This is a genomic window from Pararobbsia alpina, from assembly GCF_902859895.1.
Taxonomy (GTDB): Bacteria; Pseudomonadota; Gammaproteobacteria; order Burkholderiales; family Burkholderiaceae; genus Pararobbsia; species Pararobbsia alpina.
On record NZ_CADIKM010000002.1, the window covers coordinates 288,358 to 403,700 of the forward strand.

Annotated in this window: 101 protein-coding genes, 2 tRNA genes, 3 pseudogenes and 1 riboswitch (2 of these 107 only partly in view); of the genes and pseudogenes, 51 read left to right on the top strand and 55 right to left on the bottom strand. The window is 63.4% G+C overall.

Annotation, left to right across the window (positions count from 1 at the left end):
• The 4 genes and pseudogenes from yjfF to HV670_RS03405 form a co-directional block, all read right to left on the bottom strand.
• Positions 1 to 540: pseudogene (gene yjfF, locus HV670_RS30830) on the bottom strand (galactofuranose ABC transporter, permease protein YjfF); its annotated part reaches 468 nt to the left of the window's first position; the annotation flags it as partial.
• A complete protein-coding gene (locus tag HV670_RS03395; RefSeq protein WP_175103222.1) occupies positions 537 to 1,589 on the bottom strand; it encodes an ABC transporter permease in 1,053 nt (350 codons plus the stop codon). The gene HV670_RS03395 and the pseudogene yjfF, both read right to left, overlap by 4 nt.
• Complete coding sequence (locus HV670_RS03400) at positions 1,586 to 3,145, bottom strand: sugar ABC transporter ATP-binding protein (protein ID WP_175103223.1); 1,560 nt, start codon at positions 3,143 to 3,145, stop codon at positions 1,586 to 1,588. The genes HV670_RS03395 and HV670_RS03400 overlap by 4 nt, the downstream gene beginning before the upstream one ends.
• 237 nt (positions 3,146 to 3,382) lie before the next feature.
• On the bottom strand, positions 3,383 to 4,351 hold the full coding sequence (locus HV670_RS03405) for an ABC transporter substrate-binding protein (RefSeq protein WP_175103224.1): 969 nt from the start codon (positions 4,349 to 4,351) through the stop codon (positions 3,383 to 3,385).
• A gap of 383 nt (positions 4,352 to 4,734) precedes the next feature.
• On the opposite strand from HV670_RS03405, the gene HV670_RS03410 reads away from it, so the two are divergent.
• Positions 4,735 to 5,262 carry a GNAT family N-acetyltransferase gene (locus tag HV670_RS03410; RefSeq protein ID WP_175103225.1) on the top strand — a complete coding sequence of 176 codons (528 nt, stop codon included), beginning with the start codon at positions 4,735 to 4,737 and terminating at the stop codon, positions 5,260 to 5,262.
• Between the two features lie 139 nt (positions 5,263 to 5,401).
• Entirely contained in the window at positions 5,402 to 5,860 is a 459-nt protein-coding gene (locus HV670_RS03415) for an Lrp/AsnC family transcriptional regulator (RefSeq protein ID WP_175103226.1), read from the top strand.
• A 610-nt stretch (positions 5,861 to 6,470) separates the two neighbouring features.
• Here HV670_RS03415 and HV670_RS03420 read toward each other — a convergent pair.
• Positions 6,471 to 6,773: an H-NS histone family protein gene (locus HV670_RS03420; protein WP_175103227.1), complete on the bottom strand. Its 303-nt coding sequence runs from the start codon at positions 6,771 to 6,773 to the stop codon at positions 6,471 to 6,473.
• A 446-nt stretch (positions 6,774 to 7,219) separates the two neighbouring features.
• Positions 7,220 to 7,933, bottom strand: a complete 714-nt coding sequence (locus HV670_RS03425) for a HugZ family pyridoxamine 5'-phosphate oxidase (protein WP_175103228.1) — start codon at positions 7,931 to 7,933, stop codon at positions 7,220 to 7,222.
• Positions 7,934 to 8,098: 165 nt separating this feature from the next.
• Between HV670_RS03425 and HV670_RS03430 the strand changes: the two genes are divergently transcribed.
• Complete coding sequence (locus tag HV670_RS03430; RefSeq protein WP_246256949.1) at positions 8,099 to 9,307, top strand: MFS transporter; 1,209 nt, start codon at positions 8,099 to 8,101, stop codon at positions 9,305 to 9,307.
• 102 nt (positions 9,308 to 9,409) lie between these two features.
• Here HV670_RS03430 and HV670_RS03435 read toward each other — a convergent pair whose 3' ends face one another.
• The 3 genes from HV670_RS03435 to HV670_RS03445 form a co-directional block, all read right to left on the bottom strand.
• Positions 9,410 to 11,197, bottom strand: a complete 1,788-nt coding sequence (locus tag HV670_RS03435) for a putative bifunctional diguanylate cyclase/phosphodiesterase (protein WP_175103229.1) — start codon at positions 11,195 to 11,197, stop codon at positions 9,410 to 9,412.
• Between the two features lie 264 nt (positions 11,198 to 11,461).
• On the bottom strand, positions 11,462 to 12,607 hold the full coding sequence (locus tag HV670_RS03440; RefSeq protein WP_175103230.1) for a branched-chain amino acid ABC transporter substrate-binding protein: 1,146 nt from the start codon (positions 12,605 to 12,607) through the stop codon (positions 11,462 to 11,464).
• Positions 12,608 to 12,975: 368 nt separating this feature from the next.
• Positions 12,976 to 13,959 (bottom strand): AAA family ATPase, encoded by a 984-nt coding sequence (locus HV670_RS03445; RefSeq protein WP_175103231.1) that lies wholly within the window; start codon positions 13,957 to 13,959, stop codon positions 12,976 to 12,978.
• Positions 13,960 to 14,257: 298 nt separating this feature from the next.
• On the opposite strand from HV670_RS03445, the gene HV670_RS03450 reads away from it, so the two are divergent.
• The 3 genes from HV670_RS03450 to HV670_RS03460 all read left to right on the top strand — a co-directional run bounded on the left by HV670_RS03450 (position 14,258) and on the right by HV670_RS03460 (position 18,027).
• Positions 14,258 to 16,351, top strand: coding sequence for a putative bifunctional diguanylate cyclase/phosphodiesterase (locus tag HV670_RS03450; RefSeq protein WP_175103232.1), 2,094 nt, complete (start codon positions 14,258 to 14,260; stop codon positions 16,349 to 16,351).
• A gap of 125 nt (positions 16,352 to 16,476) precedes the next feature.
• Entirely contained in the window at positions 16,477 to 17,211 is a 735-nt protein-coding gene (locus HV670_RS03455) for a hypothetical protein (protein ID WP_175103233.1), read from the top strand.
• Positions 17,212 to 17,235: 24 nt separating this feature from the next.
• Positions 17,236 to 18,027 (top strand): endonuclease/exonuclease/phosphatase family protein, encoded by a 792-nt coding sequence (locus tag HV670_RS03460; RefSeq protein ID WP_175103234.1) that lies wholly within the window; start codon positions 17,236 to 17,238, stop codon positions 18,025 to 18,027.
• A 47-nt stretch (positions 18,028 to 18,074) separates the two neighbouring features.
• On the opposite strand, the gene HV670_RS03465 is transcribed toward HV670_RS03460, so the two are convergent.
• From HV670_RS03465 to HV670_RS03490, 7 genes and pseudogenes are all read right to left on the bottom strand, one after another.
• Entirely contained in the window at positions 18,075 to 20,030 is a 1,956-nt protein-coding gene (locus HV670_RS03465; protein WP_175103235.1) for an ATP-binding response regulator, read from the bottom strand.
• Positions 20,027 to 20,470, bottom strand: a complete 444-nt coding sequence (locus HV670_RS32185; protein WP_425511379.1) for a response regulator — start codon at positions 20,468 to 20,470, stop codon at positions 20,027 to 20,029. Before HV670_RS32185 ends, HV670_RS03465 begins: the two co-directional genes overlap by 4 nt.
• A gap of 84 nt (positions 20,471 to 20,554) precedes the next feature.
• Positions 20,555 to 21,919, bottom strand: a pseudogene (locus HV670_RS03470) (ATP-binding protein); the annotation flags it as partial.
• Positions 21,882 to 22,997, bottom strand: coding sequence for an ATP-binding SpoIIE family protein phosphatase (locus tag HV670_RS03475; RefSeq protein WP_175103237.1), 1,116 nt, complete (start codon positions 22,995 to 22,997; stop codon positions 21,882 to 21,884). The pseudogene HV670_RS03470 and the gene HV670_RS03475, both read right to left, overlap by 38 nt.
• Positions 22,982 to 23,434: an anti-sigma regulatory factor gene (locus HV670_RS03480; protein ID WP_175103363.1), complete on the bottom strand. Its 453-nt coding sequence runs from the start codon at positions 23,432 to 23,434 to the stop codon at positions 22,982 to 22,984. The genes HV670_RS03475 and HV670_RS03480 overlap by 16 nt, the downstream gene beginning before the upstream one ends.
• A 36-nt stretch (positions 23,435 to 23,470) precedes the next feature.
• Positions 23,471 to 23,824 carry an STAS domain-containing protein gene (locus HV670_RS03485; RefSeq protein ID WP_175103238.1) on the bottom strand — a complete coding sequence of 118 codons (354 nt, stop codon included), beginning with the start codon at positions 23,822 to 23,824 and terminating at the stop codon, positions 23,471 to 23,473.
• 9 nt (positions 23,825 to 23,833) lie between these two features.
• Entirely contained in the window at positions 23,834 to 24,733 is a 900-nt protein-coding gene (locus HV670_RS03490; protein WP_175103239.1) for an STAS domain-containing protein, read from the bottom strand.
• 613 nt (positions 24,734 to 25,346) lie between these two features.
• On the opposite strand from HV670_RS03490, the gene HV670_RS03495 reads away from it, so the two are divergent.
• The 8 genes from HV670_RS03495 to pxpA all read left to right on the top strand — a co-directional run bounded on the left by HV670_RS03495 (position 25,347) and on the right by pxpA (position 33,349).
• Entirely contained in the window at positions 25,347 to 26,342 is a 996-nt protein-coding gene (locus HV670_RS03495; protein ID WP_175103240.1) for an ABC transporter substrate-binding protein, read from the top strand.
• 214 nt (positions 26,343 to 26,556) lie between these two features.
• Positions 26,557 to 28,101: a sugar ABC transporter ATP-binding protein gene (locus tag HV670_RS03500; RefSeq protein ID WP_175103364.1), complete on the top strand. Its 1,545-nt coding sequence runs from the start codon at positions 26,557 to 26,559 to the stop codon at positions 28,099 to 28,101.
• Positions 28,098 to 29,144: an ABC transporter permease gene (locus HV670_RS03505; protein WP_175103241.1), complete on the top strand. Its 1,047-nt coding sequence runs from the start codon at positions 28,098 to 28,100 to the stop codon at positions 29,142 to 29,144. Before HV670_RS03500 ends, HV670_RS03505 begins: the two co-directional genes overlap by 4 nt.
• Positions 29,145 to 29,166: 22 nt before the next feature.
• A complete protein-coding gene (locus tag HV670_RS03510; protein ID WP_175103242.1) occupies positions 29,167 to 30,147 on the top strand; it encodes an ABC transporter permease in 981 nt (326 codons plus the stop codon).
• A 93-nt stretch (positions 30,148 to 30,240) separates the two neighbouring features.
• Positions 30,241 to 30,792 carry a hypothetical protein gene (locus HV670_RS03515; protein WP_175103243.1) on the top strand — a complete coding sequence of 184 codons (552 nt, stop codon included), beginning with the start codon at positions 30,241 to 30,243 and terminating at the stop codon, positions 30,790 to 30,792.
• A gap of 96 nt (positions 30,793 to 30,888) precedes the next feature.
• The gene (gene pxpB / locus HV670_RS03520) at positions 30,889 to 31,548 is read left to right on the top strand and encodes a 5-oxoprolinase subunit PxpB (RefSeq protein WP_175103244.1); all 660 of its coding nucleotides are present in this window, start codon (positions 30,889 to 30,891) and stop codon (positions 31,546 to 31,548) included.
• 8 nt (positions 31,549 to 31,556) lie between these two features.
• Positions 31,557 to 32,591 (top strand): 5-oxoprolinase subunit C family protein, encoded by a 1,035-nt coding sequence (locus HV670_RS03525; RefSeq protein WP_175103365.1) that lies wholly within the window; start codon positions 31,557 to 31,559, stop codon positions 32,589 to 32,591.
• Complete coding sequence (pxpA, locus tag HV670_RS03530) at positions 32,588 to 33,349, top strand: 5-oxoprolinase subunit PxpA (protein ID WP_175103245.1); 762 nt, start codon at positions 32,588 to 32,590, stop codon at positions 33,347 to 33,349. The genes HV670_RS03525 and pxpA overlap by 4 nt, the downstream gene beginning before the upstream one ends.
• 16 nt (positions 33,350 to 33,365) lie before the next feature.
• On the opposite strand, the gene HV670_RS03535 is transcribed toward pxpA, so the two are convergent.
• From HV670_RS03535 to ahcY, 9 genes are all read right to left on the bottom strand, one after another.
• Complete coding sequence (locus HV670_RS03535) at positions 33,366 to 34,478, bottom strand: TraB/GumN family protein (RefSeq protein WP_175103246.1); 1,113 nt, start codon at positions 34,476 to 34,478, stop codon at positions 33,366 to 33,368.
• 44 nt (positions 34,479 to 34,522) lie between these two features.
• The gene (locus HV670_RS03540) at positions 34,523 to 35,587 is read right to left on the bottom strand and encodes a dipeptide ABC transporter ATP-binding protein (RefSeq protein ID WP_425511376.1); all 1,065 of its coding nucleotides are present in this window, start codon (positions 35,585 to 35,587) and stop codon (positions 34,523 to 34,525) included.
• Entirely contained in the window at positions 35,584 to 36,648 is a 1,065-nt protein-coding gene (locus HV670_RS03545; RefSeq protein WP_175103247.1) for an ABC transporter ATP-binding protein, read from the bottom strand. Before HV670_RS03545 ends, HV670_RS03540 begins: the two co-directional genes overlap by 4 nt.
• On the bottom strand, positions 36,649 to 37,566 hold the full coding sequence (locus HV670_RS03550; protein ID WP_175103248.1) for an ABC transporter permease subunit: 918 nt from the start codon (positions 37,564 to 37,566) through the stop codon (positions 36,649 to 36,651).
• A 5-nt stretch (positions 37,567 to 37,571) separates the two neighbouring features.
• Positions 37,572 to 38,582 (bottom strand): ABC transporter permease subunit, encoded by a 1,011-nt coding sequence (locus HV670_RS03555; RefSeq protein ID WP_175103249.1) that lies wholly within the window; start codon positions 38,580 to 38,582, stop codon positions 37,572 to 37,574.
• Entirely contained in the window at positions 38,579 to 38,719 is a 141-nt protein-coding gene (locus HV670_RS03560; protein WP_175103250.1) for a hypothetical protein, read from the bottom strand. Before HV670_RS03560 ends, HV670_RS03555 begins: the two co-directional genes overlap by 4 nt.
• Before the next feature lie 14 nt (positions 38,720 to 38,733).
• Positions 38,734 to 39,564: a methylenetetrahydrofolate reductase [NAD(P)H] gene (gene metF / locus HV670_RS03565; RefSeq protein ID WP_175103251.1), complete on the bottom strand. Its 831-nt coding sequence runs from the start codon at positions 39,562 to 39,564 to the stop codon at positions 38,734 to 38,736.
• Between the two features lie 168 nt (positions 39,565 to 39,732).
• Positions 39,733 to 40,098, bottom strand: a complete 366-nt coding sequence (locus tag HV670_RS03570) for a phage holin family protein (RefSeq protein ID WP_175103252.1) — start codon at positions 40,096 to 40,098, stop codon at positions 39,733 to 39,735.
• 205 nt (positions 40,099 to 40,303) lie between these two features.
• Positions 40,304 to 41,722 carry an adenosylhomocysteinase gene (ahcY, locus tag HV670_RS03575; RefSeq protein WP_175103253.1) on the bottom strand — a complete coding sequence of 473 codons (1,419 nt, stop codon included), beginning with the start codon at positions 41,720 to 41,722 and terminating at the stop codon, positions 40,304 to 40,306.
• Positions 41,723 to 41,755: 33 nt separating this feature from the next.
• A riboswitch (S-adenosyl-L-homocysteine riboswitch) is annotated at positions 41,756 to 41,850 on the bottom strand.
• A gap of 160 nt (positions 41,851 to 42,010) precedes the next feature.
• On the opposite strand from ahcY, the gene HV670_RS03580 reads away from it, so the two are divergent.
• Together HV670_RS03580 and HV670_RS03585 are read left to right on the top strand one after the other, a co-directional pair.
• Positions 42,011 to 42,973 carry a LysR family transcriptional regulator gene (locus HV670_RS03580; protein WP_175103254.1) on the top strand — a complete coding sequence of 321 codons (963 nt, stop codon included), beginning with the start codon at positions 42,011 to 42,013 and terminating at the stop codon, positions 42,971 to 42,973.
• 49 nt (positions 42,974 to 43,022) lie between these two features.
• Positions 43,023 to 44,750 carry an isovaleryl-CoA dehydrogenase gene (locus HV670_RS03585; protein WP_175103255.1) on the top strand — a complete coding sequence of 576 codons (1,728 nt, stop codon included), beginning with the start codon at positions 43,023 to 43,025 and terminating at the stop codon, positions 44,748 to 44,750.
• A gap of 201 nt (positions 44,751 to 44,951) precedes the next feature.
• On the opposite strand, the gene metK is transcribed toward HV670_RS03585, so the two are convergent.
• Entirely contained in the window at positions 44,952 to 46,139 is a 1,188-nt protein-coding gene (gene metK, locus HV670_RS03590) for a methionine adenosyltransferase (protein ID WP_175103256.1), read from the bottom strand.
• A gap of 294 nt (positions 46,140 to 46,433) precedes the next feature.
• On the opposite strand from metK, the gene HV670_RS03595 reads away from it, so the two are divergent.
• The 7 genes from HV670_RS03595 to dksA all read left to right on the top strand — a co-directional run bounded on the left by HV670_RS03595 (position 46,434) and on the right by dksA (position 53,152).
• Positions 46,434 to 47,318, top strand: a complete 885-nt coding sequence (locus HV670_RS03595; protein ID WP_175103257.1) for a lipid A biosynthesis lauroyl acyltransferase — start codon at positions 46,434 to 46,436, stop codon at positions 47,316 to 47,318.
• Positions 47,319 to 47,409: 91 nt separating this feature from the next.
• Positions 47,410 to 48,255: a diaminopimelate epimerase gene (dapF, locus tag HV670_RS03600; protein WP_175103258.1), complete on the top strand. Its 846-nt coding sequence runs from the start codon at positions 47,410 to 47,412 to the stop codon at positions 48,253 to 48,255.
• A 15-nt stretch (positions 48,256 to 48,270) separates the two neighbouring features.
• On the top strand, positions 48,271 to 49,098 hold the full coding sequence (locus tag HV670_RS03605) for a DUF484 family protein (protein WP_175103259.1): 828 nt from the start codon (positions 48,271 to 48,273) through the stop codon (positions 49,096 to 49,098).
• An 11-nt stretch (positions 49,099 to 49,109) separates the two neighbouring features.
• Positions 49,110 to 50,048 (top strand): tyrosine recombinase XerC, encoded by a 939-nt coding sequence (gene xerC, locus HV670_RS03610; protein ID WP_175103260.1) that lies wholly within the window; start codon positions 49,110 to 49,112, stop codon positions 50,046 to 50,048.
• Between the two features lie 22 nt (positions 50,049 to 50,070).
• The gene (locus HV670_RS03615) at positions 50,071 to 51,270 is read left to right on the top strand and encodes a class I SAM-dependent rRNA methyltransferase (protein ID WP_175103261.1); all 1,200 of its coding nucleotides are present in this window, start codon (positions 50,071 to 50,073) and stop codon (positions 51,268 to 51,270) included.
• A 187-nt stretch (positions 51,271 to 51,457) separates the two neighbouring features.
• The gene (locus HV670_RS03620) at positions 51,458 to 52,516 is read left to right on the top strand and encodes a CobW family GTP-binding protein (RefSeq protein ID WP_175103367.1); all 1,059 of its coding nucleotides are present in this window, start codon (positions 51,458 to 51,460) and stop codon (positions 52,514 to 52,516) included.
• A gap of 216 nt (positions 52,517 to 52,732) precedes the next feature.
• Positions 52,733 to 53,152: an RNA polymerase-binding protein DksA gene (dksA, locus tag HV670_RS03625; RefSeq protein ID WP_175103262.1), complete on the top strand. Its 420-nt coding sequence runs from the start codon at positions 52,733 to 52,735 to the stop codon at positions 53,150 to 53,152.
• A 154-nt stretch (positions 53,153 to 53,306) separates the two neighbouring features.
• Here dksA and HV670_RS03630 read toward each other — a convergent pair whose 3' ends face one another.
• Positions 53,307 to 54,461, bottom strand: a complete 1,155-nt coding sequence (locus HV670_RS03630; protein ID WP_175103263.1) for a porin — start codon at positions 54,459 to 54,461, stop codon at positions 53,307 to 53,309.
• Between the two features lie 526 nt (positions 54,462 to 54,987).
• Here HV670_RS03630 and hslV point away from each other — a divergent pair.
• On the top strand, positions 54,988 to 55,524 hold the full coding sequence (gene hslV, locus HV670_RS03635; protein ID WP_175103264.1) for an ATP-dependent protease subunit HslV: 537 nt from the start codon (positions 54,988 to 54,990) through the stop codon (positions 55,522 to 55,524).
• A 9-nt stretch (positions 55,525 to 55,533) separates the two neighbouring features.
• The gene (gene hslU / locus HV670_RS03640) at positions 55,534 to 56,871 is read left to right on the top strand and encodes an ATP-dependent protease ATPase subunit HslU (RefSeq protein ID WP_175103265.1); all 1,338 of its coding nucleotides are present in this window, start codon (positions 55,534 to 55,536) and stop codon (positions 56,869 to 56,871) included.
• A 112-nt stretch (positions 56,872 to 56,983) separates the two neighbouring features.
• Here hslU and HV670_RS03645 read toward each other — a convergent pair whose 3' ends face one another.
• The 4 genes from HV670_RS03645 to HV670_RS03660 all read right to left on the bottom strand — a co-directional run bounded on the left by HV670_RS03645 (position 56,984) and on the right by HV670_RS03660 (position 59,789).
• Complete coding sequence (locus HV670_RS03645; protein WP_175103368.1) at positions 56,984 to 57,526, bottom strand: response regulator transcription factor; 543 nt, start codon at positions 57,524 to 57,526, stop codon at positions 56,984 to 56,986.
• A gap of 47 nt (positions 57,527 to 57,573) precedes the next feature.
• Positions 57,574 to 58,842, bottom strand: coding sequence for an ATP-binding protein (locus HV670_RS03650; RefSeq protein ID WP_175103369.1), 1,269 nt, complete (start codon positions 58,840 to 58,842; stop codon positions 57,574 to 57,576).
• A gap of 159 nt (positions 58,843 to 59,001) precedes the next feature.
• Positions 59,002 to 59,190: a zf-HC2 domain-containing protein gene (locus HV670_RS03655; protein WP_175103266.1), complete on the bottom strand. Its 189-nt coding sequence runs from the start codon at positions 59,188 to 59,190 to the stop codon at positions 59,002 to 59,004.
• Positions 59,187 to 59,789: a sigma-70 family RNA polymerase sigma factor gene (locus HV670_RS03660; protein ID WP_246256952.1), complete on the bottom strand. Its 603-nt coding sequence runs from the start codon at positions 59,787 to 59,789 to the stop codon at positions 59,187 to 59,189. The genes HV670_RS03655 and HV670_RS03660 overlap by 4 nt, the downstream gene beginning before the upstream one ends.
• Positions 59,790 to 59,907: 118 nt before the next feature.
• Between HV670_RS03660 and argB the strand changes: the two genes are divergently transcribed.
• From argB to HV670_RS03700, 8 genes and pseudogenes are all read left to right on the top strand, one after another.
• Complete coding sequence (argB, locus tag HV670_RS03665; RefSeq protein WP_175103268.1) at positions 59,908 to 60,807, top strand: acetylglutamate kinase; 900 nt, start codon at positions 59,908 to 59,910, stop codon at positions 60,805 to 60,807.
• A pseudogene (locus HV670_RS03670) lies at positions 60,804 to 61,439 on the top strand (pyrimidine 5'-nucleotidase); the annotation flags it as partial. The gene argB and the pseudogene HV670_RS03670, both read left to right, overlap by 4 nt.
• Positions 61,440 to 61,798: 359 nt before the next feature.
• Entirely contained in the window at positions 61,799 to 62,479 is a 681-nt protein-coding gene (slmA, locus tag HV670_RS03675; protein ID WP_175103270.1) for a nucleoid occlusion factor SlmA, read from the top strand.
• A 3-nt stretch (positions 62,480 to 62,482) separates the two neighbouring features.
• Positions 62,483 to 62,707 (top strand): hypothetical protein, encoded by a 225-nt coding sequence (locus HV670_RS03680; protein WP_175103271.1) that lies wholly within the window; start codon positions 62,483 to 62,485, stop codon positions 62,705 to 62,707.
• Positions 62,708 to 62,725: 18 nt separating this feature from the next.
• A complete protein-coding gene (gene metX, locus HV670_RS03685) occupies positions 62,726 to 63,874 on the top strand; it encodes a homoserine O-succinyltransferase MetX (RefSeq protein ID WP_175103272.1) in 1,149 nt (382 codons plus the stop codon).
• Entirely contained in the window at positions 63,871 to 64,494 is a 624-nt protein-coding gene (gene metW / locus HV670_RS03690; RefSeq protein ID WP_175103273.1) for a methionine biosynthesis protein MetW, read from the top strand. The genes metX and metW overlap by 4 nt, the downstream gene beginning before the upstream one ends.
• A gap of 19 nt (positions 64,495 to 64,513) precedes the next feature.
• The gene (locus tag HV670_RS03695; RefSeq protein WP_175103274.1) at positions 64,514 to 65,827 is read left to right on the top strand and encodes an AmpG family muropeptide MFS transporter; all 1,314 of its coding nucleotides are present in this window, start codon (positions 64,514 to 64,516) and stop codon (positions 65,825 to 65,827) included.
• Positions 65,824 to 66,735, top strand: a complete 912-nt coding sequence (locus HV670_RS03700; protein ID WP_175103275.1) for a M48 family metallopeptidase — start codon at positions 65,824 to 65,826, stop codon at positions 66,733 to 66,735. Before HV670_RS03695 ends, HV670_RS03700 begins: the two co-directional genes overlap by 4 nt.
• Here HV670_RS03700 and HV670_RS03705 read toward each other — a convergent pair.
• From HV670_RS03705 to gatC, 6 genes are all read right to left on the bottom strand, one after another.
• The gene (locus tag HV670_RS03705; RefSeq protein WP_175103276.1) at positions 66,714 to 67,157 is read right to left on the bottom strand and encodes a PGDYG domain-containing protein; all 444 of its coding nucleotides are present in this window, start codon (positions 67,155 to 67,157) and stop codon (positions 66,714 to 66,716) included. The genes HV670_RS03700 and HV670_RS03705 overlap by 22 nt on opposite strands.
• 8 nt (positions 67,158 to 67,165) lie before the next feature.
• On the bottom strand, positions 67,166 to 67,942 hold the full coding sequence (locus HV670_RS03710) for an exodeoxyribonuclease III (protein ID WP_175103277.1): 777 nt from the start codon (positions 67,940 to 67,942) through the stop codon (positions 67,166 to 67,168).
• Positions 67,943 to 67,999: 57 nt separating this feature from the next.
• The gene (locus tag HV670_RS03715) at positions 68,000 to 68,851 is read right to left on the bottom strand and encodes a PPK2 family polyphosphate kinase (RefSeq protein ID WP_175103278.1); all 852 of its coding nucleotides are present in this window, start codon (positions 68,849 to 68,851) and stop codon (positions 68,000 to 68,002) included.
• A 49-nt stretch (positions 68,852 to 68,900) separates the two neighbouring features.
• Positions 68,901 to 70,379, bottom strand: a complete 1,479-nt coding sequence (gatB, locus tag HV670_RS03720) for an Asp-tRNA(Asn)/Glu-tRNA(Gln) amidotransferase subunit GatB (protein ID WP_175103279.1) — start codon at positions 70,377 to 70,379, stop codon at positions 68,901 to 68,903.
• The gene (gene gatA, locus HV670_RS03725) at positions 70,376 to 71,869 is read right to left on the bottom strand and encodes an Asp-tRNA(Asn)/Glu-tRNA(Gln) amidotransferase subunit GatA (RefSeq protein WP_175103370.1); all 1,494 of its coding nucleotides are present in this window, start codon (positions 71,867 to 71,869) and stop codon (positions 70,376 to 70,378) included. Before gatA ends, gatB begins: the two co-directional genes overlap by 4 nt.
• A gap of 73 nt (positions 71,870 to 71,942) precedes the next feature.
• Positions 71,943 to 72,242 carry an Asp-tRNA(Asn)/Glu-tRNA(Gln) amidotransferase subunit GatC gene (gene gatC / locus HV670_RS03730; protein WP_175103280.1) on the bottom strand — a complete coding sequence of 100 codons (300 nt, stop codon included), beginning with the start codon at positions 72,240 to 72,242 and terminating at the stop codon, positions 71,943 to 71,945.
• 464 nt (positions 72,243 to 72,706) lie between these two features.
• On the opposite strand from gatC, the gene HV670_RS03735 reads away from it, so the two are divergent.
• The 5 genes from HV670_RS03735 to rodA all read left to right on the top strand — a co-directional run bounded on the left by HV670_RS03735 (position 72,707) and on the right by rodA (position 79,333).
• The gene (locus HV670_RS03735) at positions 72,707 to 73,750 is read left to right on the top strand and encodes a rod shape-determining protein (protein WP_175103281.1); all 1,044 of its coding nucleotides are present in this window, start codon (positions 72,707 to 72,709) and stop codon (positions 73,748 to 73,750) included.
• Positions 73,751 to 73,919: 169 nt separating this feature from the next.
• Positions 73,920 to 75,188, top strand: a complete 1,269-nt coding sequence (gene mreC / locus HV670_RS03740) for a rod shape-determining protein MreC (RefSeq protein ID WP_175103282.1) — start codon at positions 73,920 to 73,922, stop codon at positions 75,186 to 75,188.
• On the top strand, positions 75,185 to 75,697 hold the full coding sequence (gene mreD / locus HV670_RS03745; RefSeq protein WP_175103283.1) for a rod shape-determining protein MreD: 513 nt from the start codon (positions 75,185 to 75,187) through the stop codon (positions 75,695 to 75,697). Before mreC ends, mreD begins: the two co-directional genes overlap by 4 nt.
• Positions 75,698 to 75,713: 16 nt before the next feature.
• Positions 75,714 to 78,173, top strand: a complete 2,460-nt coding sequence (gene mrdA / locus HV670_RS03750) for a penicillin-binding protein 2 (RefSeq protein WP_175103284.1) — start codon at positions 75,714 to 75,716, stop codon at positions 78,171 to 78,173.
• A gap of 11 nt (positions 78,174 to 78,184) precedes the next feature.
• The gene (gene rodA / locus HV670_RS03755) at positions 78,185 to 79,333 is read left to right on the top strand and encodes a rod shape-determining protein RodA (RefSeq protein ID WP_175103285.1); all 1,149 of its coding nucleotides are present in this window, start codon (positions 78,185 to 78,187) and stop codon (positions 79,331 to 79,333) included.
• Positions 79,334 to 79,451: 118 nt separating this feature from the next.
• Here rodA and HV670_RS03760 read toward each other — a convergent pair whose 3' ends face one another.
• The 6 genes from HV670_RS03760 to HV670_RS03785 form a co-directional block, all read right to left on the bottom strand.
• The gene (locus HV670_RS03760; protein WP_425511380.1) at positions 79,452 to 80,123 is read right to left on the bottom strand and encodes a tetratricopeptide repeat protein; all 672 of its coding nucleotides are present in this window, start codon (positions 80,121 to 80,123) and stop codon (positions 79,452 to 79,454) included.
• A 234-nt stretch (positions 80,124 to 80,357) separates the two neighbouring features.
• Entirely contained in the window at positions 80,358 to 80,804 is a 447-nt protein-coding gene (gene queD / locus HV670_RS03765) for a 6-carboxytetrahydropterin synthase QueD (protein ID WP_175103287.1), read from the bottom strand.
• Positions 80,805 to 80,813: 9 nt separating this feature from the next.
• On the bottom strand, positions 80,814 to 81,446 hold the full coding sequence (queE, locus tag HV670_RS03770; protein WP_175103288.1) for a 7-carboxy-7-deazaguanine synthase: 633 nt from the start codon (positions 81,444 to 81,446) through the stop codon (positions 80,814 to 80,816).
• 63 nt (positions 81,447 to 81,509) lie between these two features.
• Positions 81,510 to 82,256 carry a 7-cyano-7-deazaguanine synthase QueC gene (gene queC / locus HV670_RS03775; protein ID WP_175103289.1) on the bottom strand — a complete coding sequence of 249 codons (747 nt, stop codon included), beginning with the start codon at positions 82,254 to 82,256 and terminating at the stop codon, positions 81,510 to 81,512.
• 268 nt (positions 82,257 to 82,524) lie between these two features.
• Positions 82,525 to 83,043 (bottom strand): hypothetical protein, encoded by a 519-nt coding sequence (locus tag HV670_RS03780; protein ID WP_175103290.1) that lies wholly within the window; start codon positions 83,041 to 83,043, stop codon positions 82,525 to 82,527.
• Positions 83,044 to 83,107: 64 nt separating this feature from the next.
• On the bottom strand, positions 83,108 to 84,094 hold the full coding sequence (locus HV670_RS03785; RefSeq protein ID WP_175103291.1) for a patatin-like phospholipase family protein: 987 nt from the start codon (positions 84,092 to 84,094) through the stop codon (positions 83,108 to 83,110).
• 326 nt (positions 84,095 to 84,420) lie between these two features.
• Here HV670_RS03785 and HV670_RS03790 point away from each other — a divergent pair, with 326 nt between their 5' ends.
• A complete protein-coding gene (locus tag HV670_RS03790) occupies positions 84,421 to 84,861 on the top strand; it encodes a helix-turn-helix domain-containing protein (protein ID WP_343054315.1) in 441 nt (146 codons plus the stop codon).
• A 320-nt stretch (positions 84,862 to 85,181) separates the two neighbouring features.
• Positions 85,182 to 86,882 (top strand): MOSC and FAD-binding oxidoreductase domain-containing protein, encoded by a 1,701-nt coding sequence (locus HV670_RS03795; RefSeq protein ID WP_246256954.1) that lies wholly within the window; start codon positions 85,182 to 85,184, stop codon positions 86,880 to 86,882.
• 96 nt (positions 86,883 to 86,978) lie between these two features.
• Here HV670_RS03795 and HV670_RS03800 read toward each other — a convergent pair.
• From HV670_RS03800 to def, 9 genes are all read right to left on the bottom strand, one after another.
• Positions 86,979 to 87,054 (bottom strand) — tRNA-Phe (locus HV670_RS03800).
• A 100-nt stretch (positions 87,055 to 87,154) separates the two neighbouring features.
• Positions 87,155 to 87,823, bottom strand: coding sequence for a response regulator (locus HV670_RS03805; protein ID WP_175103293.1), 669 nt, complete (start codon positions 87,821 to 87,823; stop codon positions 87,155 to 87,157).
• Complete coding sequence (locus HV670_RS03810) at positions 87,824 to 90,262, bottom strand: sensor histidine kinase (protein WP_175103294.1); 2,439 nt, start codon at positions 90,260 to 90,262, stop codon at positions 87,824 to 87,826. It abuts the gene before it with no gap.
• Positions 90,249 to 90,836, bottom strand: a complete 588-nt coding sequence (locus tag HV670_RS03815) for a DUF4390 domain-containing protein (RefSeq protein WP_175103295.1) — start codon at positions 90,834 to 90,836, stop codon at positions 90,249 to 90,251. The genes HV670_RS03810 and HV670_RS03815 overlap by 14 nt, the downstream gene beginning before the upstream one ends.
• Positions 90,833 to 92,206, bottom strand: coding sequence for a 16S rRNA (cytosine(967)-C(5))-methyltransferase RsmB (rsmB, locus tag HV670_RS03820; protein ID WP_175103296.1), 1,374 nt, complete (start codon positions 92,204 to 92,206; stop codon positions 90,833 to 90,835). Before rsmB ends, HV670_RS03815 begins: the two co-directional genes overlap by 4 nt.
• A 203-nt stretch (positions 92,207 to 92,409) precedes the next feature.
• On the bottom strand, positions 92,410 to 93,270 hold the full coding sequence (gene htpX, locus HV670_RS03825; protein ID WP_175103297.1) for a zinc metalloprotease HtpX: 861 nt from the start codon (positions 93,268 to 93,270) through the stop codon (positions 92,410 to 92,412).
• A gap of 110 nt (positions 93,271 to 93,380) precedes the next feature.
• Complete coding sequence (locus tag HV670_RS03830; RefSeq protein ID WP_175103298.1) at positions 93,381 to 94,124, bottom strand: LysE family translocator; 744 nt, start codon at positions 94,122 to 94,124, stop codon at positions 93,381 to 93,383.
• A 35-nt stretch (positions 94,125 to 94,159) separates the two neighbouring features.
• Positions 94,160 to 95,188, bottom strand: coding sequence for a methionyl-tRNA formyltransferase (fmt, locus tag HV670_RS03835; protein WP_175103299.1), 1,029 nt, complete (start codon positions 95,186 to 95,188; stop codon positions 94,160 to 94,162).
• Entirely contained in the window at positions 95,188 to 95,688 is a 501-nt protein-coding gene (def, locus tag HV670_RS03840; RefSeq protein ID WP_175103300.1) for a peptide deformylase, read from the bottom strand. Before def ends, fmt begins: the two co-directional genes overlap by 1 nt.
• A 330-nt stretch (positions 95,689 to 96,018) precedes the next feature.
• On the opposite strand from def, the gene dprA reads away from it, so the two are divergent.
• The 5 genes from dprA (at position 96,019) to HV670_RS03865 (ending at position 102,442) form a co-directional block, all read left to right on the top strand.
• On the top strand, positions 96,019 to 97,380 hold the full coding sequence (dprA, locus tag HV670_RS03845) for a DNA-processing protein DprA (protein WP_175103301.1): 1,362 nt from the start codon (positions 96,019 to 96,021) through the stop codon (positions 97,378 to 97,380).
• Between the two features lie 174 nt (positions 97,381 to 97,554).
• On the top strand, positions 97,555 to 97,932 hold the full coding sequence (locus HV670_RS03850; protein WP_175103302.1) for a thioredoxin family protein: 378 nt from the start codon (positions 97,555 to 97,557) through the stop codon (positions 97,930 to 97,932).
• A gap of 405 nt (positions 97,933 to 98,337) precedes the next feature.
• Positions 98,338 to 101,064 (top strand): DNA topoisomerase III, encoded by a 2,727-nt coding sequence (locus HV670_RS03855; RefSeq protein WP_175103303.1) that lies wholly within the window; start codon positions 98,338 to 98,340, stop codon positions 101,062 to 101,064.
• Positions 101,065 to 101,263: 199 nt separating this feature from the next.
• Complete coding sequence (locus HV670_RS03860) at positions 101,264 to 102,283, top strand: D-2-hydroxyacid dehydrogenase family protein (protein ID WP_175103304.1); 1,020 nt, start codon at positions 101,264 to 101,266, stop codon at positions 102,281 to 102,283.
• A gap of 83 nt (positions 102,284 to 102,366) precedes the next feature.
• Positions 102,367 to 102,442, top strand: a tRNA-Lys gene (locus HV670_RS03865).
• Here HV670_RS03865 and HV670_RS03870 read toward each other — a convergent pair.
• Positions 102,426 to 102,572: a hypothetical protein gene (locus HV670_RS03870; protein WP_175103305.1), complete on the bottom strand. Its 147-nt coding sequence runs from the start codon at positions 102,570 to 102,572 to the stop codon at positions 102,426 to 102,428. The genes HV670_RS03865 and HV670_RS03870 overlap by 17 nt on opposite strands.
• A 67-nt stretch (positions 102,573 to 102,639) precedes the next feature.
• On the bottom strand, positions 102,640 to 103,620 hold the full coding sequence (locus HV670_RS03875; protein ID WP_175103306.1) for an alpha/beta hydrolase family protein: 981 nt from the start codon (positions 103,618 to 103,620) through the stop codon (positions 102,640 to 102,642).
• A 596-nt stretch (positions 103,621 to 104,216) separates the two neighbouring features.
• On the opposite strand from HV670_RS03875, the gene HV670_RS03880 reads away from it, so the two are divergent.
• The 4 genes from HV670_RS03880 to HV670_RS03895 all read left to right on the top strand — a co-directional run bounded on the left by HV670_RS03880 (position 104,217) and on the right by HV670_RS03895 (position 111,035).
• A complete protein-coding gene (locus HV670_RS03880) occupies positions 104,217 to 105,404 on the top strand; it encodes a porin (protein ID WP_175103307.1) in 1,188 nt (395 codons plus the stop codon).
• An 889-nt stretch (positions 105,405 to 106,293) separates the two neighbouring features.
• A complete protein-coding gene (locus HV670_RS03885; protein WP_175103308.1) occupies positions 106,294 to 108,642 on the top strand; it encodes an alkaline phosphatase family protein in 2,349 nt (782 codons plus the stop codon).
• A gap of 178 nt (positions 108,643 to 108,820) precedes the next feature.
• Positions 108,821 to 110,269: a cytochrome-c peroxidase gene (locus tag HV670_RS03890; RefSeq protein WP_175103309.1), complete on the top strand. Its 1,449-nt coding sequence runs from the start codon at positions 108,821 to 108,823 to the stop codon at positions 110,267 to 110,269.
• A gap of 94 nt (positions 110,270 to 110,363) precedes the next feature.
• Entirely contained in the window at positions 110,364 to 111,035 is a 672-nt protein-coding gene (locus HV670_RS03895) for a hypothetical protein (protein ID WP_175103310.1), read from the top strand.
• Between the two features lie 42 nt (positions 111,036 to 111,077).
• Here HV670_RS03895 and HV670_RS03900 read toward each other — a convergent pair whose 3' ends face one another.
• Positions 111,078 to 111,971: a 2OG-Fe(II) oxygenase gene (locus tag HV670_RS03900; protein WP_175103311.1), complete on the bottom strand. Its 894-nt coding sequence runs from the start codon at positions 111,969 to 111,971 to the stop codon at positions 111,078 to 111,080.
• A 751-nt stretch (positions 111,972 to 112,722) separates the two neighbouring features.
• Between HV670_RS03900 and HV670_RS03905 the strand changes: the two genes are divergently transcribed.
• Positions 112,723 to 113,877 (top strand): porin, encoded by a 1,155-nt coding sequence (locus tag HV670_RS03905; protein ID WP_175103312.1) that lies wholly within the window; start codon positions 112,723 to 112,725, stop codon positions 113,875 to 113,877.
• A gap of 400 nt (positions 113,878 to 114,277) precedes the next feature.
• Positions 114,278 to 115,343 carry the 5' portion of an ABC transporter ATP-binding protein gene (locus tag HV670_RS03910; RefSeq protein ID WP_175103313.1) on the top strand. The gene runs 53 nt beyond the window's last position, so only the first 1,066 of its 1,119 coding nucleotides appear in the window; it begins with the start codon at positions 114,278 to 114,280; its stop codon lies off the right edge, out of view.

Sequence of the window (115,343 nt, forward strand, 5' to 3'; positions counted from 1 at the left end):
GATCAGCACATTGGTGCTGACCGACGCGCCGCCGATGCCGACCGGCACGCGCAGGCCCGAGATGGCCTTGAAGGTGTCGTCCGTGATCGGAATCGAGTCGAGCGTGATCAGGAAGCACGCGCCGCGGGCCACGAACATGCCGGCGAGCGTGATCACGAAAGGCTGCAGCTTGAAGAAGTGGATCAGTGCGCCCTGCGCCGCGCCGAACGTCGTACCGATCAGCAGCACGAGAGGGACGATCACCCAGACGGGCCAGTGCCAGTGCTGTGCCATGACGGCCTCGGCAATCGTCGTGAAGGCGACGACCGAGCCGACCGAGAGGTCGATGCCGCCGAGCAGGATCACGAACGTGACGCCGATCGAGACGATCAGCAGAAAGGCGTTGTCGACGAGCAGATCGAGCAACACCTGCACTGAAAAAAAGCCGGTGTACATCACCGAGCCGAAGCCGAACAGCACAATGAACAGGACGATCGTGACGGTCAGCGGGAGGGTCCGCGGATCGATCAGCGGGGCCAGCATCGAACGGATCTTCATCATGCGATGCTCCGTTTGCCGAAGGCGCTCATCAGGTAGAAGCGCGCGATCGGCGACTGGATCACGCTGACCACGAGCACCACGGCGGCCTTGACGACCAGGTTCGCCTCGGGCGGCACGCCGATCGAATAGGTCGTGTAGGTCAGCGTCTGGATGATCAACGCGCCGAGCACGGTGCCCATCAGGCTGAAGCGCCCACCGAGCAGCGACGTGCCGCCGAGCGTGACCGCGAGGATCGCGTCGAGCTCGAGCAGCAGGCCCGCATTGTTGCCGTCCGCGCTGCGCACGTTCGAGCTGATCAGCACGCCGGCGAGCGAGGCGGTCAGCCCCGAGAACACATAGACGAGGAACACGATTGCCTTCATGCGCAGGCCGACGAAGCGGGTCGCCGTCGGGTTCACGCCGATCGCGCGAATGAACAGGCCGAGTGCGGTCCCTTCCATCAGCGCGAAGGTGCCGATCACGACGACCACCGCGACCCAGACCGAAAACGGTATCCCGAGCAGATAGCCGCCGCCGAGGAACAGATAGGCCGGCGTGCCGATCGGGATGATCTGGCCGGCGGTCAGCAATTGCGCGACGCCGCGGCCGGCCACCATGAGGATCAGGGTCGCGATGATCGGCTGCATGCCGACGAGCGAGACGAGCGTGCCGTTCCAGATGCCGCTGAGGAGGCCCACGCCGAGCGCGGCCAGCACCGCAACCGCGACGGGGTAGCCGTGCGAACTCGCGCTCGGAGCGAGCAGCGTGGCGGCCATCGCACCCGCGATCGCGACGACCGCGCCGACCGAGATGTCGATCCCGCGCGTGGCGATGACGAGCGTCATGCCGAGCGAGACGAGCGTGAGCGGCGCGGCGCGATTCAGGATGTCGATCGGCGCGCCGAACATATGGCCATTGAGCATGCGGATGCCGAGAAAACCCGGATGAAAGCCGAGGTTCAGCGCGATCAACAGCACGAGCGTCAGCGCGGGCCAGATCAGGGCGCTCTTGAAAATCTTGCGCAAGCTCGCGGCCGGATGAGCGGGAGAGGATGAATCGCCGGTCGTCATTCAGAGGCTCCCGAGATCAGTCGATAGATGTTCTCGTCGGTCGCCTCGCGGCCGCTGAGCTCGGCGATCTTGCTGCGATCGCGCAGCACCGCGACACGGTGGCTCACGCGTGTGACTTCGCTGACTTCCGACGAGATGAACAGGATGCCGAGACCTTTCGCGCAGAGCGCGAGCATCTGGTCCATGATTTCGAACTTGGCCGCGACGTCGATGCCGCGCGTCGGTTCGTCGAGGATCAGCAGTTGCGGCTCGGTCGCCAACCAGCGCGCGAGCAGCACCTTCTGCTGGTTGCCGCCCGAGAGCAGACCGATGGGCTGCTCGGCGTCGGAGGCCTTGATGCCGAGCCGCTTGATATAGTCGTCGGCGATCGCGCGCTGCTGCTTGCGGCGGATGAAACGGCGCCAGCCGAGCTTGGCCTGCAGCGCGAGCACGATGTTCTCGCGAATCGACAGTTCGGCGACGATACCCTCGCGCTTGCGGTCTTCGGGGCAATAGCCGATGCCCTGGCCGACCGCGTCGTGCGGAGAGCGCAGTTTGAAAGGGGCCCCATCGAAGGCGACATCGCCTGTATCGGAGCGGTCGACGCCGAACAGCAGGCGTGCCGTCTCCGTGCGGCCCGAGCCCAGCAGACCGGCAAGCCCGAGGATCTCGCCGCGGCGGATTTCGATATCGACCGGCTGCATCTGACCGCGCCGGCCGAGGCCGCGCATTTCGACGAAGGGCGGTAACGGCGTGCCGCTCGCTGCCTCCCTTCTGTCGAGTTGTTCCGCGAGCTGGGCCGCGGTCTCCTCGAGTCGCTTGCCGATGCCTTCATGGCCGACCATCTTGGCGACGAGCTGAGCGGGAGGCAGGTCGCGCGGCAGGTATTCGCCGACGCGTTCGCCGTTGCGCATGACCGTGATGCGATCGGAGATCGCATAGGTCTGCTCGAGAAAGTGCGTGACGAACAGGATCGCGATGCGGCTCCGCTTGAGCTGGCGCAGCACCGCGAACAGCCGCGCGACTTCGTCCTCGTCGAGGCTCGAGGTCGGTTCGTCGAGGATCAGCACGCGCGCGTCGACGCTGAGCGCGCGGGCGATTGCGACCATTTGCTGAATCGCGATCGGATAGTAGTCGAGCGCCTTGCTGACATCGAGCGCGATATTGAGCCGCGCGAGCGCGGCCTGTGCGCCTTCGCGCATCGCGGCCCAGTCGATCTTGCCTTGGCGCATCGGCTGGCGCCCCGCATAGATGTTCTCGGCGACCGAGAGATTCGTGCAGAGGTTGACTTCCTGATACAGCGTGCGAACGCCGTACGATTCGGCTTGCTTGGGCGAGGCGAAGCGCACCGGCTCGCCTTCAAGCAGGATCTCGCCGTTGTCGGGTGCAAACACGCCGGTCAGTACATTGATCAGGGTCGACTTGCCCGCGCCGTTCTGGCCCATCAGGGTGTGGACTTCACCGGGTAGTAGTCGGAAGTCGACCTGCTTGAGCGCATGGACGCCGGTAAAGCGCTTGTCGATCCCCGTCATCTGCAAGATCGGCGCGGCGTCGGAGTGCGTGTGGTCTGGGTTCATGGTCCGAACGGATAGGACACCGTGAGGCGCGACCCCCTTGGGTAAGTCACCCTGCACGATGCGTTTTGCGGGACCGCGGAGCGGACCGGCAAAACGCAGGGTGTGAAGCGTATGCGTGACACTGACAATTCAGTGCAGGGAGATGGGCGGGTGCCGCCGATATCAGCCGGCGCATCCGGCACCCCGCCAGCCGGCACGAATCGTCCGTGGTCACCCGTAGTCGCTGCTAGTCGTCGCTCAGTACTTGCGCGTCGGCATGATCTTCGCGGCGTCGGCCTGCAGGAACACCGTTTCGTCGGTCTTGATCCAGCGCGGCAGCGTCTTGCCGGCGGCGAGGTCCTTGGAGGCCTGCATCAACTGCGGTCCGAGCAGCGGGCTGCATTCGACGTCGACATTGATCTTGCCGTCGACCATCGCCTGGAAGCCACCCTTGGTCGCGTCGAACGAGACCACCTTGATGTCCTTGCCCGGATGCATGCCGGCTTCTTCCATGGCCTGGATCGCACCGAGCGCCATGTCGTCGTTATGCGCGTAGACCACATTGATCTTGTTGCCGTAGGTCTTCGCGAACGCTTCCATGACCTGCTTGCCGCCGGCGAGCGTGAAGTCGCCTGATTGCGAAGCGATGATCTTGAACTTCGGATCGTTCTTGATGACTTCGATGAGACCGGCATGGCGGTCATTGGCCGGCGCGGAACCGACGGTGCCCTGGAGTTCGACGATATTGATCGGGCCCTTGTCGTCCTTGTAGGTTTCCTCAAGCCACTTACCGCCGCGACGCCCTTCCTCGAGGAAATCCGAACCGATCATCGTCACGTAGAGCGAGGTGTCCTTGGTATCGATATTGCGGTCGGTCAGGATCACGGGGATCTTTGCGGCCTTGGCTTCCTGGAGAATCGGCTCCCAGCCGGACTCGACGACCGGCGAGAACGCAATGACATCGACCTTTTGCGCGATATACGAACGGATCGCCTTGATCTGGTTTTCCTGCTTTTGCTGCGCGTCGGCAAACTTGAGATTGACACCGGCCGCGGGCGCGGCGCTCTTGACCGATTCGGTGTTGGCGGTGCGCCATGCGCTTTCCGCGCCGACTTGCGAGAATCCGAGGGTGATCAGCTTGTCGGCGGCGTGCGCGCCGAAACTTGCCGAAACCATCAATGCAGCAGCTACGAGGGCTCGCAGGCCGCGCCCCTTGACATCAACCATGTCTGTCTCCTGAATGCGTTTTTTTCGTGATGGACCGGACACCGATGTATCCGACTCCCTTTTGAGCCTAGCAACCGCATCCGGCAAGCGTCCAATCTCATTTATCCGCATATCCATATCGAAAGCGATATGAGATGGGCGCAGAGGCGCGCCGCGGCGGGTGCTTCGCGCGTCGGCCGCGGCATGACACCCGGCCGTGCGTGCGGGAAGTCCCTGATGGCTGCGCAAGCGCCGTTAGCGTGCGCACGCGTACATACGTCGGATGCCGCCTTCCCTATGCTGCATCAATTAAGAACAACATCGCTGCCGGATATCTCCCAGGCAGCCAGCCGTGTGGTAGGGGCGTCGACCGATATGCAGGACGCCACGAGGGTAAGACCGCTATGAACTGGACGTGTAAGACATTCAATGAGTTGTCCTCGACCGAGCTCTATCAGATTCTGCGCGCACGGAGTGCGGTGTTCGTGGTCGAGCAATCGTGTGTACGACTCGACATCGATGGAAAGGACGAGCGCGCGGTGCATCTGTTCGCACACGAAGACGGCCCCATGCCGATTGCCGCGTATGCGCGGCTGAGCATCGGCGAAGACGACGAACCCGAGGTATGGGTCGACCGGCTCTTCACGAATGCGCAACGGCGCGGCGACGGTACCGCTGAAACGCTGCTCGAACACGTGCAGCACGAAGTCGCGAGGCGCTGGCCGGAGCATCGGGTCAGGCTCAGCGCACCGACATTTCTCAAAGCATTTTACGAACAGTTCCGTTTCAAAAAAATCGACGGCCCCTATCTCGATCACGGTATCCCGCATATCGGCATGAGCTGGCGTGCGCCGGTCAACGTCGAAGTGGCGGTGCCCACGCGCGCCGGCCGCGTATTGCGGCGTGCGCCGAGCAGCATGGGGATGTTGTAAGCTTTCTGTCGGCCGGAGAGGGGCAGGCAGACCAAGCACGTGAAGGTTTGAAATAGGTGTCCTCACTCAAGCCTTACGCGTTGCTTTCTATTTGGTGCCGACCTAGTATTTTGAGAAAAACCACCTACTTGGAGGCATCTTGGCACTCGACGCGTTTTCGCAGAGAATCCTGCGCCTCTTGCAGCTCGACGCCCGCCGTTCCGTGCAGGAAATTTCGGATCAGGTCGGCCTGTCGAGCACGCCGTGCTGGCGTCGTATCAAAGACATGGAGCAGTCGGGGGTCATACAGCGCTATACCGCGCTGCTCGATCGGGAAAAGCTCGGCCTGCATATCTGCGCGCTCGCGCATATCCATTTGATCCGCCATACCGAGGGCGGCACCGAGGCGTTCGAGCGCGAGATCGCGGCTTATCCGGAAGTGACCGAGTGCTATAGCACGACTGGCGAAGCCGACTATATCCTCAAGATTGTCGCAACCGATATCAAGGCTTACGACACGTTTCTGCACGAACGCATTTTCAAGATTCCGGCAGTCGCCCAGGTCAGAACGAGCGTCGTACTTCGTGAGATCAAGTTCGATACGCAACTGCCGCTCTGATCGGGCGGTAGGGCGAAATCTGAACGAGCATTGCGAAGCCCAGGCATCCGAGATCGGGGCTGGCGAATGCGCATTCGCATCTTCCCTATGCGAACCACCCATACTGGCCGATATTTTGGATCGCGGTTGCTCGACCCCGCAGCGCGACGTCTATTGCGCCTTTACCGGTGCGTGCAATCGCTCACGATTCTGAATTCGCGAGAGGTGTTGCGCGCGGGCTTGAAGATCGTCCGGCATTTTGTCTAACCCCCATCATGGATTCGAGCGCGAGTGAATCGTGCACATTACTTTCGCGTGCAATAATCTGTAAGACAACTTCGGGAGCGCGAGGCTCGGGACTGAAGTTGATAGTCAATTATTCCGATAATTCCGCAGGCTTAATCTGACGCCAAGTAGGATTTGACCGGCTGTTCATGCCGGAAGGCCCGTCGGTCTTGTTTACGAAAAAAACGCCGCCCTGATCGCGTTTAGCGACGAGGTTGGCGTTTCATGCAAGACGTTCCGGGCGCGAGCGCTTGCAGCCGGAGGCTTGCAAATCGCTACATCAGACCGATCAATTGAAGCTGAGCGATCGGACTAAAGCACGCGCCTGACTCTTCTGAATCGACGCTTACTTTTGTATCAGGAACTGGTCACGGTTCTGACCGGCGATCCACTTCGGCGGCTTGCCGCGACCCGACCACGTGCTGCCGCTGTTCGGGTCCCGGTATTTAGGGGCAACACCCGCGCGGGCGCGTACCTTGCCGAGCTTGCCGCGACCTGATGCAATGCCAAGGTCGGCGAGCGTGACACCGTAATCGGCCATTTTCTGCTTGATGTCATCCACCACGGCCGTGAACTCGCGTTCCTTGGCTTCTTCGATCTGCTTTTCCAGCTTCTCGCGTTGCGCGAGCAGTTCCTTGTATGAAGACATTGCGATTTCCTTTTTGTGTTTGGGTCCAACCAAGCCGCGGTGAATGGCCGCTCGCAGTCACCAGTGATAATTTTGGCTAGTTCGGATAATACATGAGCATTTCTGGGAATGGAAAGGAATCCGTTGCATTCACCCCTTAACGATTATTAAGCTTTTTGCTCAATCATCGGAAGAATTTACGATGACCGGCATGATCGACGCTGCTGGGAACGTGCCTGACTGATTCGCTCATACGTATGCAACAGCCGCAGAATGGCACGGCGAGTCTACGGCCTGCCTAGTCAAGCAGCTGATTGAGCGCATGCGCGGGTGAATCCAAATCGCCGAATGGCTATCGTATGAAGATTGGTCGTGAAGCTTTCAATTTCACTAACAAAAACTGAAATAATTGTCTCGATTATTGTATGAGCGATTGATGCAAATGCGACGTTCTGTCGCACCCTCCGTCATCGCACTGCGGGCAATCCCCGAGCTATCGTCTCGATTGCCAGGTCAACTGCTGTGTCGAATGGGATATCGCTTGCGGCGGTATTTGTACCGGATGCCACATTCGAGGCTGCATTGGCTATCAGAAAACGATGACGGACCCCGGCTATTTCGTAGTCGATGCCGCGCCGGTCGATGCCGAGTACCCGGACGGTATCCGGAAGCGCGCGACGCGCATTATCGAGGCGTGTCGTTTCCTCTGTCTCGTCGAGCGGTGCGCTCATATTGAGCTCCTGCGCATCGACCCAGCCCATCGCGCCGAAGCCGCCGATATGGCGAAGCCGCACCGGCACCAGGGTGAAGAACGAAAAGTCGCCGAGCGCCAGATATCGTTCCGCATCCGGGTGATAGCGCAGATAGCGCCGCGCGGGCGAACCCGGATCACCGCCTGCGTTTTCGCTCGGCACCACGCGCCCGGTCAGGGTCGTGCGGGGAGCGGACAACACGTCGGTCGACTGCGCGTCGAACAGCAGGAAGCCGGCATGAGCATCGGCCAGGAGGTTGCGCGTGTGTTCCGCGAGCCGGCTCACGAGGAACACGGGCCGGTGGTGCGCATCGGGTGCGAACGGCATCACAGTCGGATATGGGCAGCCGTCGTCGCGCGAGCGCGTCGCGAGCGTGCCGAAGCGCAGGGTATGAAGCAAATGGAGCGGTTCGTCGAGGGCAATATTCACGTCGGTTCCTGCCGTGGCATTTTGGGCATCCAGCGTAACAAAGCACGCCGCAGTGTGCCCCAACCGAATGGGCTCCGTTAGAATGGGCGCCCGAGCGCGGCCGTCGGAGTCTTCGCGGCGACCTGCCCTCCCGTGTTCAACACCGCTACCCGAGCCCACCTGCCCGTGTCCGAACGCCCTCGCCCCGACTCCGCTTCCCCCTCGTCCCCTTCCACTGCCGCCGCGGTCCGCGCGCGCATCGCGACCATGGGCCTGTTCTTTACCGCCGGCTGGGTGTTCGCATCGTGGGGCGTGCATGTGCCCACGATCAAGGAAAAATTCGGACTCAACGACGCGCAACTATCGATCGCGCTGTTCGCGGTCGCTGGCGGGTCGATTGCCTCGATGCCGGTCGTCGGCAAATGGGCCGCCCGCGTGGGTACCCGCACGGCCTGCACGATCGGCGGCATCGGCGCCTGCCTGATCACTTCGCTGATCCTGCTGATGCCCTGGTACTGGCCGGTGGTCGTCTTGCTCGCGCTGTACGGCGGCCTTGGTGCTGCGCTCGACGTCTCGATGAATACCGAAGCAGCCGATGTCGAAGCGGCGATCGGCCGGCCCATCGTGTCTTCACTGCACGGCATGTTCAGCGTCGGCGGGCTCGCGGGCGCCGCGGCCGGCGGGCTCGCCTTGTCAAGCGGGATGCGGCCGGACGTGCATTTCGCGCTCGCCAGTGCGATCGGCGCCTTGATCATCGTCGCCTCGCGTCCCTTTCTGCTTCCGCATACGCCGCCCGCACTGATCGACGCCGCAGGCCGTGCCCACCAGCAGCATTTGCGCCGTGGCCTGTTCGCCCTCGGCGTGCTGGCCCTCGTCGCGCTGATCGCCGAAGGCGCGATGTACGACTGGTCGACTGTCTATATGCGCGATGTGGTCCATGCGAGTACCGGGGCTGCGAGCGCCGCCTATGCGACGTTCTCGGGCGGCATGGCACTTGGGCGGTTCTCGGGCGACTTCGTGCGAGCGCATGTCGATGACGGGCGCCTCATGGTCGGCAGCGGGATCCTGGCGAGCGCCGGGATGCTGCTCGGGCTGCTCGTGCCCTCGCCGCTTGTTGCGCTGCTCGGTTTTGCACTGATGGGTCTCGGCCTGTCGAACATGATGCCGGTCATGTTTCTCGCGGCGGCACGCGTGCCGGGGCTGCATGCGGCCGAAGGCGTGGCGGGCGTGGCCGCAACGGCCTACGTCGGGCTGCTGATCGGCCCGGTGTTGATCGGCATGACCGCTCATGCGACCACTCTGCCGATTGGCATGTCGGTCGTGATCGCGTGCGCGCTGCTCGTGGCCGTCGCAAGTCCATGGGTCCTGCGGCCGGCACGGCTGGTCGTGACCTAGCGCGCCGCGACAAGCCACTGGCCGCGCCCGGTGCGCGCCTGCTGTTCAGCCGCCTACGCACCTTGCGGAGTACAGGCCGGCGTGCTTGCCTGAGCGCCCCGCCTACTCGCCCGACTCGATCGTGACCCTGCCGCCATTGGGCGTGGTGAGGCGCTCGCTGATCTGGCGGGCGTCGAGTGGCGAGGCGACCAGGAAACCCTGGATCGCATCGCAGTCGACCATCCGCAGGAAGTCGAACTGCTCGCGCGTCTCGACGCCTTCGGCGATGCAGCGCAAGCCGAGCGCGCTGCTCATGGCGACGATCGCCTCGGCGATCGACATTGCATCGGGGTCGTCGGGCACGCGACGGATGAACGACTGGTCGATCTTGAGCGTCGAAATTGGAAAACGAAGCAGATAGGAAAGCGACGCATAACCCGTCCCGAAATCATCGATGGCGAGTTCGATGCCCATGGCGCGCAGTCGCGCGATATTGCGCGCGAGCGTGGTCGAGTCCTGCAGCAGGAGGCTCTCGGTGAGTTCGAATTCCAGCCGGCGCGGCAATACCCCCGTTGCTTCAAGCGCGCGTTCGACGGTATTGGCGAGATCGGACCACAAAAGCTGGCGTGCCGACACGTTCAGCGCGACCCGCAGCGGCAGCCGCATCACGTCGCCCGGATGGAGCGCCGCTGATTGGGCGGCCTGGATCGCCTGCCATTCGGCGGCCTGGGCGAAGACCGCGCGCATCGCCCATTCGCCGATCGGCACGATCAGGCCCGAATCCTCCGCAAGCGGAATGAACTCGCTCGGCGCGATCTCGCCGAGTTCCGGTGAATGCCAGCGCAGCAGCGCCTCGACACCGGTCATCTCGAGTGAACGCAGGTCGATGACCGGCTGGTAGAGGAGGCTGAGCTCATTGCGGTCGAGCGCCTGGCGCAGGCACGCGTCGAGCCGTGCGCGTCGCTCGAGATGGGCGTTCATCGCAGGGTTGAAGACTTCCACCTGCCGCCTGCCGTGCTCCTTGGCGCGGTACATCGCCGTGTCGGCATGCCGCAGCAGGGTCGCGGTATCGGTGCCGTGCTCGGGGGCGAGCGCGATGCCGATCGACGCGCCGATGCTCAGGAGCAGCGAATCGATCTCGCAGGGCTCGCCGGCGGCTTCGATCAGGCGCTGGGCCAGCGCAAGCGCGGTGGCGGCGTCGTCGAGCAGCACGAGGAATTCGTCACCGCCCCAGCGCGCAAGCTGTCCGCTCGAGCCGACAATCTTCTCGAAGCGCCGCGCGAGATGCTGGAGCAGGCTGTCGCCAAGGGTGTGCCCTAGCGAGTCATTGATTGCCTTGAAGCGGTCGAGATCGATATAGAGCAGCGCAAACTGTCCGCCGCGGCGCGTCACGCGCAGCAGGGCCGTGTTCATCCTCTCTTCGAACGCGCCGCGATTGAGCAGCCCCGTCAGCGAATCGTGCGTGGCGAGGTAACGCACCCGGCGCCGGGCCTCGCGGACCTCGGTCACGTCCTCGAACGAGATCATCACGCTGTGCGGCGAGGCCGCGCCGTCCGCGCTGAGCGGCTGGCACGTCACGACGAGCCAGCGCACGCTGTGGTCGCGCGCGTTGACGAGCCCGAGGATCTGGTCGCGCACGCGCTCGCCCGTGCGCAGCGCGCGGTTGTCCGGCCAGTCGCGCCGGGGCATCCGGCGGCCCTGGTCGTTGAGGAGCGTCTTGATGATCGGCGGCAACGCCGCATCGAGCAGCGCGCCTCGCGTCGTGCCGAGAATGCGCGCGGCCGCCTCGTTCGCGTAGATGATCTTGCCGTTCGCAAGCCGCAGCAGAACGCCTTCGGCGAGCGCCTCCACCAACCCAAGCAAGGGAGTCACGTATTCGGCTTCGATCTGTCGCACATGCTGCGCTTGCATGGTGACTCCGGATGGCAATCGTTTTCGGGCGGCTGCGCGGCGTAGCCTGCGTTGCGGCGCCGACGTTCGCGGGCGGCTGCGGCTGGGTAATCGGCGCGCGACATGGACCCGCTCCCTCGATCTTGGAAGCCGTGCGGGGCGGTTGACTGTGCGCCGGAGCGCTTAGCGCCGACAAAAAAAAGCGCGCAAGGAGAGAACCTTGCGCGCTTTTCGCCGCGCCCGTCGGCCGGGATTCACCCGGAAGACGGACCTCGGTCGGTCTTCTTACATCTTGACGACGTCGAGCAGCATCTTCTTGCCGCCCTTGTAGTCATACAGCGAAATCACCGGCGCCTTCAGGTCGCCGTGTGAGTCGAACTGCGTCTGGCCGATCACGCCCTTGTAGTCGGTTGCCGGCATCGCGGCGAGGATCTTTGCCGGATCGGTCGAATTGGCACGCTTCATCGCGTCGACGATGATGTACACCGCGTCATACGTGAACGGGGCGTAGATCTGGATCGATTGATTGAAACGCTTTTGAAACTTGGCCCCGAATGCCGCGCCGCCGACCATCTTCTCGAGTGCCATGCCGGCCTGCGAGCAGATCACGTTGTCTGCCGCGTCGCCTGCGAGCTTCGCCAAGTCTTCGGTACATACGCCGTCGCCGGCCAGCACCTTCGCGTTGATCGCGAGCTGCTTGGCCTGCTTGGCGAACGGACCGCCGGTCGCATCCATGCCGCCGTACATGATTGCATCGGGTTTCTCGCCTTTGATCTTCGTCAAAATCGCGCGGAAGTCGACTGCCTTGTCGTTGGTCGCATCGTGCGACACCACGTTCAGGCCGAGCGCTTTCGCGGTCTTTTCGAATTCATTTGCGAGACCTTCGCCGTACGCGGTGGCATCGTCGACGATCGCGACGCTCTTGATCTTCATGGTCTTGGCTGCGTAGTTCGCGAGCGCCGGACCTTGCTGCGCATCGGTCGCGACGACGCGATACGTCGTCTTGAAGCCTTGTTGCGTGTACGTCGGGTTGGTAGCGGACGGTGAGATCTGGACGATGCCCGCATCGCTGTAGATCTTCGAAGCCGGGATCGACGTACCCGAGTTCAAGTGACCGACCACGCCGACCACCTTGTCGTCGACGAGACGCTGGGCCACCTGGGTTGCCTGGCGCGGGTCGGCCGCATCATCCTGCGCGTCAAGCTGCAGCGTGATCTTCTGACCATTGATCGTCAGGCCCTTGGCATTGATTTCCTCGATGGCGAGGCGTGCGCCGTTTTCATTGTCCTTGCCCAAGTGGGCGATACCGCCCGTCAGCGGAGCGACGTGACCGATCTTGACGACTTCATCGGCCGAGGCACTCGTTGCGAGCGTGGCATAGAGAACCGCCGCCGCGGCGATCGGCAACACTGTTTGCAGCTTGCGCTTCATATGAGTCTCCAGTTCAGGTCGAAAATCTGCCGCATCCGTCTGGTGTCATGCAAGAGCCTGACGTTCTCCCCCGCGACGGTGCGCAGCATGCATCGCAATGCATGGGTCAAGCCCCGCTTTCCCTTGGTGTATGGCGCCGGGGCCCTGCGGAACTTGCGCCTGAGTGTAGTGCCTTTCAAAAAGTTTTTGTGTTGGTTTTTCGAACAGTGTGTGACTTGACGGGCCCCCGCAACGCTATTAAGCGCGTTATCGAGCCCTCATTGGGGGAAGTACGGATTTTCCCTGCTATCTGAAGTCTGAATTTGTACAAAGCGTGCGGCGTCTCGCCTAAAGAATGTCGCGCGAGCGAATGCAAATACTGGCGTGCGTCAGAACCCGATCGCCCGGCGCTTCGCAAGCCGGTCGAGCGCGATATCTTCAACGCCGACGACGTCGCGTCCGGCAAGCCGCGCATTGCCGAACCCATGCAGCACGGCCCGGCGCATTTCACGAGGCTTCAGCGCGGCGAGGCGCTCGAGCGGCGAGGGGTCGAGCTGTTCGGGAAAACGCGCCCCCCATGCATGGGTGCCGCGGATCTCGGTATAGATCGTTTGTGCGATACGCAGCGCGCCCTCATGGTCTGGCGCCGGAATCTCATAGACATTCATCCGGTTCAGGATCGGCTCGGGAATCTCGCGCGCATCGTTGGCGGTCGCGATCCAGACCACGCTCGCGGCATCGATCGGCACCTCGGCGAACTCGTCGGTGAAACTGGACGCGGTCTCATGTTCGAGCAAGGCGTAGAGCGCGCCGAGTGGATCGTAGTTCGCGTCGCCGCTCGCCTTGTCGATCTCGTCGATGATGATCACGGGATTCGCATAGCTGCCGTGCACGAGCGCGTCGAAGACCTTGCCCGGCTTCGCGTTCTTCCATTGCGACGACGCCCCCGAGAGGATCCAGCCCGCCGTCAGCGAGCTCATCGCGACATAGTGGCTGGTCGTGCCGAGCAGCCGCGCGAGATGTTTGGCGAAGTGGGTCTTGCCGATGCCGGGTTCGCCGAGCAGCAGCATCGGCACGAGTTCGAGACGGTCATCCGTCTCGCTGCACAGGGCAATCTGGCGGCGAACGTCCTCGAGCGGTTCGCAGAAGTTCGGCAAGTCTTCGGTGATCCGGTCGAATGCCGGCATCCTGTTCGGCTTGACACAGAAGCGCAGTCCGCCGGTGCGCAGCATCTTCTCGTAGGTCGCGCGCAGCGCGTCGTTCGCGTTGTCGCCGAGTTCGCCGAGCGCCGCTTCGATGGCGCCGACATCGTAGACCTTTTTGAAGGCCGCGACCGCCAGTTCCTGCCTGACCACTGCTGTCGACGTTGTCATGACGATCTCCCCACGCGATTGACGCGCTTGTCCATTCAAGTGTATCGATGGACATGATTCGCGCAAGCTAGCAATGCCAGCCTCCTGCTGCTAATTCCGCTGCCGGTCCCCGCTTCCAGCACCGCTTCTAGTCCCGCCTCTAGTCTCGCTTCCAGTCCCTCAGCAAAACGCGCCCCTCGTCCGGCTCTCTTCCCAGCTCGCCGTCACGCGCGAGTCGGCCCGTCTAAAGTCTCCCCCCAGCCTGCCGTTAACGCGAGGATCTGGGACTGCGCGCGGTGCGTGTTCCGCCGAACTGCCTATGAACAGCACCTACAATCTTCCGCTGGTCCTGATGTCGCTGCTGGTCGCCGTGCTCGCCTCGTTCGCCACGCTCGAGCTGGCCGGGCGTCTCGCGAGCCCGGCACACGATGGGCGGCGCTCGCGCTGGCTGTTCGGGGGGGCCTTGTCGATGGGGGTGGGCATCTGGTCGATGCACTTCATCGGCATGCTCGCTTTCGAACTGCCGATCAAGGTGGGCTACAGCCTCAGGATCACGCTTGCGTCGCTGCTGGTTTCGATCGCCGTCTCCTATCTCGCACTGCGTATCGTGTCCGTCTCGCGGCTCTCGATCAGGCGCCTGATCCTCGGCGGCATTTTGATGGGTCTGGGCATTTCGGCGATGCACTACATCGGCATGGAGGCGATGCTGATGTCGCCGTCGATCGACTACGACGCCGCGCGAGTCGCGCTCTCCGTGCTCGTTGCGATCGGCGCCTCGCTGGCGGCGCTGACGATCGCACACCGCCTGCGCAGGCAGGACACGGCCCGGGTGCTCTACAAGCGCCTGGGTGCATCCGCGCTGATGGGCGCGGCAATCTGCGGGATGCACTACATCGGCATGTCGGCCGCCTTGTTTCCGGCCGACTCGGTCTGCGGCGCGCTCGACGATCTCAACGGCAACTGGCTGACCATCACCGTCGCGACCCTGACGATTGCCATGCTCTCGATCACGCTGATTCTTTGCGCGGCGGAACGGCACTTCCAGAGCAAGACGGAGCAGATGTCGACTTCGCTGACCCTGCTCAATCGCCAGTTGCTGCGCCTGGCCACGGTCGACACCCTGACCGAACTGCCGAATCGTGCGACGCTCGTGCAGCGCGTGGCGCGCGCGATCACGCGCTCGAAACGCACCGGCGTGCCGTTCGCGGTGCTGTTCATGGACCTCGATGGCTTCAAGACGATCAACGATTCGCTCGGCCATTCCGTCGGCGACGGCGTGCTCCAGGCCTTCGCCCAGCGGCTGCGGCAGGCCGTGCGCCGACACGGAACGATCGCACGGATCGGCGGCGACGAATTCGTGGTGGTGATCGAGAATCTCGACACGCCGCAGGATGCCTCCGTGATCGCCTCGCTGATCCTCAGCCACATGGAAGAGGATCTCGTCGTCGACGGCGTGCCGCTGCAGGTCACGCCGAGCATCGGCATCGCGATGTATCCACGTGACGGCATGACGGTCGACGAGCTGCTCAAGAACGCCGATGCCGCGATGTACGGGGCGAAGGAGAACGGGCGCAATACGTTTCGCATCTTCGAGCCGGAGATGACCCGCATTGCGATGCGCGCGCTCAGTATCCAGCGCGGCCTCCAGGAAGCGCTTGCGCAAGGCCATCTGTCGCTGAATTTCCAGCCCAAGTTCAAGGGGAGCATCGAGAAGCTCGTCGGCGCCGAGGCGCTGATCCGCTGGAACGATCCGAAGCTCGGTACGATCGCGCCGCTCGAGTTCATTCCCGTGGCGGAACGGTCGGGTCAGATTCTACAGATTGGCTATTGGGTGGTTTCCGAGACATGCCGCCAGCTCGTTGAATGGGAGAAGGACGGGCTGCCGCCGACCAAGGTGGCGATCAACCTGTCGCCGCACCAGTTGCGCCAGCGCGACCTGGTCGCACGTATGCGCGCGATCGTCGACGAAGCCGGCATTGCGCCGCAGCGGATCATGTTCGAGATCACCGAGTCCGTCGCGATGCAGGACGCTGAAAAGACCGTAGCGATGATCCGCGAATTTCATTCGCATGGTTTCGAGATCGCGATCGACGATTTCGGTACGGGCTACTCGAGCCTCGCCTATCTCCAGCAGTTCCGCGTCAAGCAGCTCAAGATCGACCGCTTCTTCACCGATGGTCTCGACAAGCACGGGGACGAGGCCTACGCGATCGTCTCGGCGATCATCGCGCTGGCCCACTCGCTGGACATGGACGTCGTCGCCGAAGGCGTCGAAACCCAGACCCAGCTGGAAAAGCTCAACAGCCTGCTGTGCGATCAGGTGCAGGGTTTCCTGCTCGCACGGCCGTTGACGTCGGAAGCTTTCGGCGCATTGCTGCGCGGCCGCCAGTCCGCAGTGGGTACGCCCGCTTGAGCGCTCCTGTCTGAGCGCGGCACGACCCACCGGCGACAGTTTCTGCAACGAATGGTTACCGGTCTTGAGCGTGGCCCCAGTCGATCGCGTTACTATGCAGCGTCATCCCCTGGCTGGAGGCTTCCATGAAGGTGCCGTTGCGTCGAGTGCCTGCGCTGCTCTTCGCACTATCATGCGTGATGGCCGGCCACGCGCATGCACAGGTCTCGACTCCCCTCGTCCATTGGCAGCTCGAAGTGATCCAGAACGGCGAAACGGTCGATACGTTCAAGGCCGATACCCCGCTCGAACAGACCCAGACCGAGACGCGTGAGCACGAGGCGACCCACGTGGTCGGCTGCGCTCAAATGCCGGCGGCACATATCGTGCTGACTCGCAGCATTGCCGTGACGCCCTCGACGAGTGACGAACGCGGTGTGAGTTTCATGATCGATGCGACCGAGATGCTCGAGGACGCGGCCGCACAGCGCACGGGCGAAGGCTGCACGCTGCCGCCACAGCCGCGCGTCGTCCATGCGACTCATCCCGCATTGATGGTGAGTGCCTCGGGTTGGACCGACTGGCCGGTCGTCGCACATGATCCCGTGCTGACCTATCGCCTGCAGGCGACGGTCGACCCGTCCGCGACACCAAAATCCCAGGGGACGGTGCCGGCGAGCGGCCCCGCGGCTTCTGCCGGCAATGCAGCTGTCGCCGCGGGCACGATCTCCGGCGCCGCATCAGCGGCCCACCCGGCCGCCACGCCGACCATCACCCCGACCATCACCCCGGCCACCGCCCCGTCCGCCACGCCGGCCACCGACGCGCCGGGAGCGGGCGTGCCCGACGTGACGGTACCTGACGACAACACCTCTCACTAGCTGGAGCGCCTGACTCGCCTGCGCATGAGAAATTCCGACGATCCGATGCTGTTCGGCCGCAACGAGTTCCTCGCGGTCAGCTGGAACCTGCACAAGGGGCGCACGCCGCTCGGCATGCAGGCCTTCAATGGGATGCGCGACTGGATTCGCTCCGTTGGCGCAGACGCCTATTTTCTCCAGGAGGCCATGGCGCGCCGCGTGCCGCTCGCGGCGAGCGCGATCCGCTTCGGCGAGGCGATGGACGCGCTGCCCGCCGACCTCTGGGATTGCCAGGCGACGGAAATCGCCAAGTCGCTGAAGCTCGAACTCGCACTCGGACAGAATGTGTTCCGGCCGTCATGGCGGCACGGCAACGCCATCCTGTCGCCGCACCCGCTCGATCTCGGGGGGCGCTGGGACATCTCGGCGCACCGCTTCGAGCGGCGCGGGCTGCTCGTTGCGCGGGTCAAGTTCCATGGCCTCGACGTGAACCTGCTCTGCGCGCACCTGGCGCTCACGCGCACGGCGCGTCTGCGCCAGATGACGTGGATCGCTCACTGGATCGAGCGTGATGCGCCGAGCGGTCCGCTCGTGCTCGCCGGAGATTTCAACGACTGGAAGAACGACTCGGTGCCGCTGTTCGGCGCGCTCGGCTTGACCGAGGTGGCCACTGCGCTCGGCAGGCCCGGCAAGACCTTTCCCGCGTTCTCGCCGACGCTCGCGCTCGACAAGATGTTCGTGCGGGGTTTCGCGCCGGTCGATCTGATCGAGCCCGACCGCCGCACGGCGTGGTTATCGGACCACCTGCCCTATGTCGCTCGTCTGAGGCCCGCCTGAATCGCGCGCGGCCGCCGCGTCACCGCGCGGGCCATCGCGCATACCGCTTACCCTGCGGTGCCGTTGTGGCCCTGCAGCGGGGCAAGATTGCGCGGCAGGCCGGGTGCACCGGATTTCGCGATCAGGCGTTCGATATCGTCGAACGACACGGGCTTCACGAAATGATGGTCAAAACCCGCCTCGTGCGAACGTTGCCGGTCGCTCGCCTGGCCATAGCCGGTCAGCGCGATCAACAGTGCGCCAACGGTGTCCGCGCGTTCACGCATCGTACGCGCGATCTGGAAACCGTCCATGCCGGGCAGGCCGATATCGAGGATCACGACTTCTGGTGCGAATACGCCGGCCGCCTCGAGGGCGGCGAAGCCGTTGTGTGCAACATGGACCTCATGCCCAAGCGTTTCGAGCAGCAGTGACATGGCCGAGGCCGCATCGACACTATCGTCGACCAGCAAGACCCGGCGCGTCTGGACTTCATCAGCCACGACAACTTCCTTTGTAAGGGGCGTACGGCTCGCAGGCGCGAGGCTCTGCGGCCATATCGCAATGAATTCGCTGCCCTGACCGATGCCCGCCGAATGGGCCTCGATCCGGCCGCCATGCAGTTCGACGAGGGCACGGGCGAGTGACAGCCCGATGCCGAGGCCGCCCTCCGCGCGCTCGAGCGAGTTCTCCGATTGCACGAACAGTTCGAAGATATGCGGGAGGATGTCGGCGTCGATGCCGATGCCGTTGTCGCGCACATGAATCGCGATTTCACCGGCGCCGAGTTCGGCCGACAACACGATCGTACCCCCGTCGGGGGTGTACTTCGATGCATTGGAGAGCAGGTTGCCGATCACCTGCGCGATACGCACCGAATCGCCGAGCAGCGTCGAAGGGGTGGAGGGCAATTCGACGCGCAGGGTGTGATGCTTCTTGTCGAGCGCCGGCCGCACCGTCTCGATCGCGGTCGAGATGGCGGTCGCGAGGTCCACGATCTCGTACTTGAGCGTGATTTTACCCTGCGTGATCCGCGAGACGTCGAGCAGGTCGTCGACTAGCCTGCTCAGATGGGTGACCTGGCGCGAGACGATCATGCGCGCGGCGTCGAGCATCGCGGCGGGCAGGGATTTGCGCGGGTCCATGATCTCGACCGCATGACGGATCGGCGCGAGGGGATTGCGCAGTTCGTGCGCGAGCATCGCGAGAAACTGGTCCTTGCGGCGATCGGCTTCGCGCAGCAAGAGCTCGCCGGTCTTGCGGCCGGTAATGTCGGTCGTGATGCCCGCGAGCCGGTAGGTGCGCCCCGTTGCATCCGGCACCGGGAACGCGCGTTCGCGGACCCAGCGGACCGTATCGTCGGGCCGCACGATCCGGTATTCCTCTTCATAGCGCCCTTCGCGCCGCAACACCTCGTAGGCACTTGCGATACGCGTACGGTCCTCGGGATGCACGCCTACCGTCCAATGATCCGCGCCGCGTTCGAACGGCGCCAGCTCACGCCCCCAGAGCGTCCGATATGCCGGGCTCACATAGAGCAGGACGTCGTTCGCGGGATCGAACATCCAGAACACATCGTCGATATTCTCGGCAAGCTCGCGGAAACGTTCCTCGCTCTCGCGCAGCGCGCTTTCGGCGCGGCGCAGGCGTAGCAGCGCACGCACGTTCGCGATCAGTTCGGCCGGTTCGATCGGCTCGGTCAGGTAGCTATCGGCACCGCCGTCGAGCGCGCGCACCTTGTCGATCGTGTGGACCGCCGCCGCCGAGGTCTGCAGGACGAGCGTGGCGGCCGTCAGCGGATCGAGCTTGATGCGCCGACAGACTTCGAGGCCGTTGATGTCGGGCAGCTTGACGTCGAGCAGCACGAGATCGGGGCTGTGTTCGCGGACTTTCTCGAGCGCGACGTTGCCGGTCGCGGCCTCGATCACATCGAAGCCCGCGCGCGCGAGCATGCGCGTCTTCGCATAGCGTGCGCCGTCGTTGTCGTCCACATTGAGGATCAGGGCATGCGTGGGCGTCGTCATGGGCCGGCCCCGCGCTGCGCGGGCAGCATGCCTTCGCCGTCCCCGGCGGCCCTGCTGCCCGCTTCGCTGCTTGTGTTGCGGTCGGTCTTCGCGGGCGGGATCGCGAGCCGGTTGAGCGCGGCGACCAGCACGTCGCGCGAGAGCGGCTTGATGAAATACGCGTCGGCCCCGAGCGCATGACCCTTGCGCGGGTCTTCGGCTTCGCTCGCGACAATGACCGGAATCGCATGGGTGCGCGACGCGGCCTTGGTTTGCGCGAGCCACAGCCAGCTGTCTTCTCCACCGAGCAGGATGTCGAGCACGACCGCGCCCGGCATGATCCTGTCGAGCACCGTCGCCGCATGGCGCAGGTTCCCGACCGATATCGGCTGGTAGCGCGTATTGCGCAGATAGCCTTCGTAGACGAGCCGCACCTGTGGCTCGTCCTCGATGACGAGCACGGGTATGCGGTCCGCGTCGAGACGATCGAGGTTCGCGAGATCGAATTCGCCCCCGTGCGCATCGGCATAGCGGCAGGGGATCGTCGCGGAAAACGTCGACCCCTTCCCGGGCAGGCTGGTCAGGCTTATTTGGCCACCCAGCAGGGTGCAGAGCTTGCTGCACAGCGGCAAGCCGAGACCCGTGCCCTTGACGCGCTGCTGCAGCGGATGCTCGATCTGGCCGAACTCCTCGAAGATCAACTGCTGGTCGTCCGGCGCGATGCCGATGCCGGTGTCCGACACCGAGAACTTCACGCTGCGGCCGTCCGCCGTGAGCCGCGCGCTGACGCGCACTTCGCCGCGCACGGTAAACTTCAGCGCGTTCGAAACGAAGTTGCGCACGATCTGCGCGATCTTTGCCTCGTCGGTGCAAAGCGTGGGCAGCGCGCCCGCATCGTCGAACACGAGGTCGACGGCATTGCCGACGAGCAGCGGGCGCAGCATGCCGCGCAAGGCCGAGAAGAGATTCGCGACCTCGAACGGCGCGGGACGGATCTCGATCTTGCCCGCCTCGATCTTCGCGAGATCGAGCAGGTCGTTGACGATTTCGGAGAGATCCTCGGCGGCCTTGCGAATAAACGTGACCTGACGCTCCTGCTCCGCACCGAGCTCACCGTCGACCCGGTCGAGCAGGAGGTTCGAGAGGGCGCGTATCGAACTGAGCGGCGTGCGGAACTCGTGGCTCATATTCGACAGGAAGCGCGACTTCATGTCATCGGCCCGCCGCAGATGGTCGGCCCACTCGTCGAGCTCCGCATACAGCGCGACGACGCCTCGATTGGTGTCCTCCAGTTCCTGGGTCAGATGGGTGAGTTCGAGTTGCCGATCGCGCAGGTCGGCGAGCGTTGCCATCAGTTCGCGGTTCTGCTGCTGGATCTCCTCGAACGAGCCGCCCGGGTGGCTCGCCGCGAGCATTTCGCCGAGCTCGCCTATGAGCTCGGGCGTCACGAGCGGCGCGGTGTCCGGCAGCAGCTTCTTGAGCGTGACGACCGTGCCGCGCTCGGTGGACTCGATCGTGCACTGGTCCATGAGCCGCTGGCTGCCGACGATGCCGATGCCCATGCCGGTCGTCGAACGGTAGTTGCCGCTCAGCAGCGTTTCGAGATCGGCGATGCCGGGGCCCTTGTCGGTGATCCGGACCAGCAGCAACTGCGGCTGCGAGGTGCCTTCGATCTCGAAGTCGACCCGACCGTCGCGCGCGTAGTCGAACGCATTGCGGGCGATCTCGGATACCGCCGTTGCGACGCGTGTCTGATCCAGTGTGGAACAACCGAGTTGCCGGGCGATGTCGCGCGAGCGCTGACGCGCGGCCACGACGCCCTGTTCGTTCTCGATCGTCATGCACAGGATCCGCAACCGCATCGCAAGGCCCTCAAACGTGATTGGCTTTGACGACGACGACGGTCGCATCGTCGTGTCGCCGTGAGAAGTCGCGGTACAGCACGGCGGCGATCAGGGCCGCCGGGCGGTGCGACAGGCCGGGATAGCGTGCGACGTCCCAGCGCGTGCCGATGCCATCGGAATGCATGACGAGCATGCAGCCGCGCGGCCAGGGCGCCGTGAACTCCTGGGTCTTGCGCATCGTATGGCCGACAATGCCGTTGTGCGAGACGAGCTGGCGTGAAGGCGAAGTGCCAGCGCCGCGCGTACGGCCGGCGGGGTCGAAGCCTGCATCGTGCTCGGCGATCACACAGCCGCTAATGTTGCCGATGCCGGCAAAGGTTACGGTTGCCGCGGCGAGATCGATGCGGGCGACCGCGCCGGCCGCGCCGCGCGTGGGACGCAAGGCATCGTGCATGCGCTCGAGCAGTTCGGCCGGCGGGCGTCCGGGGTTCAACTGAAGGATGCCGACCGCGCTCGCCGCCGCGCGGTGCGCGTCGACGCCGTGGCCCAGGCCATCGACGACGAGAAGGGTCAAGCCCTGCGTATCGGTGTTGATGGCCCACGCGTCGCCGCATACAGTTTCGCCGGGATAGCAGACGCCAATCATGCCGATGTCGAGGGTGCCCGAACGGGCTGGGTCCTGGCTGCCGGTCTGCACCAGCGCGCGAATCGCGGTGCCGATGCCCGCCTGGGAATAGACCGAGAGTTCGTCCGAGAGCCGCCGGATCGCGCCGAGCCCTGTACCGGGCGTACCAGTCGAAGAGTGGCCGTCCGCGAATGCCGCATTCAGGTCGCCGATGCCCGGGCCGTTGTCGAGTGCGAATACCTCGACGCCCGCGACGCCCGAGGCACCCGCATAGCTGCCGAAGGGATCAGGTTCGGCGGTGTGCAGCCCGCGGACGAGGATTTCGCCCTGACCCGCATGCTTGAGAATATTGGTCGCTGCTTCTGTGACGACGAGCGCCACGCGGCCTGCGTTCGTCTCGCTCAGCCCGACTTCGCGTGCGGCGTCGACCGCACCGCGGCGCGCGAACGCGACGCTACTGGCATCGGCGATCGCGAAAGCCCTATGAGCGAACGGTACATTGTTCAAAACAGCTTCCATTTGGTAATCGTGACGGTCGCGCCCTCGCCCGGCGCCGATTCGATCTGGAACTCGTCGCACAGGCGCTTGGCACCGCCCAGACCAAGTCCGAGCCCACCACCTGTCGTGAATCCGTCCCTCAAGGCGCTGTTCAGATCAGCAATCCCCGGGCCATGATCGACGAAGCTCAGTCGAAGGCCCTTGCGGGTGCCGTCCACGAGTGCCGTCAGGTGTGCATCGCCGCCGCCGCCATAACGCAGCGTGTTACGCGCCAGCTCGCTCGCGGCCGTCACGAATTTGGTCTGTTCGACGAGTGAAAAACCGTATGCGACAGCCTGTTCGCGCAGCGCCTGGCGCAAACGCACGATCTCCTCATCGGAACGCAGGCTGAAGGTCGCGAGCGGCCGGACTTCGACCCGGTCGCGGGCGAACGGGTCGCGCGGCGCCGAAAAATCCATCACGTGGCCCTCCCGGCGCGCATGGGCACGCGCATCTCAGCGCCCCCGCTGGAGCAGAGCCATGCCCTTCTCGACGTTCAACGCCGTGCGCACGCCCGACAGCGTGAGCCCGAGTTCGACGAGGGTGATCGCGACCGACGGCTGCATGCCGACCACGACGGTCTGCGCGTCGAGCACACTTGCCATCGCCGCCGTGTTGCCGATCATCCTGCCGATGAACGAGTCGACCATATCGAGCGAAGAGATGTCGATCAGCACGCCCTGCGCCCTGTCCTGCACGATGCGCGCAGTCAGGTCCTCTTGCAGGGTCATCGCGAGCCGGTCGTGCATGTCGACCTGGATCGTCACGATCAGGAACCGTCCCATCCGAAGAATCGGAATTCGCTCCATGGCATCGTCTTACCGGAAGTCTTGCGAAGGGACGGGGGCCACCGGGGCTGTGATCGAAGTGCTCGGCAACGGTCTGCCCGTGCGCTGGAGGGCGATGACGAACGCATCGGCGAGCGTCGACTTGGTGATCACGTTCGAGAGATTGACGCCGAGATGCACGATGGTCTGTGCGATCTGCGGGCGAATGCCGCTGATGATGCAGTCCGCACCCATGAGGCGCGCGGCCGCGACTGTCTTGAGCAGATGCTGGGCCACCAGGGTGTCGACGGTCGGCACGCCCGTGATGTCGATGATCGCGATGCCCGCACCCGTCTCGACGATCTTTTGCAGCAGGCTTTCCATCACGACCTGAGTGCGCGAGGAGTCGAGTGTGCCGATCAGGGGCAGGGCGAGAATGCCTTCCCAGAGCTGGACGACCGGGGTCGACAGTTCGAGCAGTTCCTGCTGCTGCCGTGCGATCACCTGTTCGCGGCTCTTCTGGTAAACCTCCATCGTATAGAGGCCGAACGAGTCGAGCAGCATATTGACCGACCAGCTCAGCGTGGCCAGCTTGGCCGGCTCGCTGGCCACTGCCGTGCGCAACTGCGTGAACAGGGGCTGCTTGAGCGAGAACACGAAGGTGGCGGTCTCGACGGGCGAGAAGCCCTGGCGCGCGCGCAGAGTGGCGATGTCGGCAAGCGAGGCGCGAAGCGCGTCCCAGTCGGAGCGGTCGGGGTCGAGCGATTCGGCGCGGTTGAGCGTGTCGATGAAGCTGTTCAGGAAAGCTCGAAACTGTTCGCGTATCTCCGCTTCGCTTGTCAGTCCGCGACGCGACGCGAGCGCGAGGTGCTGGCCTAGCCACGCACTGAGCACTTCGTCTTGATGCGTGGAGAGAATCTGGGCCAAGCGGGTTCCGTCCGGTGCATCCATGAGAGTGCTCCCTTTTTGCTGTATCGCGAACGTGAGTTACGCCAGCGACGTGAAAAATGGCGGAGTGCGGCCGGTGTGGCGCCGGTAACGGGCCCTTGTCCACTATGCAACGAGGGCTGGCGTCGCGCACTGTAGCATGGGGTTGAGGGGGGCAACAGCTTCCCATCCCGCTTTCTCGAAAAGTAGCCAATCCTTTATCTACGAGAGGTGAGCAGCGATTTTCGAAACTCGATTTTTTGCCGCTAGCCAGTCGGAGCGTGTAAGGAGTCCGGCACAATTTACCGCCGTTTCCGCTTGGCGAAAATACGATTGATGGTTTGCCGGATGGATGCCGAGTCCTACGGGTAAATCATGCCTTGGCGCGCGTGGGCGGCCACCAATATGCTGCGGGAGGACCCGAACCGCGAGGCGGAGCGCCGCTGCGCAAGTGCGTGGTCAAGCTCGACGGACCGCTCGACCGGAGCGCGGAAACAACACCCAAACCGTCTCCTCACTTCCCAACCCTGAAGGCCAAGGTTTCTCGGAGACACCGATAACAATAAAAACGTAGGAGTAGGGCCGTTGAATTGGAAACGCATCGCGTTTTTGACAAAAACATTCCTGGAGGAAAGACATGCCGAATCATTCACGCTGGTCCCGTCCCCTGCTTGTCTCGATGATCGCCGTGGTCTGCGCTGCCGCCGCGGGTGCCGCATCGGCCGACGATGCACCTCTGCCGAAAATTGCGCAGAAGAAACCCCTCAAGGTCGGCTTTGCCCAGACCGAGAGCAACAATCCGTGGCGTCTCGCCGAAACGAAGTCGTTCAAGGACATCGCGTCCAAGTGCGGCTGGCAGATGGTGATGACCGATGCGAACAGCTCCGCTGCGAAGCAGGTCTCCGACATCCGCAGCATGATCGCGCAGAAGGTCGACCTGCTGGTCTTCCCGCCGCGTGAAGAGAAGCCGCTTGCGCCCGTGATTCTCGAGGCGAAGAAAGCCAATATCCCCGTGATTCTCGTCGACCGCAACGTCGACCAGTCCCTCGCCGTTGCCGGCAAGGACTACATCACCTTCATCGGCTCCGACTTCATCGACCAGGGCAAGCGCTCGGCGGACTGGCTGATCAAGGCGACCAACGGCAAGGCGAACATCATCGAGCTCGAAGGCACGACGGGCGCGTCGGCGGCGAACGATCGCAAGAAAGGCTTCGACGACGCGATCGCTTCGCACCCCGACATGAAGATCATCGCTTCGCAGTCGGGCGACTTCGCGCGCGACACCGGTCGCAAGGTCATGGAAACGCTGCTGCAGGCGCATCCGGAGGTGACCGCCGTCTATGCGCACAACGACGAAATGGCGCTCGGCGCAATCGCCGCGATCAAGGCGGCCGGCAAGACCCCGGGCAAGGACATCGTGCTGGTGTCGATCGACGGCACGCGCGGCGCCCTGGAAGCGGTCAAGTCGGGCGAACTCGGCGCCGACGTCCAGTCCTCGCCGTTCTTCGGGCCGCTCGCCTGCGATGTCGCGCAGAAATATGCGAAGGGCGAGGCGATTCCGCCGTGGGTCAAGGTATCGGACAAGTTCTACGACAAGGCCAATGTCGAAGCGAACCTCAAGGATGGCTACTGAGCGGCTCGTCGTTCAGACCGCGGTGCTGGGTCCGGTTTCTCTCCGCGTGAGGCGTGACGCATATAGCGCAGATGACGCACAGGCTCCATGCGCGTGAGATGCGTGAAGTGCGTCACGGGCCTCGCCTCCGGCGAACTGGATCCAGCCCTCCCTTCGATGATGGCAAGGAGGATCGATCGTGTCGGAAAGCTTGTCCACGCCGTTGCTCCTGGAAATGCAGGACATCGACAAGAGCTTCGGCGGCGTCGCCGCCTTGCGCCGCGCGAGCCTGTCCGTCGCGGCGGGCGAAGTGCATGCGCTGATCGGCCAGAACGGCGCGGGGAAATCGACCCTCATCAAGATCCTGACCGGCGCTTATCGCCGCGACGCGGGCCTGGTTTACTTCGCCGGCCGCGAGGTCGACTTCACGTCGCCGCAAGCGGCGCGCAATGGTGGCATCAGCACCATCTACCAGGAGATCAACCTCGTGCCCATGCGCTCGATCGCCGAGAACATCTTTCTCGGGCGCGAGCCGCGGCGCTTCGGCCTGATCGACTGGCGCTCGATTCACCGGCAGGCCGACACCCTGCTCTCGTCGTTCGGCCTGTCGATCGATGTGCATCGGCCGGTCGCACAGTTCTCGACCGCGGTCCAGCAGATGGTCGCGCTCGCGCGTGCCGTTTCGGCCAATGCACGGATGGTCATCATAGATGAATCGACATCGTCGCTCGACGAGCGGGAGGTCGAATTGCTGTTTACCGTCGTGCGCCGCCTGCGCGACGACGGACGTGCGGTGATCTTCGTCTCGCACCGGCTCGATGAACTCTATGCGATCTGTGACCGCGTGACCGTGATGCGCGACGGCCAGACCGTTGCCGCCGCACCGATGGCCGAGATGGACAAGCTCCAGCTCGTGACGACCATGCTCGGCCGCAGCCTGGCCGCCGTGGTCCGGCATCCGGCCGCTGCCGAAGGGCGCGACCCTTCGGCGCGTGGCCCCGTGCAGCTCACCGCGACCCATCTGCGCGCTGCGCCGAAAGTACAGGACGTCTCACTCGCGGTCCATGCGGGCGAGGCGGTCGGCCTCGCCGGCCTGCTCGGCGCCGGCCGCACGGAAACCATGCGCCTGATGTTCGGCGCCGAAGCACCCGGCGGGGGCACCCTGTCGCTCGCCGGCGAGGCCGTCGCGCTGAAGTCGCCCCAGGATGCGATCCGGCGCGGCATGGGGCTGCTGACCGAAGACCGCAAGGCCGAAGGCATCGTGCCCGAGCTCTCCGTGCGCGACAACCTCACCCTCGTGTGCCTGCCGACACTCGTGCGGCGTGGCGTCGTCGACCGGCGCGTGCAGAAGGCCCTAGTCGAGCGCTTTATCGAATCGCTGGGCATCAAGCTGCGCGATGCCGACCAGCCGATCCGCGAACTTTCGGGCGGCAACCAGCAGAAAGTGCTGCTCGCGCGCTGGCTCGCATCGAATCCGAAACTGCTGCTGCTCGACGAACCGACGCGCGGCATCGATGTCGGCGCGAAGGCCGAGATCGCGAAGATCATCCGCGAACTCCGCAATACCGGTATGGCCGTGCTGCTCACCGCTTCCGAACTCGAGGAACTCATCGCCGTCGCCGACCGCGCGGTGGTGATGCGCGATGGCCGCAGCGTCGCCGAACTCGACGGCGCGGCACTCAGCGAAGCGTCGATCATGGATGCGATCGCCTTCGGAGCGGGTGCGCCAAGCGCGCTTGCCGAAGCCGCCCAGACCGTGACCCAACGGGAGCAGCCATGAAGCGCATCGGTCACCGCGCGCCGGTGAGCGCTGCCGACGCTCATGCGGCACCTGCCACTCCCGAGACTCCCGGCATTCCCGGCACCGTCGCGCCGCCGGCCCGGCCCGGCAACACGCGCAGGCTGCCGGTGACGAGAGAGATTGTCGTTCTGCTCTTGTTGCTCGCCTTCAACCTGCTGTTCACCCAGCACTTCTGGTCGCTGCAGACCTTCAATGTGAACCTCACCCAGGTCGTCACGATCGTGATCGTCGGGATCGGCATGACACTCGTGGTGGCGACCGGCGGAATCGATCTTTCGGTCGGCGCATCGATGGCGATTGCCGGAACCCTTGCACCCCTGATCTTCCTCAATGTCGACGGCCCCATGGGCATCGTGCTCGCGTTCCTGGGCTCGATCGCGGCCGCCACCCTGTTCGGCGTGTTCAACGGCCTGCTCGTGACCCGGCTGAAGGTGCAGCCGATCGTTGCCACGCTCGTGCTCTTCATCGCGGGGCGCGGCATCGCGCAGGTCATCGTCGACGGCAACCTCCAGGTGTTCAACAACGATGCGTTCCAGTGGATCGCACTCGGCAAGATCGCCGGTGTGCCCGTGCAAGTGTTCGTCATGCTCGTGCTGGTCGGCCTGTTCATCTGGATCGTGCGCAAGACCCTGTTCGGCCAGTACCTGCTCGTGACCGGGGGCAACGAGAGCGCGGCATTCCTGTGCGGGGTGCCGACGCGGCGCGTGAAGATGATCGCCTATTCCGTCTGCGGCGCGCTGGCCGGCCTTGCCGGGCTGATCTCGATCGGCATCAATTCATCGTCCGATCCGAACGTGACCGGCGTGGGCATCGAACTCGACGCGATCGCTGCGGTAGCCGTGGGCGGCAATGCGCTCACCGGCGGCAAGGCCTGGATCGGCGGCACCCTGCTCGGCGCGCTGATCATCCAGCTGGTGCGCTACACCCTGCTTGCGCACGGCGTGCCCGACGCGGCCGCGCTAGTCGTCAAGGCGGCGATCATCGTCGCCGCCGTCTACATCCAGCGCCGCAACCGCGCCTGATGGCACACGAGAAGGATTCCTCATGAAAAAGAACTACGTTATCCTGCTGGTGCTGATCGCACTCGTTGCCTTCGGTGCCGTGCGCTACGACAACTTCGTGTCGGCGTACAACATCAGCTCCTTCTGGCGCTATAACTCGATGTTCGCGCTGATCTCGATCGGCATGTGCTTCGTGATCGTCACCGGCGGCATCGACCTGTCCGTCGGCACCGTGGCGGCGATGAGCAGCGTCGTCGCCGCACTCATCAGCCCGCACGGCGCGACCTTCGCCGTGCTCGCCGGCGTTGGTTCCGGACTGCTCGCCGGCATCGTCAACGGTCTCATCATCACGAGACTGAAAATCCTGCCATTCATCACGACACTCGCCACGAGCCTCGCCGCCCACGGCCTCGCGCTGCTGCTCGGCCAAAACGATGCCGTCGCGATCTCCGCCGAATCGGGTTTCGCCGCCTTTGGCCAGGGAGACTGGCTCGGCGTGCCGATTCCGGCCTGGGCCGCCCTCATCGCTTTCGCGCTCGCGCTCGTCGCGCTCGGCTACAGCCGGTTCGGACGCCATGCACTCGCCGCCGGCGGCAGCGAGGAAGCCGCCCGCCTCATGGGGCTCAACATCGACCGCCTGCTGGTCACTGTCTACGCCGTGTCGGGCGGACTGGCGGGCCTCGCCGGCGTGATCCTCGCCTCGCAGTTCGGTGCTGGCCAGCCAAACGAAGGCGTCGGCTGGGAGCTGTTCGCGATCTCCGCCGTCGTGCTCGGCGGCACCTTGCTAAGCGGCGGCGAGGGCTCGATCGCCATGACCGTCGCCGGCGTCGCCCTGCTCGGCCTCGTGTTCAATATGCTGAACTTCGAGAACGGTATGGGCCTGATCAGCTTGTCCGCCTATTGGCAGTCCGTGATTCGCGGCGTGTTTCTGCTGATCGTCATCATTCTCCAGGCGCGTGCATTGAAGCGCAGTCGCATTCGCGTCGAAGAATCTCCCACCCGAGCGTTCGCAAGAAAGGGCTGAGCTGCCGTAGGAGTCGTGCGCGCGAGCGATAGATGACGCAACGCGTCAGATCCGCCCCCGGTCGAAACAAGTTTGACCGGGGGGCAGAAGCGCATGTTCGAAACGATTTCCGCCGCGCGCTGCCGACGTCGCGCGTTCTGGCGCATCGTGGTGGCGTCCATGATCGCACTCGTCGTGATGACCGTACCGCTGAACGCAAAGGCCTGCGCCGACCACGCAGGCGTGTCGCCCGAAACGCACCTCAATGTGCCGCCTGATCAGCCCTCATCCGGACTCCACGCCGAGACAAACACCTCACGTTACGACCCCGCATACCGCAACGTCTTCGATCCCCCCGAACTCGAGGACAGCAGACGGTCGCCGCCACCCGTTCGCGCTCGATCGATCGACGAGAACTCACCCAATCCCTTCGGCAAGCGATTCCCACCGCCCCGCGCCGCCGATCCTCGCGAGCAGCCCCTCCTCGACCATGCCAACCGGTCGATGTCGCGTTCGATTTTCGAGATGCCCGGCCAGATGAGCGATACACAGCGCGACGACCCACGGCGCACCGGCCGCCTGGAGTGGACATCGCCCTTGCCATTGGCTCCCGACCCACTCGGCAAGCGCCTGCGCGAACGTGATGGCGATCCCGATACGCATTGAACGCCCGCTGCGGCGGATTTGTTGGTAATGTGGAACGAATTGCCACCGGCTTCCCGGCCGCCGGACCGCATGCCGCCTTCCACCGACAAGCCAACGATGACCGCGTTTGAAATCTTCGAGCTCGGCGACCATGCGCTGGTCGCCACCGCAGTAGACGCCATCTCGTTCGAGATACAACGACGCATCTGGCAGATCGCCGCGTGCGCCCGTCAATGGCCCGACGTCGAGGAAGCGATCCCGGGCATGAACAATCTGACACTCCTGTTCGACCCCCTTGTGGCCGACCTGCCCCGCCTGCGCGCAGCACTCGATGCCGCATGCGCCGAGCCGGGCGGCCCCGTCGGCGACGACCCCTACGCGACCCATGAAGTATCCGTGCGCTATGGCGGCCGCGACGGTCCCGACCTCGAAACCGTCGCGCGGCTGGCCGACATTCCCGTCGACGAAGTGATCGAACGCCACTCCTGCGTCGAATACATCGTCTTCTTCATCGGCTTCCAGCCCGGCTTTGCCTACCTCGGGGGCCTCGATCCACGGCTTGCGACACCGCGCCACAAGGAACCCCGCCTCAAAGTACCCGCCGGCTCCGTGGGCATTGGTGGCAGCCAGACCGGCGTCTACCCGACCGAGTCGCCGGGCGGCTGGCAACTGATTGGTCGCACCGCCGAAGTCCTGTTCGATCCCGCGCGAGCCGTACCTGCCCGCCTGTCCCCTGGCGATCGCGTGCGCTTTGTGCCGACCGGACCCAACCGATGACCGGCGCACTGATCGACGTACTGAAGGCCGGCGCACTGACTTCCGTGCAGGACCTCGGCCGCCACGGCTATCGCCACCTCGGCGTCGCCCTGGCAGGCGCACTCGACCCCCTCTCATTCGAGATCGCGAACCGCCTCGTCGGTAACCCTCCCGACGCCGCCGGACTCGAGATCACCATGGGCCCCGTGAGCCTGCGCTTCAACCAGCCCAGCCGAATCGCCATCACCGGCACCGACTTCAACACCTCCCTGGACCAGAGGAGTGTCTCCTCGTGGTGGAGCCTGCCCGTGCAGGCCGGCCAGATATTGACCCTGCGCGGGGCACGACGGGGCATGCGCGCCTATCTCGCCGTCGCCGGCGGCATCGACGTGCCTTCCCTGGTGGGTTCTCGCAGCACCGACCTCAAAGCCTGCTTTGGCGGATTCGACGGCCGCGCCTTGCGCGACGGCGACCGCTTGCCCGTCGGTGCCGCCAAGTCCGCCGACCCCATGTTTGCCCCCGAAGCCTCCACCTTCGGCGTCAAGGCCCCCGCATGGAGCCGCTTCATCGAATTCGACTATCCCCGTCAGCCTCCCCAGTACGTCGGTACCCGCCCCGTCGGCCCGACGGTTGCCGTGCGCGTGCTGCGGGGCCGCGAATATCCCCAGTTCACCGATACATCCCAGGAATCCTTTTGGACCCATCACTGGAACATCACCCCCAACAGTAACCGCGTCGGTTACCGACTATCCGGCCCTCAGCTCGAACGCGAAGCCACCCACGACCTGCCTTCCCATGCCGTGCTGCCCGGTACTATCCAGGTCCCCCCGAGCGGCCAGCCCATCGTCCTGCTTGCCGATGCCCAGACCACCGGCGGATATCCTAAAATCGGCATGGTGATCACCGCCGACCTTTGGCGACTCGCCCAGGCCCGACTCGGCGGCGCGTTGCGTTTTGTCGAGTGCACCCAGGACGAGGCACGCGAGGCCCTGCGCGCAACCCAGCGCTACCTGACCCAGGTTGCCGCCGCACTCGAAATGAAACAACAGAGAGGAAAACAATGAACCTTCCCGGGCAGATCGACCTGAACGCCGACCTTGGCGAGGGCTGCGGCAGCGACGACGCCCTGCTCGACCTTGTGAGCTCCGCGAACATCGCGTGCGGCTGGCATGCCGGTGGCGCCGCCATCATGCGCACATGCGTGCGTGCCGCCGTTGAAAAAGGCGTGGCGATCGGTGCCCACCCGAGTTTTTACGACCCCGCGAACTTCGGACGCAAGGAGATGGACCTGCCGCCCGAAGAGATCTATGCCGGCGTCCTCTATCAGCTGGGTGCCCTGTCCGCGTTCGCCATCGCCGCGCGCGGGCGGGTTGCCCACCTGAAGCCCCACGGTGCCCTATACAACCAGGCCGCGCGCAGCGTACCGATGGCTGAAGCCATCGCTGCCGCCGTGCGCGATTTCGATCCATCGATTGCAGTCTTTGGCCTTGCCAATAGTCAGCTGATCGATGCGGCGAGGCGTGCGGGCCTGCTTGCGATCGAGGAAGCATTTGCTGATCGAGGTTATCGCAGCGATGGTTCCCTCGTGCCGCGTAGCGAGCCGGGTGCGCTGATCGATGATGAGGACGCTGTTCTCGAGCGGAGTCTTGCGATGGTGCGAGAGCAGCGCGTGCGTGCCGTCAGTGGGGAGTGGGTGCCGTTGAAGGCACAGACCCTTTGCCTGCATGGCGATGGGCCCCATGCCCTTGCCTTTGCGCGGCGCATTCGTGCGCGCTTCGATGCGGAGGGCATTGAGGTGACGGCAATGAGAGTAGCGGCATGAGTGCTTAGCGTAAAGCTCACCCCGGCTGCACCGTGAACCCGTTCTCCCGAAGCTTGGCCAGCACTCCGCGAGGCCCGCCGAGGTGCAGCACCCCCACCGCGACGAACAGAGGCCGATCAGGCAGACTGAGCTGTGCAATCCGGCGCGCGAAACGTCGGTTACGGCGGAACAGGATCTTCTCGTCGAGCGCATTCGAAAGCTCCGGTGACTGTGCAAGCCGCTGCGAGCGTGCCGTATTCCAGGCCGCCAGCCGGTCCGCGTCCCCGTCGCGCCAGAGCGCATGCAGCTGCCGCATATCCGCCACGTTTTGCTGAGGCGTCTGTGAAAGATCCTGCGCCAGCATCTCCCACTGCTCCGCGCTGTTGAGCCCAGTAAATGCCCGCATCTGATCCGACAACGTCTCCAGCCCGATGATCGGATCCTTCGTGTAGATGTTCTCCAGCTGCGCCTCCGTTCCGTATTCCGTCTGCAGTCCCGAGGCCAGCGAATCATACGTTTCGATCAGCAAGGCCGCGAGCCACGGCCGCATCTTCTGGATTTCCGTCAGCGCCTCCGGGTTGTCCCGCAAGCGCCATTGCAGACGCTTCCATAGTTCGTCCGGCAACTGCTTCGGAAGACAAGGCTTTGCGCAAACCCCATAGCGCGTGACATCGTTTTGCGAGACCACCAGATCATCAGGCGACAACTCGAAGGCCAGCACCGCCGAACGTTTGAGCGCATCCAGAATGACCGGCCGGAACGGCAGGTTCATCGGATAGTCCGCCGGCATCGCCGCATGAAGTGTCCCCAGCACATAGACCGTCCGGTTAGCCTTGCGCGCGATGTAAAACGGCAGATGAGGCGGAATCGACGCCGCCTGAGCCGGAGCCGTCGGGGCTGCCCGGGCCGCCGGGGCTGCCGGGACTGCCGGGACTGCCCGGGTCGCCGGAGCTGCCGGGGCCGCTGAAGCCGTCGGGGCCGTCGGCGCCGACTGGCCACCTGCGCCCGCCGGTGCACACCATGCGCGCGGCACCAGCAACAACATCGGCAAAACAACCAGTGCGCACCCCGCCCCACCCCAGAGGCGCCGTGCGAAACCCGTCAGTCGATCCATGCCGATAAGAAGCTCCAACACGATTGCCTGCACCATCGCGATCGCCGGGCGGTGAATGCATTCACCGCCGCACAATTGTTCTAACCTTCAGTCTCCTCTGCGCGATGACAGGCAACCTGCCGGCCATCCACCTCGCGCAACTCGGGAATGTCCCGCCGACACCGTTCGATCGCCATCGGGCAGCGGGGGTGGAAACAGCAGCCAGACGGCGGACTCAGCGGCGACGGCAATTCCCCCGATAGTCTAACTTGGAGCCGCCGGTCTGACGCACGTAAAGCAGGCGTTGCCGACAAGAGCGAACGCGTGTAGGGATGGCGCGGGCGACCCAGCACCCGTCCCTTGTCTCCAAGCTCCACCACCCCGCCGAAATACATCACCAGCACCTCATCAGCAATATGCTCGACCACCGACAGATTGTGCGAGATGAACACGAAGCTGACTCCGAAGCGCTGTTGGAGATCCATGAACAGATTGAGGATCTGCGCCTGAATCGAAACATCGAGCGCCGACACCGGCTCGTCCGCCACAACGATCCCCGGATCCACGATCATCGCGCGCGCGATCGCGACACGCTGGCGCTGGCCGCCCGAGAACATATGCGGATAGCGGCGCGCATGCTCAGGACGCAAGCCCACCACGGTCATCGCCTCCGCGACCTTCGCCGCGCGCTCGGCACGCCCCAGTGACGTATTGATCGCGAGGGGCTCGTCGAGCGTTTGGGCGATCGTCTTGCGCGGGTTCAGCGACGCGAACGGATTCTGGAAGACCATCTGCACACGCCGGCGCAGTTCCGGCGGTACATCCGCGCCAAAGCGCGTGACAGGCACACCATCGATCGTGAGCCGGCCCGCACTCGGTGTCTCGATCATCGTGAGCTGGCGCGCGAGCGTCGACTTGCCGCTGCCCGATTCGCCGACCACCGCCAGTGTCCTGCCCTGCGCGAGCGAGAACGACACACCGTTCAAGGCATTGACCTGCGCATGACCGAACAGCCCCCGGCGTATCGGGTAGTGCTTGCTCAAGCGCTCGGCGACAAGGACCGGCACGGTGTCACCGGCCTCGGCCTTGCCGAGCGCGTCATCGCTTCCGGGCAAACCGCCCGGTGCGGGCCCCCGCAGCATCCCGTCGTCGGTCGGCGTCGTCATGCGGGCGACCCCCCTGCCGTGTTGAGCGGCTTGATGCAACGCACGGTTCCGGGCGATGCATGCGGCATATGAGACACAGGTGACACAGGTGACACAGGTGACACAGGTGACACAGGTGACACAGGTGACACAGGTGACGCGGCCAGTTCGACCGGCAAGAGCGCCGGTCGTGCCACACGGCACGCGTCGACCGCATAGGCGCAGCGCGGCTCGAAGAGGCAGCCCGCCGGCCGGTCGTCGCGGCCCGGCACGACCCCCGGCAGCGCCGCAAGGCGCCGTGCGCCAAGATTGTTTTCGGGGATCGCCTTGAGCAACGCCTCCGTGTAGGGATGATGCGGCGTCTCGAAAAGCCCCGGTACCGCCCCCGTCTCGATGATCTCGCCCGCATACATCACCGCGACGCGCTGTGCGACCTCCGAGACCACCGCCAGATCATGCGAGATCAGGATGAGCGCCATGCCGCGCTCCTGCTGGAGCCGCAACAGCAGCCGCATGATCTGCGCCTGGATCGTCACGTCGAGGGCCGTGGTCGGTTCATCCGCGATCAAGAGCTTCGGATCGCAGGCGATCGCCATCGCGATCATCACACGCTGGTTCATGCCGCCCGACAATTGGTGCGGATAGGCATCGAGACGCGCCTTCGCCGCCGGTATCTCGACCTGTTCGAACAGCTCGACCACACGCGCACGCAAGGCCGCGCCACGCAGGCCCCGATGCTGCTTGAGCACTTCCGCCACCTGGAAGCCGACCGTATAACTCGGGTTCAGACTCGTGAGCGCATCCTGGAACACCATCGACATGTCCTTGCCGATGATGCGCCTGCGTTCACGTGCGCTCGCCGCCAGCAGGTCGATGCCGTCGAAACGGATCTCGTCCGCGCGGACCTTGCCCGGCGCATCGACCAGGCCCATCACCGCGAGCATCGTCACACTCTTGCCCGAGCCCGACTCGCCGACGATGCCCACCACCTCCCCGGGCGCGACCGACAGATCGATCCGGTCGACTGCCGGCAGGCCGTCGAAATCGACCGTGAGGTTGCGGATGCGGAGCAGGTCGGTCATCTAGCGGATCCGTTTGAGCTTCGGGTCGAGCGCATCACGCAGACCGTCGCCGAACACATTGATCGCGAGCACCGTCACGAGAATCGCCGCACCCGGCATCGTGACGATCCACCACGCGCTGTCGAGATAGTCGCGCGCCGAGGCCAGCATCGCACCCCATTCCGCATGCGGCGGCTGGACACCCAGGCCGAGGAAGCCGAGCGCCGCCGCATCGAGGATCGCTGACGAGAAGCCGAGCGTCGCCTGGACGATCAGCGGTGCCGTACAGTTCGGCAATACCTGCGAGACCATCAGGCGCAAGGTGCCCGCGCCTGCTACCCGCGAAGCGCTCACATAGTCCTTCTGCAGTTCCCCGAGGGCCGATGCGCGGCTCAGCCGCACATAACCGGGCAGCGCCGTGATCGCAATCGCGAACATGGTGTTCGTGAGCCCCGGCCCGAGTACCGCGACAATCGCGACGGCCAGCAATAGCGAAGGCAGCGCGAGCAGCACGTCCATCACGCGCATGATCGCCGTATCGACGAGACCCGGAAAGAACGAGGCCACCAGACCGAGCGCGATACCCGGGATCAAAGCGAGCAACACCGAAACCAGCCCGATCGAGAACGATACGCGCGCACCGTAGATCAGCCGCGAAAGAATGTCGCGGCCCGCCTCGTCGGTGCCGAGCACAAAGCGCCAGTGACCGCCGTCGAGCCATGCGGGCGGCGTCTTGATCGAATCGCGGAACTGCTCGATCGGACTGTGCGGCGCGAGCAGCGGCGCGCACAACGCGACCAGCACGAGCAGCAGGAACAGGCCGCCGGCCAGCACCGCGCCGCGATGCGCGGCGAACTGGCGCCAGAACTCGCGGCCCGCGAGCAGGCGGCTGTCGCCGGTCGGCGGCGGTTCGAATGCCTGGTTGGACAGATCGGCCATCGTCGCTACCTCGTATGCCGGATACGCGGGTTCAGCAGGCCATAGGCCAGATCCACGCAGAAGTTGACGGCGATCACGAGCAGCGCGATCAGCAGGATCGCACCCTGTACGACCGGATAGTCGCGCCGGCCGACCGCATCGATCAGCCACTTGCCGATGCCGGGCCACGAGAATGTTGTCTCGGTCAGCACGGCCCCTGCGAGCAGCAGGCTGACCTGCAGCCCGATCGCCGTGACGACGGGGATCAGCGCATTGCGCAGCGCATGCACGACCACCACGCGCAGCGGCGCGAGGCCCTTGGCGCGTGCGGTGCGGATATAGTCTTCTCGCAGCACCTCGAGCATCGACGAACGCGTCATCCGCGCGATCACCGCGAGCGGGATCGTGCCGAGCACGATCATCGGCAGCACGAGATGGCTGAGCGCCGAGCGAAACGCGCCAGGTTCGGTCGAGAGCAAGGAATCGACCAGCATGAAGCCCGTCACCGAGGGCACATCGTATTCGACGGCGATGCGGCCCGAGACCGGCGTCCACCCGAGCCCGACCGAAAAGAACATGATGAGAATCAGGCCCCACCAGAAGATCGGCATCGAATAACCGGCCAGCGCGGTGCCCATCACGCCGTGATCGAGCGCCGTACCCCGCCTCAGAGCCGCGACGACGCCGGCCGGTACCCCGATCACGAGCGCGAACAGCAGCGCGCAGACGGACAATTCGACCGTCGCCGGAAAGCGCGTAAGGAATTCCTGCATGACACTCGTGTTCGACACGAGCGAGACGCCGAGGTCGCCGCGTACCGCGTGCGACAGGTAGCGCCAGTACTGGAGCGGCAGGGGCTGATCGAGCCCGAGCCGGTGCAGCGCTTGCGCATGTTCGGCGGCGGACATGCCGCGCTCACCCATCATCACCTCGACCGGATCGCCAGGGATCAGGTGAACCAGAAGAAACACCAGCATCGTGATGCCGATGAAGGTCGGTACCACCGTGAGCAGCCGTGCGAGGATAAAACGGATCATCGCGGGTCGAGCCGGACAGCGTGTGCAGGCCACGCATCGGAGCCGACGGAGGATCCGGCATCGAATGAGCGCGCAGCCAGGTTCGCCTGGCGGATCGTCAGATGCACGACCATACGGTCACGCTCATCGAAGTACATCGCGTCCTCCCGGATCAGAGTGCCAGCCGTTCACAGATCGTGCGGCTCGCGCTCGCGGTATTCAGTGTATAGAAATGAAGGCCCGGTACACCACGTTCGAGCAGGCGCCGGCACAGATCGGTGACGACATCGGCGCCGAATGCCCGGATCGACTCGCGGTCGTCGCCGTAGCTTTCGAGGCGCTTCGCGATCCAGCGCGGTACTTCGGCACCGCACATGTCGGAGAAGCGCATGAGCTGCGAGAAGTTCGTGATCGGCATGATGCCCGGCGTGATCGGCACCTCGACACCGAGCTTGCGGACATCGTCGACAAAACGGAAGTACGCATCCGCATTGAAGAAATACTGCGTGATCGCCGAGTCTGCGCCGACCTTGACCTTATGCGCGAACGCTTCGAGATCGTGCCTCGGTGAACGCGCCTGTGGGTGGTATTCGGGATAGGCCGCGACTTCGATGTGGAACCAGTTGCCCGTCTCCGCGCGGATGAATTCGATCAAGTCCGAGGCGTGGCGAAACTCGCCCATCTCGCCCATGCCCGAGGGCATGTCGCCGCGCAGTGCGACGATGTGGCGGATCTGGTTCTCGCGGTAGTGCTCGAGGATCTGGCGGATGCTTTCGCGTGAGGCGCCGATGCACGACAGGTGCGGCGCGGCCTCGAGGCCGTCCCGCTTCATCTCGACGACGAGATCGAGCGTGCCCTGCTGGGTCGTGCCGCCCGCACCGAAGGTGACCGAAACGAACTTCGGCTTGAGCGTGGCGAGCTGTGCGCGCGTGGCGCGCAACTTGTCGAGACCATCGGCGGTCTTCGGCGGGAAAAATTCAAAAGAGAGTTCGGTTGCAGCCATGGGGTCTCGGTCGGGTCCCGGTTGGGGCCGCGTTTGTGTGGGCGTCGGCGCTTGCGTACGCATGAAGGTACGCGCTCGCGTTCGCGGCGGACCCTCGACGGGGTCCTCGATTGCGCTTCTTGCTTACGCTTTCCGGTTGCGACTTCTAAGTCGTGCTTCCGAGTCTTTTCAATACCAGCGGGTGACGCCCGTGCGATGTCCGAACACCAGTGCGGACAGTATCCACGAGATCACGCTGTAGAGAATCGAGCCGAACAAGGCCGCCCAGAAACCCGACACCTCGAAACCCTTGACGAACCATGCGGCGAGCTGGAACAGCAGCGCATTGATCACGAGCAGGAACAAGCCGAGCGTGAGGATCGTCACCGGCAGCGTGAGCAGCACGAGCACCGGGCGCAGCAGCGTGTTGATCAGGCCGAGCACGAGGGCGATCACCAGCGCGGTGCCGAAGCCCCGGATATGGATCGACGGAATGATGTAGGTCACCACCAGCAAGGCCAGTGCGTTCAACAGCCAGGTCACGATCACGTGCATCGCCTGCTCCTTCGGTCAGTCTATAAAGGAGCGCGTCGGGCCGTCAGACGGCACGACGCGCGAGAAAAACACCGCATGTTCGCGGGCGGCGGGCGATCGTCGCCCGCGATGCATTGAGGCTGCATCGGGGGGGCGCGTTCCGAAGGATGCCTTCCCCGGGATACGGCCCGCCGCGGCCCCACTCACCGCCCCACCCGCGCAGCGATCAGTAGCGGTAGTGCGAAGGCTTGAACGGTCCGTTCTTGTCGACGCTGATGTAGCTTGCCTGCTCGTCGCTGAGCACCGTGAGATCGGCACCGATGCGGCCCAGATGCAGGCGCGCGACCTTCTCGTCGAGGTGCTTCGGCAGCACGTAGACCTTCTTGCCGTACTGTTCACCCTTCGTGAACAGCTCGATCTGCGCAAGCGTCTGGTTCGTGAACGAGTTCGACATCACGAACGAGGGATGGCCTGTCGCGCAGCCGAGGTTCACGAGGCGGCCTTCGGCCAGCAGGATGATGCGCTTGCCGTCGGGGAACTCGATATGATCGACCTGCGGCTTGATGTTGTCCCACGTGTACTGGCGCAACGAGGCAACGTTGATTTCCGAGTCGAAGTGACCGATGTTGCACACGATGGCCTGATGGCGCATCGCCTTCATATGATGATGGTCGATCACGTGGAGGTTGCCGGTCGCCGTGACGAAGATGTCGGCTTTGTCGGCCGCATAGTCCATCGTGACGACGCGATAGCCTTCCATCGCGGCCTGCAGTGCGCAGATCGGATCGATTTCCGTGACCCAGACGGTCGCGCCGAGACCGCGCAGCGATTGCGCGCAACCCTTGCCCACGTCGCCATAACCCGCGACGACCGCGACCTTGCCCGCGATCATCACGTCGGTTGCGCGCTTGATGCCGTCGACGAGCGATTCGCGGCAGCCATACAGATTGTCGAACTTCGACTTCGTGACCGAGTCGTTGACGTTGAACGCCGGGAACGGCAGCTTGCCTTCCTTTTCCATCTGGTACAGGCGGTGCACGCCGGTCGTCGTTTCTTCCGTGACGCCGCGGATTTCCTTGAGACGCTTCGAATACCAGTGCGGGTCGGCATCGAGGTGGGCCGCGATCGACTTGAACAGCGCGGTTTCTTCCTCGTTCGTCGGCTTGGCGATCACCGAGGGATCGCTTTCCGCACGCGTGCCGATCACGAGCAGCAGCGTTGCGTCGCCGCCGTCATCGAGAATCATGTTCGCGTTCTGGCCATTCGGCCATTCGAAGATTCGATGAGAGAATTCCCAGTATTCGTCGAGGCTTTCGCCCTTGAAAGCAAATACAGGCGTACCGGCTTCGGCAATCGCGGCAGCCGCGTGGTCCTGCGTCGAGAAGATGTTGCACGAGGCCCAGCGAACTTCCGCGCCAAGCGCTTCGAGCGTCTGGATCAGCACGGCGGTCTGGATCGTCATGTGCAGGGAGCCGGCGATGCGTGCGCCCTTGAGCGGCTGGCTCGTCTTGTATTCGGCACGGGTTGCCATCAGGCCCGGCATTTCGGACTCGGCGATGACGATTTCCTTCTTGCCCCAGGCGGCCAGAGCCAGGTCGGCAACGACGAAATCACGGGATTGGGTATCGACTACAGCGGCGTTCATCACGCCTCCTTTCTAAAAAAAGACTAGAAATTAAGGACGTGAGCGCCGTTCAGGACGGGGCCGATCTGCGGGCCGCCGGGTGAAGTTCCGAGCCTGGCGGAAAATCCGTCGCAACGCTCCTCGGAAGGTGGCCAAGATTGTAGCAAAGAAGCGGGCAGGCTTGCCGAATCCCCACGTATCGCGAAAGGCGGGTGCGTGGCGATGACTTAAACTGATCCCGTCGTGGGCAATTGGCTGACAAGGGGCTCGCAAGGGGCCGTCCGGACATCGAACGCGGGGGGGCGAAGCATGGAGTTGCGGGCATTGCGCTATTTCGTCGAAGTCGTGCGGCAGCAGAGCTTTACGCTCGCGGCCGAGACGCTGTTCGTGACGCAGCCGACGATCAGCAAGATGGTCAAGGCGCTCGAAGAGGAAATCGGCACACCGCTGCTGCTGCGCGAAGGGCGCCAGTTCGTCCTGACCGAAGCGGGCCGCATCGTCGCGCAGCGCGGTCAGGACGTCCTGGCCGCTCATGCGCAATTGCGCGCGGAACTCGACGATCTCGAATCGCTCGGCCGCGGCGAGTTGAAGATCGGCATCCCGCCGATGGGCGGCACGCTGTTCACACCCGCGATCGCCGCCTTCAGGCAGCGTTATCCAAAGATCGAACTCAAGCTGTTCGAGCAGGGTTCGCGCGCGATCGAGGCCGCACTGCTCACGGGTGAGCTCGAACTCGGCGCGGTGCTGCTACCGGTCGACGAGACCGTGTTCGGGCTGCTGCCGGTCAGTCATCATCGACTCTGGCTTGTCGCGCCAGCCCCGTCGCGCTGGCACGGTGCCGCGAGCGTCGCGCTCGCCGAACTCGCGGGCGAGGGCTTCGTTTTCTATGGTGAAAGCCTCGCGCTCAACGACGTCGTGATGCGGGCTTGCCGCGAGGCGGGTTTCACGCCGTCGATCGTCGGGCGCAGCGGACACTGGGATTTCATTACCGCGCTGGTCGGCGCGGGTTTGGGGATTGCATTGTTGCCCGAGCCGTATTGCCGGCCGCTCGATTCCGAGCGCTACGCGTGCGTGCCGGTCGTCGAACCCGAAATTTCATGGGACATGGCGATTGCCTGGCGCAAGGACGGCTACCTGTCGAATGCCGCCCGCGCATGGCTCGACGTTGCCCGCGAAACCCTGCCAGGCGACGAGGCTGCCGGTAGTGCGGGCGGGGATCTCTGGCTCGGCGGCGCCCGCTCGCGGACACCGGGCGGGACTATGATGGAATGAGTGATGCAATGAGCCGCCGTAAGCACGACCGGAAGGAGAGCGCTCACGTATGGACTGGACTACCCACGAAGTCACCAACCAGGTTCCCTCGCTGGTTGACTACAACCTGTTCGACAGCGACGCGGTATTGACGTCCGCGCTCGGCCTGGAGGGCGCGGACTGGCATCGTGCCACGCTCCAGGCCGACGGCGAGCGCCTGGGCCGTGGCGATATCCAGGTGCTGGCGGAACTCGCCAACCGCCATGTGCCGGAACTGTTCACACATGATGCGCGCGGCGAGCGGCTCGACGCGGTCGAATTTCATCCGAGCTGGCACGCGCTGCTCGGCATGCTGAGGCGCGAGGGCTTGCATGCGCTGCCGTTCTCGGAGCCCGGCGAAGGTGCGATGGTGGCACGCGCAGCCGGGTACTTTCTGCATGCACAGGTCGAGTCGGGCACCTTGTGCCCAGCCACGATGACCTTCGCGAGCATTCCAGTGCTCAGCCGTGAGCCGTCCCTGTTCGCGACCATCCAGGACAAGCTGTTCTCGAGAGAGCATGATCCGCGCGACCTGCCGCTTAAGGAAAAGCGCTCGATGCTGGTCGGCATGGGCATGACGGAGAAGCAGGGCGGCTCGGACGTGCGCAGCAACCGCACGCGGGCGACGCCGACCGAAGCGGCGTGTACGGGGCGGGGCGCCGCTTACCAGCTGGTCGGTCACAAGTGGTTCTTTTCGGTGCCGCAGTCCGACGCGCATCTCGTGCTTGCAAGGACCGACGGCCAGGACGCGCTGTCGTGCTTCTACGTGCCGCGCTTCACGCCGGACGGCAAACGCAACGCGGTGCATATCCAGCGCCTGAAGGACAAGCTCGGCAACCGCTCGAATGCGAGCAGCGAAGTCGAGTTCCGCGGCGCATGGGGCGTGCTCGTCGGTGAAGAGGCGCGCGGCATCCCCACCATCATCGAAATGGCGAACTACACGCGGCTCGACTGCGTGATCGGCAGTGCCGCCCTGATGCGCGCAGCGCTGGTCCAGGCGATCCACCATGCGCGCCATCGCAGCGCATTCGGCCGCGCGCTGGCCCAACAGCCGCTCATGCAGAACGTGCTCGCCGACCTTGCCATTGAGAGCGAGGCTGCAACGATGCTGATGATGCGGCTAGCGCGTGCCTACGATGTCGGGGCCGAGGCTGGCGAGGCCCCGGCTCACCGGCCCGGTCCGACGCGCACCACACCGCTTGAACGCGGCTGGCAGCGCATCGTCACACCGGCCGCGAAGTTCTGGGTGTGCAAGCGTGCGCTCGAGTTCACAGGCGAGGCCATGGAGGTCTGGGGCGGCAACGGGTATGTCGAAGAAGCACCGATGGCGCGTTTCTATCGTGAGGCACCTGTCAATTCGATCTGGGAAGGGTCGGGCAATGTGATGTGCCTCGACGTGTTGCGTGCGGTCGAGCGCGAGCCCGATGCCGTCCACGCGCTGCTCGACGACTGGCGCGAGGCCGCGAAGGGCCAGCCCGTGTTGCGCGCCGCGCTCGACGATCTGCACACGATGCTCACGCAGCCGCAGGCCCAGCGCGAATCGCTCGCGCGCCGCATCGCGCAGCGCCTCGTATTGCTCGCGCAGGCTGTGCTGATGACACGCGGCGGCGATGCCGCGAATGCCGATGCGTTTATCGCGACGCGGCTGGGCGAGGGCGCGGGTCAGAACGGACGCGTCTATGGCACCTTGCCCGCGGGTGAAACTCCGTGGCACAGGACGGTGATCGAGCGCGCGTTTCCCGCGCATGCGCAACGCTGACGGTAGCGCAACGGGGAAACGTGTCGTGATGATCGCAACGATTGCGAGGCTCTGCGGTCCTCGATCGAACGCCTTCTCAGAGGCGGCCGTCAAGAAGAAGTCCGGCGAAAAAAAGCCCGGCGGACTTTCGTCTGCCGGGCCTTTCATCGCTGTGGCTTCAGGCGTTTCGTACCCCGAGGGGAACGCAAACGCCATTCACCTTCAAGCGCCGACCGTCAACGGCTCGATGTTCGCCGCTTCCGCGAGGGCTGCGGCCTTGTCCGTCGCTTCCCACGTGAACTCCGGCTCTTCGCGGCCGAAGTGACCATAGGCAGCCGTCTTTTCATAGATCGGACGCAACAGGTCGAGCATCTGCACGATGCCCTTCGGGCGCAGGTCGAAATGGCTCTGCACGAGCTCGGTGATCACCGCGTCGGGTACGCGGCCCGTGCCGAAGGTATTGACCATCACCGAGGTCGGGCGTGCGACGCCGATCGCGTACGACACCTGGATCAGCGCACGCGAGGCCAGGCCCGCGGCGACGATGTTCTTCGCGACGTAACGGCCCGCGTAGGCGGCCGAGCGGTCGACCTTCGACGGATCCTTGCCCGAGAAGGCACCGCCGCCGTGCGGTGCGGCACCGCCGTAGGTATCGACGATGATCTTGCGGCCCGTCAGGCCGCAATCGCCTTGCGGACCCCCGATCACGAAACGGCCGGTCGGGTTGACGAGGAACTTGATGTCACCCTTGATCAGCGTGGCCGGCAGCACCGGCTTGATCACTTCCTCGATCACCGCTTCGCGCAGTCGTGCGAGTTCGATGTCGGGTGCATGCTGCGTCGACAGCACGACGGTGTCGATGCTGTGCGCCTTGCCGTCGACGTAACGGATTGTGACCTGCGACTTGGCATCCGGACGCAGCCAGGGCAGGCGGCCGTCGCGGCGCAGATCGGCCTGACGCTCGACAAGGCGGTGCGACAGGTAGATCGGCAGCGGCATCAGTTCGGGCGTTTCATCGCAGGCATAGCCGAACATCAGGCCCTGGTCGCCGGCACCCTGGTCGAGGTTGTTGTCGTGCGCGCGGTCGACGCCCTGGGCGATGTCCGGCGACTGCTTGTCGTAGGCAACGAGCACCGCGCAGCCGCGATAGTCGATGCCGTAGTCGGTGTTGTCGTAGCCGATGCGCTTGATCGTATCGCGTGCGACCTGGATGTAGTCGACGTTGGCCGTCGTCGTGATTTCACCGGCCAGAACTACGAGACCGGTGTTGCACAGCGTTTCGGCCGCTACGCGGGAATATTTGTCCTGCGCGAGAATCGCGTCGAGGATGGCGTCGGAGATCTGGTCGGCCACCTTGTCGGGATGGCCTTCAGAGACGGATTCGGACGTGAACAGATAATCGTTCGCCACTTCGTGTGCTCCTATATAAAGACGGTACGTGACCCATTAAGCGGAAACCTGCGCTTTCACGTGGCCGACTTCGAGGACGAAGCGGCGACGCTTTAGCGGAATTTTTTCGCACGGTCAGAAACCGAGCGTCGCCCCGCAAGTTGTCCATTAACTCGGCGATGCCCGTATTATAACGGCTTCATTTTTTTTCGCTTGAGTGTGCCTCGTGCCACCCACAGATCCTTTGCTTTCATTCCCATCCTGTCGTTCGACCGCCTTGATTGAGGCCGTGATCGAGCATCTTGCGGAGGCCGCGTGCTAAGCCGCTTCCTCACCCCGCTCTCGATAGGGTTACTCAGGTTCATGGCCTTGCTGCCCTATGGCCTGGTCGCGCGTTTGGGCGATGCGCTCGGCTGGCTGCTCTACCAGGTGCCGAGTTCGCGCAAGCGCATCGTGCATATCAACCTGAAGCTCTGCTTCCCCGAATGGGACGAGGCACAGCGCGAGCGTGTCGCGGGCCAACACTTCCGTCATGCGATTCGCAGCTATGTCGAACGCAGCGTGCAGTGGTTCGGCTCGGCGCGCACGCTCGACAAGATCGTGATTGTCGATAGCGAGATCGACCTCGAGGATCCCGATCTCCCGCCGACGATCCTGCTCGGCTTTCACTTCGTCGCGATCGAGCTCGCTTCGATCTCGATCAATCGGGCGCTCAAACGCCGCTGCGGCTCGCTTTACCAGCCGCTGTCGAACAAGGCGCTTGACGAGGTCGCCGTCGAGGCACGCGCCCGTTTCGACGCTGAAATGGTCCCGAAGTCGTTTAGCGCGCGCGCGGTGATCCGGATGCTGCGCGACCGGCAACCCGTGATGCTTGGCGCCGACATGGACTATGGCCCGCGCAACTCCGCATTCGTGCCTTTCTTCGGCGTGCCGGCCTGCACACTGACGTCGACCGCGCGACTCGCGGCCACCGCGCCTGCCCAGGTGCTGCCTTTCATCGGTGAGGTCCTGCCGAACTACAAGGGCTATCGGCTCAAGGTGTTCGCGCCATGGAAAGACTATCCGACGGGCGACGACGTCGCCGACGCGCGCCGCATGAATGCGTTTCTCGAAGAGCAGGTCCGCACGATGCCCGAACAGTATTATTGGGTTCACAAGCGCTTCAAGACGCGCCCGCCTGGCGAGCAGGGGTTCTACTGAGCGTGCGCAGCATGGCCTTGCATCGAGGTTTCGATGCGTCAAAGCATCGGGCTCGCGCTGGCGCGAGCCCGGGAAGCCCTACAATAGCCCCATGAAGCTGAATTTCACAAAAATGCAGGGCGCAGGCAACGACTTCGTCGTGATCGACGGTATCGAACGACCCTTCACGCTCAATGCCGCACAAATCCGCCGGCTCGCCGACCGCCATTTCGGCGTGGGTGCCGACCAATTGCTCGTTGTCGAGAAGCCGACGATTGACGGCGTCGATTTTCGCTATCGGATCTTCAATGCCGACGGCGGTGAAGTCGAACATTGCGGCAACGGGGCACGCTGTTTCGTCAAGTTCGTGCGAGATCGCGGCCTGACCGACCAGTTCCGTGTGCGCGTTCAGGTCCAGCGGGGCGTGCTGACACTGACGATGCAGCCGGACGGCGAGGTCGAAGTCGAGATGGGCGTGCCCCGTTTCGCGCCCGCCGAGATCCCGTTCGATGCACAAGGCCTCGAGGCACGTCCCGAGGGACGCGACGCGCTATGGCCGCTCGAAGTCGGCGGCGCGACGACCTGGATCTCACTTGTGTCGATGGGCAATCCCCACGCCGTGCAGGTCGTCACGGATACCTCGAGCGCACCGGTCGGCCGCGACGGCCCGTTGATCGAAGCCCATCCCCGGTTCCCGCAACGGGTCAATGCGGGCTTCATGCAGGTGATCGGGCGGGGGGAAATCAATTTGCGCGTATTCGAACGGGGCGCCGGCGAGACGCTCGCATGTGGCACGGGCGCCTGCGCTGCGGTCGTCGCGGGGATTCGCCGCGGCCTGCTCGACTCGCCGGTGCGCGTGCACACGCACGGCGGCGATCTGACGATCAGCTGGGACGGTGCGCAGGTTACGTTGGCGGGTCCCGCCGCGACAGTTTTTGAAGGCTCCATCGAAGTCTGACTACGGATTGCACCCATGCCGCTCAATGAACGCGAAATCGCAGACTACCTGCTCGCGAATCCGCAATTTTTCGAACGTCACGCCGAACTGCTCGCGAGCGTGACCTTGCTTAGCCCGCACGGCAATCGTGCCGTGTCGCTGCAGGAACGTCAGATGGACATGCTGCGTGACAAGAACAAGCAGATCGAGCGCCGTCTCGCCGAATTGCTTCGGTACGGACATGAGAACGACGGCATCGCCGCGCGTTTCACGCGCTGGACCAGCCGCGTGCTCGCCGAACGCGATCCGCATGCGCTGCCGGCAACCGTCACGCGCGGACTGCTCGAGGTTTTCGATGTGCCGTTCGCGGCACTGCGCCTCTGGGATGTCGCCGAAACGTATTCGATGGCCGATTTCTCGCGCTACGTTGGCGAGGAAGTGCGGATTTTCGCGAACAGCCTGGCGACGCCTTACTGCGGCGCGAACACCGGCTTCGAGGCGGCGCAGTGGCTCACGCACGGGGCAGCCGGCATGGTCGAACCGCGCGGCGCGCTCGGGGCAGAGGCTGGCAATGGGGCAGGGGGTGCGGGGAGGGCAAGCCGTGCGGATGGGCTTGCGGACGCGCTGGAAGTATCGGGTGCGAATGGTGTCGGCGGCGTACACAGTGCAAGCAGCGAGGCGGCCGCCTCCATCGCACTAGTGGCATTGCGCCATCCGCAGCGCGAGGACGGCGCCAATGCATTCGGCTTGCTCGTGATGGGCTCTCCCGAAGCGCGCCGCTTCCATGAGGGCATGGGCACCGACTTTCTCTCGCAGATCGGCTCGCTGGCAAGTGCCGCGCTGAGCCGCTTGCTCGCCCATTGAGCGCAGACGCGATGACGGACGTCTGCGCCACGCTCGTCGCCGACTATCTGTCTTCGCTCGAGCACGAGCGCAAGCTCTCCGAACACACCTTGCGCGGCTATGCGCATGAACTCAGCGAATTGCGAACCGTCGCCGGCGAGCGGCCGCTGATTGCACTGAGTTCCGTCGACATCCGCGGCGCGGCCGCGCGGGCGCATGCGGCGGGGCTCGCGTCGCGCTCGATCGCGCATCGGCTGTCGGTCTGGCGCAGCTTCTATCGCTGGGTCGCGCTCCACCATGAGCTTGCCGCGAATCCGGTCTCGGCCGTGCGGGCACCCAAGCGGCCGCGCACGCTGCCCAAGGCCATCTCCGCCGACGACGCCGCGCGCCTGATGAACGCGCCCCCGCTGCATGCCGGCGATCCTGTCGAAAGCGCGCGTGACCACGCGATGCTCGAACTGTTCTATTCGTCGGGACTGAGGCTCGCCGAGCTGGTCGATCTCGATGTCCGCTATACCGATGCGGACGGCTACCGATCGCCCGGCTGGGTCGATTTTGAGTCCGGCGACGTCCATGTGACGGGCAAGGGCAAGCGCCAGCGCATCGTGCCCGTCGGCAGCAAGGCGCTCGCGGCGCTGCGCGCCTGGCTGGCCGTGCGAGACCAGTGGGTCAGGCTCGATCCCTTGCCGCTGTTCGTTTCGGTGCGCGGCCGCCGCATGGCGCCCGGTGTCGTGCGCGACCGTGTCAAGCGCCTCGCGCTCGCGGCGGGCGTACCCGCCAATGTCCATCCTCACGTGCTGCGCCATTCGTTCGCCACACACGTGCTCCAGTCGAGCGGAGACCTGCGCGCCGTCCAGGAAATGCTCGGTCACGCGAGCATTGCCGCGACCCAGGTCTACACCTCGCTCGACTTCCAGCATCTCGCAAAGGTTTATGATGCGGCGCACCCGAGAGCAAAAAAGCGCTCTTAGGGCGTGACGCTTTCGAGGAAGAATGATTACTTTGACGCTCAAGTCCGGCAAGGAGAAGTCTTTGCTTCGCCGGCATCCCTGGCTTTATCTGAATGCAATCGAGCGGGTCGACGGCAAGCCCGCGTCGGGCGCGACCGTGCTTGTGCGCGCCCATGACGGGCGGTTTCTCGCGCGGGCATCGTTCAGCCCCGTTTCGGCGATCCGCGCTCGTGTCTGGACGTTCGACGAGAACGAGCCGGTCGACCATGCGTTTTTCAAGCGGCGCGTTCAGCGCGCGCTCGCCCACCGCCACGCCATGGTGTCGGGAACCGGCGCGGTCCGCTTGATCTTCGGCGAGGCCGACGGCCTGCCGGGCCTGATCGTCGATCACTACCGCGCGGTCGACGGCGGCCCCGAACAGCTGGTCTGCCAGTTCATGGCAGCCGGCGTCGAAGCCTGGAAGCGGGCGATCGTCGATGCGCTCGTCGGCGCGACCGGTTGCCCGAACGTCTATGAACGCTCGGACGTGGCCATTCGCGAAAAGGAAGGGCTCGAACAGACCGTCGGCGTGCTCGCCGGCGAGGAGCCGCCCGACTGGCTGCTCGTCGAGGAGGGCGGGGTGCGTTACCAGGTCGATGTCCGAAGTGGTCACAAGACGGGCTTCTATATCGACCAGCGTGACAATCGCGCGCTGATTGCGCGGCATGCACAGGGGCGCGAGGTCCTGAACTGCTTCTGCTATACGGGGGGATTCTCGCTCGCGGCACTCAAGGGCGGCGCCACGCGGGTCGTCTCGATCGACTCGTCGGGTGAGGCCCTCGCGACCGCGCAGGCGAACGTACTCGCCAACGGATTTGATCCGGCTCGGGCACAATGGCTCGATGCCGACGCGTTCAAGGCCCTGCGAGCGCTCCATGAAGGGGGTGAACGCTTCGATCTCGTGGTGCTCGATCCGCCGAAGTTCGCTCCCTCGCAGCAGCATATCGACCGCGCCGCGCGTGCGTACAAGGACATCAACCTGTCCGGGTTCAAGCTGCTGCGCCCGGGCGGCCTGCTCGCGACGTATTCGTGTTCGGGCGCGATCGATGCGCTGTTGTTCCAGAAGATCGTGGCGGGCGCGGCCTCCGACGCCGGCGTGGATGTGCGAATTCTCGGGCGGCTCGGCGCTGGCGTCGACCACCCGATGCTCACGAGTTTTCCTGAAGGGGAGTACTTGAAAGGGCTCTGGTTGCAACGCATCTAGTGGGCACCGCGCTTGGGCATCGCCGTTGGGGTCAATTGCGGGGACCTTGACACGTGTGCTTCAATGGAATGTTCACGCTGGCCGCATCTGCGGTCCGGCACCCGATTCTTACGCCGGGCCCTTGCATGACGGGGCGCGCGGCGATTCTTCGAGACGAGTTCGCATTATGGCTAGCACAGCAAACAGCATGATTCCGGTCACGATCCTGACCGGCTTCCTCGGCAGCGGCAAGACCACGTTGCTCAAACGCATTCTCGGCGAGCAGCACGGCATGCGCATCGCAGTGATCGAAAATGAGTTCGGCGAAGAAAACATCGACAACGAAATTCTCGTGCAGGAGAGCACCGAGCAGATCGTGCAGATGAGCAATGGCTGCATCTGCTGCACGATTCGCGGCGACCTCGTGCAGGCGCTTGGCGATCTGGCCGCGCAACGCACCGCCGGAACGCTCAAGTTCGATCGCGTCGTGATCGAAACGACGGGCCTCGCCAATCCGGGCCCGGTCGCGCAGACCTTTTTCATCGACGACCAAATCGCCTCGGACTTCCTGCTCGACGCCGTGATCACGCTCGTCGATGCGAAGCATGCGAACCAGCAGCTCGACGAACATGAAGTCGTGCAGCGCCAGGTCGGCTTCGCGGACCGCCTGTTCGTGACCAAGTCGGACCTCGTCGACGAGAACACGCTGTCGGACCTGCGGCACCGCCTGCTGCACATGAACCCGCGCGCGCCGATCGCGACGGTCAATTTCGGCGAAGCCGATATCAAGCAGATTTTCGACCTCAAGGGCTTCAACCTCAATGCGAAGCTCGAGATCGATCCTGACTTCCTTGCCGAAGACGAGCATGACCACGCCGACTGCGACCACGACCATGGCGAGTGCACGCATGAAGGTCATGATCATGCGGGCCACGATCACGCGCATCATCATCACCATCATCGCCACGACGATCGCATCAAGTCCTTCGTGTTCCGCAGCAACCGCCCGTTCGACTCGAAGCGGCTCGAAGACTTTCTTGGCGGAGTGTTGCAGATTTACGGCGAACGCATGCTTCGCTACAAGGGCGTGCTATATATGAAGGGCGTCGACCGACGCGTCGTATTCCAGGGCGTGCACCAGATGATGGGCAGCGACCTTGCCTCACGCTGGTTGCCGGCCGACGAGAAAACCAACAAGATGGTTTTCATCGGCGTCGATTTGCCGCAGGACCTGATTGTCGACGGCCTGACCGCGTGTCTGGTCTGATCCTCCTACGGCACTGAAAGACGTTTCGATCGGGGTATCGGTTGGTTTTCGCATTTGCGATTCAGTTACAATACGTCCCCACTGGAGACTCCAGGGAGTTCGGCCCCGCGCCGGGCGCAGCGCGATTCAAGCCCTGAAGGCAGGGCGCAATCGGGCTGCCGCCCGTAGCGGACATTGCAAAGCGGGCTGATACCCGCACGGAAGATAGCCAGCAAGATGACGACGAAACGACTCTTGACCGAAGCCGAAATCCTGAAGATGAGCGAGAAGGATTACATGAATGAAGATCAGCTCGCGTTCTTCAAAAGTCGGCTCGAACAGCTTCAGGCGGAGATTCTTCGCAACGCAGGGCAGACGACCGAAAATCTTCGCGAGACCGTAATCGTGCCGGATCCGGCCGATCGCGCGACGATCGAGGAAGAGCATGCGCTCGAATTGCGCACGCGCGACCGCGAACGCAAGTTGCTGAAGAAGGTTCAGCAATCGCTTGCACGGATCGATTCCGGCGAGTACGGCTGGTGCGAAGAAACCGGCGAGCCGATCGGCGTACCCCGTCTGATCGCGCGCCCGACCGCGACGCTGTCGCTCGAGGCGCAGGAGCGCCGCGAACTGCGCCAGAAGCTGTTCGGCGACTAGGTAGCCGCCCCTGCGGCCCACGACCCGGCGCAGCGCGCTGGGAGCGTGCCCCGCCGTCTTTAAAAAAAGTCGACTGCCCGATGCAGGCGGCTTTTTTTTGGCCCAAAAAAAACCCGCCTGGGAAGGCGGGTTTCGCTAAGCCGGAGGCCGTTGCCTAGAAGCGCGAACGGATGCCGGTGATCACGACAACCTGGTTGGATGTCGACGACGTGCCGCCAGCGCTGCTGATATACGCATTGTTCCCCGCGCCGATCGCATGCTGGTAGAGGCCTTCCAGATAAATGTCGGTACGTTTGGACAGCGCATAGTCCGTTTGCAGGTTGACCTGGCTCCACTTCGGATCGTTCGTGGCGGTGCCCGAATTGGTCAACGAACCGTCGGTGTACGTATAGCTCGCAGCGAGGCTCAGGGCCGGCGTCAGGGTGTACTTGGCGTTCACTTCGTAGTTGTTGAATTTGTACGTGCTCGCGTTCGTGTTGATCGCGTCGTAGAACTGAGATTGCGTGTACACGATGCCGACCAGTGCCGGGCCGAACGCATAGCTCACGCCGCCGCCGAATACGCGCTGGGTGCTCGCGCCCAGTTGGAAGCCGCTCGGACCGAAGAGGGTCTTGTCCTGCCCGATCGCGCTCGATTCAGCCTGATCCAGCGTGCCCGCCGTCGCGTTGCTGGTGCCGCCTTGCGTGCCTTGCAATTGCATATAGGCACCGGCCGCCTTGAGCCCACCGAGGTTATAGGTTGCGCCGAAGCTGTAAGCCCGGTTCGTCGCGAAGTTCGTCGAATTCGAAAACGCATAGACCGCACCGGCCTGGAAGCCCGCGTACACCGGCGAGGTGTACTTGACCGAGTTATTCAGGCGGAACGAATTGTTCAGGTTGTCATTGTCGAACGGGTGGGCGAACCACGTGCCGCCCCACGATCCCGTTGCCGACAGCGGAGCGAGGAAGTCGACGACGGAGTCGTACTGACGGCCAAGGGTGACCGAGCCGAAGTCGTTGCTCGCGATACCGACGAAGGACTGGCGGCCGAACAGGCGGTTGTCTTGGGCGCTGCGCCCGTTCATGACGTTGAATCCGGCTTCGAGCACGAAAATCGCCTTCAGGCCGCCCCCGAGGTCTTCAGTGCCGCGCATGCCGAAACGGCTGCCGTTGATGGCGCCGCTGGCAGCCTGAAACAAATGGCCCGTACCGACATTGTTGTTGTAGGCGATTCCCGCATCGATGATGCCGTACAGCGTAACCGAGCTTTGGGCGTGCGCGACCGAAACCAGTGCGCCCGAAGCCGCGATAGCGAAAAGGGTCTTTTTCATTAGTACAACTCCAGAGGAGATCCGGGAATAGGAAAATGCCCGAGTTCGGAGCCGAGTGTAGAAACTAACCCTGAGCTCCCTGAGCCCATCCGATGCAACAGTCTTTTGCGTTTTTAGTAACAATAACGAATTATTTCTTGAGAGGCTTTTGTAATAAGGATCTGCGACTGGTGCCCCAATTACGGCCGATTCGCGCCTGTTGCATTACTGATACATGACAAAATGCCTTCACACATGAAAGCTAGTCGCATTTTCCCAATATTTCATCCCCAAATTTGTTTTACGAGAGCGAAGCGATCCGGTTCGATGCTTACCCCGTTCGCGGGTGACCGATACAGTTCCGGGCCAGTCAGCACCGGCCTGCTTCGATGGGTTCTTTGGCCACGCCACGCCAAGCTGGCGAGCGCTCTCCGGTCTGCCTCGCGCAGACCGCTGCGCGAACCCTTGATAAACGCGCGCACGCCCTAAACTACGCACGAATGCCGCCGAGAGTCGGCGCGTCTTCTGTCTTCTATCAAGGAACGCTATGGAGCAATATCACGGCACGACGATCGTCTCCGTCCGGCGCGGCAAGCAGGTTGCGCTAGGTGGGGATGGCCAGGTGACCCTGGGTAATGTCGTCATGAAGGGCAGCGCGCGTAAAGTGCGGCGTATCTATAACGGCAAGGTGCTGGTCGGATTCGCGGGTGCCACGGCCGATGCTTTTTCGCTGCTCGACCGCTTCGAAGCCAAGCTCGAAAAGCATCAGGGCAATCTCATGCGCTCCGCTGTCGAGCTCGCGAAGGACTGGCGTACCGACCGGATGCTGCGCCGGCTCGAGGCGATGATGATCGTCGCGGACGCGGAGGCCACGCTCGTACTGACCGGCAATGGCGACGTGCTCGACCCGGAAGGCGGCGTCTGCGCGATCGGCTCGGGTGGCAGCTATGCACAGTCCGCCGCGATCGCGCTCGTACAGAATACGGAACTGGGTGCGCGCGATATCGTGGAGAAGTCGCTGAACATCGCGGGCGATATCTGCATCTATACAAATCACAACCTCGTCATCGAAACGCTCGAGTAAGGAACCCGCATGAGCAATATGACGCCCGCCGAGATCGTCTCGGAGCTGGACAAGCACATCATCGGCCAGGGCAAGGCCAAACGCGCGGTCGCCGTCGCGCTGCGCAATCGTTGGCGGCGCCAGCAGGTCGCCGAACCGCTGCGCCAGGAAATCACCCCGAAGAACATCCTGATGATCGGACCGACCGGGGTCGGCAAGACGGAGATCGCGCGGCGCCTCGCCAAGCTGGCGGATGCGCCCTTCATCAAGATCGAGGCGACCAAGTTCACGGAGGTCGGCTATGTCGGGCGCGACGTCGACAGCATCGTGCGCGATCTCGCGGAAATCGCGATCAAGCAGACACGCGAAGTCGAGATGCGCAAGGTCCGCACGAAAGCGGAGGACCGCGCCGAGGATCGCGTGCTCGACATCCTGATTCCGCCTGTGCGTGCGCCTGGCGGTTTCGGTTCGATGCCGGCCGAGGAAGTCGACAGCACGACACGTCAGACTTTCCGCAAGCGTCTGCGCGAGGGCGCGCTCGACGACAAGGAGATCGAGTTTGATGTCGAATTGCCGACGCCCGGCATGGACATCATGGGCCCGCCGGGCATGGAAGAGATGACCGACCAGATTCGCGGCATGTTCGCGAACATCGGAGGCGGCAAGAAGCAGCGACGCAAGGTTCGCGTTCGCGACGCGATGAAGCTGCTGACCGACGAGGAAGCCGCGAAGATGCTCAATGACGAGGAAGTGAAGGCCAAGGCCGTTCAGAACGTCGAGCAGAACGGCATCGTGTTTCTCGATGAGATCGACAAGATCGCATCGCGTGCCGAAGTGGGCGGTGGCGAAGTGTCGCGCCAGGGTGTGCAGCGCGACCTGCTGCCGCTTGTCGAAGGCACGACGATCAACACGAAGTACGGGATGATCAAGACCGACCACATCCTGTTCATCGCAAGCGGTGCGTTTCATCTGGCCAAGCCGAGCGACCTGATTCCGGAACTCCAGGGTCGATTCCCGATCCGGGTCGAACTCGACTCGCTGTCGGTCGAGGACTTCGAATCGATTCTCGTGCAGACCGATGCGAGCCTGGTCAAGCAGTATCAGGCGCTGCTTGCAACGGACGAGGTGCAGCTCGAATTCGCACCCGACGGGATCCGGCGACTGGCCGAGGTCGCGTTCTCGGTCAACGAGAAGACTGAGAATATTGGTGCGCGGCGCCTATATACGGTGATCGAGAAGCTGCTCGAAGAAGTCTCGTTCAACGCGGGCAATCACTCGGGCCACACGGTGCATGTCGACGCGGCGTACGTGAACGACGCGCTCAACGATATCGCGCGGAACGAAGACCTGTCCCGTTACGTGCTGTGACGCGGGGCCAAGGGCTCGAGACTCGAGCCCTTGGCCTCTTCAAGCTTCAAGCCCGAGCCTCAAGCTTCAAGTCTCAGGCCTCAGTCGCGATGTCGGGACTGGCCGGGGCCGGTCATTGCCTGACCGGCCGTTTCGACAATTTGCGCTGCAAAGTGCGCCGATGCATGTTCAGCGCGCGCGCGGTAGCTGACACATTGCCGTCGTTGTCCGCGAGCACACGCTGGATATGTTCCCATTCGAGCCGGGCGACCGAAAGCGGCGTCGCGCGTTCGAGTTCTTCCTCCGCCTTCACGACGCTCGCGTTGCCCTGCAAGGCCTCGAGAATCATCTCCACGTTCGCGGGCTTCGCGAGGTAGTTGTCTGCGCCGTCCTTGACGGCCTGCACGGCGGTCGCAATGCTCGCAAAGCCCGTCAGCACCAGGATCCGCGCGCGCGGCTGCACGCTGCGCAGCGTGCCGATCAGCGCGAGGCCCGAGTCGGTGCCGAGGTTCAGATCGACCGTGATCTGCCCGAACGACATCGAGTTGACGAGGCGCAGGGCGGTTGCACCGTCATGTGCTTCATGGACCACATAGTCGCGCCGCGTCAGGCCGCGGGCCAGCACCCCGGCGAAGACCGTATCGTCATCGATGACGAGAAAGTTCGCATTGTTCATCTCACGCCATTTCCTCTTCATCATGCGCAATCGCCCATCCGCGATCGCTACTCAACCTGCGCCGTCTCATGCGCATGGATCGACAATGGCAACGTCAGCGTCGCACGCGTGCCGTGCGGCACGGCATCGTCGAGTTCTATTTCGCCGCCGAGCCGCGCAGCCGTCACGAAGGCGAGATAGAGGCCCACGCCATGACCGCCCTGCCTGCTCGCCACGGGCATCTTGCCGAGTTGTGCGCGCAACGTGGCGGGAATGCCCGGCCCGCGGTCCTCGACGCTCAGCGTCAGGCGGTCTTCGAGCCGGTCGACCGTCAGCGAGACCCAGGCACGGCTCACGTGTGCCGCATTGTCCAGCAGGATCGTCAGGGTCTGGCCCACGGCGACCGTATCCTCGATGCGGACATGATCGAACTCGACCCTGCAGCGCAGCCCGAATTGGACATGCGGATGACGCAGCCGCCATTGCTGCGCGAAACCGTGCAACCAGCGTCCCAGCCATTGCCGGTCGGGCAGCGCCGCGCGCGATTGCAATCGCGCGAGCGCCGAACGGCACAGGCTGATCTGCTGCTCGAGAATCCGCAGATCGTCGCGGTATCCCGCAAGTCCCCTGTCGTCACCGGCATTTGCCGCGATCCGGAGTTCCTCGGCGAGCAAGGAGATGGTCGACAGCGGCGTGCTCATCTCATGTGCGATGCTGGCGGCCTGCGCACCGAGCGCGACGACCCGCTCGTCGCGGAGCAGTTGCTGCTGCGCGCTCGCCAGCGCCGCATCACGTGCCCGCAACGTCCTCGACATGCGCGCGACGAACCAGGCAATCAGTCCGACACTGACGACGAAGTTGACCCACGCACCCGTGCGGTAATAGCCGAACAGATTGGCCGGCTCCCTGACATTCAGCGGGATGGATTCGAACTCCAGCAGTCCGTAACAACCCAGTGCGAACGCCGCAAGGATCAGTGCAAGCGTCCAGGGCAACACGGCCGCGGCGATCGCGAGCGCTGGCAGATAGAGCGAGACGAACGGGTTGGTCGAACCGCCTGAGAGGAACAGCAGCGCCGACAGGGTGCCGAGATCCACGAACAACTGGCCGAACAATTCGACATCGCTTTCGGTGCGGACCTGGTTCGCGCGCCAGAATGTCGATACGTTGAAGAGCGCTTCGAGCGCGACGACGAACAGCATCGCCGCGAGCGGCAAATGTACGCCCAGCAGGATCTGCACAGATGCGATCGTCAGCAGCTGGCCGGCGATCGCCAGGCACCGAAGCCAAAACAGCTGGCGCAAATTGACGCGCGGACTGTTATTGAAGCGGCTCATCTGTCCAGTGTAACGGTTCAAATCCCCAAACTCGCGCAGGGTCGACGAGTGCGGCAATTTGTCGCACACAAGCCGCCGGGGTCGACCCGCACGATAACGATCCGTGGTTGCGCCGGTGCCTGCCTGCCTGCATCACTTGCGTACACCCGCCACGCTCGTTCAATCGTCGCGCCCCCATTGCCGGATCGATCGGCGTAGCACGCCGATCTCCTGAACGAAGGACGAGCACATATCGCAGGCCATCAGATGCAAGCGCAGTTGCACGCGCTCGCGCCAGGACAGCGTCCGATCCATCGATTCGATGACGAGCCGGTGTGCGTGACGGCAATGCAGTTTGATCTTCATCATGTCGGCGCGGTGGAGGCGGGCGCGACGGGTTCGCCGAACCAGTTCAATTGCAGGCATTCGCGCAACCGCATCCTTGCGCGATATAGCATGACCCAAGCGTTGGTCGGCGTGATGCCGAGCTCCTTACAGATTTCTTCGGTGTCGAGCTCGAGCCACTCGCGCATCATGAAAATACGGGCAATCTTCGGCGGCAGCTTGTCGACACAGAGCTCGAGGATCTCGAAAAACTGTTTGCGCTGCAGTTGCGTGTCGGGCTCGTTCCAGTCGCGAGGCGCGTCGCGCCAGTGGCCCGTGTGGTCGAACAGGCTGTCGAAGCTGAGCAGATCTTCCTGTGCGCCGCCGTCACCGTCGTCGCCGTCAAACGCCGAGAGCGACACCTCGCGCCCGCCCGCACGGAGCGCATCGATGATCTTGTGCTTGAGAATGCCGATCGAATAGGTCTTCAGCGACGACCTGCCCGCGAAGCGCTCGGGCGCCTCGACCAGGGCGATGAGCGTCTCCTGGACGACATCGTCGGCCCAGGCGTCGTTGCGCAGCTGGATGCGCGCGAATTTGACGAGCTGGCCGCGCAGCGCTCGCAGTGTTTCAGCGTCGATCATGAGGCAGCTCCGGTTTGCAGTCACTCTAGCGGGGCGCCCCTTGCCGGGCAAGCATCCTTCTGTCATCACAGTCCTGTACAATTCGCGCATTTTGACCCCTGTCTTTTCGAGCGCCGCTATGTCCGCCCTGCCCGATCTTTCGCAAATTGCGCCCGTTCTGAAGGCCGAAATCCTCGCTGAGGCACTGCCTTACATTCGGCAGTACCACGGTAAGACCATCGTAATCAAGTACGGCGGCAACGCGATGACGGAGGAACGCCTCAAGCAGGGCTTCGCGCGCGACGTGATCCTGCTCAAGCTGGTCGGGATCAACCCGGTCATCGTGCACGGCGGCGGGCCGCAGATCGACCAGGCGCTCAAGAAGGTCGGCAAGGCGGGCGTATTCGTCCAGGGCATGCGCGTGACCGACGAAGAAACGATGGAAGTGGTCGAGTGGGTGCTCGGCGGCGAAGTCCAGCAGGACATCGTCATGCTGATCAATCACTACGGTGGCCAGGCCGTGGGCCTCACCGGCAAGGACGGCGGCCTGATCCATGCGCGCAAGCTCATGATGCCGGACCGTGACAGGCCCGGCGAGTTTCTCGACATCGGCCTGGTCGGCGAAGTCGAGGCGATCAATCCGGCGGTCGTCAAGGCGCTCCAGGACGATGCGTTCATCCCGGTGATCTCGCCGATCGGCTTCGACGGCGAAGGCCGGTCGTACAACATCAACGCCGACCTCGTGGCCGGCAAGCTCGCCGTCGTACTGAACGCCGAAAAGCTCTTGATGATGACCAATATTCCGGGCGTGATGGACAAGGCGGGCAATCTGCTGACCAATCTGTCGGCGCGCGAGATCGATGCGCTGTTTGCCGATGGCACGATCTCGGGCGGCATGCTGCCGAAGATCTCGTCGGCGCTCGATGCCGCCAAGAGCGGAGTGCGTTCGGTGCATATCGTCGATGGCCGGATCGAGCATTCGGTGCTGCTTGAGATCCTGACCGAGCAGCCGTTCGGGACCATGATCCGCTCGCATTGAGCACGGCGCCCGTGAAGATATCGAAACCCGGACGTGTGCGGCGTCAGCCCGGCCGTCCGGTCTGGTTGTTCGATCTAGACAACACGCTGCATCACGCGTCCTACGCGATCTTTCCCCGCATCAATATCGCGATGACGGACTTCATCATGCGGGAACTCGGGCTCGATCGCGCCGAAGCCGATGCGCTGCGCACGGACTACACGCGCCGCTATGGCACGGTGCTTGTCGGCCTGATGCGCCGCCACGGTATCGATGCCGCGGCGTTTCTCGACGAGGTCCATCACTTCGACTCGCTGTCCGGGTTGGTCCGTACCGAACGCGGCCTGGCGCGGACGCTGCGGCGCCTGCCCGGCCGCAAGGTCCTGTTCACCAATGCACCGCTGACCTATGCGACCGAGGTGCTCGGCCTGCTCGGCATTCGCAAGGTGTTCGAGCGCGTGATCGCGGTCGAGCAGATGCGCGACCGGCGCGGCTGGCAATCCAAGCCCGACCACGGCATGCTGCGGCGTACGCTGCGCGCGCTCCAGGCGCGCCATCGCGATGCCGTGCTGGTCGAGGATACGCGCTCGCATCTCAAGGCATACCGTCGCACGGGCCTCAAGACCGTGTGGATGGTTGGCCACCTGCACGGTGCGCGCCGCGTGGAAGAGCTTGCCAATGTGTTCGGTGCGCAGCGCGCCGAAAGGCTCGCGGGAGATGCCGACCCGAACGCCAACCCTGACGCAGACCTGGGACTCGCGGGAGAGCTCGCGCAACGTCAATTCGAAGCGCCCGGCGAGGGGTTCGCCGAAGGGGCTACCATGGGGCCCGATGTCAGGCATCCGTCAGCCGACGCCTCGGGCGGTCACGCCCAGCGCCGCGGCGAAAGCGGACGACCGCACTATATCGACCGACGTATTCGTTCGATAAAATCGCTCTGAACAACATGCTCGCCGCGCCGTCCAGGCACTCGGGCGGCGGCCACGCTCTGGCGAACAACGAGGCGACCACTATGCAGCACACAATCTCAGAAGACGCTGCCGCTAACGGGGAAGGCCGTCCCGACCCGGCGGACAGCGGCCAGCCGGCGCGGGCCGCCACGGGGCGTGCGCCGCGGCTCAAGCCCGGCGAGCGGCGCGTGCTGATCCTGCAGACGCTCGCCGCGATGCTCGAAGCCCCGAAAAGCGAAAAGATCACGACCGCGGCGCTCGCCGCGCGGCTGTCTGTCTCGGAGGCGGCGCTTTATCGCCACTTCGCGAGCAAGGCCCAGATGTTCGAGGGGCTCATCGAATTCATCGAACAGACGGTGTTCGGGCTGATCAACCAGATCACCGGCAAGGAAGACAACGGCATCCTCCAGGTCCGTGCAATCGTGACGATGCTGCTCGGCTTTGCCGAGAAGAATCCCGGCATGACGCGCGTGCTGACCGGTGAAGCACTGGTCGGCGAACACGAGCGGCTCAACGAGCGGATCAACCAGACCATCGACCGGATCGAAGCGTCGCTGCGCCAGTGCCTGAAAGTCGCGGTCAGTTCGAAGGACGTGCCTCTACCACCGGACTACGATCCCGCCCAGCGCGCGAATCTCGTGATCAGTTTCGTGCTCGGCCGCTGGCAGCGCTATGCGAAGACCGGCTTCACGAAGCTGCCGGGCGAGCAGGCCGACGCGATGATCCGGATCATGCTGAACTGATCGGTGGGCATCAAGCTGGCATCGAGCGGACAGCACCCTTTGTCACCGGCGGCCGAGCGCCGGGCCGCTGCCATCGGCTATACTGAGAACCTGAGTAAACGCGCCGATTTGATGACACGATTGCGGGCGCGTGAACTTCCGGGCGGTTTCGACCGCGTGGAGGTTCGGACAAATTCGGCTAAAGCGGTCGTCGGCGGTGGACACCGCCTGCAACAGCCGACGCTTTAGCCACCTTTGGGTGGGGTCATGGATTTATCAATCGGCATTGTTGTTCCTCGTCAAATGGAGTTCGCCGAGCCGCTGCATTTACAAAGCGGCAGCTCGATCTCCCACTACAGTCTGACGATCGAGACGTACGGCACACTCAACGCAGAGCGTTCGAATGCCGTACTGGTTTGTCATGCCCTGAACGCCTCGCACCACGTCGCGGGCCACTACGCGGACGATCCGCAAAACCTCGGCTGGTGGGACAATATGGTCGGTCCGGGCAAGCCGCTCGACACCAACCGCTTCTTCGTGATCGGGGTCAACAACCTCGGCTCGTGTTTCGGCTCGACCGGCCCGATGAGCCTCGACCCGTTGACCGGCAGGCCTTATGGTGCGCGTTTCCCGGTGGTCACCGTCGAGGATTGGGTCAATGCGCAGGCCCGCGTCGCCGATGCCTTCGGCATCGACCGGTTCGCCGCTGTCATGGGCGGCAGCCTGGGCGGCATGCAGGCGCTTGCCTGGAGCATCCTGTATCCGGAGCGCGTCGGCCACTGCATCATCGTCGCCTCGACTCCGAAGCTTTCAGCGCAGAACATTGCCTTCAACGAAGTCGCGCGTTCAGCGATCCTGTCCGATCCCGATTTTCACGGCGGCGACTACTACGCGCATAACATCAAGCCGCGCCGCGGCCTGCGCGTCGCGCGGATGATCGGCCATATCACTTATCTGTCCGACGACGACATGGCCTCGAAGTTCGGCCGCGCACTGCGGCGCGCCGAGGGGGCGCTCGATGCCTACAACTTCAATTTCGAGGTCGAGTTCGAAGTCGAGTCATATCTGCGCTACCAGGGCGACAAGTTTGCCGACTTCTTCGACGCGAACACCTATCTGCTGATCACGCGCGCGCTCGACTATTTCGATCCCGCCAAGGCTTACGACGGCAACCTGACCGCGGCGCTGGCCGGCACGAGCGCGCAATACCTCGTGATCTCGTTCGGCACTGACTGGCGTTTCGCCCCCGCGCGATCGCGCGAGATCGTCAAGGCGCTGCTCGACCACAAGCGCGCGGTCACCTATGGCGAGATCGACGCGCCGCACGGTCACGATGCCTTCCTGCTCGACGATCCGCGCTATCACAACCTGGTCCGCGCGTATTACGAGCGGATTGCCGAGGAGGTCGGCGCATGAACCGGGAAAGCTACCGAAAGGTCATCGACAACCTGACGCCCCGCGCGGACTTCCGTGTCATCGCACGCTGGGTCGAGCCCGGCTCGAACGTGCTTGACCTCGGCTGCGGCGACGGTTCGCTGCTCGCGCTGCTTGGCGAAGAGCTCGACGTGCACGGCTACGGCATCGAGATCAACGATGCGGGCGTGCTCGAGGCCGCGCGCAAGGGCGTGCACGTGATCCAGCAGAACCTCGAGGACGGCCTGCGCCTGTTCGAGGACCAGAGCTTCGATCTCGCCATTCTTTCGCAAACGTTGCAGACGATTCACCAGACCGCGGCAATCCTGCGCGAGACGGTCCGCGTCGCGAAGGAGGCGATCGTCTCGTTTCCGAATTTCGGGTACTGGCCGCACCGGATGTCGATCCTGGGCGGCCGCATGCCGGTCTCGAAGACCTTGCCCTATCAGTGGTACAACACACCGAACGTCCGGGTGCTGACGATCCGCGATTTCGAGGCGCTCGCGCCCGAAGCGGGCGTGCGGATTCTAGACCGCGCGGTGCTTCATAACGGCGTCACAATCAGCTGGGGCCACAACTGGCGTGGTAGCCTTGCGGTCTACCGGGTGACACGCGCACCTTGAACACCGCCATCCATACCGCATGACCTCTGCGCAAGAAGACACGCTGGCTACCGCATCGACGCCCGCGGCGAGCGTCGCCACGGGCGATGCCGACCCCGGCGGCTGGCGCGTCTATCTGAACCGGCGGATGCTGATCTGCATCTTTCTCGGCTTCACATCGGGCCTGCCGTTGTTTGTCCTGATCAATCTCGTTCAGGCATGGTTGCGCTCGTCGGGCGTCGATCTACAGGCGATTGGCCTTTTTGCGCTGATCCAGTTTCCCTATACCTGGAAATTCATCTGGGCGCCGCTGATGGACCGGTTCGTGCCCTCGCTGCGAATTTGGCGTCCAGGGCGGCGGCGTGGCTGGATGCTGATCACCCAGTTGCTGGTGACGGCGGCGATTGCCGCGATGGGTTTTCTCTCACCGCACGATGCGCTCTGGACGATCGCGGCGCTGGCCGCGCTGCTCGCTTTTTTCAGCGCAAGCCAGGACATCGTCCTCGACGCCTACCGGCGCGAGCTGCTGCCCGATCGCGAGCAGGGCCTCGGCACGGCGATTCACGTCAACGCCTATAAGGTGGCCGGACTCGTGCCCGGTTCGCTCTCGCTGATCCTAGCCGACCACTTGCCCTGGTCGACCGTCTTCCTCGTCACGGCAGCCTTCATGCTGCCCGGCATCGTCATGACCCTGGTGATCGATGAGCCCGAGGTTCGGGGCACACCGCCGAAAACGCTCGAACAGGCTGTCGTGCTGCCATTCCGTGAATTCCTCGCGCGCGACGGCTGGCGCGGGGCCGTGCTCGTGCTCGGCTTTATCTTCCTGTACAAGCTCGGCGACAGCATGTCGACCTCGCTTGCGACCTCGTTCTATCTCGATCTCGGCTTCACGAAGACCGAGATTGGCGTGATCGCCAAGACGGTGGGCTTCTGGGCGAGCCTGGCCGGCGGCCTGATCGGCGGAATCTGGCTGGTCCGGCTCGGGATCAACCGTGGGCTCTGGATCTTCGGTGTGCTTCAGATGGTGTCGTCGCTCGGATTCGCGTGGCTCGCACATCATGGCCCGACACCGACCGGGCTGGCGATCGTGATCGCGCTCGAAGCCGGTGCAGCAGGCCTCGGTACCGCCGCGTTCACGGCCTACATCGCCCGCGCGACCGATCCACGCTATACCGCGACACAGTTCGCCTTGTTCACGAGTCTTGCGTCGGTGCCGCGCACCTTTGCGAATGCAGGCGCAGGCTTCGCCGTCGCGCAGATCGGCTGGTTCGAGTTTTTCCTGGCCTGCGTTGCGCTCGGTGTGCCGGGCATGCTGCTGTTGCCCCGAGTCGCACCGTGGAGCGCGCGTCGATGAAGATCACTGGCCGACTGTTCGGCAGCCTGTTCACCGTGGCCGCCTGTGTTGCCGCATCGCTCGTGTCGGGCGCCGGTGCCGACGCGAGTGTCCTGGGCGCGGAGGAGATGCCGCATCTCGACAGCCGCGATCCGAATGGCGATCTGCGGGTCGGCAATCCGATGGCGATGCGCGGAGGCGCGGCCGATGCGATGCTCGAGCAGATCGCGGCGATCGAATACCGGCAACTGATCGCCGATGCGACCGTGCAGCGGCGCCTGCTGCCGCAAACCGACTCACGCGTGAGGCGTGTGCAGGCCGTAGTCGACAGCCTGATGCCTTACGCGCTCAAATGGAACGACCGCTCGCGCAACTGGAACTGGGAAGTCAACCTCGTGCGTGCGCCGCGGCTCGACGCGTATTGCATGCCGGGCGGCAAGGTCGTCGTCTTCACGGGGCTGCTGGAACGGCTGCGTCCGTCGGACGATGAGATCGCGATGCTCATCGGCCACGAGATCGCGCATGCACTGCGTCAGCATGCACGCGTGATGATCGACGATCGCATGCTGCGCCAATACCGTGGCACACCCAGCGCGCCGCAGTTGTTCGGCATCACGGACTTCGATTTCGATACGGGGGTCGGTTTCCCCGATGTGCGCTACAGCGCCGACGACGAGCGCGAAGCCGATGTGATCGGCACCGAGATCGCTGCGCGCGCGGGCTACGATCCACGCGCCGCGCTCGCATTCTGGCAGCGCGTCGCGGCACTCGACCGGCGCATGCCCGTCGAACTCGCGGCGGAGCATCCCGTGACGGCGGGCCGGCTCGACGACCTGCGCCGGCGTCAAGTCGACATGCTCGCACTCTACGCGAAGGCCGTGCACCTTTCGGTCAATGCCTTGCCTGCCTATGGCAAGCGGTCGAACTGAGCGCGATAGACCTGCTGAAACCGGGCGTTCTCGACCACCCCGTAATCGCCCGGTGCGTACTGCATTACCCAGTCGTGCGCGAGTCCCTTGAGCAGGTCGCCTCCCGCCTCGCGGGCGATCGTGAACGGTTCGGCCATCTGCCTGGCAAGGACCGGCAGCGGTTTGGCGCGGTGGGGGCCGTCGCCGCCCGGCAGGCCCGGCGCGACGGGTTCGTACTTGAGATCGAAGCGCTCGCGCGACACGCTCCAGCGATCGCCGGTCGAGCCGGTGATCAGCGCGTCCCCCGCACGATAGCGATTCGGCCCCTCGCGGCTGATCAACTCGCCGGCCGCGGGCGCGAAGACGACCGCGACGACTTCGACTTTCACATATTCGCGCGCCTGCGGATCGGAGCGCAGGTCGATATTCGCAAGTTCGAGCATGGTCGAGGCTATCCGAGGTTCCAGTCGTACTCGATGGTCAGCGGCGCGTGGTCGCTGAACTTGACGTCCTTGAAGACCGACACCGTTTTCGCCTGGGCGGCGACCGCCGGCGTCGCGATCTGGTAGTCGATGCGCCACCCGACGTTCTTCGCATAGGCCTGGCCGCGCTGGCTCCACCACGTGTACTGTTCGGCGCGCGGGTCGAGCGAGCGATGCACGTCGACATAGCCGACCTTGTCGAACAGTTCGGTCAGCCATGCCCGCTCCTCGGGGAGGAAGCCCGAGTTCTTCAGATTGCCTTTCCAGTTCTTGAGGTCGATTTCCTTGTGTGCGATGTTGATGTCGCCGCACAGGACGACCTCGCGCGTCTCCTTGAGCGCCATCAGATGTGGCATGAACGCGGCCATGAAGCGGAACTTTGCCTGCTGCCGTTCTTCCGAACTCGAGCCCGACGGCACGTAGACCGAGACGACGGAGAGCTTGCCGTAACGCACTTCGACATAGCGGCCCTCGGCATCGAATTCCTCACTGCCGAAGCCGATGATGAAATCATCGGGTTCGTGCCGCGCATAGAGACCCGCACCGCTATAGCCCTTCTTGACCGCGTGCTGGAAGTAGCCTCGATAGCCATGGGGTGCAAGGAACTCGGGGGTCATGTCGTCTTGCTGAGCCTTGAGCTCCTGGACACAGACGATATCGGCCTGATGCGAGCCGAACCAGTCGAAAAAGCCCTTCCTGGCAGCCGACCGGATCCCGTTCAGGTTGGCTGCGACGATCTTCAACATGCAATGATCCTTTGTACTTGTTGTGCGTAGTGACTTGTCGCGGAGTTTGCGATCCGCCTATTCGACCTTCACGCCCGCGAGTGCGACCTTGCCCGGTGGATACTGCAGATCGAGCTTGCGCATCGTTTCGGCGAGGATCGTCGCGACCATGAGATTGCGATGTGATTTCGAATCAGCCGGAATCACATACCACGGCGCCTCGGGTGTCGACGTTGCGGCGAGCGCATCCGCATAGGCAATCTGGTAGTCGTCCCATTGCTTGCGGGCGTCGAGATCGCTCGGGTCGAACTTCCAGTGCTTGGTCGGATCGTCCACGCGTGCCTGCAGACGCTCGCGCTGTTCGTCCTTCGAAATATGAAGGAAGCATTTGACGATGGTCGTGTTGCTGTCGACGAGCAACGATTCGAAGGCGCGGATGTGTCCGTATCGGCGTTGCAGTGCCTTCTCGTCGAGGGCCCCGAGCACGCGCGGCACGAGCACATCCTCGTAGTGGCTGCGGTTGAACACGGCGAGCTCGCCACCCGCGGGCGTGTAACGATGGATGCGCCAGAGGAAATCGTGCGCGCCTTCGTCGAGCGTCGGCGCACGGAACGCGGCAATGCGCAGTCCGAGCGGATCGACCTCGTGGAACACGGCACGGATGGTGCCGTCCTTGCCGCTCGTATCCATGCCTTGCAAGACGAGCAGCACGCGTTCGCGTGTCTGCGCATGCATGCGATCCTGCAGCACATCGAGCTCGGCGCCGATTTCGGCGAGCGCCTGCCGGTCGCCGTCCTTCGACCCGGTCGAGAAGGGTTTCGCGGCGCAGTCATAGGCTGCCAACTCGAAGCGCTGCTTCGAGATGTCCTTGTCGGCGGTCTTGTCGTTGAAATACGGTACGCGGAAATCGTCCAGCTTTGGCTTCGACATGGCTACTCCTGGTACGTATTGCAGGGATAAGGTGCCGCGATCGTGAGGATCACCCCGTGAGCTTCTGCCTGAGCAAATCGTTGACCTGCTGCGGATTGGCCTTGCCCTTGGTCGCCTTCATCGCCTGCCCGACCAGGGCGTTGAACGCCTTTTCCTTGCCCGCGCGGAATTCCTCGACCGACTTGGCATTGGCCGCGAGCACATCGTCGATGATCTTCTCGAGTTCGCCCGTATCCGAGATCTGGCGCAGGCCTTTTGCCTCGATGATGCGGTCCGCCGCGCCGTCGTCGCTCGCGCGCTCGTCCCAGATCGCCTGGAAGACTTCCTTGGCGATCTTGTTCGAGACCGTGCCGTCGGCGATCCGCGAGATCAGGCCGGCGAGCTGCGCCGCACTGACGGGGCAGGCATCGATCTCGAGCCCCTCGCGGTTCAGTTGCGAGGCGAGCTCACCCATGATCCAGTTCGCGGCCGTCTTCGCGTGCGCGACGCCGGCCTTCGAGACGACTGCCTCGAAGTAGGCCGAGGCCGCCTTGGAGGCGGTCAGCACACCCGCGTCGTAGCGCGCGAGACCGTACTGATCCGCAAAGCGCTGCTGCATGGTTTCGGGCAGTTCGGGCAGTTCGGCACGCACACGCTCGATCCAGGCCGCGTCGATGGCAAGCGGCATGAGGTCGGGGTCCGGAAAATACCGGTAGTCGTGCGCGTCTTCCTTACTGCGCATCGAGCGCGTCTCGTGGCGATCGGGATCGTAGAGGCGCGTTTCCTGCACGACGGTGCCGCCGTCCTCGATCAGTTCGATCTGGCGGCGTACCTCGTAGTTGATCGCCTCTTCAAGGAAGCGGAACGAGTTGAGGTTCTTGATTTCCGCGCGGGTGCCGAACGCCTCCTGGCCCATCGGCCGGACCGAGACGTTCGCATCGCAGCGGAACGAGCCTTCCTGCATATTGCCATCGCAGATGCCGAGCCAGGTCACGAGCGTGTGCAAGGCCTTCGCGTAGGCGACCGCCTCGGCGGCACTGCGCATCACGGGCTCGGTGACGATTTCGAGCAGCGGCGTGCCGGCGCGGTTCAGGTCGATGCCCGTCATGCCTTCGAAGTCTTCGTGCAGCGACTTGCCCGCATCTTCTTCGAGATGGGCGCGCGTGAGCTCGACGACCTTTTCGTAAGCCGGCTTGCCGGTCTTCGCGTTCGCTTCGACCTGGATCGTCAGCGAGCCGCCCTGCACGACGGGAATCTCATACTGGCTGATCTGATAGCCCTTGGGCAGGTCGGGATAAAAGTAATTCTTGCGCGCGAAGATCGAGCGCGGCGCGATCGTCGCACCGATCGACAGGCCAAAACGAATGGCCCGCTCGACTGCGCCGCGGTTCATCACAGGCAACGTGCCAGGCAGCGCAAGGTCGACGACCGAAGCCTGCGTGTTCGGCTCGGCGCCGAAACGCGTCGGCGCGCCGGAAAAAATCTTCGAGGCCGTCGCGAGCTGTGCATGCGTCTCGAGGCCGATCACTACTTCCCATTGCATAGTCATACTCCCGCCGTGGCGGGCACAGGCGCCCGCAGATGCCAGTCCGTCGCCTGCTGGAACGCATCGGCGACCTGCAGCATCCGGCTTTCGTCAAAGTAGTTGCCGACGATCTGCAGCCCGACGGGCCGCCCGTTCGCGCCAAAGCCGCAAGGCACGCTCATGCCCGGCAGGCCCGCGAGGCTGGTCGACAGCGTGTAGATGTCCGCGAGGTACATCGCGACCGGATCGTCGCCCTTCGCGCCAAGGTCCCAGGCCACCGTCGGTGCGACCGGTCCCATGATCACATCGCATTGCGTGAAGGCCTGCTGGAAATCGTTCGCGATGATGCGGCGAATCTTCTGGGCTTGCAGGTAATACGCATCGTAATAACCGTGGGACAGGACGTAGGCGCCCACCAGAATGCGGCGTTTGACTTCCTCGCCGAAGCCTTCGCTGCGCGATTTCTTGTACATATCGAGCAGGTCGCCGTACTGCGCGGCGCGATGTCCGAAACGCACGCCGTCGAAACGCGAGAGATTCGACGAGGCTTCGGCGGGCGCGATCACATAGTAGACCGGGATCGACAGTTCGGTCTTCGGCAGCGAGACGCGCACGCGCACCGCGCCGAGCGCTTCATATTCCTTGAGCGCGGCATCGATCGCCGCGCGCACATCGGGCGCGAGTCCTTCGCCGAAATATTCGTCGGGCAGGCCGATGCGCAAGCCGGCGAGCGGGCGGGCCGCATCCGCGCTGCCGTTCCATCCCTTGCCGAGGTGGCGCGTGAAGTCTTCATCGGGATGTTCGAGGCTCGTCGAATCGCGCGCGTCGAAGCCCGCCATGCCGTTGAGCAGCAGGGCGCAGTCCTCGGCCGAGCGGGCAAACGGGCCGCCCTGGTCGAGCGACGAGGCGAACGCGATCATGCCGTAGCGCGATACGCGGCCATAGGTCGGCTTGATCCCGGTCACGCCGGTGAACGAGGCGGGCTGACGAATCGAGCCGCCTGTGTCGGTGCCGGTCGCAGCGGGCACGAGGCGCGCGGCGACCGCGGCGGCCGAGCCGCCCGACGAGCCGCCGGGCACGGCGCGGCGATCCCAGGGATTCCTCACGGGGCCGAAGTATGAGTTCTCGTTCGACGAGCCCATCGCGAACTCGTCCATATTCGTCTTGCCGACGCAGACCATGCCCGCTGCGGCCAGGCGTTCGACGACGGTCGCATCGAACGGGCTCCGGTAACCCTCGAGCATCTTCGAGCCGGCCGTCGAGTTCCAGCCGCGCGTGACGAACACGTCCTTGTGCGCGATCGGCAGGCCGAGCAAGGGGCTCGTGTCGCCGCGCGCCAGCCGTGCATCCGCGGCTTCGGCGGCCGCCAGTGTCTGCGCGGCGTCGAGGCCGATAAACGCATTGAGTTCGCTCGCCGCCTCGATCGCGGCCAGCGACTCGCGCGCGAGCTCGACCGCGGACACGGTCCGGGCGGCCAGCGCGGCGCGCAGTTCGGTAAGACTCTTTTCAACCATCATGGGCAGTCCAGTTCACTGATTCGTTGTTCGAGCAGGGCATCGTGCGCGGCGGGGCGCACCCGTGCACCGCTCACTCGAGCACCTTGGGCACCAGGTACAGGCCGTCCCGCACGGCCGGCGCCGGCTGTTGGTTGGCGGCGCGGTCGATCTGCGCGGTCACGGCATCGTCGCGCAGGCGCAGTGCGACGGGCTGGATCTGTTCGATCGGGTGCGCGAGCGGGGCAATGCCCTTCGTGTCGACCGCCTGCATCTGCTCGACCAGCGTGAAGAAATGATTGAGCTGCGCGAGCGTGTGCCCGGCCGCGTCATCGGCCAGTTCGAGACGCGCCAGATGCGCGATCCGTTTGACGTCGGTCAAAGTGAGGGACATGCGATCACCGGAAAAAAAGAGTCAGAAGCGCCACCGATGTGGCTGCGACAATGCGCGGGCGGCAGGAACATCGGGGCGGGAAAACACCAGCAAGAACAAGGCGGAGCGTTGGTGGTTTCCCTTCAAAATAGCCAAAATTATAAGGTATGATTACGCCCGAAACCCAAATCCGGTCGAGCTTACTCTCGCCTGACACCTGCCGAAGAATCGTGAGCGAGTCACGAGCGATCGGCGGCCGAACGAATTGCAAGAACCTGGACTTCATGTTCATGTGTTCTTTGGCCGCATCGCAGGCTGCCCGGAGCAGCCCAGGGAATGTGACGGGAACAGCAAGGCCGGTACAGTCATCGGCAGCTTCGAGCACGCGCGAGCGTCTTTATCAAGATGTCTTGCGGTCCCCCGAAGCTGTTATTTTTTTCCGCTGTCGGCGTTCATGCGTCCGACCCGAAGCGACAGGATTTTGAATGCTTGGTTTTCTGCGCAGTTATTTCTCCAACGATCTGGCGATTGACCTTGGCACCGCAAACACGCTGATTTACATGCGCGGCAAAGGCATCGTCCTCGACGAGCCGTCGGTCGTCTCGATCCGGCAGGAAGGCGGCCCGAACGGCAAGAAGACGATCCAGGCAGTCGGCAAGGAAGCGAAACAGATGCTTGGCAAGGTGCCGGGCAACATCGAGGCGATCCGCCCGATGAAGGACGGCGTGATCGCCGACTTCACCGTCACCGAGCAGATGATCAAGCAGTTCATCAAGATGGCGCACGAGTCGAGGATGTTCTCGCCCTCGCCGCGCATCATCATTTGCGTGCCGTGCGGCTCGACCCAGGTCGAGCGCCGCGCAATCAAGGAAGCCGCGCATGGCGCGGGCGCTTCTCAAGTGTATCTGATTGAGGAGCCGATGGCCGCGGCGATCGGCGCGGGCCTGCCGGTTTCGGAAGCGACAGGCTCGATGGTGGTCGACATCGGCGGCGGCACGACCGAGGTCGGTGTGATCTCGCTCGGCGGCATCGTCTACAAGGGTTCGGTGCGGGTGGGCGGCGACAAGTTCGACGAGGCGATCGTCAACTACATCCGCCGCAACTACGGGATGCTGATCGGCGAACAGACCGCGGAAGCGATCAAGAAGGAGATCGGTTCGGCGTTCCCGGGTTCCGAAGTCAAGGAAATGGAAGTGAAGGGCCGCAATCTCTCCGAGGGGATTCCGCGCAGCTTCACGATCTCGAGCAACGAAATTCTCGAAGCACTGACCGATCCGCTGAACCAGATCGTCTCGTCGGTCAAGATCGCGCTCGAGCAGACGCCGCCCGAACTCGGTGCGGACATCGCGGAACGGGGGATGATGCTGACGGGCGGTGGCGCGCTGCTGCGCGATCTGGACCGGCTGCTCGCCGAAGAAACCGGCTTGCCCGTGCTCGTCGCCGAGGACCCGCTGACGTGCGTCGTGCGCGGCTCCGGCATGGCGCTCGAGCGGATGGACAAGCTGGGCAGCATCTTCTCGTACGAATGACGCCACGACGTTGAAGCCGGTCAGACCGCCGGTGCACCGCTACGCTGCCGCCACAGCCTTCGGGCTGCGTGTCGGTCAGCGCTTCCAGCGCTGCGGCCCGAGCGGTTGCCGGCCTCGCCACGCGTATTCAACCCGTTTCCGTTCTCTGTAACCTCGACCGGCGCCGACCATGGATTACAGTCCGCCGCCACTCTTCAAGCAGGGCCCCTCTGCGCTTGCGCGACTGATATTTTTCGTCGCGCTCGCGTTGGGCCTGCTGATTTCCGACGCACGCTACCGGACGCTCGATTCGATCCGCGAGGTCATCGGTACGGGCCTGTTCCCGCTGCAGCGCGCCGCACTGGTGCCGCGCGATGTCGCCCTCGCCATCGCGGATTTCTTCGTGACCGGCACCTCGCTCCATCAGCAGAACCAGTCGCTCAAGGCGCGCAATCTTCAACTCGCGCTGCAGGGCAGCCAGGCGCAGCAGCTCGAGGCGGAAAACGCCCACCTGCGTGCGCTGCTCGAGCTCACCCGGCGTTCGTCGATCCAGAACGTGCCGGCCGAGATCGCCTACGACACGCGCGATCCGTTCACCCAGAAAGTGATCATCGATCATGGTTCGGGTGCCGGCATTCAGCCCGGCGCACCCGTCGTCACCGAGAGCGGCGTGATCGGCCAGGTCACGCGCGTCTATCCCCTGCAAGCCGAAGTCACGCTGCTCACCGACAAGGATCAGGCGCTACCCGTGCAGCTCTTGCGCACGGGGATTCGCAGCGTGATCTACGGCACCCCGGGCGGCGACGGCCTCGACCTGCGCTTCGTGCCGATCTCTGCAGACGTCAAGGTCGGCGATCAACTCGTGACGAGCGGGCTCGACGGCGTGTTTCCGGCGGGGCTGCCGGTCGCGCGCGTCGTGCGTGTCGATCGCAAGACGGATACGGCTTTTACTCATGTGCTGTGCGAGCCCGTGTCACCGATCCATGGCGAGCGGCAGGTCCTCGTGCTCCATTACGACAATGTGTTGCTGCCGCCGCCGCCCGATAGCGCCGTCGGCGAACAGCTTGGCCTTGCCGATTCCAAATCGAAGAATGCGAAAGATGCGAAGGGTAAAGCCGCCGTGGCTGGCAAGACGGTGAGTGTCAGCGACGCGGCTGGAGCGGCTGCGTCCGCCGTGTCCGCCGTGCCGCAGGTCTGGGCTGGCACGGTGACCTTCGACGGTGCCGCGGCGGGCCACGTAAAGGGGCGTGCAATGGGACAGGCTGCCACCGCGGCTGCGTCGGCGGCTTCCTCCAGCAAGGCGGCGATCGCCGCCGTGAGCTTGGTCGCGTCCGGCCCCGCCGCTCAGGTACCGGCCAGCCAGGCAACTGCCAGGGCGCCCGCCGGTGCGTCCTCGGCCCGCGCGCCGGGTCGTGAGACGCAACCGCGTCTTCCCGCGCACGGAGGAATCGACGAATGAGCCGTCCGCTTTACATCCTGCTGCCGGTCAATCCTTCGTTCATCGCGTTCAGCCTTGCGGCAGCGTTCGTGCTGAACTTCCTGCCCTGGGGGCGGACCGTAGGCGTGCCCGATTTCGTCGCACTCGTCCTGCTGTTCTGGAATATCCATCAGCCACGCAAGGTCGGCATGGGCATCGCGTTCCTGCTCGGCATCCTGATGGACGTGCACGACGCCAACCTGTTCGGTGAACACGCGCTCGCCTACACCTTGCTGTCGTACGGCGCGATCTCGCTGCACCGGCGCGTGCTCTGGTTCTCGCTGCCGGTCCAGGCGCTCCATGTGTTGCCGCTGCTCGTGATTGCGCAACTCGTGCCCTTCGTCATCCGCCTGCTCACGGGGGCGGCGTTCCCGGGCTGGGGCTATCTGGTCGACGGATTCGTCGAAGCGATTCTCTGGCCCGTTGCGAGCCTGCTGCTGCTTGCGCCGCAGAAGCGCGCGGCCGATCCCGACGACACGCGGCCGATCTGATCGGCCCGCGCACAGCATGACCGAATTCAAGAACACTGAACAGCAACTGTCCCGGTTTCGTTTGCGCGTAGCGGGCGCGGCGCTGTTCGTGATGCTCTGCTTCGGGCTGCTCGGGTTCCGCTTTCTCTATCTGCAGGTGTGGCACTACAGCGAGTATTCGCTGCAGGCCGACGAAAACCGGATTTCGGTCGCGCCGATCCTGCCGAACCGCGGCGTGATCACCGATCGCAACGGCATCGTGCTTGCGCGCAACTATTCGGCCTATACGCTCGAGATCACCCCCTCGAAGCTCGATGAGCCGCTCGACCAGGTGATCACCGAGCTCGGCCAGGTGATTCCGGTCGATGAGCGCGACCGCCGGCGTTTCAAGAAGCTGCTCGAGGACTCGAAACATTTCGAGAGCCTGCCGATCCGCTCGCGCCTGAGCGACGACGAAGTCGCGCGCTTCACGGCGCAGCGCTATCGTTTTCCGGGTGTCGATGTCCGCGCGCGCCTGTTTCGCAGCTATCCGCTCGGCACGGTGTTCGCCCATGCGATCGGCTACATCGGCCGGATCTCGGAGCGCGACCGCGCCAATATCGAGGCGGCGAGCGAACAGAACGACAACGATTCCGACCACTACGATCCGCGCCTTGACGCGAACAACTACAAAGGGACCGACTACATCGGCAAGATCGGCGTCGAGCAGAGCTACGAGACCGAGCTGCACGGCTTGACGGGTTCCGAGGAAGTCGAGGTGACGGCCGGCGGCCGCCCGGTGCGAACCATGTCGCGCACGCAGGCGACACCCGGCAACAACCTGCGCCTCTCGCTCGATGTCGGCCTGCAGGAAACCGCCGAGCGCGCGTTCGCTGGCCGCAAGGGCGCGCTGGTCGCGATCGAGCCGGCCACCGGCCAAGTGCTCGCCTTTGTATCGGCGCCGAGTTTCGACCCGAACATCTTTGTCGACGGCGTCGACCAGCAGACCTGGGACGATCTCAACAACTCGCCCGACAAGCCGCTGCTCAACCGCCCACTGCGCGGGACCTATCCGCCGGGGTCGACCTACAAGCCGTTTGTGGCGCTGGCTGCGCTCACGCTGCACAAGCGCACGCCCGAGTGGGGTTTCCAGGACACCGGCTCCTACACCTTCGCGGGACACGTATTCCACAACGACGTGCGCAGCGGGCAAGGGTGGATCGACATGAACCGCGCGATCACGGTCTCGAACGACACCTACTTCTATATGCTCGCGCATGACCTTGGCGTGAATGCGATGGCCGCCTTCATGAAGCCGCTCGGATTCGGCCAGATCACCGGCATCGACATTGACGGCGAAGCGAAGGGTATCCTCCCCTCGACCGACTGGAAGAAGCACGCCTACCGGCGGCCCGAGATGCAGCGTTGGTATGAAGGCGAGACGATCAGCCTCGGGATCGGCCAGGGATACAACTCGTTCACGATGCTGCAGCTGGCCCACGCGACGGCGACCCTCGCGAACGACGGCGTCGTCATGACGCCCCACCTCGTTCAGGAAATTGAAGATCCACTGAGCCACCAGATCCGGACCATCGATTCGCAGTCGACAGGCAAGCTCGACGTGCGCCAGCAGGACATCGATTTCATCAAGCATGCGATGGAGAATGTGCTGACCAACGGTACCGGCGCCGCGCCGTTCCGTGGCATTGCGTATGAGGCGGCCGGCAAGACCGGGACGGCGCAGGTCTACTCGCTGCAGGGCGAGAGATATCATGCGAGCGCGGTAGCCGAGAATCGCCGCGACCATGCGCTGTTCACGGCCTTCGCGCCGGTCGACAAGCCGCAGATCGCCATTGCGCTGATTGTCGAGAACGGCGGCTGGGGTGCCGAGGCGGCGGGTCCGGTCGCGCGCAAGGTCCTCGACTACTGGCTGGTCGACCGGTTCAAGCCGGGCATGGCCGCAGCGGCGGTGGCGGATGCGGTGGCCGACTCGAATGGATCGGGCACGGTCGATACGGCGCCCGTGATCGGCGGTGCCGATCAGAGTCCGCTCGCCGCCGCGTTGCCGCCTTCGGTCGCGGCTGCGCTGCCCGGCGGCAGTTCGGCCACGGCGGCGGCGATCGCCAGTGTGACCAGCCAGACGCCACCGGCGCTGATTGCCAGTGCCGCGAGCGTGGCCAATGCAGCCACTGCCGCGTCGGGCGCGAGCAGCACAGGAGGCGCGGCGGGCAGAGGGACGGGCGGCGCAAGCGGTATGAACAGTACCAGCAGTACAAGCGGCGCAAGCGGTACGAAGGGCAAGTCCGGTTCGAATCCGACCGGCAGACCCGACGCCCCGAACCCCAAACGGCCTGACGACGGCTCCTCGGGCGGCACGCCGCTCGCACCCGCGCCGCGCGTGCCGGTCTCTCCGACCGATGCCGACGTGCCGGCCGAGGATCATAGTGTCAACCTGAACGGTGTCGATACCGGTGGCAACACGCCGGCACCGCACGCCAGCCCCAACGGCGACGACTGATGAGGCCACTCATGCAACTCGATTCACGGGCCGTCTTTACCCAGATCAAGCGGCTGTTCATCGGCTTCGACAAGCCACTTGCGCTCTTCATGTTCCTGCTGCTCGGCGTGGGGCTGGTGACGCTCTATAGTGCGAGCCTCGATATGCCGGGGCGTGTTCAGGACCAGGTCCGCAACATCCTGCTGAGCTTCGCGCTGATGTGGATGATCGCGAACATCCCGACCCAGACACTCATGCGGCTCGCGGTCCCGCTCTACACGGTTGGCATCGGCTTGCTGATCGGTGTCGCGTTGTTCGGCCTCACGCGCAAGGGTGCGAAGCGCTGGATCAACGTCGGCATGGTGATCCAGCCGTCCGAGGTCATGAAGATCGCGATGCCCTTGATGCTCGCGTGGTACTACCAGAAGCGCGAGGGCGTGGTGCGCTGGTATGACTACATCGTCGGTTTCATCCTGCTCGCAGTGCCGGTCGGACTGATCGCCAAGCAGCCCGATCTGGGTACCGCGGTGCTCGTGCTCGCATCGGGTCTGTTCGTGATCTATTTCGCGGGGCTCAGCTTCCGGCTGATCCTGCCTGTGCTGCTCGCGGTCGTGATCGCGGCGGGCTCGGTCGTCGCGTTCGAGGGCAAGATCTGTCAGCCGCAGGTGCAGTGGCCGATGATGCACGACTACCAGAAGCACCGGATCTGCATCTTGCTCGACCCGCAGTCCGATCCGCTCGGGCAAGGTTTCCACACCATCCAGGCGGTCATCGCGATCGGCTCGGGCGGCTTGCTCGGCAAGGGCTGGCTCAAGGGCACGCAGGCTCATCTCGAGTTCATTCCCGAAAAGCACACGGACTTCATCTTTGCGGTGTTCTCCGAGGAGTTCGGGCTGGTGGGGGGGCTCGTGATGCTCTTCCTCTACCTGTGTCTGATCGCGCGCGGACTCTACATCGCCGCGAACGGGGCGACGCTGTTCTCGCGATTGCTGGCTGGTGCGCTCGCGATGTCGTTCTTCACGTATGCGTTCGTCAACGTGGGGATGGTCAGCGGCATCCTGCCGGTGGTCGGCGTGCCCCTGCCGTTCATGAGCTATGGAGGGACCGCGCTCGTGACGCTTGGCCTTGGCGTGGGCATCATCATGAGCGTGGGCAAGCAGAAAAGGCTGATGCAGAGTTGATGGTGGCAGAGGCGGCCATCGTTGAGCCGACGGTCGGCAGCCCAGGCGCAGGGAGCCCAGCTTTTGCCTCACGGGTCGTCTCAACCCAAGCTCAAGCCCAAGCCCAAGCGACGATGTCCTATTTCGCGGTTGGTTTGCCGCAGTTTGCTTCGTTCGGGTGGAGCTTTTCGGTTAAATTCCGGTAGCGATCGAGCGCGGCCGGGTCGCCTTGCGCGGCGGCCTTCGCATACCAGCGCCGTGCGACTTCGGGGTTGGGCGTTACGCCGTCGCCGCCGCGCTCGTAGTAAGTGGCGACGATGTATTCGGATGCCATGTCGCCCGATTTCGCAGCCTCGAGATACCAGACGAACGCCTCGGCAAAATCCTGCTTCGTGCCTCGTCCGTCCATGAACTGGTTCGCAAGTGCGACCTGTGCCTGCGTATGGCCCTGTCTGGCAGCCTTGAGAAACCAGAGATGCGCCTCAGCCGGGTCGACCCGCTCGAGCGTGCCGTCGTCGAAAAGCCGGCCATACGCATATTGCGCGTGCGACATGTTCGCTTCGGCAGCCTTCCTCAGCCATTTCTCGGCTTCATGCAGATCGACCGGGGTTCCCTCGCCATTGAGCTGCATCATCGCGTAGTTGAACTGCGCGAGGCGGTTGCCTTTCTCGGCGGCATCCTTGAATTCGCTCAGCGCGGCCGGATAGTTGCCGGCCTGGTAGTCGTCGATCGCAGTCTGCGTTTCCTTCTGCGCGGGCTGCTTCGCTTGTGCGGACGAGGGGCGAGGCGTTTTGGCAACCGGGGCTTCCACTTCGGACGCCGCCACCTGGGGTGCAGTCGGAGTGGCCGCAAACGCAAAACGCGTTCCAGCCAGCGCGAGGCACAGCAGCCCGCCAGTCAGTGCCACACCGCATCGATCGAAGCGCCGTGCACCTGCCGGCCGAACAGAACCTCTGTGAATACCGTGCATCGACAGCTCCACGTGTTGCGAGACTTCGCCTGAGCCTCTGGTCCAACCGCAGGCCGGGATCCCGTCCGTCCTGTCCTATTTGCGCTCGGCGTCGGCCCAGCAGTTCGGCGTCTCATAGAGGCGAACCCGCCTGAGCCGCAGATCGACGCCGTAATGCGCATCGTAGACGTTCGACAGAATCTCGAACGCAATCAAGGCGAGATTTTCGACGGTCGGTATCCGATCGAGTACGACCGTCTTGTGTCCAGGCATCGTATCGAGAAATTCGCGGACCTGGGTATCACCTTCGAACACGAGAAAGGCGTGGTCCCAGCGATCGACGAGATGTTGAACCGCGAGCGACTTCACATCGGCGAAGTCCATGACCATGCCGCGGTCGGGCGCGCCTTCAACGTCGACGATCTCGCCCTCGAGCGTGATTTCGAGCACATAGCGGTGACCATGCAGATTGCGGCATTGGCTGCGGTGGTCGGGGATGCGGTGACCTGCATCGAATTCAAGTTTTCGGGTAATCGACAGCACGGGCGCCACTCAGGGAATATTCAGGTATTTGTGGGTCTGGGTCGACAGACGCCAGCGCGGGTGGCGCTTGCACCAGTCGATCGCCAGACGTGTGTTGAGCGCACGCGAAGCATTGTCCATCGGCTGGACCAGGAAATACGTGAAATCGAGCGCTTCGTAATCCGACAGTCGCTGGTTGTCTTGCGGAACAACGACCTTTAGTTCGTCGCCGCGTCGTACGACAAGCTCGGCATCCGCCTTCGGGCTCACGCACACCCAGTCGATCCCGGGCGGAACGGGCAGCGTCCCGTTGGTTTCGAGCGCGATCGTGAAGCCTTCGGCATGCAAGGCGTCGATCAGCGGTGCATCGAGCTGCAGCAGCGGTTCGCCGCCGGTGCAGACGATGAAGCGATGCGCTTCTCCCTGCGGCCATTGAGCCGCGACGCGGGCGGCCAGTTCGAGCGCTGTCGCGAACTTGCCGCCATTTTCGCCGTCCATGCCGACAAAATCCGTGTCGCAGAACTGGCAGACCGCGGTGGCCCGGTCCTGTTCGCGGCCCGACCACAGGTTACAGCCGGCAAAGCGGCAGAACACCGCCGGGCGGCCGGCATTCGCGCCTTCGCCCTGCAAGGTGTAGAAGATTTCCTTCACTGCATAAGTCATGATGCCGGTTTCACTTCAACGTCCGGCGCGAGCCGGGGGCACCTGTGGGTGCCGGGATTCGAGTCAGGCAGTCGGGTCCGCGCCGACTGCCTCGTTGGCGAGGAACGCCTCGTAGCCGCGCTTGCGCAGCTTGCAGGCCGGGCATTCACCGCAACCATAGCCCCAGTCGTGCAGGAGGCCGCGTTCGCCGAGATAGCAGGTATGCGTGTCGGTGCGAATCAGGTCGACCAGTGCGGCACCGCCGAGCGATTGGGCAAGCCGCCAGGTATCGGCCTTGTCGAGCCACATCAGCGGCGTCTCCAGCACGAAGCGGCTGTCCATGCCCAGGTTCAGCGCTACCTGGAGCGCCTTGAGCGTGTCGTCGCGGCAATCCGGGTAACCGGAGAAATCCGTTTCGCACATGCCCCCAACCAGCACCCGCAAGCCGCGCCGATAGCCGATCGCGCCCGCGATCGTCATGAACATCAGGTTGCGGCCCGGCACGAAGGTATTGGGCAGGCCGTTGGCGGTCGCGAGAATCTCGATCTCGCGCGTCATTGCCGTGTCGCTGATCGCGCCGAGTACCGATAGATCAATCATATGATCGTCGCCGAGCCGCCCGCGCGCCTGCGGCATGATTGCGGCGATGCGTTTGCGAAACTGCACGCGGCATTCGAGTTCGACCCGGTGGCGCTGCCCATAGTCGAAGCCGAGCGTTTCGACGTGTTCGAAACGCTCGAGCGCCCAGGCAAGGCACGTGGCCGAATCTTGGCCGCCGGAGAACAAGACGAGTGCGCTGTCGCGCGCATCCTGATGCTGGGTCGATTGCACAAAAACTCCCGATGGCTGGATTGTCCCGCCGCGGCGATCAGCCTGCGAACGGCGGCAAACGACGAACCCAGTATTGTAGCCCAACAGGGATTTCCGGCCGCCTGGCGCGGACCACTCAAAGCCCAAAGCCCAAAGCCCAAAGCCCAAAGCCCAAAGCCCAAAGCCGAACGCCCAACCAAAACCGAACGCCCAGAGCCCAAGGCCGGCCCCAGGAGCGGCAAAGTTGGCTCAAGGAGGCGTCGGAAACCCGTGCTCCCGGCGCCGTCGCCTATCGCGGCTTGGCGAAGCCGTTCTCGACCCAGGCTGCCGCGCTGCTTGCATTGAGCTTGAATGCAGCGGAGACGCGGACCTTCGCGAGCGATTCGCCGAATGCGTCTTCGGCGGCAAGCAGCGCATGCGGATCGTCCTCGTCGGGCACGATGTCGAGCGTCACATTGATCCGGCCGGTTGCCGCGTCGATGGCGACCTCCTTGTGCAATATCGCGCGCAATTGCTGTTCGTGCCGCCGCAGCACTTCCGATGCCGTCTTGACGAGGGTGTTGAACGCCGAGGTGTCGAGCGGCTTCGGATTCTTCTTGTCCCGGCCCATCGTCCAGGGGCCGACGAGGGCGGGTTCGACCTCGCCGTCCTTGATCATCTCGACCGCCCAACCTTCGTCGTCCTCATTCTTGATGACCCGTGCGGTCCAGCCGTCGTCGCGCCAGAGCCGCGGCTCCTGTATCACCATGGAATCGGTGGAGTCAGCGGATTCGTCCGCGTCGGGGAGGATGCTCGAAAAGTCGGTCATTGCGAAGTTGCCTGGATCATGGCGCCAGCGCTGAACTGGCAATCCAGTATTTTACTGGAGGCGCTCAATCCATTCCGAGCCGTGCGCGGATGGCGGGCATCATCCGCTCGACTGCCGCACGCCCTTCTTCAATTGCGGGGGCCGCGTGATGGAAGTCAAAGATTCGCATTCCGCCGAGACGCGGCTGGATCAGGATGTCGGCGGGCTCGCCCGCGAGGCGACTACGGGTGATGCGGACCTGCATGATGTCGATGCTCTGGCCAATCGAACTCACTAGTGACGGGACCCGCGCGCTTGGCTTCGGCGGTGTGTGGACATCGTAGTAGGCGGGATTCGGCTCGAGCCATTTGGGCCAAGGCTTGCCATTGCGCCGCAAGGCAACGGGTGCGGCTTCGGCTTCGGCCTCCGTTTCCGTATCGGCAGCCAGCGTCTCCATGGCGACCGGCGGCGGCAGTTCCGGTGTCGGGCCGCCGAAATCGCGACCGTTGAGGATATCGTTGTTCAGGTCGATCGCGATCACACAGTCGGCCCGCATCGCACGTGCAAGCGAGACTGGCACCGGATTCGAGAGGCCGCCGTCGACGAGCCAGACGCCTTCATGGAGGACCGGTGTAAAGATCCCGGGAATTGCAATCGATGCGCGGACTGCTTCGACGATACCGCCTTCCTGAAGCCAGACTTCGCGGCCGGTATCGAGTTCGGTCGCGACGGCCGCGAAGGGCAGGTGAAGTTCGGAGATCGAACGGCCATTGAACTGCGTGGCAAAAACGTCGATGACCTTCTTGCCGCCGAGCAGGCCGCCCGAGAAGCGCAGATCGAGCAAGCGCAACACCGTCTGCCAGGTGAGGCGCGAGACCCACTGTTCGAGCCAGTCGAGATCGCCGTTCGCATAGACCGCGCCGACCAGGGCGCCAATCGAAGTCCCGCAGATGATGTCCGGCCTGATGCCCGCGCCCTGCAGTGCACGGATGGCCCCGATATGCGCCCAGCCGCGCGCGGCACCGCCGCCGAGCGCGAGACCGATTCTTTTGTAGCGTGGGCGACGGATCATGCGGGAACTCCAGGTTATGGCGTCTCGATGGGGCAATGACGGTAAGTCAACCAGGCCGACATCGCAGGCGAAACATGCAAAAAGCCCAGGAACCGAAGTTCCGGGGCTTTCCATGATACCGGTGGCCGCCGGGGCGCGTTGAGCTGTGGCGAACCTCGATCTTCGTCGACTGTGACATCTTGGAAACTATTGCATCCAATGCTATAGTTTTTCTTTGGCAACAACACCAAGGCGTATGGCACTCAAAGGACAATCGGCGACGAAGCCTGTCGCAGAAGTGGAACCGGCGTCGTCACGGGTGTTCAAAACGCCGATGAGCGTCTTCGATGACCTCGTGGCAGACGGAGAATTGCTGGAGATTTGTAAAAATGGCAAAAGCTAAAGTGAAGAATTTGGAAGCGACGCCGGCACGGTCGGTGACGCGCAAGGCGGTGCACCCACAGACTGATTCTGGCGCCGTCTACAAGTCGGGCGGCTTGAAGTCTGTCCACAGACTGGCCTCCGCTCTGTTGAAGGTCAAGGCAATCGACAAGACCACGATGCGCGAATATGACGAATTGTGCCTTGCCGAGGTACCCCATTTCGACCGCGAGACGATCGTCAAGATTCGGGAGGACGCGAAGTTGAGCCAGAATGTGTTCGCTCATTATTTGAACACCAGCACATCGACCGTACAGAAGTGGGAAACCGGCCAGAACGAACCGAGCGGAACCGCCGCGAAACTACTTCAGATCATCCAAAAGCACGGTATTAAAGTGCTTGCCTGATTGATAGTACGAGGCCGCATTGTGCGGTTTTTTAAATTTGGTGCCGCTATCAAGGCGAGCCGCCTCAGGACTCTTAATCGTAAGCTTCGAACCGAAGCCGCAAGTGCCGAGCGGCATTTCGCGGCCACCCGTACGCTATCCTCACAATTGCGCAATTAACACCCAAGTCGTGCGCCAGGTCGTGGCCGGTGGCGTGCACACGCCGATAAGACGCTTCAGGACAGAAGGGCTTCCGATCACCAAGGGAAGGGAGCGATATGGCTCGACTACTATCGGTGAACATCGGACTTCCGCGAGACATCGAGTGGAAGGGGCGCACTGTGCGCACCGCGATCTGGAAGGCTTCGGTACGTGGCCGCTGCCGGGTCGGTCGCTTGAATCTGGACGGAGACGGTCAAGGCGACCTGGCAGGGCACGGCGGTGAGCAACGCGCCGTCTTCGTCTACCAGATCGAATCGTATCGTTATTGGCAGGAGCAGTTGAAGAGGACCGACTTCGTCCACGGACAGTTCGGCGAGAACTTCACAATCGAAGGACTGCCCGACGATGCCGTGTGCATCGGCGATCGATATCAGATCGGCAGCGCGCTGTTCGAGGTCACTCAGCCTCGCGTTACCTGCTATCGCGTCGGCATTCGCATGAACGAGCCCCGGATGCCGGCATTACTCACTTCCAGCGGACGGCCCGGGTTCTACTTCCGAGTCCTGCAGGAAGGTGAGGTGGGCGTCGGCGACGAAATCGTGAAGGTGGGAGAGGCGAACGAGCGGATGACCGTCGCAGAGATCAACGCGCTTCTCTATTTGCCCGATCATGCACGCGTTCGACTGGAGCGCGCATTGCGGATCGACGCGCTTTCACCCGGATGGCGCTCGTCGTTTGAAGCGTTAGTGCAGAGCAAAACGACTGGCGCGGGAAGAGGTAACGCGGGTCTCGCACCAGCAGTCGCTGCGCATCCCGTTGCTCCTGGATTTCGGCCGCTCGTGGTGACGGCGATCGCTCAGGAGTCCGCGGACGTCCTCTCGCTGACGATGCAAAGCCCGGACAGTCAGCCGCTGCAAAAGGCTCTTCCCGGCCAGTACGTGGTCCTGCGTCTTCAACGGACCGTCGGCGGCCCGCCACTTTTTCGCAGCTATTCGCTCTCGGGTCCCGCCTCGACGCAGGGCTATCGAATCAGCGTGAAGATCGAGCCGAACGGACCGGCTGGATCCTACCTGCGCGAGCATGTCCGGGTGGACGATGTTCTCGACGTCAGCTCGCCGCGCGGAAGCTTCATTCTGCAGCCAGGAGAACTGCCGGTGGTGCTGCTCAGCGCGGGAATCGGGGCGACACCTGTTCTGGCGATGCTGCACGCGCTGGCGGCTGCCCGGTCGACACGAGAGGTCTTCTGGCTTCATGGGGCTCGCGATCGGCAGCATCATCCATTTGCGGCCGAAGTCCACCGGCTCGTGCTCGCGCTTACGCATGGCCGCAGCCATGTCTGCTATAGCAGGCCGGCGTCGCGAGACAAGATGGGTGAGGACTTCGACGCTACCGGCCACCTGTCGCGATCGGTCTTCGACGACGTGGGGGTCCCGCGAGAGGCGGATTTCTATCTCTGCGGGCCGACTCGCTTCATGGCAGAGATGAAAGAGACGCTCGCGAATCTGGGCGTGGAGCCGGGGCGGATTCACCTCGAAATTTTCAATGGTAGTGAGCCGCGGACCCCTGGTGTCGTGGGTGCAGTGACGCGAGCTCCGCATCTGCCGAAGGACAGTGCCAATACCGGTCCGCTGGTATCGTTCGCTCGCAGTGGCATCGCCGCCCACTGGGAGGCCTCGAACTACCAGAGCATTCTGGAGCTGGCCGAGGCGTGTGACGTGCCCGTCCGGTGGTCCTGCCGAACCGGCGTCTGTCACAACTGCGAGAGCGGATTGATCTCCGGGCTCGTCACCTATCAGCCTGATCCACTCGATCCACCTGCCCAGGGAAATGTCCTGATCTGCTGCTCTCGACCGCAGGATGACGTGGTGATCGACATCTGAGCGGCATCACAAGGGCGGCCGCATGGGTGGGGTCTACACACCATTCAGAAAGCAAAAAGCCCGATCATAAGGATCGGGCTTTTTGCTTGAATCTAGTGGTGGCCTGGGGCGGAATCGAACCACCGACACGCGGATTTTCAATCCGCTGCTCTACCAACTGAGCTACCGGGCCACGCAGAAACGAGAGTATAGCAACAATGCCCCCGGCGATTCAAGCCTCGCCTGGATTTTTCTTAAGCTGCGGCAAGCGCGCAGCCCGAGCGTTCAAACCTTCATTCACCCTTGTTCTTACCAAGATCCACGCCCAGCTGCTTGAGCTTGCGGTACAAATGGGTCCGCTCGAGCCCGGTCTTCTCCGCCACGCGCGTCATGCTGCCGTTCTCACGCGCAAGGTGGTATTCGAAGTAGGCCCGCTCGAACGCATCGCGCGCATCCCGCAACGGAATGTCGAACGAGATCGCCCCCGCATGTGAAGCCGGCGAGCTCGGCGTGGCAGGCCCACCGTCGATGCCGTCGACGACCTCCGCCCCCGGCATGCCGGGAGCCGCGGCCGCGGACGGTACGACAGGCGGCGTGGCGCCGCGTTCGAGGCCCTGCTCGACAGCCTTGAGCAGCTTTTGCAACGTGATCGGCTTTTCGAGAAAGTTGAGCGCGCCGATCTTCGTCGCTTCGACAGCCGTGTCGATCGTCGCATGCCCCGACATCATGATCACCGGCATCTTGAGCTGGCCCTGCGCCGCCCATTCCTTCAGCAGGGATACGCCGTCGGTGTCCGGCATCCAGATGTCGAGCAGCACGAGGTCGGGCGTCTGCTGCTCGAAGTACTCGCGTGCCGCTTGCGCGTTTTCTGCTACGTCGACTGCATGCCCTTCGTCGCTGAGAATTTCCGACAGCAACTCGCGGATGCCCATTTCATCGTCTACCACGAGGATGGTTGCCATTTACTCTACCTTTGATTGCGCTGTTGCTTTTGTCTGCGGTGTCGCTGCATCGTCTGCCAGCTCGAGAAACAGGATCGATACCTGCGCACCGGCGACCGATCCATCGCCTGCCTTCGTCCGGTTGCGGATGTCGATCCGCGCACCATGTTCATCGACGATCTTCTTGACCGTCGCAAGACCCAAGCCTGTTCCCTTCGCCTTGGTCGTCACATACGGTTCGAATGCGCGCGTCAAGATGCGTGCCGGAAACCCTGAACCGTTGTCCGATACCGATAGGCGCACCGATTGCCGGCTGTGCCCCTCTGCATCCGGATCGCCATATTCTACTGTCCGCGTTTCGAGCAGCACACGCGGTGCGGGGTTATCGGCCACCGCATCGAGCGCGTTCTGCAGCAGGTTGTGGATCACCTGACGCAACTGCGTCGCGTCGCCGCGGATGATCGGCAGTGGCATCAGTTCGATCTTCAGCGGACCCTTGCCGTCGTCGATCCCATAAAGTGTGAGTACCTCGGCCACCAGGTCGTTCAACTGCAGATTCTGCAGCACGGCTGGCGGCGTGCGCGCGTATTCGCGGAAATCGTCGACCATCCGCTTCATTGCGGCGACCTGGTTGATGATGGTTGTGGCGCCGCGCTTCAATACTTCCGCATCGGGTGCCGCAAGCTTGTCGGTCAGCTTCATCTGGAGCCGTTCCGCCGACAACTGGATCGGCGTGAGCGGGTTCTTGATCTCATGCGCGAGCCGCCGCGCGACCTCGCCCCAGGCGACCGAACGCTGGGCCGAGATCACATCGGAGATATCGTCGAACACGATCACATAACCGTCCGTGGCCGCGACATCCTCGTGCCCACCTTTTTGGCCACTGGGCATGCCGCCCGTGTTCGCGCTGCCTTGTCCGCTTGTTTGCACACCCGCTTGTCCGACCGTCGCCCGCAACAACGGTGCACCTCTTACCAGCAGCGTCAGCGGATCGGCCTCGCCGGGCACGGGCACTTCGAGCTGCTGCTGCCAATGCCCGCGACGCCCGCCCATTTCAGGGCCCGCCGTCGCATGGCTGTCCGCAAATGCTTTGCGCACCATCATGCCGAGCTCCCGCAATACCGGAATAGTATCGAGCGGCTGGTTCAGTTCGGCCTGAAACGGCTGGCGAAAAATCCGCTCGGCGCCCGCATTCGCGGTCGTCAGGCGAAACTGCCGGTCGAACACGAACACGCCCGCGGTCAGGTTCGCCAGGATGCTCTCGAGATATGACTTCGACTGCTCGAGTGCCGCGCGATTGCGCTCGACCGCGATGCGGGCCTCCGACAACTGGCGCGTCATTGCGTTGAACGATTGCGTCAGGAAGCCCAGTTCATCGTTGGACTTGATTTCGCGCTTGGGAGTGTAATCGCCGCGTGCGACTTCCTTGGTCCCCTCGGCGAGCAGGAAGAGCGGCCGTGCGAGCTGGTTGCCGAGCGCGAGCGCGAGCAGTATGGCGATGAAGGTCGCGAGAAACAACGCGAGCGTCAGCGTGCCGATATACATCTTGCGCAAGCCGGTACGCCCGAGCGCTTTCTCGGAATAGTCGCGATACGCCTGCTGCACCGCCTCGGCATTCTGGGCCAGCGTAGGTTGCACGGGCTGGGTGACCTGCAGAAAGCGTTCGTCGTTCTGGAGCGAGGCGCCCAGCCCGCTCGGTATCCGCACGATGACCCGGAGTTCCAGGGCGTTGTTCTTCGGTGGCGGCTTCTTGGCGCTGAGGTTTGCGTTCAGCGTGGGATCGACGTCGGGCTCGCCTTCGACCGCCGCATAGCCACGCCCCCGCGCCTGCTGAAGCATGAGCGGCGTGGGCAAGTCGTCGGGCAAGAGGGCCGCGAAATTCGATGATGCCTGGGCGATCACGCGGCCGTTGGGGCCGATGATCGTCGCATCGTGCACGCCGAACTGGTCGCGCAGCCTCAGCAGGGTCAGGGTCGACTTGTCGTCGTCGGCCGCGAGCTGGTCGGCCATCGAGCGTGCCCGGTTCTGCAGGTCGGACAACGCATTGTCGAGCATGCCGCGGCCGAGGTTCAGGCCCGATTCGAGCGCCGTCTCGACGTTGACGTCGAACCACGATTCGATACTGCGCGAGACGAATTGCAGCGACACAAGGTAGATGATCCCGCCCGGCAGCACGCCGACCAGTGCGAAAAAGATCGCGAGCTTCGCGAGCAGCCGTGTGCCGAAGCGCCCCTGCCGGAACCGCGCCGCAATGATCCACACCATTCCGCCGACAATCAGCAGGAACACGAGCGCAATGGCGAAGTTGGCCGTATAGAGCCAGGAATAGTATCGATCGAAGAATTCGGTGTTGGCGCTCGCGAGCGCGAGCAGCACGAGCAGCAACAAGGCCGTGACGGCGACCGTCGTGAGCAGCAGACGGATCAGGAAACTCTTGAGGCTCGCGTTACTGCTTGCCATGATCGCTCACCGTAAAGGGAAAGCGCTTCCAGTCCGAAGCGAGATTCCAGTCGCGGTTGTTGACCGCGTCGATCTGGAACGGCTTGGGCATCAATGCGACGTCGAGCTGCATGCGCACGGAGGCGAGATAGGTGGTGTCGGTCGAGACTTGGCTGCGATCGATCACATGCCATGAGGTGATGTGCTGGACCACGGCCAACGCGTCTTTCAGGCTCGGAAACGCGAGCTGGAGGCCGCCGCTCGATACGCGGTACTCGCGGGTGAGCGGCTGGAACGACAGGCGGATGCTCTGCTGCGTGTAGACGGGCTCTTCATCGAACCAGTACCAGCGCCCGCGAGTGAGCTGGAATTCAGTCGTGAAGTACAGGGGGATACCCCGGTTGACCGCGTCCTCGAGACTGCCGTTGAGCCCGAATGTGAAGCGCGCGTCGAGACTCCAGCCGCTGCCGTCCGCTTCGAGCGACGCGCGTTCGACCGCAATGGTGTCCGCTTGTGCGGCATCGGCCATCCACATCGCCAGCGCGACGCAGCACAGCGCAATCCAACGCAGCGGGAAAAGGCGCAAGCAGATCACCGTTTAAGAAAGCGCGCGTAGAAGAACCCATCGTGATTGGACCCCGATCCTGTCACCGCGCTGCCGGTTCGAGCGGCGGCGACCGAGGGGAGCATCTGGCCCGGCGCGTCCAATCGTACCGCATCTGGCTGGACGCCTTCAAACCAGCGCGCCTGATCTTCACCTTCTTCGGGGAAGATCGAACAGGTCACATAGAGGAACTCGCCGCCGGGCGCGACCAGTTTCCACAATGCCTCGAGGATGCGCTGCTGTTCGGCGGCAAGTGCGGCAATGTCGCTTGCGCGTCGCAGCCAGCGAATGTCAGGGTGGCGGCGCACGATGCCCGAGGCCGAGCAGGGCACATCGGCGAGCACGCGGTCGAACGGCTTGCCGTCCCACCAATAGTTCGGGTGGGCGGCATCGCCGATCTTCACGAGCGCTTCGAGTTGCAGGCGCCGCAGGTTCTCGGTAATGCGCGGCGCACGTTCGGCACTCGACTCGAGCGCAACGAGGTCGAGGTCGGCGCATTCGAGCAGATGGCCAGTCTTGCCGCCGGGTGCGGCGCAGGCATCGAGCACGCGCATGCCGTCGGTTGCGCCGAGCAGCAGGGCCGCGCGTTGTGCGCCACTGTCCTGCACCGAGACGATGCCATCGAAGAAGCCGGGCAGGCGGTCGACCGGCACGGGACGTGTGAGGACGATGGCATCCGGTACTTCGGCTCCGGCCAGGCTGCCACCGATGCCCGCCTCATTGAGCACGCGCAGATAGTCGTTGGCCGTCGTGCGGCGGCGATTGACGCGCAAGGTCAATGGCGCACGCGTATTGCCGGCGGCGAGCACGGCTTCCCAGTCGTCCGGCCAGGCGGCGCGGACGGCGTCGATCCACCATTGCGGATAGTTCCAGCGCGCGGTCGGATCTTGCTGGGCCTCGGCCAGCAGCGTGTCGCGGCTGCGCAGGAAGTTGCGCAGCACGGCGTTGACGAGTCCCTTGGCAAATGCGGTTTCGCGTCGTGCGGCGACCGCGCTGACTGCCTGGTCGACGACCGTGAAATCACTGTACGCGTGTTCGGGTGCGCGCTCGGTGATCGCGCCGCTGCTGTTGAGCAGGAGCGCGAAGGCGCAGACGAGGACCCCATCGACCTGTGGTGGCGGCGGCTTGCGGACCGAACGCGCGAGCAGCGCATCGGCCGTGGCCAGCACCCGCATCGCACGATAGGCGATGTCCTGGACCGCGCCACGCGCCGCGGCCATCTTGTCGCCGCCCGTGATGTCGGCGAGCACGGCGGGCAGCGAAGCACCCGCGCGGACCGCGTTGACGGCCTGCGCGGCGGCGTCGAGCGCGAAGCCGAGCGAATCGGGAGCAAGCTGGAGAGCGGAAAGGCGGTGGCGCAAATTCGATGTTCGGGTGAGAGCACATACGAAAAGCCGGCGACCGGAAGCCGGTCGCCGGCGAGGATGCGTATTGTAGCGCGTGCGGAACCGTCCCCCGGACTGATCCCTTGGGGCTCTTGCCTGCGCTTTGCTTCTGCTTTGCTTCTTGCCCTGCGCGCGCCTATGCGCCGAACCCCACGTCGTCCGGTTTCACGGGAACGCGTTCAGATGTCGAAGCGGCCCGTGCGAGCCATCTGCATCAGTCGCGCGACGCGTTCTTCGGTGCTCGGGTGCGTCGAGAACAGGTTAGCGACGCCATGGCCCGACAGCGGGTTCATGATCATCATCTGCGCGGTCGTGGGATGTTCTTCCGCGGTCGGGAACGGCGTGCCCGACGCGTAGCGGTGGATCTTCTCGAGTGCGGAGGCGAGCGCCTGCGGATCGCCCGAGATCTCAGCACCGCCACGATCGGCCTCGAATTCACGCGCTCGAGAGATGGCCATCTGGATCAGACCTGCCGCGAGCGGCGCGAGGATCATCATGGCGATGCCGGCGATCGGGTTCGAGGAGCGTCCCTCGGAATCACGCCCGCCGAACAGGAAAGCGAAGTTGGCGAGCGCCGAGATCGCGCCAGCCATCGTCGCCGAGATCGTTGAAAGCAGGATGTCGCGGTGCTTCACATGGCTCAATTCGTGAGCCATCACGCCACGCATCTCGCGTTCTGACAGGACACGCAGGATGCCGGTCGTCGCCGCGACCGCCGCGTGCTCCGGGTTGCGGCCGGTCGCAAAAGCGTTCGGCGCATTTTCGTCGATCAGGTAGACGCGGGGCATCGGAAGGTTCGCACGCGTCGAAAGCTCGCGGATCATCCGATAGAACTGCGGCGCGCTGTTTTCGTCGACTTCATGTGCGTTGTACATCTTGAGCACCATCTTGTCCGAGAACCAGTACGAGAAGAAATTCATCCCGACTGCGATCACGAGCGCGATGACCATCCCGCGTTGGCCGCCCAGCAGATTGCCGAGCACGATGAACAGCGCGGTGATCGCCGCCATGAGCATGGCGGTCTTGACCCAGTTGAACATTCGATTTGCCTCGTGGCGATGCCCGTGTTGTAAGGAAACTGTTAGATTGGGGTGGCGCGAATAAATTCAAGCCTCTTCAATATCAAACCACGCGATCGTTCAGCCACCTGTCATCGGTGAACCAGCGCAAGCCGGATGCCAAGACCGACGAAAGCTGTGCCGACGATGCGATCGAGCCAGCGCTTAATGCCCGGCCGGCCGCGCATGCGGTGGGTCACGGAACCGGCGATCCACGCGACAAAGCCGTCCCAGATCGTGCTCATCAGAATGAAGGTACCGCCCAGTGCGAGAAACGCAAGGGTCTTGTGGGGGCTGTCCACGCTGACAAATTGCGGGAAGAAGGACACAAAGAACAGCACCACCTTGGGATTGAGCACATTGGTCCAGAAGCCTTGCAGGAAGAGTGAGCGCAGGGACATCGGGCGGTTGGTGAATTCTGCGGGGCTTGTCCGTGTGCTATCGAGTCCGTCAGTCGACAAGCCGCGGTTCCGGGCCGACGTGTCGCGCGCAGCCACAGTGTGCGTCGACGCCGGGCAGTCTGACGTGCCGGATGCCGGGACGGCGGGCCTTCTCGTCATGATCATGCGCACGCCGAGGTAGATCAGGTAGGCGGCACCCGCGACCTTGATTACCGTGAACGCCGCGGCGGACGCCGCGAGAATGGCGGTCAGGCCGAAGGCGGTCGCGAGCGTGTGCACGACGCAGCCCGCCGAGATCCCGAGGACGGATACGAAGCCCGCCCGGCGCCCCTGGCCGACACTGCGCGCGACGATATAGGCAGTGTCGGGCCCCGGCGTGATGTTGAGCAACATGACGGCGAGCAGGAAAAATGGAAACCCGGTGATGCCCAACATGATCGGCTCCAAAATGAAGTGAGCAGACGCTTTCGTTAGGCCGCGCCGTTGGCGAGCTTCTCTCCCGCCCCAAATGTGGCGCCGGCGAGGAATTCACGTGCGGGCAGCCGCTTTCCACCCGGCTTCTGCAGTTCGGTCAGGCGCAGGGCGCGCTCGCCGCATGCGACCACGATCCCCTGTGGGCCGGCAGACACAACTGTACCTGGCGCGAGTGCGAATTCGCCAGCGGGTGCATCGGCCATTTCGGCGGCCCAGATTTTCAACGGGGTGTCGTTCCAGCGGGCGACGGCGCCGGGGAAGGGATCGAACGCACGGATCTGGCGCGCCAGCACTTCGGCGGGCAGCGACCAGTCGAGCACGGCTTCTTCCTTGCCGATCTTCTGAGCGTAGGTTGCACCGTCGGCCGGTTGTGGCGTGACGGGAAGAAGATCGCGCGCCGGATGCGCTCCGGCCAAGCGCTGTTCCTCAAGTTTCTGTTCGAGCGCCGTCAGCGTCTCGACGATCATTCGCGCACCAAGGGCGGCGAGCTTGTCGTGAAGGGTGGCGGTTGTATCGGCCGCTTCGATCGGCACCGACGACATGCCGAACATCGGACCGGTGTCGAGTCCCGCGTCCATCTGCATGATGGTGATGCCGGTCTGCGCATCGCCGGCCTGGATCGCGCGGTGGATCGGGGCGGCACCGCGCCAGCGCGGCAACAGCGAACCATGGATGTTGATGCAGCCCAGTGGTGCGATGTCGAGCACTTCCTGCGGCAACAGCAGGCCATAGGCTGCCACCACCATCACATCATGTGGCGTTGCGCGGAGTAGTTCGAACGCGGCCGCGGCTTCAGCCGGGTACTTGCCTTCGCGCCGCAGCGATGGCGGCTGCGCAACCGGGATGCCATGTTCGAGCGCGGCCTGCTTGACGGCGCTCGCCTGGAGCTTCATGCCGCGTCCCGCCGGGCGGTCGGGCTGCGTCAGGACGAGCGGTACCGCAAAGCCCGCGGCGACGATCGCTTCGAGCGCAGTCGCGGCGAACTCGGGCGTGCCAGCAAAAATGACGCGCAACGCACGCGCCATCAGGCAGCAGCCTGCTTGCGCATCTTGGTCTTGATCCGGTTTTGCTTGAGCGGCGAAAGATACTCGACGAAGACGCGGCCCATCAGGTGGTCCATCTCGTGCTGGATACAGACGGCGAGCAGCCCGGTGGCATCGACTTCGACACTTTCGCCCTTTTCGTTCAGGGCGCGCACACGCACGTGTTCGGGCCGTTCGACCTTGTCGTAGATACCCGGCACCGACAGGCAGCCCTCTTCCGAGAACAGGCGCTCGTCGCTCGACCAGACGATTTCCGGATTGATGAAGACTTGCAACTCGTCGTGCATTTCTGAGATGTCGATCACGATCACGCGTTCGTGCACGTCGACCTGGGTCGCGGCGAGGCCGACGCCCGGCGCCTGGTACATCGTTTCGGCCATGTCGCTGACGAGCCTGCGAATGCGGGCGTCGACGTGCGCGACGGGTTTGGCGACTTTATGCAGACGCCGGTCCGGGTACTGAAGAATGTTGAGCAATGCCATGTCGAGGTCCCTGCATCAGCCACGCCGTCATCGGCCGTGTTGCGACTGGCCGTTTGGCTGAATTTCGCGAGCGATCGGCGCCGTTCAGAATCTGGGGACTGATTTCCCAGATTCAACGGCTTCGCCGCTTCGGCAAGGCGTGTCGTAGACAGCCGAGGGCGGGCGGCGGGAGAGCCAAAAGCGAGTGTTCTGTGAATGCTCGAAGTCTAGCACAGCGCCGTCTGGCGGGGGCTGCGGGCTGGTTGCGCGGGGCGCGGGGGCCTGGCGTGCATAAAAGGGGAGGAAATGATGCAAAGACGGCCGGGAGGATCGCCGGCGGCAAGGCCGAGGATGGCCACACAGGCGCTCGAATGCGACGAACTCGCCGCCTGGTTGCGATTGACCACCACGCCGAAGCTGGGTGGCGCGGGTCTGCGACGGCTGCTCAATGCGTTTGGCCTGCCCGACCAGGTGATGCGCGAAAGCGAAGCGTCGCTCGCGCGGTATGTCGGTGAGGCGCTCGCGCAGAGTCTGTGCGCGCCGCCGAGTGCCGACTTCGAATGGCTTGTCGACTATACGTCGATCTGGCTTGAAGAGCCGGGTCACTATGTGGTCACGCTTGCCGACTCCGCGTATCCGGCTTCGCTGCTGGCGTCTACTGACCCTCCCGCGATGCTTTATGTCTGCGGACGGATCGAACTGCTTCATCCGGGTCCACGTGGCGAGCCGGCCGTCGCCATCGTCGGCAGTCGGCAGGCGAGCAACGTCGGACGCGCGAACGCGGGGCTTTTTGCGCGGGAGCTGGGTGCCGCCGGCGTGACGATTGTGTCGGGCCTGGCCGATGGAATCGATGCGGCGGCTCACTGGGGCGCGCTGGAGACAGTGGGCGGCACGGTCGCGATTGTCGGCACGGGGGCGGACCGCGTCTATCCGGAGATCAACTTCCCGCTTGCCCGGGAGATCGCCGGCGCGGGCGCGGTCGTGTCCGAATTGCCGCTCAGCACACGTCCGCGCGCGGCGAATTTTCCGCGCCGCAATCGGCTGATCGCTGCGCTGGGTGTCGGTGTGCTGGTGGTCGAGGCCGCGCCTTATTCGGGCTCGCTGATCACGGCGCGGCTCGCCGCGGACTGCGGCCGGGACGTCTATGCGATTCCCGGCTCGATTCAGTCGCTCTGTGCGCGGGGATGCAACCGGTTGATTCGCGAGGGCGCGATGCTGGTCGAGACACCCACGGACATTCTCGCCTCGCTCGGCCTTGCGAGTCCTGAACCCGACCCGAAATCGAAGCCGGGGAAGCGGCAGGGGCGTGCGAAAGACGCGGGTGCAAAACGCCCGGCCAGGACGGGTAAGCGAGAGGAAGATGGCACAGGCACAGGCACAGGCACAGGCACAGGCACAGGCACAGGCACAGGCACAGGCACAGGCACAGGCACAGGCACAGGCACAGGCACAGGCCCGCCCGTTCGGGCGCCCATGGGCCAAGAGCAAGGCGCCGACGCGGGACATGAGGCGAGCCACAGCGCAGAGGCGAGCCAAGACTCTTCCGAGGACGAGGTCCTCCGCGAGCTGGGTCATGATCCGGCCCCGATCGATGTGCTCGTCGCGCGTACCGGCCTCCCGGGCGCGGCGGTGCAGGCCGCCGTGCTCGCGCTTGAACTCGACGGGCGCATCGAGTGGCTGCCGGGAGGGCGGATCGTGTCCACCGGCGCTTGAGACTGGCGCGTGCGGAAAGCGACGCGTCGCTCATCGGCCGGTCGGCAGCCAGGGTATCGTGAGCGGCGTGTCGAAGGCCATGCTACATTGCGCCCGACTCATGATCTCCATGTACAAGCCGCCGGCTGGGTCCTTCAAAGATCTCATAAGGCAGATCCGGTCGCCACGAACCGTATGTCTACTCTCGACCTCAATACCGACGCCGGCGCGATTGCAGGCCGTCTTGCCGATCCCGACACACTGCTCGTCGCCTGTCTGTGCGCCGAATGGTGCGGCACGTGCCGCGAATACCGCACGATGTTCGATGTGCTCGCCGATGCGCATCCGGCTGCCTGCTTTGTCTGGATCGATATCGAGACGCACAGCGAACTCGTCGACGAGTTCGACGTTGAGAATTTTCCGACGATCCTGATCGAAGACGGCGCGAGCACGCGCTTTTTCGGCACCGTCCTTCCGCAGCCGCGCATCGTCGAACGGATGATCGAGGAATTTTCCGGCACCGCGGCGAGCCCAGGCGCCCTGAAGCTCAGATCCGCGCTTGCCCGTGTGTGAACACCACCTAAAAGTCGCTAGGCGTCACTAAAAGTAGCTAAAGTGGGTATTCAGGATCAATTTGAGTCTCGGCGCCGATGTGTCCAGTTTTGCTGGCGCGTGACAATCAACTGCGGATGTGCCTAATGTAAACGCGACGCGAAGCAGGCACCGATGCACGGGCGGCCTCGCAAGGCCAGGCGCCGATGTGGGCGTTTGCTTGCGCCAGCCGGTGCCCCGCCCTAATATGTGCCGCCGCACGTGCCGTCTCCAACGCTTACCCGGTCTCGTCGTGTCGGCGAGGCTGGCGCGGCAGGGCCGGTAACGCGCTGTGAACGTTCTCGGGCAAGGGTGTCCGTGAACGGTGTGCTATAAAGCGTTCGTCTGACAGTTAACCTTACCAACGGTCAATATCACCAAATCGTCATGGGAAAAGCACTCATCATCGCCGAGAAGCCGTCGGTTTCGAACGACATCGCACGCGCGCTGGGCGGCTTTACCAAGCATGACGAGTATTTCGAGAGCGATGAATACATCATCTCGTCGGCTGTCGGTCACCTGCTCGAAATTGCCGCGCCCGAGGAATACGAGGTCAAGCGAGGCAAGTGGAGCTTCGCGAACCTCCCGGTCATTCCGCCGCACTTCGATCTGAATCCGATCGCCAAGAGTGAGTCGCGCCTCAAGGTGCTGACGCGTCTGATCAAGCGCAAGGACGTCGACAGCCTGATCAACGCCTGTGACGCGGGGCGCGAGGGCGAGTTGATCTTCCGTCTGATCGTTCAGCACGCCAAGGCCAAGCAGCCGGTGCAGCGTCTGTGGCTCCAGTCCATGACGCCGCAGTCGATTCGCGATGGTTTCGCGCGCCTGCGTTCGGACGACGACATGCTGCCCCTTGCCGATGCGGCCCGCTGCCGTTCGGAGGCCGACTGGCTTGTCGGCATCAACGGCACGCGCGCGATGACCGCGTTCAACAGCAAGGGCGGCGGTTTCTTCCTGACTACCGTCGGCCGTGTGCAGACGCCGACGCTGTCGATCGTGGTCGAGCGTGAAGAAAAAATTCGCCGCTTCGTGCCGCGCGACTACTGGGAAGTCAAAGCCGACTTCGTCTGCGCTGCTGGATTCTACGAAGGGCGCTGGTTCGACCCGAAGTTCAAGCGCGACGAGTTCGATCCCGAGAAGCGAGACTCGCGGCTCTGGAGCCTCGCGGCCGCCGAGTCGGTCGTGGCGGCATGCCGTGACAAGCCCGGCATCGTGACGGAAGAGTCGAAGCCGTCGACCCAGATGTCGCCGCTGCTGTTCGACCTTACGAGCCTGCAGCGCGAAGCGAACGGACGGTTCGGCTTCTCGGCCAAGAACACGCTGGGCCTCGCCCAGGCACTCTATGAGCGGCACAAGGTCCTGACTTATCCGCGGACCGATTCGCGCGCGTTGCCCGAGGACTATCTCGATGCCGTGAAGGGCACGCTCGACATGCTCAAGGAGTCGGACAACTATCTGCCGTTCGCCAAGCAGGTGCTCGACAAGGGCTGGGTCAAGCCGAACAAGCGGATCTTCGACAATTCGAAGATCAGCGATCACTTCGCGATCATCCCGACACTGCAGGCACCGAAGAACCTGTCCGAGCCCGAGCAGAAACTCTATGACCTCGTCGTCAAGCGTTTCCTCGCCGTATTCTTCCCCCCTGCCGAATTCCAGGTGACCACGCGCGTCACTGAAGTCGTCGGCCATGTCTTCAAGACCGAAGGCAAGGTCCTTGTCGCACCGGGCTGGCTGCAGATCTACGGACGCGAAGCCGCGGGTGCCGATGCGAATCTCGTGCCGGTCGCGAAAGACGAGAAGGTCAAGACCGAGTCGATCGCGGCGCAGAGCCTCGTGACCAAGCCGCCTGCCCGCTACAACGAAGCAACGCTGCTGTCGGCGATGGAAGGGGCGGGCAAGCTGGTCGAGGATGACGAGCTGCGCGAGGCGATGGCGGCGAAGGGACTCGGCACGCCTGCGACGCGCGCGGCGATCATCGAAGGTCTGCTCGCGGAAAAGTATCTGTTGCGCGAGGGCCGCGAACTGATTCCGACCGCCAAGGCGTTCCAGCTCATGACGTTGCTGCGCGGGCTCGGCGTTGCCGAACTGATCGCGCCCGAGCTGACCGGCGAATGGGAACACAAGCTCGCACAGATGGAGCGCGGTCTATTGCCGCGCGATGTGTTCATGCGCGAGATCGCGCAAATGACGCAGACCATCGTCAAGCGTGCCAAGGAATACGACTCCGACACGATTCCGGGCGACTATGCGACGCTCGAAACGCCGTGCCCGAATTGCGGCGGGCAGGTGAAGGAGAACTATCGCCGCTTCGCGTGCACGAAGTGCGAGTTCTCGATCACCAAGGTGCCGGCGGGCCGCCAGTTCGAGATTCCCGAGGTCGAGGAGTTCTTGAGCAAGAAGGAGATCGGACCGCTGTCGGGTTTCCGCAGCAAGATGGGCCGGCCTTTTTCAGCCATCCTCAAGCTCAGCTTCGACGAGGACATCAAGAACTACAAGCTCGAGTTCGACTTCGGCCAGGACCAGGGCGGTGAAGACGGTGAAGCCCCCGACTTCTCGACACAGGAGCCTGTCGGCAATTGTCCGAAGTGCCAGGCGCGCGTGTTCGAACTCGGTATGAGCTATGTTTGCGAGAACAGTGTCGCGAACCCGAAGACTTGCGACTTCCGCTCGGGCAAAGTCATCTTGCAGCAGGAGATGTCGCGCGAGCAGATGGCCAAGCTGCTCGATGAAGGCCGTACCGATCTGCTGACGGGCTTCAAGTCTTCGCGTACCGGGCGCAATTTCAAGGCCTTCCTCGTCAAGCAGAAGGATGGCTCGATCGGCTTCGAATTCGAGAAGAAGGAACCGAAGCCCGGCAAGGGCGGTGCCGCGGCGAAGACCACGGCGGCCAAGTCGGCGGCAGCCGGTGCGAGCGGGGAAGAAAACGGCGTCGGGGACGATGGCGCTGTCGCCACGAAGCCATCGGTGCGCAAGGCACCGGCCAAGACGGCCGCCAAGGCGCCGGCAAAGACGGCTGCGGGCAAGACTGCCGCAACCAAGGCCGCCGCAAGCAAAACGGCCGCGAGCAAGACCACTGCCAAGAAGGTGGCGCGCAAGGCGACCGAATCGAGCTGATCGCGCGCCGACCCTCGCGGGCTTGCCTGCGAGGGTGCGCCGAATCCTATTCGCACGGCAAATGGATCAAACGATTGGCATTTGAGGCTTGCGCCATCGCCCGACAAGCTGTTAAAAAGGTAGCGATCGCGCGCACGGGCATGCGCACGTTCCAACGTGTCCAGTGTTTTGCTGCTGGGCCGCCTCGACACATGCGAAGATGAAAATAGCCATTCTGGACGATTATCAAGACGCGGTCCGCAAGCTCGAATGCTTTGCCTTGCTCGCCGATCACGACGTCAAGGTGTTCAACAATACGGTACGCGGCGTCGGCCAGCTATCCAGCCGGCTTGCCGAAACCGAAGCTCTCGTGCTGATTCGCGAGCGCACGCGCGTTACGGCGCAACTGCTCGAAAAACTCCCCAAGCTTCGCGTGATTTCCCAGACCGGCAAGGTCAGCGGACATATCGACATCGAGGCCTGCACCGATCGGGGCATCGTTGTGCTCGAAGGGCATGGATCGTCGGTTGCCCCCGCCGAGCTCACGTGGGCGCTCATCATGGCCGCACAGCGGCGCATTCCGCAATACGTTGCGAATCTGAAGCAAGGTGCGTGGCAACAGTCGGGTCTCAAGACCTCGTCGATGCCCGCCAACTTCGGACTCGGCCATGTGCTGCGAGGACAGACGCTGTGTATTTGGGGGTACGGGAAAATCGGCCGACTGGTCGCCGGCTATGGTCGTGCATTCGGCATGAATGTCGTGATCTGGGGACGCGAGTTCTCGCAAAAAGCCGCGCGCGAGGACGGTCTCCAAGTTGCCGCAAGCCTCGAGGATTTGTTCGCGCGAGCCGATGTGCTGACCGTGCATCTGAGGTTGCATGACGATACGCGCGGCATCATCAGCCGCCAGGATTTGTTGCAGATGAAGCCCACTGCGCTGTTCGTCAATACGAGTCGCGCCGAACTGCTCGACGAGAATGCGATTGTCGGCGCCCTGGCCGAAGGTCGTCCAGGGATGGTCGCGGTCGATGTCTTCGAAAGCGAGCCGATCCTTCAGGGACACAGCTTGCTGCGCATGGAAAATGCCGTATGCACCCCGCATATCGGCTTCGTCGAGCATGAGAGCTACGAGGCCTACTTCGGCGGAGCATTCCAGAACATCCTCGACTACCTCGGCGCGAATGTCCAGAACGCGGTGAACCCCGAAGCGCTCGACAAGCACCGACGCACCCGGGCTTGAGGGATTCCGTGCCGAGCCGAGAAAATTTGGGGCGCGGGGCTAGCGGAGTTTAAAAAAGCTCTGCTATACTTCGGCCTCTGTTTGGGGCGTTAGCTCAGTTGGTAGAGCAGCGGACTCTTAATCCGTAGGTCGAGTGTTCGAGTCACTCACGCCCCACCAAAGAATTCAGGCACTTAGCCCGGTCCTCGTGACCGGGCTTTTTGCTTTCTGGCGTCTGTGTAACCGCTGTGTAACCGGCTTTCATCAACCGCAGCAGCCCGCCTTGTTCTCCATCATTCAAATCGCTCATCCCTTGCTCGGTCCTGCTTCGTCTCCCACTCTCGCTCCCTTGCGACATCTTGGGCATTGAATGTCGGCTATCTGGACCCTAGCGGGCTACTCGTATCTGTCAGGTTCTTACGAAAAAACGCGAGTATCTCAGCGTTGAATTCTTTGTGAAAAGAGATACGGTCGAAGTTCGGCCCGTCGATACAGATTTCACGTGCCGACTGCATGAATTCAGCCGAACAGGGCGCCATGAAGGAAAAATGCTGGGAACGGGGCACAAAGTGAACATCCGGTTTCATCGGTATCTCGCCGCTGATGCTCGCGACGCTCTCTGGCGTCACACCGCCCCCGCCAAGCTCGGATCTCCAAAGTTGCACGGCTATCTTCACATTGGAAAAACTGTCTCGCGTAAAGAAGACGCTAACTGGATCGGCAATCACTGCCGCCTTGATACGCAGGTCATGAATGAGTTCAGGGAGTTCTCCTTTGTGCACCTGATCGCAGAGCGGCGTATCGACTCCGTCACATAGACGCAGACTCTTTCCGAAGTGAGGGTTAGCGCCGACGGCGACCAGCCCAGTATATCCACCGCGCGAGAAACCAAAGATGCCGATGTCGCTCGCGTCGATCCTCGCTGCGGCGGTCCATGAGCCAAGCATGAAGTCGATCACGCGCTTGATATCCACTGGCCGCTCAACGAATACCGAGAAATCATTGGTGCGGGTCTTGTCCATCGCATTGTCACCAGGATGGTTTATCGCAGCGACCACGAAACCCGCATCTGCTAATGCTTCAGCCGTGTCACTATGGTCGAGGAAAGTACCGCCCCTACCGGGCGATATAACGACAAGTGATAGTTTCTCGCCCGTGACTGGACAATCCTTGGCCACTGACAGCTCGAACAGGCCCAATTTCTCGTTGCTTAGCGGTTGATTACACGGATACCAGACGGCTCCTTTGATCGGCTGAAGCGATCCGTTGCCCGGAATCTCAATGAATTGAAAACCCGCCGCATGCGCCAATGAGGTCCCGAGATATAAGGCAGCGAAGAGAAAGCTGAAACGGATCATTTTTTCTTCCCGGTATATCAACGCAACACGCTCGGACTTTAGTCTCGATGTTACATGAGTGATTGAGGAAGTACCGTACCTGGGCAGCAGTCCTGCCCCGTCAGTTTGTTTATGCCGGAAGCACGTGTGCATCTCATCGACGATAACGACGAACGTCCCGGCACTGTCATACGCAACACAAGTTGTGAAGAACGGCGTCGGGCCGGACCCGGCCATCAAGGGGCATTGGCGCTGCGCAAGCGAATGACCGCTGCTTCTTCCTATTGCGGGCGATAAGCGCCCCTCGAAGATCCGCTCCGTCCTTTACAGACCGGTTCGTTCTATTTCGTCTGTGCTGATCTCTTTCGGCCACCTGGCCGGTGACGAGCCAGCCGCGCCTGGACTGTCCCCGCTGATGTAAGTCGACGATCGACAGGCCCGAGTCTCCGTGCGGTCCGATGGCCGCGCATGTAATTCAGTATTTCCTTAAAATCGATTGAACATCGGGTCGTGTAGCCACACACTTTGAGACCCGCAACGATTCGTCTGACTGAACGTAGGATTCCCCTATAAACAGAGGTCTTCTTCCCAGAGGCCCCTCGATTTTGGCAATTACAATGAAAAAAGCTTTTCTGATAGCCCTATTAACAGGCGTTTTTGCAACGGCGGCGCACGCGCAAAGCAGCGTAACGTTGTATGGCCTCATCGATGCGGGGCTATCGTACGTGTCGAACCAGAGCGCAGCGGGATCGACCGCCGGGCACAGCAAATTCGCGATGACCGACGCCAGCATCAACCCGGACCGTTTTGGTGTGCGGGGTTCGGAAGATCTGGGCGGCGGCCTCACGGCTATCTTCACATTGGAAAATGGTTTCACGCTCTCCAACGGCGCCCTTGGCCAGCACGGCCTGATGTTCGGCCGGCAGGCGTTCGTCGGTCTGTCGAGCACTCAGTTCGGTACAGTGACGCTCGGCCGTCAATATGATGCGATGGTCGACTACCTGGCGCCGTTGGCGGGCGCCGGTGCCGCCAAGGGCGGCGTGTTCTTCGGGCACCCGTACGACAATGACAACCTGCAGAACACGATGCGGATCAACAATGCGGTCAAGTACGCGAGCCCGAACTACGACGGCTGGCGGTTCGGCAGCCTGTACGGCTTCTCGAACGCGGCCGGAAGCTTTTCCAACAACCGGGCCTATAGCTTCGGTACTTCGTATGACAACGGTCCATTTCGTTTCGCGGCGGCGTACCTGCAGCTGAACAACGGCGGTACTGCCACCAATCTGACCGGCGCGACGGACTCCATTGTTAATGCGGCCGACCAGGTGACCGGCAGCGACTCTACGTTTAGCGCCGGTCAGCAACGTACGTTCGGTGCGGGTCTGGACTACGTGTTGGGTCCGGCGACGGTCGGCTTTGTGTTCACGGAAACAAAACTGGAAGACGCAATCGGGATCAACAACACCAGTTCCTCGCCGATCCCTCTCGGTAACGCCTCGAGCCTGCGTTTCGACAACTATGAAGTCAACGCGCTCTACAGCGTGACGCCGGCATTCACGGTCACAGGTTCGTACACGTTCACGGACGGCAGTTCCAGTCTCTCGGGCGCGTCGGACCCGAAATGGAATCAGTTCAACCTGCTGCTGGACTACGCGCTGTCCAGGCGGACCGACGTGTACGTCGAAGGCCAGTTCCAGCACCTGAGCGGCGGCGGCACATGGTTTACGGCTGACATCAACGGTTTGTCACCGTCGGCCACCAGCAGTCAGGTCGCGGTCACCGCGGGCTTGCGTACCCGCTTCTAGGCTTCATCGGAGACGCCACCCAGGACTGGCCGATTTCACTATCCCATAGTGCCAAATCGGTCGCCGAAGCTGGTACCAACGTGCACGGGTTGGCCTCTGTCACCTATCGTCGCGACGGTGCACTGCGGGCGGTCTGTTTTGTGTCCAAGTTCGCGCTTACGCTTACTAAGCCCGTGCGGAGGCGACATTTGATCCAAAGACGCTCACGCCCCACCAAAGATATCAAACAAAAAGCCCAGTCCTTGTGACTGGGCTTTTTGTTTGTCAAATCAATGCAAGCACTATGTAATCGGATTGAGTCAGCCAATTCCGTTGCCTGCGTAAGCGTTACGTATACTAATGGTTGGCAAAATCAAATCATCAGCGTAATTATTATGTAGTCTAACTGTTGGTCCAATCTCATCGTCAGCGTAAGCGTTACGTAGTCGGATTGAATTCAATTCCATTGTTTTCGTAAGTATCGTGTAACGGAATTGAATCCTATCGTCTCCGTAAGCATTCTGTTGGATTGGACCAATTGCATGGTGCGTGTAAGCATCATGTAGCCGGATTGGACCAGCCCAATTCCATCGGCTACTCGACCTCCATCACCGCACGATCGTTGCGTGACGCGGCATCCCGCGCCTGGTGTCTCTACTGCATGTAAATCGCTATCGACAAGGTGCGGCGCGGTAAGAGCTCGGACTTAACGCGCGATTCGAAGTCTCCCCAGTTTTAACCGCCAGCCTTGGCGACATCGCTGCAACTGAAGCTAAAACCCACTAAACAATTGTTAAACATATTCACAATTGTTAAACATATCGTCCCGATAATCCCGCTCGATTAAGAATCACGGGCTTGTTTCGTGAGCGCCAAAAGAGTTGCACATACATCCAACTGGGGTCCCACAATGTCGGGCAATCAAACACAACGCGTTACCCTTCTTCTAACTTCGATCGCGGCCGCCTCCGTACTGGCCGCCTGCGGAGGCAATAGCGGCACGCCGTCGGCGTCGGCCAGCAACACGACGTACACGGGCGCCGTGGCCGCCTCTGGCTTCGTTTCGGGCAGCAAGACCGGCGACCCGACCTTCCAGGCAGGCTACTACGCCGGCGCCACGGTGTGCCTCGACGCGAACGGAAACGGCAAGTGCGATGCATCGGAAACCAGCACGACGACCGACAGCACCGGCCACTTCACGCTGCAGACCAGCGCCACCGGCCCGTTGATCGCCGACATCAGCACCAAGGCCTCCAACACGGCGACCGGCCAAGCCGTCGCCAGCCACATGGTCCTGCGCGCCTCCGCTGCGCAAATCGCCGACCAGGGCGCGTCCAACGTCGTGATCAGCCCGATGTCCAGCGAAGTTCAGCGCCTGGTCGAAGCCAACAACACGACCTACGCTATCGAAAAAGCCAATCTCGCCACTCGCCTCAGCGGCGGGACGCTCGGCACGGCCTCGGTGAGCGTCAGCCCCTCGGATGTGCTGGCCGACGTCAACTCGCTCTCCGGCGCCGAGCAACAGGCGGTGCTGTTCGAAGACAACCAGCTCGCGAGCCGCTACACGTACGCGACCACCAAGCTCGACCGCGGCGACATGTACCCGGACAACCTGGCCGTGACGGGCGGTGACCCGACCCTGCCCCCGCTCGCCGCGGCGGGCAAAGTGACCGCCCTGACCGCCGTCACGCCCACGCAATCGCAAGCACCGATCACGTTCGCGCAAGCGCAGCAGGCCGCGTTCGATGTCGAAGGTATTCCGCGCTACGACAACATCTTCATCATCATGATGGAGAACCACAGTGTGGCTACGGCTACTTCGGGCAGTACCACCACCCCGGGGATTCTCGGTTCGTCGGACGCTCCGTTCATCAACCAGTTCCTGACCAGCAACAGCCAGTTCACGACGTATTACTCGACGGGCAACCCGAGCGAGCCGAACTACACGGCGCTCGGCGGCGGGGACGACTGGGGCATCACGGACGACAACTGGTGGGGCTGCGGCGCAGGCACGACCGGTGCCAACGCACCGACGGACCTGCCGTTCGCCGGCGGCACGGCCTCGGACGGCCAGCCGCTCGTCCCCACCGGCGCGCTGCCGCCGACAAGCGCTGGCCAGTTGACCGACTACACAAACTCGGCCTGTACTACGGTCGGCGCCAGCGCCAGCCACAACATCGCGGCCCCGAGCCTCTTCACGCTGCTTTCGCAATCCGGCATGACGTGGCGCACCTACAGCGAATCGATGAACCCGGGCCAGGACCCGCGCGCCGACGGCATCGCCGATCCGGCCATCTCGGCTGCTTACACGGGCCCAGGCGGCAACGGTGCGGCCTACACGGTTCCGGCCGCGCTGTACAAGACCAAACACAACCCTGGCATGCCCTATCAGAGCACGCGCAACCTGCCTGAGTTTTTCGCCGATAGCCGCACCATCTTCGGTACGCAATACACGGCAGCGGACTGGGCGAAGTCGACGGCTTACGGACCCATGCCGGCGGGCTACAACACTGACCAATTCAGCACCGACCTCGCGAACGGCGACGTGGGCAATCTGAACTTCATCATGCCCGACCAGTGCGACGACATGCACGGAGGAGTCGATAGCGATGTTTCGTGCCAGTCGGCCGGACTCCCGATCATCCAGCGCGGCGACGACTACGTGCGTCAGGTGGTCAGCAAGATCGAGGCGTCGCCGCTCTGGGCCAACAAGCAACGCAAAGTGGCCATCGTCGTGATGTTCGACGAAGGCGAAGGCACCTCCACGTCGTGCTGTGGCTGGAACCCGCAGACGTCGGACGTCAATCAGGCACCGCTCACGCTTACGAACGGTGTGCTCACGCCGAAGTCGACGTCGATGTACTACGGGGGTAACCACGGTCATGGCAACTCGGTCTTCGGTGTAGCGACGAACCAAGCCAACCCGAATATCGTCGACAGCGACGAGTACAGCCACTTCTCGCTGGTGCGCACGCTGCAGGACATGTTCCAGATCGCCGATCCGGTGCAGCCGTCCACGTACCTTTCTCGCGCGAAGTACACCGAGTCGTTCATTGTGAGCAACATCGTGAACCTGCCGGAATTCGCGGGCAGCGCGGATACGCACCTTGACTCCGTGCGGCCGATGAACCACGCCTACGTCACCCCAGCGACCTACACGCAGAAGTTGAACCCGGCCGATGTGACAGGTACGTCGCTGGCATCGCGCGGCCCTGGGCCCGACCCGACCCAGACCAACGTCTGGTCGCTCGCCAAGTAAGTGCACGGCTCGCGAGAGGCGGTTCATTGCTTCCCGCAGCGACAAGCGTGTGATTGCTCCCTGTCGGGCCGCATTTTTTGCGGCCCGGCAGTTTCTTTTCTGTCCGTTCTATCGCCAGGCGGCCTTCGGCGCTGTGAGGACTGCCCGGCAATCGGGCTCAGGAAACTAAAGACTTGATATGCGAAAACTCTCCCTAGGCGCGATCTGTGCGCTTTCACTGATATTGGCTGCCTGCGGCGGTGGTGGCAGCGACAGCAGCACCCCGACTCAGACGTCGTCGGGTGGCTCATCGAGCGGCTCGTCGGGCGGTACGACGCCCTCGCCCGAACAGCCCACGCTGAGCCTCGCCGCTCAAGTCGGTCAGCAGTTGTTCGTCGATCAGAACCTGTCCAGCGGCAAGAACATGTCCTGTGCGACCTGCCACTCGCCGCAATATGGCTATGGCCCCCCGAACAGTCTCGCGGTCCAGATCGGCTCCGATCCCTCGCAGTCGGGCGTGCGTGCCGTGCCGTCGCTGCGCTACAAGGATATGACGCCCCCCTATGACGACAATTCCGAGAATCCGGACGGCGTGTCGCAGAACGCACCGGGCGGCGGCTTCATGTGGGACGGCCGCGCCACGACGCTGGCCACCCAAGCGGGGCTCCCGCTGCTCAACCCGATCGAAATGAACAACGCGTCGCCCACTGCCATCGTGCAGGCGGTGCAGAACTCAAGCTACGCGGCGCTGTTCCAGCAGGCGTACGGAGCGGGCGTGTTCAGCGATCCGACCACGGCATTCACCGACATCGGTCTCGCCCTGCAGGCATACCAGCTGGAAGATCCGAACTTCAATCCGTATTCGAGCAAGTTCGACCTGTATCTGGACAACAAGATCGGTGGCACGCTGACCGCGGCCGAACTGCGCGGCCTGGAGGTCTTCAACGGCACGGGCAATTGCGCGGCCTGTCACTACGCGGGTGCGAACTTCAACGGCTCCGTGGCCCTGATGACCGATTTCACGTATCAGACGCTCGGCGTGCCGCGCAACGATACGGAAATTCCGAACAATCCCGATCCGATCCCAGCCAACACCAACACGTCGTACTACGACATGGGCCTCTGCGGACCGATCCGGACCGACCATGCGCCGGGCGTGGCGGGTATTCCCAACCCCGATCCCTTCTGCGGCAACTTCAAAGTGCCGACGCTACGCAACGTCGCAACGCGCACGGCGTTCTTCCACAACGGTGTGTTCCACTCGCTCGTGCAGGTGATGAATTTCTACAACACGCGCGATACGAACCCGGAATACTGGTACCCAAGCACGGGCGGAGACACCAGCAACGTGACGCAGAACCCGTCGTTCGCGCTGTTCCCGACGTATGCATCGGGTGCGACGGCCCAGCGCTTCAACGATCTGCCAGCGGCCTACCAGGGCAATATCGACGAAGAACTGCCGATGGGCCAGGGCGAGACTCCCTCCAACGGCACGACAGTGACCCAAGGTGCATTGCCGCGTCCGATCCACTCGGCGCCGCAGATGACGCAGCAGAACATCTCGGACTTGGTCTGCTTCCTGAACACGCTCACCGACGGCTATCAAGCGCCCACCACGGCACCCACCAGTGGCAACTGCGTGAACTGACGAAATGATGATCCGCGCGCGACCTGCCCTTTCGGTCTGGTCGCGCGCCGTATCTCATCCGCACCTTAGCAATTCAACCTGAGCAACAAACACCATGACGCGACGTTCCACCGCCGCGCGCTTCGCTTGCGGCGCGTTTGCCCTGATTGCCCTGACTCTGATCGCCGGCTGCCATGACAAGAGCCAGGACGCCGGCCAAGAGAATTTCACGGCCACCATCAATGACTTCCTCGCCCAGCGCGGCCACCTGTGTCTCGCCAAGTACGACTGGCCGATCTACACGACGACGGACGACATGGCCGCTGGTACCCGCGACGCGCAACAAATGCCAGTGCTCGAGAAACTTGGCCTGGTCGCAGGCAAGAACGTGGTTGTCGAACGCACCGACGAGACCGGCAAAAAGATTACCGCGAACGCTCGCCAGTATCAGTTGACGGCCGAAGGTCAGAAGTACTATTTACATATTCCGGAAGTGATCGCGACCGGTACCTCGCGCGTCACGCACCCGGCCGATTTCTGCGCCGCCACGCTCTCGCTCGACAAGGTAGTGGGTTGGGAACGGCCTGTGCAAGTGGACGGCAAGACCGCCACCTCGGTTCTCTATACCTACAAGATCGATCCGGCGCCCTGGGCGAAGGATGCCGACGCACAGCGCGTGTTCCCGATGATCAAGCGCGTGATCGAAGGCGCGGGCACGATGCAGTTGCGCGAAGGCGTGCATTTGACGCCGAAGGGCTGGGTCTCCGACGAGGTCTTCCAGCGCTGAAACCCAGCGGGCGGGGCAGGCGCTCAGCCGCCCCGCAGGTCGTCAGGCCTGATCGCGCGACACGAAGCGGCGCGTGCGGATCCATTTGGTGGCCACCCATTTTTCGCCCGCCCGCAGCGGCGTGCTCGCATGCAGCGAGCTCGGATCGGTATGCCCGAACCGGTTGCAATATTCGAAGTAAAGCGCCTGGCCACGCCGCGGCGTCACCGACCAGCCAAGCTGCGGAAAGGTCGTTTCACCGCCGCCGCCTTCCACATCGTTCAGATACATCAGCAGCGTGCCCACGCGCTGGCCGCTGCGCGCAATCGATTCGCGACTGGCCTGATTGCCCGCCATAAGGTAATCGACATGTGGTGCGAATTCGGCGCCCACTTCGTAATTCAACATTTGCAAGCCTTCGCCGTTCTCGGCCGGCAGCCCGGTGAGGGCCGCGATGCGTTCCTCGAGGCGGGCGATCAATGGTGTTTCCCCGAGACGAAAAAACATGCCGTGGCTGCTGCGGTGACCGGCCACGATATTGCGACCCGTGACACGGTCGACCACGGTCGAACGATCCAGACGTGGGCGCGCCAGCGCGATCAGTTGCTCGCATTCGCTTGCGGTGAGCAGATTGGCCAACAGCACCGCGGCGGGCCGCTGCATGCGCGCGATCACCTGCACCTGGCGCTCGCCGAGTCGAATCAAAGCACCGTCCGGCACACGTAAAGGCTCCGGCGCGTAAGTGATGGGCGCGCCGCCGACCTCGAGCGTGGGCCCCGGCATCGGTGTGCCGTGCATCAGCGCCGACGCGACCGCATCGACCATCGCAGTCGCCAACGCGACCTCGGTTTGTCGGTCGACGAGCTCGCGCACGATCGCCTGCGGCTCCACGCCGCGTGTGAGGTTATGGGCGATCCAGTCGCGCAATTCGGTGGGAAAGTTGACTACTATGGGCATCGGAGAGGCAAACAACAGGCGGCAAGTCATCAAGGCTGTCAAATATAGGCAACTGTGTTGTCACGAATATGACGCAATCGACTTAATTCCAATCAACGTGGCAGACACCAAGCGCGGCATCTCCAGCTTGGAAGGGGCGCTCCGGTGCACTGCTCAGCACGTGCAGCCCCGCCACGCGCTTCCGCGCTTTCTCTGCTATCTGTAACTGTCGCGGGTTTATTTCCATCCGCTTCGCATCGCCAAATCCCGCCTTTCCGACGCTTGCCCCACCTTGATCGGCAATCGCGATCGGAAGATCCGTGATAACCCGCGAATCCGCCGATAGGCGCGCAGTGCACGCGCCTACGTCACGTCGCATGAATACAACGCTCATCGAAAGCGTTTGCGACGCATACCCTCAATTACTGCCCCGGCAGATATCCAATTATGAGATTCAAATTCAATAAGTAACCTGTTTATTATCTACGAGTTAATGTCTTTTCAATTCTTACAACGCATTGTTTATAAAGGATTCGTGATTTACATAATCGCTTAACTCGTCTGAATGGAACGTCGTACAGCATCCCGTAAGGCTCCGCAAGCACATGATTGAACAGCGTTTTCCCTAGCCCATAACGTCGGCATTCAAAAAAAATGCGAAACCTATAATTGCGCCGGAATGTGAAAGAGACATTTCATGGACAGATTCCTGGCGGTTGGAAAATGCCGCCATTCGGGGCGCTACCCGCGTTTTAATCTTCGAGGAGACGCAATGAAAAAAGTTGTTCTGACCATGTCGCTGCTGGCGATCGCGGCCGCCGCTCAAGCGCAAAGCAGTGTGACTCTGTATGGCCGTATCGATAACGGCATTCAGTACGAAAACGGCCTGCCGCAAGGCCACAAGATCAGCGCGGAAAGCGGCGATTGGGGCTGCTCCTGGTTCGGTATGCAAGGCGCTGAAGACATCGGCGGCGGTACGCAAGTCATCTTCCAATTGGAAGGTCAGTTGAATACGCAGAACGGCCAATCGGCCGGCGCACTGTTTGGTCGTCACGCGACGATCGGCTTTACGAACGGCAACTACGGTACGTTCAAGTTGGGTAACCTCGGTGCCGGCGAACTGTCGCAGGACAGCTGGGGCGTCGACCCGCAGGTCATGCAGCGTTACGCCATCTCGACGCTCGTGCGTGGTCGTAACTGGGCGAGTGCGGCCAACGGTTTCGAATACACGTCGCCGAATTTCTTCGGCCTGACCCTCAAGGGCCAGTACGACATAACCAATAACTACAACTGGAATTCGGCAGGTACCGGCGCAGGAACGGGTAGTACCGTGGGCTCGGCGCAAGGCCGTACCGACGGTATCGAAGCCGTCTACGACATTGGCGCCCTCGAACTGCGCGGGATCTACGACGAAGTACGCAGCGCCAACGGTACGTTCGACAACGTCTACACGCATTCGCGTTCGGCGCTCGGCGGCGGTACCTACACGCTGGGTCCGGTCAAGTTCTACGCAGGCTACCAACACCTGAATGCACCGCAGGCTACCGACGCGTCCATGGGCTTCGCCGGCGGGCTACCGGCCGGCACCACGGCTCCGACTTCGGTCGACCACGAATGGTTCGGTGTGGCATGGCAGGCGACGGCTGCAGCAGCTCTGACGGGCGCGATCTTCCATGCGAACGCCAACAACGGCAACGGCAATGCGACGATGTACACGCTGGCCGCGACGTACAACCTGTCCAAGCGCACGTTCCTGTACACGGAATTTGGCTACATCCACAACAGCTCGACGTCGAACGTCGATCTGGGCAACGATGCCTTCGGTCCGAACACGAACCAGTCGGTATCGCCGAACGCCAGCACCACCAACCCGAACTACGGTCACAGCCAGACCGGCGTGTTCGCTGGGATCATGACCGGGTTCTAAGCAAGACTCTCCGCAGCACCCTGTAGGGCGAAAAGTGTTAAGAAAATAAGTCGTACTTCTTGATTCGAAATGTATCGAAGGACCGGTGTGACGCTACCCCAGCAGCGTCGCACCGGTTTTTTTTGTTTCTGCGTTCTGAAATTAACCGGCGGGATTGGGGAATTTATTTAAAGGGTCCATCCGAATGGCTGGCGGCATTCAACGCGGTCTACAATCCCTGACCGACCTGCCTTGCTGAATGAAGGCGATGCAGGCCGTTCGCGAACCCGCCCGACCGTGGAAAGCCGGCCGGGAGGGCCAACCGCGACGTCATCGCGCAGCGTACAGGCGCAACCGTTCGTCAACCGGAAAAGGGCATGCTGTCAGGGCTGTCCAAGTATCGAATTCAGGAGACATGGAGATGGGTGAACTCGTTTTGCGCAACGTCGAGAAGTCATACGGCGAGGGTCCGAAGGTAATCCAGGGCGTGAATCTGGAGATCCCGGATGGTCAATTCACCGTATTTGTCGGCCCCTCGGGCTGCGGCAAATCGACCATGCTCCGGATGATTGCCGGACTGGAAACGGTAACGGGTGGCGACATCTTTATCGATGGGGAACGCGTCAATGATCTGCCGCCGGCGAATCGCGGTATTTCGATGGTGTTCCAGAACTATGCCTTGTATCCCCACATGACCGTGGCCGAGAACATGGGCTTTTCGCTCAAGCTCGCGGGGGCTTCGAAAAAGGAAATGCAGGACGCAGTCGGGCGTGCGGCGGAGATCCTGCAGATCGGCCATCTGCTTGAACGCAAACCGAAGGCTTTGTCGGGCGGTCAGCGTCAGCGTGTCGCGATCGGCCGCGCGATCGTGCGCAAGCCGCGCGTGTTCCTGTTCGACGAGCCGCTGTCGAATCTCGACGCAGCGCTGCGCGTGCAGATGCGGATCGAACTCGCGAAGCTTCACCGTGATCTCGGGACGACCATGATTTACGTGACCCATGATCAGGTCGAGGCGATGACGCTCGGCGAACAGATCGTCGTGTTCAACAAGGGCAATATCGAGCAGGTCGGCGCGCCGCTTGAACTCTACGATCGGCCGGCCAATCGCTTTGTCGGCGGCTTCCTGGGTTCGCCGCAAATGAATATGCTGCCGGCCACACTGGTCTCGCAAAACGACGCCGAGACGGTTATCGGCCTCGACGGCGGCGCGGGCCGCCTTATCATGCCTGGCCGTTCGGACAGCTCGTTGGCCGGTGAAATCACCCTTGGCGTACGTCCGGAGCATCTGAGTGTCGCGCTCGCAGGCCAGGGTTTTGCGGCGAAGGTGGAACTGCTCGAGCACCTCGGCGACATCTCGATTCTCCATGCGCGTATCGATGGCGTTTCGAAGACTGTGTCGCTGAAGGTCGACAAGAAAGTCGCCGAGCTCGCGATCGGCGCGCCGATCGGAATCAGCGCGCAACCGGGAGTCGCAGTCGTATTCGATT

Bases quoted from the DNA above. Each gene is read 5' to 3' on its own strand.
- HV670_RS03805 (WP_175103293.1), bottom strand. From the start codon at position 87,823: ATGGCAACCATCCTCGTGGTAGACGATGAAATGGGCATCCGCGAGTTG.
- HV670_RS03695 (WP_175103274.1), top strand. From the start codon at position 64,514: ATGACCTCTGCGCAAGAAGACACGCTGGCTACCGCATCGACGCCCGCG.
- queE (WP_175103288.1), bottom strand. From the start codon at position 81,446: ATGACTTATGCAGTGAAGGAAATCTTCTACACCTTGCAGGGCGAAGGC.
- mrdA (WP_175103284.1), top strand. From the start codon at position 75,714: ATGACCGAATTCAAGAACACTGAACAGCAACTGTCCCGGTTTCGTTTG.
- HV670_RS03510 (WP_175103242.1), top strand. From the start codon at position 29,167: ATGAAAAAGAACTACGTTATCCTGCTGGTGCTGATCGCACTCGTTGCC.
- metF (WP_175103251.1), bottom strand. From the start codon at position 39,564: ATGGCTGCAACCGAACTCTCTTTTGAATTTTTCCCGCCGAAGACCGCC.
- HV670_RS03715 (WP_175103278.1), bottom strand. From the start codon at position 68,851: ATGTCGAAGCCAAAGCTGGACGATTTCCGCGTACCGTATTTCAACGAC.
- gatA (WP_175103370.1), bottom strand. From the start codon at position 71,869: ATGGTTGAAAAGAGTCTTACCGAACTGCGCGCCGCGCTGGCCGCCCGG.
- HV670_RS03875 (WP_175103306.1), bottom strand. From the start codon at position 103,620: ATGATCCGTTTCAGCTTTCTCTTCGCTGCCTTATATCTCGGGACCTCA.
- HV670_RS03870 (WP_175103305.1), bottom strand. From the start codon at position 102,572: ATGAGCGATTTGAATGATGGAGAACAAGGCGGGCTGCTGCGGTTGATG.
- htpX (WP_175103297.1), bottom strand. From the start codon at position 93,270: ATGTTCAACTGGGTCAAGACCGCCATGCTCATGGCGGCGATCACCGCG.
- dksA (WP_175103262.1), top strand. From the start codon at position 52,733: ATGACGACGAAACGACTCTTGACCGAAGCCGAAATCCTGAAGATGAGC.
- HV670_RS03620 (WP_175103367.1), top strand. From the start codon at position 51,458: ATGATTCCGGTCACGATCCTGACCGGCTTCCTCGGCAGCGGCAAGACC.
- hslU (WP_175103265.1), top strand. From the start codon at position 55,534: ATGAGCAATATGACGCCCGCCGAGATCGTCTCGGAGCTGGACAAGCAC.
- HV670_RS03585 (WP_175103255.1), top strand. From the start codon at position 43,023: ATGGACTGGACTACCCACGAAGTCACCAACCAGGTTCCCTCGCTGGTT.
- HV670_RS03535 (WP_175103246.1), bottom strand. From the start codon at position 34,478: ATGGTGCAGGCAATCGTGTTGGAGCTTCTTATCGGCATGGATCGACTG.
- mreD (WP_175103283.1), top strand. From the start codon at position 75,185: ATGAGCCGTCCGCTTTACATCCTGCTGCCGGTCAATCCTTCGTTCATC.
- HV670_RS03885 (WP_175103308.1), top strand. From the start codon at position 106,294: ATGTCGGGCAATCAAACACAACGCGTTACCCTTCTTCTAACTTCGATC.
- HV670_RS03405 (WP_175103224.1), bottom strand. From the start codon at position 4,351: ATGGTTGATGTCAAGGGGCGCGGCCTGCGAGCCCTCGTAGCTGCTGCA.
- HV670_RS03790 (WP_343054315.1), top strand. From the start codon at position 84,421: ATGACCTCGTGGCAGACGGAGAATTGCTGGAGATTTGTAAAAATGGCA.
- HV670_RS03650 (WP_175103369.1), bottom strand. From the start codon at position 58,842: ATGAGCCGCTTCAATAACAGTCCGCGCGTCAATTTGCGCCAGCTGTTT.
- HV670_RS03435 (WP_175103229.1), bottom strand. From the start codon at position 11,197: ATGCAAGCGCAGCATGTGCGACAGATCGAAGCCGAATACGTGACTCCC.
- HV670_RS03515 (WP_175103243.1), top strand. From the start codon at position 30,241: ATGTTCGAAACGATTTCCGCCGCGCGCTGCCGACGTCGCGCGTTCTGG.
- HV670_RS03410 (WP_175103225.1), top strand. From the start codon at position 4,735: ATGAACTGGACGTGTAAGACATTCAATGAGTTGTCCTCGACCGAGCTC.
- HV670_RS03490 (WP_175103239.1), bottom strand. From the start codon at position 24,733: ATGGATGCACCGGACGGAACCCGCTTGGCCCAGATTCTCTCCACGCAT.
- HV670_RS03895 (WP_175103310.1), top strand. From the start codon at position 110,364: ATGACGCGACGTTCCACCGCCGCGCGCTTCGCTTGCGGCGCGTTTGCC.
- HV670_RS03705 (WP_175103276.1), bottom strand. From the start codon at position 67,157: ATGCTCGAACTTGCGAATATCGACCTGCGCTCCGATCCGCAGGCGCGC.
- HV670_RS03905 (WP_175103312.1), top strand. From the start codon at position 112,723: ATGAAAAAAGTTGTTCTGACCATGTCGCTGCTGGCGATCGCGGCCGCC.
- HV670_RS03615 (WP_175103261.1), top strand. From the start codon at position 50,071: ATGATTACTTTGACGCTCAAGTCCGGCAAGGAGAAGTCTTTGCTTCGC.
- HV670_RS03465 (WP_175103235.1), bottom strand. From the start codon at position 20,030: ATGACGACGCCCACGCATGCCCTGATCCTCAATGTGGACGACAACGAC.
- HV670_RS03440 (WP_175103230.1), bottom strand. From the start codon at position 12,607: ATGAAGCGCAAGCTGCAAACAGTGTTGCCGATCGCCGCGGCGGCGGTT.
- HV670_RS03700 (WP_175103275.1), top strand. From the start codon at position 65,824: ATGAAGATCACTGGCCGACTGTTCGGCAGCCTGTTCACCGTGGCCGCC.
- gatC (WP_175103280.1), bottom strand. From the start codon at position 72,242: ATGTCCCTCACTTTGACCGACGTCAAACGGATCGCGCATCTGGCGCGT.
- HV670_RS03710 (WP_175103277.1), bottom strand. From the start codon at position 67,942: ATGTTGAAGATCGTCGCAGCCAACCTGAACGGGATCCGGTCGGCTGCC.
- HV670_RS03395 (WP_175103222.1), bottom strand. From the start codon at position 1,589: ATGACGACCGGCGATTCATCCTCTCCCGCTCATCCGGCCGCGAGCTTG.
- HV670_RS03810 (WP_175103294.1), bottom strand. From the start codon at position 90,262: ATGGCAAGCAGTAACGCGAGCCTCAAGAGTTTCCTGATCCGTCTGCTG.
- HV670_RS03735 (WP_175103281.1), top strand. From the start codon at position 72,707: ATGCTTGGTTTTCTGCGCAGTTATTTCTCCAACGATCTGGCGATTGAC.
- dprA (WP_175103301.1), top strand. From the start codon at position 96,019: ATGGCCACACAGGCGCTCGAATGCGACGAACTCGCCGCCTGGTTGCGA.
- ahcY (WP_175103253.1), bottom strand. From the start codon at position 41,722: ATGAACGCCGCTGTAGTCGATACCCAATCCCGTGATTTCGTCGTTGCC.
- hslV (WP_175103264.1), top strand. From the start codon at position 54,988: ATGGAGCAATATCACGGCACGACGATCGTCTCCGTCCGGCGCGGCAAG.
- HV670_RS03545 (WP_175103247.1), bottom strand. From the start codon at position 36,648: ATGACCGACCTGCTCCGCATCCGCAACCTCACGGTCGATTTCGACGGC.
- HV670_RS03460 (WP_175103234.1), top strand. From the start codon at position 17,236: ATGAGAAATTCCGACGATCCGATGCTGTTCGGCCGCAACGAGTTCCTC.
- def (WP_175103300.1), bottom strand. From the start codon at position 95,688: ATGGCATTGCTCAACATTCTTCAGTACCCGGACCGGCGTCTGCATAAA.
- HV670_RS03420 (WP_175103227.1), bottom strand. From the start codon at position 6,773: ATGTCTTCATACAAGGAACTGCTCGCGCAACGCGAGAAGCTGGAAAAG.
- HV670_RS03555 (WP_175103249.1), bottom strand. From the start codon at position 38,582: ATGATCCGTTTTATCCTCGCACGGCTGCTCACGGTGGTACCGACCTTC.
- pxpB (WP_175103244.1), top strand. From the start codon at position 30,889: ATGACCGCGTTTGAAATCTTCGAGCTCGGCGACCATGCGCTGGTCGCC.
- HV670_RS03540 (WP_425511376.1), bottom strand. From the start codon at position 35,587: ATGACGACGCCGACCGACGACGGGATGCTGCGGGGGCCCGCACCGGGC.
- HV670_RS03890 (WP_175103309.1), top strand. From the start codon at position 108,821: ATGCGAAAACTCTCCCTAGGCGCGATCTGTGCGCTTTCACTGATATTG.
- gatB (WP_175103279.1), bottom strand. From the start codon at position 70,379: ATGACTATGCAATGGGAAGTAGTGATCGGCCTCGAGACGCATGCACAG.
- pxpA (WP_175103245.1), top strand. From the start codon at position 32,588: ATGAACCTTCCCGGGCAGATCGACCTGAACGCCGACCTTGGCGAGGGC.
- HV670_RS03455 (WP_175103233.1), top strand. From the start codon at position 16,477: ATGAAGGTGCCGTTGCGTCGAGTGCCTGCGCTGCTCTTCGCACTATCA.
- slmA (WP_175103270.1), top strand. From the start codon at position 61,799: ATGCAGCACACAATCTCAGAAGACGCTGCCGCTAACGGGGAAGGCCGT.
- HV670_RS03785 (WP_175103291.1), bottom strand. From the start codon at position 84,094: ATGATCCGTCGCCCACGCTACAAAAGAATCGGTCTCGCGCTCGGCGGC.
- metW (WP_175103273.1), top strand. From the start codon at position 63,871: ATGAACCGGGAAAGCTACCGAAAGGTCATCGACAACCTGACGCCCCGC.
- HV670_RS03500 (WP_175103364.1), top strand. From the start codon at position 26,557: ATGCAGGACATCGACAAGAGCTTCGGCGGCGTCGCCGCCTTGCGCCGC.
- HV670_RS03645 (WP_175103368.1), bottom strand. From the start codon at position 57,526: ATGAACAATGCGAACTTTCTCGTCATCGATGACGATACGGTCTTCGCC.
- HV670_RS03655 (WP_175103266.1), bottom strand. From the start codon at position 59,190: ATGATGAAGATCAAACTGCATTGCCGTCACGCACACCGGCTCGTCATC.
- HV670_RS03580 (WP_175103254.1), top strand. From the start codon at position 42,011: ATGGAGTTGCGGGCATTGCGCTATTTCGTCGAAGTCGTGCGGCAGCAG.
- HV670_RS03400 (WP_175103223.1), bottom strand. From the start codon at position 3,145: ATGAACCCAGACCACACGCACTCCGACGCCGCGCCGATCTTGCAGATG.
- HV670_RS03605 (WP_175103259.1), top strand. From the start codon at position 48,271: ATGCCGCTCAATGAACGCGAAATCGCAGACTACCTGCTCGCGAATCCG.
- HV670_RS03445 (WP_175103231.1), bottom strand. From the start codon at position 13,959: ATGACAACGTCGACAGCAGTGGTCAGGCAGGAACTGGCGGTCGCGGCC.
- metX (WP_175103272.1), top strand. From the start codon at position 62,726: ATGGATTTATCAATCGGCATTGTTGTTCCTCGTCAAATGGAGTTCGCC.
- HV670_RS03570 (WP_175103252.1), bottom strand. From the start codon at position 40,098: ATGCACGTGATCGTGACCTGGCTGTTGAACGCACTGGCCTTGCTGGTG.
- HV670_RS03485 (WP_175103238.1), bottom strand. From the start codon at position 23,824: ATGGAGCGAATTCCGATTCTTCGGATGGGACGGTTCCTGATCGTGACG.
- HV670_RS03860 (WP_175103304.1), top strand. From the start codon at position 101,264: ATGAAAATAGCCATTCTGGACGATTATCAAGACGCGGTCCGCAAGCTC.
- rodA (WP_175103285.1), top strand. From the start codon at position 78,185: ATGCAACTCGATTCACGGGCCGTCTTTACCCAGATCAAGCGGCTGTTC.
- HV670_RS03550 (WP_175103248.1), bottom strand. From the start codon at position 37,566: ATGGCCGATCTGTCCAACCAGGCATTCGAACCGCCGCCGACCGGCGAC.
- HV670_RS03660 (WP_246256952.1), bottom strand. From the start codon at position 59,789: ATGATCGACGCTGAAACACTGCGAGCGCTGCGCGGCCAGCTCGTCAAA.
- dapF (WP_175103258.1), top strand. From the start codon at position 47,410: ATGAAGCTGAATTTCACAAAAATGCAGGGCGCAGGCAACGACTTCGTC.
- HV670_RS03560 (WP_175103250.1), bottom strand. From the start codon at position 38,719: ATGTACTTCGATGAGCGTGACCGTATGGTCGTGCATCTGACGATCCGC.
- HV670_RS03475 (WP_175103237.1), bottom strand. From the start codon at position 22,997: ATGGAAGCTGTTTTGAACAATGTACCGTTCGCTCATAGGGCTTTCGCG.
- mreC (WP_175103282.1), top strand. From the start codon at position 73,920: ATGGATTACAGTCCGCCGCCACTCTTCAAGCAGGGCCCCTCTGCGCTT.
- xerC (WP_175103260.1), top strand. From the start codon at position 49,110: ATGACGGACGTCTGCGCCACGCTCGTCGCCGACTATCTGTCTTCGCTC.
- fmt (WP_175103299.1), bottom strand. From the start codon at position 95,188: ATGGCGCGTGCGTTGCGCGTCATTTTTGCTGGCACGCCCGAGTTCGCC.
- HV670_RS03505 (WP_175103241.1), top strand. From the start codon at position 28,098: ATGAAGCGCATCGGTCACCGCGCGCCGGTGAGCGCTGCCGACGCTCAT.
- HV670_RS03900 (WP_175103311.1), bottom strand. From the start codon at position 111,971: ATGCCCATAGTAGTCAACTTTCCCACCGAATTGCGCGACTGGATCGCC.
- HV670_RS03480 (WP_175103363.1), bottom strand. From the start codon at position 23,434: ATGGATTTTTCGGCGCCGCGCGACCCGTTCGCCCGCGACCGGGTCGAA.
- HV670_RS03830 (WP_175103298.1), bottom strand. From the start codon at position 94,124: ATGTTGGGCATCACCGGGTTTCCATTTTTCCTGCTCGCCGTCATGTTG.
- HV670_RS03850 (WP_175103302.1), top strand. From the start codon at position 97,555: ATGTCTACTCTCGACCTCAATACCGACGCCGGCGCGATTGCAGGCCGT.
- HV670_RS03450 (WP_175103232.1), top strand. From the start codon at position 14,258: ATGAACAGCACCTACAATCTTCCGCTGGTCCTGATGTCGCTGCTGGTC.
- argB (WP_175103268.1), top strand. From the start codon at position 59,908: ATGTCCGCCCTGCCCGATCTTTCGCAAATTGCGCCCGTTCTGAAGGCC.
- HV670_RS03880 (WP_175103307.1), top strand. From the start codon at position 104,217: ATGAAAAAAGCTTTTCTGATAGCCCTATTAACAGGCGTTTTTGCAACG.
- HV670_RS03780 (WP_175103290.1), bottom strand. From the start codon at position 83,043: ATGACCGACTTTTCGAGCATCCTCCCCGACGCGGACGAATCCGCTGAC.
- HV670_RS03630 (WP_175103263.1), bottom strand. From the start codon at position 54,461: ATGAAAAAGACCCTTTTCGCTATCGCGGCTTCGGGCGCACTGGTTTCG.
- HV670_RS03855 (WP_175103303.1), top strand. From the start codon at position 98,338: ATGGGAAAAGCACTCATCATCGCCGAGAAGCCGTCGGTTTCGAACGAC.
- HV670_RS03495 (WP_175103240.1), top strand. From the start codon at position 25,347: ATGCCGAATCATTCACGCTGGTCCCGTCCCCTGCTTGTCTCGATGATC.